107 protein-coding genes and 3 tRNA genes (2 of these 110 cut by a window edge) are annotated in these 111,519 nt (G+C 67.8%); 51 read left to right on the forward strand and 59 right to left on the reverse strand.

From position 1 onward, the window contains the following. The 4 genes in view from IB242_RS04320 to IB242_RS04335 are tightly spaced (at most 8 nt apart) and all read right to left on the reverse strand, a layout consistent with a single transcriptional unit that may run on beyond the window. Positions 1-613 carry the beginning of a DUF711 family protein gene (locus IB242_RS04320; protein ID WP_192276184.1) on the reverse strand. 647 nt of this gene lie to the left of the window's left edge, so the window shows 613 of its 1,260 coding nt (coding positions 1-613); it begins with the start codon at positions 611-613; its stop codon lies beyond the left edge, outside the window. Next, complete coding sequence (locus tag IB242_RS04325; RefSeq protein WP_192276185.1) at positions 610-1,281, reverse strand: NTP transferase domain-containing protein; 672 nt, start codon at positions 1,279-1,281, stop codon at positions 610-612. Before IB242_RS04325 ends, IB242_RS04320 begins: the two co-directional genes overlap by 4 nt. Next, positions 1,278-1,679 (reverse strand): hypothetical protein, encoded by a 402-nt coding sequence (locus IB242_RS04330; protein ID WP_192276186.1) that lies wholly within the window; start codon positions 1,677-1,679, stop codon positions 1,278-1,280. Before IB242_RS04330 ends, IB242_RS04325 begins: the two co-directional genes overlap by 4 nt. A gap of 8 nt (positions 1,680-1,687) precedes the next feature. Next, positions 1,688-2,539, reverse strand: a complete 852-nt coding sequence (locus IB242_RS04335) for an NTP transferase domain-containing protein (protein ID WP_192276187.1) — start codon at positions 2,537-2,539, stop codon at positions 1,688-1,690. A 248-nt stretch (positions 2,540-2,787) separates the two neighbouring features. Here IB242_RS04335 and tgt point away from each other — a divergent pair, with 248 nt between their 5' ends. The 4 genes from tgt (at position 2,788) to secF (ending at position 7,397) form a co-directional block, all read left to right on the forward strand. After that, the gene (gene tgt / locus IB242_RS04340; RefSeq protein WP_192276189.1) at positions 2,788-3,918 is read left to right on the forward strand and encodes a tRNA guanosine(34) transglycosylase Tgt; all 1,131 of its coding nucleotides are present in this window, start codon (positions 2,788-2,790) and stop codon (positions 3,916-3,918) included. Between the two features lie 241 nt (positions 3,919-4,159). Beyond that, positions 4,160-4,495, forward strand: a complete 336-nt coding sequence (gene yajC, locus IB242_RS04345) for a preprotein translocase subunit YajC (protein ID WP_192276190.1) — start codon at positions 4,160-4,162, stop codon at positions 4,493-4,495. Positions 4,496-4,553: 58 nt separating this feature from the next. Beyond that, positions 4,554-6,398, forward strand: a complete 1,845-nt coding sequence (secD, locus tag IB242_RS04350) for a protein translocase subunit SecD (protein WP_192276191.1) — start codon at positions 4,554-4,556, stop codon at positions 6,396-6,398. Between the two features lie 15 nt (positions 6,399-6,413). Then, positions 6,414-7,397, forward strand: coding sequence for a protein translocase subunit SecF (gene secF, locus IB242_RS04355; RefSeq protein WP_192276192.1), 984 nt, complete (start codon positions 6,414-6,416; stop codon positions 7,395-7,397). Between the two features lie 727 nt (positions 7,398-8,124). Here the strand turns inward: secF and IB242_RS04360 are convergent. Further along, a complete protein-coding gene (locus tag IB242_RS04360) occupies positions 8,125-8,949 on the reverse strand; it encodes an inositol monophosphatase family protein (RefSeq protein WP_192276193.1) in 825 nt (274 codons plus the stop codon). A gap of 90 nt (positions 8,950-9,039) precedes the next feature. Between IB242_RS04360 and IB242_RS04365 the strand changes: the two genes are divergently transcribed. The 3 genes from IB242_RS04365 to IB242_RS04375 all read left to right on the forward strand — a co-directional run bounded on the left by IB242_RS04365 (position 9,040) and on the right by IB242_RS04375 (position 12,945). Next, complete coding sequence (locus IB242_RS04365; RefSeq protein ID WP_192276194.1) at positions 9,040-9,846, forward strand: RNA methyltransferase; 807 nt, start codon at positions 9,040-9,042, stop codon at positions 9,844-9,846. Between the two features lie 94 nt (positions 9,847-9,940). Next, entirely contained in the window at positions 9,941-10,816 is an 876-nt protein-coding gene (locus IB242_RS04370) for a phosphate/phosphite/phosphonate ABC transporter substrate-binding protein (RefSeq protein ID WP_192276195.1), read from the forward strand. Next, positions 10,813-12,945 (forward strand): GGDEF domain-containing phosphodiesterase, encoded by a 2,133-nt coding sequence (locus IB242_RS04375; protein ID WP_192276197.1) that lies wholly within the window; start codon positions 10,813-10,815, stop codon positions 12,943-12,945. Before IB242_RS04370 ends, IB242_RS04375 begins: the two co-directional genes overlap by 4 nt. Before the next feature lie 263 nt (positions 12,946-13,208). Here the strand turns inward: IB242_RS04375 and IB242_RS04380 are convergent, their stop codons facing one another. Together IB242_RS04380 and IB242_RS04385 are read right to left on the reverse strand one after the other, a co-directional pair. After that, entirely contained in the window at positions 13,209-13,859 is a 651-nt protein-coding gene (locus IB242_RS04380; RefSeq protein WP_192276199.1) for an exopolysaccharide biosynthesis protein, read from the reverse strand. Further along, a complete protein-coding gene (locus IB242_RS04385; RefSeq protein ID WP_192276201.1) occupies positions 13,843-15,159 on the reverse strand; it encodes a hemolysin family protein in 1,317 nt (438 codons plus the stop codon). The genes IB242_RS04380 and IB242_RS04385 overlap by 17 nt, the downstream gene beginning before the upstream one ends. A gap of 319 nt (positions 15,160-15,478) precedes the next feature. On the opposite strand from IB242_RS04385, the gene IB242_RS04390 reads away from it, so the two are divergent. Together IB242_RS04390 and IB242_RS04395 are read left to right on the forward strand one after the other, a co-directional pair. Further along, a complete protein-coding gene (locus tag IB242_RS04390) occupies positions 15,479-16,105 on the forward strand; it encodes a DUF47 family protein (protein WP_192276203.1) in 627 nt (208 codons plus the stop codon). A gap of 12 nt (positions 16,106-16,117) precedes the next feature. Beyond that, entirely contained in the window at positions 16,118-17,239 is a 1,122-nt protein-coding gene (locus IB242_RS04395) for an inorganic phosphate transporter (protein ID WP_192276205.1), read from the forward strand. Between the two features lie 338 nt (positions 17,240-17,577). Here IB242_RS04395 and IB242_RS04400 read toward each other — a convergent pair whose 3' ends face one another. After that, the gene (locus tag IB242_RS04400) at positions 17,578-17,988 is read right to left on the reverse strand and encodes a hypothetical protein (protein WP_192276207.1); all 411 of its coding nucleotides are present in this window, start codon (positions 17,986-17,988) and stop codon (positions 17,578-17,580) included. 91 nt (positions 17,989-18,079) lie between these two features. On the opposite strand from IB242_RS04400, the gene IB242_RS04405 reads away from it, so the two are divergent. Together IB242_RS04405 and IB242_RS04410 are read left to right on the forward strand one after the other, a co-directional pair. Further along, on the forward strand, positions 18,080-18,424 hold the full coding sequence (locus tag IB242_RS04405; RefSeq protein WP_225540018.1) for an MGMT family protein: 345 nt from the start codon (positions 18,080-18,082) through the stop codon (positions 18,422-18,424). Between the two features lie 235 nt (positions 18,425-18,659). Further along, entirely contained in the window at positions 18,660-19,364 is a 705-nt protein-coding gene (locus tag IB242_RS04410) for a rhomboid family intramembrane serine protease (protein WP_192276211.1), read from the forward strand. A 176-nt stretch (positions 19,365-19,540) separates the two neighbouring features. Here IB242_RS04410 and eda read toward each other — a convergent pair whose 3' ends face one another. From eda to zwf, 5 genes are all read right to left on the reverse strand, one after another. Further along, a complete protein-coding gene (gene eda / locus IB242_RS04415) occupies positions 19,541-20,200 on the reverse strand; it encodes a bifunctional 4-hydroxy-2-oxoglutarate aldolase/2-dehydro-3-deoxy-phosphogluconate aldolase (protein ID WP_192276213.1) in 660 nt (219 codons plus the stop codon). A gap of 200 nt (positions 20,201-20,400) precedes the next feature. After that, positions 20,401-22,314, reverse strand: coding sequence for a phosphogluconate dehydratase (gene edd, locus IB242_RS04420; protein WP_192276214.1), 1,914 nt, complete (start codon positions 22,312-22,314; stop codon positions 20,401-20,403). A 109-nt stretch (positions 22,315-22,423) separates the two neighbouring features. Then, complete coding sequence (gene pgl / locus IB242_RS04425; protein ID WP_192276215.1) at positions 22,424-23,131, reverse strand: 6-phosphogluconolactonase; 708 nt, start codon at positions 23,129-23,131, stop codon at positions 22,424-22,426. Between the two features lie 2 nt (positions 23,132-23,133). After that, positions 23,134-24,126: a glucokinase gene (gene glk, locus IB242_RS04430; protein WP_192277723.1), complete on the reverse strand. Its 993-nt coding sequence runs from the start codon at positions 24,124-24,126 to the stop codon at positions 23,134-23,136. 2 nt (positions 24,127-24,128) lie between these two features. Next, the gene (gene zwf, locus IB242_RS04435) at positions 24,129-25,574 is read right to left on the reverse strand and encodes a glucose-6-phosphate dehydrogenase (RefSeq protein WP_192276216.1); all 1,446 of its coding nucleotides are present in this window, start codon (positions 25,572-25,574) and stop codon (positions 24,129-24,131) included. 381 nt (positions 25,575-25,955) lie between these two features. On the opposite strand from zwf, the gene ugpC reads away from it, so the two are divergent. After that, positions 25,956-27,041, forward strand: a complete 1,086-nt coding sequence (gene ugpC, locus IB242_RS04440; RefSeq protein WP_192276217.1) for a sn-glycerol-3-phosphate ABC transporter ATP-binding protein UgpC — start codon at positions 25,956-25,958, stop codon at positions 27,039-27,041. Positions 27,042-27,172: 131 nt separating this feature from the next. Here ugpC and IB242_RS04445 read toward each other — a convergent pair whose 3' ends face one another. Then, positions 27,173-28,027, reverse strand: coding sequence for a folate-binding protein (locus IB242_RS04445; protein ID WP_343237100.1), 855 nt, complete (start codon positions 28,025-28,027; stop codon positions 27,173-27,175). 137 nt (positions 28,028-28,164) lie between these two features. On the opposite strand from IB242_RS04445, the gene IB242_RS20625 reads away from it, so the two are divergent. The 5 genes from IB242_RS20625 (at position 28,165) to IB242_RS04470 (ending at position 31,786) form a co-directional block, all read left to right on the forward strand. Continuing rightward, positions 28,165-28,251, forward strand: coding sequence for a DUF1674 domain-containing protein (locus IB242_RS20625; RefSeq protein WP_255523452.1), 87 nt, complete (start codon positions 28,165-28,167; stop codon positions 28,249-28,251). A gap of 60 nt (positions 28,252-28,311) precedes the next feature. Beyond that, the gene (sdhC, locus tag IB242_RS04455; protein WP_192276219.1) at positions 28,312-28,704 is read left to right on the forward strand and encodes a succinate dehydrogenase, cytochrome b556 subunit; all 393 of its coding nucleotides are present in this window, start codon (positions 28,312-28,314) and stop codon (positions 28,702-28,704) included. After that, entirely contained in the window at positions 28,701-29,087 is a 387-nt protein-coding gene (gene sdhD / locus IB242_RS04460; RefSeq protein WP_192276221.1) for a succinate dehydrogenase, hydrophobic membrane anchor protein, read from the forward strand. Before sdhC ends, sdhD begins: the two co-directional genes overlap by 4 nt. A 32-nt stretch (positions 29,088-29,119) precedes the next feature. Then, the gene (gene sdhA / locus IB242_RS04465) at positions 29,120-30,910 is read left to right on the forward strand and encodes a succinate dehydrogenase flavoprotein subunit (protein WP_192276223.1); all 1,791 of its coding nucleotides are present in this window, start codon (positions 29,120-29,122) and stop codon (positions 30,908-30,910) included. 93 nt (positions 30,911-31,003) lie between these two features. After that, the gene (locus tag IB242_RS04470) at positions 31,004-31,786 is read left to right on the forward strand and encodes a succinate dehydrogenase iron-sulfur subunit (protein ID WP_192276225.1); all 783 of its coding nucleotides are present in this window, start codon (positions 31,004-31,006) and stop codon (positions 31,784-31,786) included. A gap of 688 nt (positions 31,787-32,474) precedes the next feature. Here the strand turns inward: IB242_RS04470 and IB242_RS04475 are convergent. From IB242_RS04475 to cyoA, 7 genes are all read right to left on the reverse strand, one after another. Then, positions 32,475-33,032, reverse strand: coding sequence for a response regulator transcription factor (locus tag IB242_RS04475; protein ID WP_192276227.1), 558 nt, complete (start codon positions 33,030-33,032; stop codon positions 32,475-32,477). Next, positions 33,013-34,368: an ATP-binding protein gene (locus IB242_RS04480; protein WP_192276229.1), complete on the reverse strand. Its 1,356-nt coding sequence runs from the start codon at positions 34,366-34,368 to the stop codon at positions 33,013-33,015. Before IB242_RS04480 ends, IB242_RS04475 begins: the two co-directional genes overlap by 20 nt. 9 nt (positions 34,369-34,377) lie before the next feature. Then, complete coding sequence (locus IB242_RS04485; RefSeq protein ID WP_192276231.1) at positions 34,378-35,184, reverse strand: SURF1 family protein; 807 nt, start codon at positions 35,182-35,184, stop codon at positions 34,378-34,380. Next, on the reverse strand, positions 35,181-35,588 hold the full coding sequence (cyoD, locus tag IB242_RS04490; RefSeq protein WP_192276234.1) for a cytochrome o ubiquinol oxidase subunit IV: 408 nt from the start codon (positions 35,586-35,588) through the stop codon (positions 35,181-35,183). Before cyoD ends, IB242_RS04485 begins: the two co-directional genes overlap by 4 nt. After that, positions 35,585-36,223, reverse strand: coding sequence for a cytochrome o ubiquinol oxidase subunit III (cyoC, locus tag IB242_RS04495; RefSeq protein ID WP_192276236.1), 639 nt, complete (start codon positions 36,221-36,223; stop codon positions 35,585-35,587). Before cyoC ends, cyoD begins: the two co-directional genes overlap by 4 nt. Next, positions 36,216-38,228 carry a cytochrome o ubiquinol oxidase subunit I gene (gene cyoB / locus IB242_RS04500; RefSeq protein WP_192276238.1) on the reverse strand — a complete coding sequence of 671 codons (2,013 nt, stop codon included), beginning with the start codon at positions 38,226-38,228 and terminating at the stop codon, positions 36,216-36,218. Before cyoB ends, cyoC begins: the two co-directional genes overlap by 8 nt. A 69-nt stretch (positions 38,229-38,297) precedes the next feature. Then, the gene (cyoA, locus tag IB242_RS04505) at positions 38,298-39,338 is read right to left on the reverse strand and encodes a ubiquinol oxidase subunit II (protein WP_225540020.1); all 1,041 of its coding nucleotides are present in this window, start codon (positions 39,336-39,338) and stop codon (positions 38,298-38,300) included. Positions 39,339-39,608: 270 nt separating this feature from the next. Between cyoA and IB242_RS04510 the strand changes: the two genes are divergently transcribed. The 5 genes from IB242_RS04510 (at position 39,609) to lolD (ending at position 43,790) form a co-directional block, all read left to right on the forward strand. Then, positions 39,609-40,940, forward strand: a complete 1,332-nt coding sequence (locus IB242_RS04510) for an MFS transporter (RefSeq protein ID WP_192276242.1) — start codon at positions 39,609-39,611, stop codon at positions 40,938-40,940. Positions 40,941-41,108: 168 nt separating this feature from the next. After that, on the forward strand, positions 41,109-41,387 hold the full coding sequence (locus IB242_RS04515) for a succinate dehydrogenase assembly factor 2 (protein ID WP_192276244.1): 279 nt from the start codon (positions 41,109-41,111) through the stop codon (positions 41,385-41,387). Positions 41,388-41,433: 46 nt separating this feature from the next. Beyond that, positions 41,434-41,790, forward strand: coding sequence for a hypothetical protein (locus IB242_RS04520; RefSeq protein WP_343237101.1), 357 nt, complete (start codon positions 41,434-41,436; stop codon positions 41,788-41,790). Positions 41,791-41,848: 58 nt separating this feature from the next. Next, complete coding sequence (locus tag IB242_RS04525) at positions 41,849-43,090, forward strand: lipoprotein-releasing ABC transporter permease subunit (protein WP_192276249.1); 1,242 nt, start codon at positions 41,849-41,851, stop codon at positions 43,088-43,090. Further along, on the forward strand, positions 43,083-43,790 hold the full coding sequence (lolD, locus tag IB242_RS04530) for a lipoprotein-releasing ABC transporter ATP-binding protein LolD (RefSeq protein ID WP_192276251.1): 708 nt from the start codon (positions 43,083-43,085) through the stop codon (positions 43,788-43,790). The genes IB242_RS04525 and lolD overlap by 8 nt, the downstream gene beginning before the upstream one ends. Before the next feature lie 459 nt (positions 43,791-44,249). Here the strand turns inward: lolD and IB242_RS04535 are convergent, their stop codons facing one another. Next, complete coding sequence (locus tag IB242_RS04535) at positions 44,250-44,444, reverse strand: hypothetical protein (protein ID WP_192276253.1); 195 nt, start codon at positions 44,442-44,444, stop codon at positions 44,250-44,252. A gap of 533 nt (positions 44,445-44,977) precedes the next feature. On the opposite strand from IB242_RS04535, the gene IB242_RS04540 reads away from it, so the two are divergent. The 14 genes from IB242_RS04540 (at position 44,978) to IB242_RS04605 (ending at position 59,244) form a co-directional block, all read left to right on the forward strand. Beyond that, the gene (locus IB242_RS04540) at positions 44,978-47,272 is read left to right on the forward strand and encodes a DNA internalization-related competence protein ComEC/Rec2 (protein ID WP_192277726.1); all 2,295 of its coding nucleotides are present in this window, start codon (positions 44,978-44,980) and stop codon (positions 47,270-47,272) included. 119 nt (positions 47,273-47,391) lie between these two features. Next, positions 47,392-48,069, forward strand: a complete 678-nt coding sequence (locus tag IB242_RS04545) for a MotA/TolQ/ExbB proton channel family protein (protein WP_192276255.1) — start codon at positions 47,392-47,394, stop codon at positions 48,067-48,069. An 8-nt stretch (positions 48,070-48,077) separates the two neighbouring features. Then, complete coding sequence (locus IB242_RS04550) at positions 48,078-48,497, forward strand: biopolymer transporter ExbD (RefSeq protein WP_192276257.1); 420 nt, start codon at positions 48,078-48,080, stop codon at positions 48,495-48,497. Further along, positions 48,494-50,242 (forward strand): lipid A export permease/ATP-binding protein MsbA, encoded by a 1,749-nt coding sequence (gene msbA, locus IB242_RS04555; protein ID WP_192276259.1) that lies wholly within the window; start codon positions 48,494-48,496, stop codon positions 50,240-50,242. Before IB242_RS04550 ends, msbA begins: the two co-directional genes overlap by 4 nt. Next, positions 50,239-51,246 (forward strand): tetraacyldisaccharide 4'-kinase, encoded by a 1,008-nt coding sequence (gene lpxK / locus IB242_RS04560; RefSeq protein WP_192276261.1) that lies wholly within the window; start codon positions 50,239-50,241, stop codon positions 51,244-51,246. The genes msbA and lpxK overlap by 4 nt, the downstream gene beginning before the upstream one ends. 212 nt (positions 51,247-51,458) lie before the next feature. Continuing rightward, a complete protein-coding gene (kdsB, locus tag IB242_RS04565; RefSeq protein WP_225540024.1) occupies positions 51,459-52,244 on the forward strand; it encodes a 3-deoxy-manno-octulosonate cytidylyltransferase in 786 nt (261 codons plus the stop codon). Next, the gene (locus tag IB242_RS04570; RefSeq protein ID WP_192276263.1) at positions 52,244-52,732 is read left to right on the forward strand and encodes a low molecular weight protein-tyrosine-phosphatase; all 489 of its coding nucleotides are present in this window, start codon (positions 52,244-52,246) and stop codon (positions 52,730-52,732) included. Before kdsB ends, IB242_RS04570 begins: the two co-directional genes overlap by 1 nt. Further along, positions 52,729-54,138, forward strand: coding sequence for a redoxin domain-containing protein (locus IB242_RS04575; protein ID WP_192276265.1), 1,410 nt, complete (start codon positions 52,729-52,731; stop codon positions 54,136-54,138). The genes IB242_RS04570 and IB242_RS04575 overlap by 4 nt, the downstream gene beginning before the upstream one ends. After that, on the forward strand, positions 54,135-56,015 hold the full coding sequence (gene uvrC, locus IB242_RS04580) for an excinuclease ABC subunit UvrC (RefSeq protein ID WP_192276267.1): 1,881 nt from the start codon (positions 54,135-54,137) through the stop codon (positions 56,013-56,015). The genes IB242_RS04575 and uvrC overlap by 4 nt, the downstream gene beginning before the upstream one ends. A 9-nt stretch (positions 56,016-56,024) precedes the next feature. After that, on the forward strand, positions 56,025-56,654 hold the full coding sequence (gene pgsA, locus IB242_RS04585) for a CDP-diacylglycerol--glycerol-3-phosphate 3-phosphatidyltransferase (protein WP_192276269.1): 630 nt from the start codon (positions 56,025-56,027) through the stop codon (positions 56,652-56,654). Between the two features lie 37 nt (positions 56,655-56,691). Continuing rightward, positions 56,692-56,767 (forward strand) — tRNA-Gly (locus IB242_RS04590). A gap of 133 nt (positions 56,768-56,900) precedes the next feature. After that, positions 56,901-56,974: transfer RNA gene (locus tag IB242_RS04595), tRNA-Cys, on the forward strand. Between the two features lie 24 nt (positions 56,975-56,998). Continuing rightward, positions 56,999-57,074: transfer RNA gene (locus tag IB242_RS04600), tRNA-Gly, on the forward strand. A 226-nt stretch (positions 57,075-57,300) separates the two neighbouring features. Further along, positions 57,301-59,244, forward strand: a complete 1,944-nt coding sequence (locus IB242_RS04605) for an integrase arm-type DNA-binding domain-containing protein (RefSeq protein WP_192276271.1) — start codon at positions 57,301-57,303, stop codon at positions 59,242-59,244. A 48-nt stretch (positions 59,245-59,292) separates the two neighbouring features. On the opposite strand, the gene IB242_RS04610 is transcribed toward IB242_RS04605, so the two are convergent. Continuing rightward, complete coding sequence (locus tag IB242_RS04610; protein ID WP_192276273.1) at positions 59,293-59,934, reverse strand: substrate-binding domain-containing protein; 642 nt, start codon at positions 59,932-59,934, stop codon at positions 59,293-59,295. A gap of 104 nt (positions 59,935-60,038) precedes the next feature. Here IB242_RS04610 and IB242_RS04615 point away from each other — a divergent pair, with 104 nt between their 5' ends. After that, positions 60,039-60,335, forward strand: coding sequence for a helix-turn-helix transcriptional regulator (locus IB242_RS04615; RefSeq protein ID WP_192276275.1), 297 nt, complete (start codon positions 60,039-60,041; stop codon positions 60,333-60,335). Positions 60,336-60,356: 21 nt separating this feature from the next. On the opposite strand, the gene IB242_RS04620 is transcribed toward IB242_RS04615, so the two are convergent. Further along, positions 60,357-61,247, reverse strand: a complete 891-nt coding sequence (locus IB242_RS04620) for a LysR family transcriptional regulator (RefSeq protein ID WP_192276277.1) — start codon at positions 61,245-61,247, stop codon at positions 60,357-60,359. Positions 61,248-61,601: 354 nt separating this feature from the next. Here IB242_RS04620 and IB242_RS04625 point away from each other — a divergent pair, with 354 nt between their 5' ends. Both IB242_RS04625 and IB242_RS04630 read left to right on the forward strand, forming a co-directional pair. Further along, complete coding sequence (locus tag IB242_RS04625; RefSeq protein ID WP_343237085.1) at positions 61,602-62,153, forward strand: NTP transferase domain-containing protein; 552 nt, start codon at positions 61,602-61,604, stop codon at positions 62,151-62,153. An 11-nt stretch (positions 62,154-62,164) separates the two neighbouring features. After that, positions 62,165-63,178, forward strand: coding sequence for an XdhC family protein (locus tag IB242_RS04630; RefSeq protein ID WP_192276281.1), 1,014 nt, complete (start codon positions 62,165-62,167; stop codon positions 63,176-63,178). 3 nt (positions 63,179-63,181) lie between these two features. Here the strand turns inward: IB242_RS04630 and IB242_RS04635 are convergent, their stop codons facing one another. The 22 genes from IB242_RS04635 to IB242_RS04740 all read right to left on the reverse strand — a co-directional run bounded on the left by IB242_RS04635 (position 63,182) and on the right by IB242_RS04740 (position 87,309). Continuing rightward, positions 63,182-64,057 carry an aldo/keto reductase gene (locus tag IB242_RS04635; protein ID WP_192276283.1) on the reverse strand — a complete coding sequence of 292 codons (876 nt, stop codon included), beginning with the start codon at positions 64,055-64,057 and terminating at the stop codon, positions 63,182-63,184. A gap of 54 nt (positions 64,058-64,111) precedes the next feature. Continuing rightward, on the reverse strand, positions 64,112-66,559 hold the full coding sequence (locus IB242_RS04640) for a membrane-bound PQQ-dependent dehydrogenase, glucose/quinate/shikimate family (protein ID WP_192276285.1): 2,448 nt from the start codon (positions 66,557-66,559) through the stop codon (positions 64,112-64,114). Further along, complete coding sequence (locus IB242_RS04645; RefSeq protein ID WP_192276287.1) at positions 66,556-68,742, reverse strand: xanthine dehydrogenase family protein molybdopterin-binding subunit; 2,187 nt, start codon at positions 68,740-68,742, stop codon at positions 66,556-66,558. Before IB242_RS04645 ends, IB242_RS04640 begins: the two co-directional genes overlap by 4 nt. Before the next feature lie 17 nt (positions 68,743-68,759). Further along, on the reverse strand, positions 68,760-69,755 hold the full coding sequence (locus IB242_RS04650) for a xanthine dehydrogenase family protein subunit M (protein ID WP_192276289.1): 996 nt from the start codon (positions 69,753-69,755) through the stop codon (positions 68,760-68,762). Beyond that, a complete protein-coding gene (locus tag IB242_RS04655; RefSeq protein ID WP_197844144.1) occupies positions 69,742-70,452 on the reverse strand; it encodes a 2Fe-2S iron-sulfur cluster-binding protein in 711 nt (236 codons plus the stop codon). The genes IB242_RS04650 and IB242_RS04655 overlap by 14 nt, the downstream gene beginning before the upstream one ends. Positions 70,453-70,743: 291 nt before the next feature. Beyond that, entirely contained in the window at positions 70,744-71,880 is a 1,137-nt protein-coding gene (locus tag IB242_RS04660) for a metallophosphoesterase (protein ID WP_343237102.1), read from the reverse strand. A gap of 68 nt (positions 71,881-71,948) precedes the next feature. Beyond that, positions 71,949-73,085, reverse strand: a complete 1,137-nt coding sequence (locus IB242_RS04665) for a PQQ-dependent sugar dehydrogenase (protein ID WP_192276295.1) — start codon at positions 73,083-73,085, stop codon at positions 71,949-71,951. Between the two features lie 87 nt (positions 73,086-73,172). Next, on the reverse strand, positions 73,173-73,901 hold the full coding sequence (locus tag IB242_RS04670; protein ID WP_192276297.1) for an NADPH-dependent F420 reductase: 729 nt from the start codon (positions 73,899-73,901) through the stop codon (positions 73,173-73,175). 10 nt (positions 73,902-73,911) lie between these two features. Then, positions 73,912-75,222: an MFS transporter gene (locus IB242_RS04675; RefSeq protein WP_192276299.1), complete on the reverse strand. Its 1,311-nt coding sequence runs from the start codon at positions 75,220-75,222 to the stop codon at positions 73,912-73,914. Between the two features lie 3 nt (positions 75,223-75,225). Further along, positions 75,226-76,389, reverse strand: coding sequence for an MBL fold metallo-hydrolase (locus tag IB242_RS04680; RefSeq protein ID WP_192276301.1), 1,164 nt, complete (start codon positions 76,387-76,389; stop codon positions 75,226-75,228). A 25-nt stretch (positions 76,390-76,414) separates the two neighbouring features. Beyond that, positions 76,415-77,182 (reverse strand): SDR family NAD(P)-dependent oxidoreductase, encoded by a 768-nt coding sequence (locus IB242_RS04685; protein ID WP_225540027.1) that lies wholly within the window; start codon positions 77,180-77,182, stop codon positions 76,415-76,417. Between the two features lie 178 nt (positions 77,183-77,360). Beyond that, on the reverse strand, positions 77,361-78,371 hold the full coding sequence (locus tag IB242_RS04690) for an SMP-30/gluconolactonase/LRE family protein (protein WP_343237086.1): 1,011 nt from the start codon (positions 78,369-78,371) through the stop codon (positions 77,361-77,363). Positions 78,372-78,465: 94 nt separating this feature from the next. Beyond that, a complete protein-coding gene (locus IB242_RS04695; RefSeq protein WP_192276305.1) occupies positions 78,466-79,209 on the reverse strand; it encodes an SDR family oxidoreductase in 744 nt (247 codons plus the stop codon). Between the two features lie 67 nt (positions 79,210-79,276). Beyond that, on the reverse strand, positions 79,277-80,044 hold the full coding sequence (locus IB242_RS04700; RefSeq protein WP_088512803.1) for a glucose 1-dehydrogenase: 768 nt from the start codon (positions 80,042-80,044) through the stop codon (positions 79,277-79,279). Between the two features lie 27 nt (positions 80,045-80,071). Next, positions 80,072-81,070 (reverse strand): NAD(P)-dependent alcohol dehydrogenase, encoded by a 999-nt coding sequence (locus IB242_RS04705; RefSeq protein WP_343237103.1) that lies wholly within the window; start codon positions 81,068-81,070, stop codon positions 80,072-80,074. Positions 81,071-81,169: 99 nt separating this feature from the next. Beyond that, positions 81,170-81,661: a DUF6644 family protein gene (locus IB242_RS04710; RefSeq protein WP_192276309.1), complete on the reverse strand. Its 492-nt coding sequence runs from the start codon at positions 81,659-81,661 to the stop codon at positions 81,170-81,172. A 10-nt stretch (positions 81,662-81,671) separates the two neighbouring features. Next, a complete protein-coding gene (locus IB242_RS04715; protein ID WP_192276311.1) occupies positions 81,672-82,208 on the reverse strand; it encodes a DUF6152 family protein in 537 nt (178 codons plus the stop codon). 20 nt (positions 82,209-82,228) lie between these two features. Further along, entirely contained in the window at positions 82,229-83,359 is a 1,131-nt protein-coding gene (locus IB242_RS04720) for an alpha/beta hydrolase (protein ID WP_192276313.1), read from the reverse strand. A gap of 309 nt (positions 83,360-83,668) precedes the next feature. Next, entirely contained in the window at positions 83,669-84,865 is a 1,197-nt protein-coding gene (locus IB242_RS04725; RefSeq protein ID WP_192277732.1) for an MFS transporter, read from the reverse strand. Between the two features lie 109 nt (positions 84,866-84,974). Beyond that, the gene (locus IB242_RS04730) at positions 84,975-85,496 is read right to left on the reverse strand and encodes a cyclophilin-like fold protein (RefSeq protein WP_332108485.1); all 522 of its coding nucleotides are present in this window, start codon (positions 85,494-85,496) and stop codon (positions 84,975-84,977) included. A gap of 54 nt (positions 85,497-85,550) precedes the next feature. Continuing rightward, entirely contained in the window at positions 85,551-86,735 is a 1,185-nt protein-coding gene (locus IB242_RS04735; RefSeq protein WP_192276315.1) for an aldo/keto reductase, read from the reverse strand. Positions 86,736-86,793: 58 nt separating this feature from the next. Further along, positions 86,794-87,309, reverse strand: coding sequence for a cyclophilin-like fold protein (locus tag IB242_RS04740; RefSeq protein WP_225540029.1), 516 nt, complete (start codon positions 87,307-87,309; stop codon positions 86,794-86,796). 100 nt (positions 87,310-87,409) lie between these two features. Here IB242_RS04740 and IB242_RS04745 point away from each other — a divergent pair, with 100 nt between their 5' ends. The 3 genes from IB242_RS04745 (at position 87,410) to IB242_RS04755 (ending at position 90,829) form a co-directional block, all read left to right on the forward strand. Next, positions 87,410-88,324, forward strand: coding sequence for a LysR family transcriptional regulator (locus IB242_RS04745; RefSeq protein ID WP_192276317.1), 915 nt, complete (start codon positions 87,410-87,412; stop codon positions 88,322-88,324). A 108-nt stretch (positions 88,325-88,432) separates the two neighbouring features. After that, positions 88,433-89,494: an alkene reductase gene (locus IB242_RS04750; RefSeq protein WP_192276319.1), complete on the forward strand. Its 1,062-nt coding sequence runs from the start codon at positions 88,433-88,435 to the stop codon at positions 89,492-89,494. 45 nt (positions 89,495-89,539) lie between these two features. Next, positions 89,540-90,829 (forward strand): arabinose transporter, encoded by a 1,290-nt coding sequence (locus tag IB242_RS04755; RefSeq protein WP_197844124.1) that lies wholly within the window; start codon positions 89,540-89,542, stop codon positions 90,827-90,829. 30 nt (positions 90,830-90,859) lie between these two features. Here IB242_RS04755 and IB242_RS04760 read toward each other — a convergent pair whose 3' ends face one another. Then, on the reverse strand, positions 90,860-91,816 hold the full coding sequence (locus IB242_RS04760; RefSeq protein WP_192276321.1) for a LysR family transcriptional regulator: 957 nt from the start codon (positions 91,814-91,816) through the stop codon (positions 90,860-90,862). 146 nt (positions 91,817-91,962) lie between these two features. On the opposite strand from IB242_RS04760, the gene IB242_RS04765 reads away from it, so the two are divergent. The 3 genes from IB242_RS04765 (at position 91,963) to IB242_RS04775 (ending at position 94,387) form a co-directional block, all read left to right on the forward strand. Continuing rightward, a complete protein-coding gene (locus tag IB242_RS04765; RefSeq protein ID WP_192276323.1) occupies positions 91,963-92,520 on the forward strand; it encodes a flavodoxin family protein in 558 nt (185 codons plus the stop codon). 19 nt (positions 92,521-92,539) lie between these two features. After that, positions 92,540-93,583, forward strand: a complete 1,044-nt coding sequence (locus IB242_RS04770) for an NAD(P)-dependent alcohol dehydrogenase (RefSeq protein WP_192276325.1) — start codon at positions 92,540-92,542, stop codon at positions 93,581-93,583. Between the two features lie 75 nt (positions 93,584-93,658). Next, complete coding sequence (locus tag IB242_RS04775; RefSeq protein ID WP_192276327.1) at positions 93,659-94,387, forward strand: carboxymuconolactone decarboxylase family protein; 729 nt, start codon at positions 93,659-93,661, stop codon at positions 94,385-94,387. Between the two features lie 6 nt (positions 94,388-94,393). Here IB242_RS04775 and mobH read toward each other — a convergent pair whose 3' ends face one another. Next, complete coding sequence (gene mobH, locus IB242_RS04780) at positions 94,394-96,259, reverse strand: MobH family relaxase (RefSeq protein WP_192276330.1); 1,866 nt, start codon at positions 96,257-96,259, stop codon at positions 94,394-94,396. A 315-nt stretch (positions 96,260-96,574) separates the two neighbouring features. On the opposite strand from mobH, the gene IB242_RS04785 reads away from it, so the two are divergent. From IB242_RS04785 to IB242_RS04795, 3 genes are all read left to right on the forward strand, one after another. Further along, the gene (locus tag IB242_RS04785; protein WP_192276332.1) at positions 96,575-97,201 is read left to right on the forward strand and encodes an integrase; all 627 of its coding nucleotides are present in this window, start codon (positions 96,575-96,577) and stop codon (positions 97,199-97,201) included. A 12-nt stretch (positions 97,202-97,213) separates the two neighbouring features. After that, positions 97,214-97,846 carry an RES family NAD+ phosphorylase gene (locus tag IB242_RS04790; protein ID WP_192276334.1) on the forward strand — a complete coding sequence of 211 codons (633 nt, stop codon included), beginning with the start codon at positions 97,214-97,216 and terminating at the stop codon, positions 97,844-97,846. Between the two features lie 84 nt (positions 97,847-97,930). Next, positions 97,931-98,296 (forward strand): DUF3742 family protein, encoded by a 366-nt coding sequence (locus IB242_RS04795; RefSeq protein ID WP_192276336.1) that lies wholly within the window; start codon positions 97,931-97,933, stop codon positions 98,294-98,296. 11 nt (positions 98,297-98,307) lie between these two features. On the opposite strand, the gene IB242_RS04800 is transcribed toward IB242_RS04795, so the two are convergent. The 7 genes from IB242_RS04800 to IB242_RS04830 all read right to left on the reverse strand — a co-directional run bounded on the left by IB242_RS04800 (position 98,308) and on the right by IB242_RS04830 (position 104,734). Further along, positions 98,308-99,828: a conjugal transfer protein TraG N-terminal domain-containing protein gene (locus tag IB242_RS04800; RefSeq protein ID WP_192277740.1), complete on the reverse strand. Its 1,521-nt coding sequence runs from the start codon at positions 99,826-99,828 to the stop codon at positions 98,308-98,310. A 14-nt stretch (positions 99,829-99,842) separates the two neighbouring features. Beyond that, on the reverse strand, positions 99,843-100,214 hold the full coding sequence (locus tag IB242_RS04805) for a hypothetical protein (protein WP_192276338.1): 372 nt from the start codon (positions 100,212-100,214) through the stop codon (positions 99,843-99,845). Beyond that, positions 100,211-101,608 carry an integrating conjugative element protein gene (locus tag IB242_RS04810; protein ID WP_192276340.1) on the reverse strand — a complete coding sequence of 466 codons (1,398 nt, stop codon included), beginning with the start codon at positions 101,606-101,608 and terminating at the stop codon, positions 100,211-100,213. The genes IB242_RS04805 and IB242_RS04810 overlap by 4 nt, the downstream gene beginning before the upstream one ends. Positions 101,609-101,617: 9 nt before the next feature. Beyond that, complete coding sequence (locus IB242_RS04815) at positions 101,618-102,565, reverse strand: TIGR03756 family integrating conjugative element protein (RefSeq protein WP_192276342.1); 948 nt, start codon at positions 102,563-102,565, stop codon at positions 101,618-101,620. Then, positions 102,562-102,993 (reverse strand): TIGR03757 family integrating conjugative element protein, encoded by a 432-nt coding sequence (locus IB242_RS04820; protein ID WP_192276344.1) that lies wholly within the window; start codon positions 102,991-102,993, stop codon positions 102,562-102,564. Before IB242_RS04820 ends, IB242_RS04815 begins: the two co-directional genes overlap by 4 nt. Positions 102,994-103,192: 199 nt before the next feature. Then, on the reverse strand, positions 103,193-104,368 hold the full coding sequence (locus IB242_RS04825; RefSeq protein ID WP_192276346.1) for an acyl-CoA dehydrogenase: 1,176 nt from the start codon (positions 104,366-104,368) through the stop codon (positions 103,193-103,195). Between the two features lie 69 nt (positions 104,369-104,437). Then, positions 104,438-104,734 carry an Ldh family oxidoreductase gene (locus IB242_RS04830; protein WP_192276348.1) on the reverse strand — a complete coding sequence of 99 codons (297 nt, stop codon included), beginning with the start codon at positions 104,732-104,734 and terminating at the stop codon, positions 104,438-104,440. Between the two features lie 29 nt (positions 104,735-104,763). On the opposite strand from IB242_RS04830, the gene IB242_RS04835 reads away from it, so the two are divergent. Genes IB242_RS04835 through IB242_RS04845 form a run of 3 tightly spaced genes read left to right on the forward strand, consistent with a single transcriptional unit; the run spans position 104,764 to position 107,162 of the window. Next, positions 104,764-105,552, forward strand: a complete 789-nt coding sequence (locus IB242_RS04835; RefSeq protein WP_192277742.1) for a 3-keto-5-aminohexanoate cleavage protein — start codon at positions 104,764-104,766, stop codon at positions 105,550-105,552. Between the two features lie 3 nt (positions 105,553-105,555). Next, a complete protein-coding gene (locus IB242_RS04840) occupies positions 105,556-106,137 on the forward strand; it encodes a carboxymuconolactone decarboxylase family protein (RefSeq protein ID WP_192276350.1) in 582 nt (193 codons plus the stop codon). Continuing rightward, positions 106,134-107,162 (forward strand): amidohydrolase family protein, encoded by a 1,029-nt coding sequence (locus tag IB242_RS04845; RefSeq protein ID WP_192276353.1) that lies wholly within the window; start codon positions 106,134-106,136, stop codon positions 107,160-107,162. Before IB242_RS04840 ends, IB242_RS04845 begins: the two co-directional genes overlap by 4 nt. Positions 107,163-107,189: 27 nt before the next feature. Here IB242_RS04845 and IB242_RS04850 read toward each other — a convergent pair whose 3' ends face one another. The 4 genes in view from IB242_RS04850 to IB242_RS04865 are tightly spaced (at most 13 nt apart) and all read right to left on the reverse strand, a layout consistent with a single transcriptional unit that may run on beyond the window. Further along, complete coding sequence (locus IB242_RS04850) at positions 107,190-107,951, reverse strand: DsbA family protein (RefSeq protein WP_192276355.1); 762 nt, start codon at positions 107,949-107,951, stop codon at positions 107,190-107,192. Between the two features lie 13 nt (positions 107,952-107,964). After that, positions 107,965-110,853: a conjugative transfer ATPase gene (locus IB242_RS04855; protein ID WP_192276357.1), complete on the reverse strand. Its 2,889-nt coding sequence runs from the start codon at positions 110,851-110,853 to the stop codon at positions 107,965-107,967. Further along, a complete protein-coding gene (locus tag IB242_RS04860; protein ID WP_192276359.1) occupies positions 110,853-111,293 on the reverse strand; it encodes a TIGR03751 family conjugal transfer lipoprotein in 441 nt (146 codons plus the stop codon). The genes IB242_RS04855 and IB242_RS04860 overlap by 1 nt, the downstream gene beginning before the upstream one ends. Then, positions 111,274-111,519, reverse strand: the 3' end of a protein-coding gene (locus IB242_RS04865; protein WP_192276361.1) for a TIGR03752 family integrating conjugative element protein. The gene runs 1,173 nt beyond the window's last position; 246 of the gene's 1,419 nt are visible here — the last part of the coding sequence; its start codon lies beyond the right edge, outside the window; its stop codon occupies positions 111,274-111,276. The genes IB242_RS04860 and IB242_RS04865 overlap by 20 nt, the downstream gene beginning before the upstream one ends.

The following is a 111,519-nucleotide window of genomic DNA, read 5'->3' on the forward strand; positions in this document are numbered from 1 at the left end:
CATCCTGGAACACGCTCATCGGCCAGTGGTGCTGCCTGGCCTCGCGGGCCAGCGCCAGCGCGGTCGCCGTGGTCTCCATCGCGATGCTGAAGGCCAGGTCCTGGCCCTCATGCCGCGAGAACGGGAAGAACGGGGTGCCGGGCGGGCAGGCGGCGGAGATGCCGACGCGGAAGTTGTCGATGCCGTTGTTGCTGCGACGTGACAGCCTGAGCACGAAGCGGCTGGCTTCTTCGGCCGCCTGCATCGCGATGGTGTCCGCATCGGCCACGATCAGGTTCAGGAACAGTCGGGCGTCGCGCAGGATCAGCGCCTGCGCTTCTTCCAGCAGCGCGCCGCGGCCACGCTCGGCGAACAGGTCCAGCGGCAGGCAGTACCAGCGCGCGCCGGCGGCATCGGCGAGCCCGCGCACGCTGTCGATCATCGAGCGCAGCGCGCCCGGCGCGGCCTCGGCATCGAATGCCGGCGGCGGCAGGGTCAGGCGCCGGGTCCGCGGGGTCAGTCCGGCCTCGCTGCAGCGCGTATCGGAGATTTCGCGGAACCGTTCCAGCGCGGCGGACAGTTCGCTGGTGGCGCGGCTGTAGACCGGAACACCGATGGTGAACGAGCGGATCATGGCGCGCGGCTGGCCTGCAGCAGTTCCAGGTAGTCGACCGGGGTATTGATCTCGAAGAAGAGCTCGCCGCCCAGCATCTCGACCGCCACCGGCGCCTGGTCGCACGGCAGCAACTGGCCGGCGAACAGGTTCGAATGTTCGATGCAGCGTCGCTGCCATGTGCGCAGCAGCCCGGCATCGCTGACCTTGAAGATCCCGACCGATTCGGGGTGGGACATGCTGCGCACCGGGCCCTGGTAGGTCTCGACCACCTGCCGGCGCTCGTCCACCACGCAGTGGATGGCCGACAGCGCGCGCTTCTCCCGGTCCGAGACCAGCACCAGGTCCGGTGCGGCGTGATCCAGGCGCTGGACCAGCTCGGGACCGATGAAGATGTCGCCGGACACCACGTAGGCCGGGCGGCTGTCCAGCGCCAGGCCCAGGCTCATCGCGTTGTTGGTCAGGGCCCAGTCCGGGTTGTGCACGTAGTCCAGCTGCGGGTAGGCCTGCATGATCTGGATCGCCCGGAAGCCCACGACCACGGTGATGTGCTTGCGGGCGAAGGCCTCGATCGCATGCTCGAGGATCGTCCGGCCGGTTCGCGGGTGGCGGATCATCGCCTTGCTGATGCCGTCAAGCTGCAGGCTGCGTCCGGCCGCCAGGATGATGACGTGGTCGACAGCGCTCATCGCAGCGACTCCAGCGCGATCGCGCAGGCGGGCAGGCCGCCGTCGGGGAAGGCGTGCTTGACCGTCTTGTACGGATACGGCTGCCCGGCCAGTGCGCGTTCGGTGACCTGCTGCCAGTCGAAGGCATGGTTCGGGCGCAGGCTCCATACCTCCACATCCGAGTACGCATAGCGCACCGCCGGGATCCGGCGCAGCCCGAGCGTACGGGCGGCCTCCATCCGGTGCTGGCCGTCGAGGACCAGGTCGTGGTCGGCATCCAGCGCCACCGGCTTGGTCCACAGGCCCTCGTCCACGATCTTGCGGGTCAGCCACTCCACCCGTCGTTTGCTGAAGCCTTCGATGTGGCGCAGCCGTTCGACCGGCACGAACTCGATGACGAGGGACGAGGTTGCGGACATGGCGTGGCTCAGGCGTGCACGGAGGAGGGGCGGTGGCCGGCCAGGGCGGTGTACTGCCTGGCGATCCGCTCGTAGTCGGCGACGGTGTTGAACGAATGGGCGAAACAGTCGTCGATCTGCAGGACGCGGCAAGGCAGTTGCGGCAGATGGTCGCGCCACGGCACGAGGTAGTACTGGGCGATGCTGACCGCCATTGCCTGCCGCCTGGTTTCGCGGTCGGCGGCGACCTGGCCGGGACCGACGCCCAGGATGCCGACCATCTTCGGCCAGCCGGCGTAGGCGGCGTCGTACGCCGGACGGTACTCGACCGCATCGATCCAGCCATCGGTGCCGGCATGGACGATTCCGCCGGTCAGGTTCTCGGCGTAACGGCCCCTGCAGAGCCAGAACGCGTCCGGCCCTGCCGCCTGCGCGAAGACCCGGTCCCAGGCGGACGCATCCAGGAGCAGGTCGGTCTCGACGACGATGTAGCCGCGCTCCGGGTGGCGCAAGGCAGCGACGCCGGTCTCGACCGACAGAATGTTGACGTCCTCTTCGTAGCGCAGGTTGTGGGCGGTGCCGACCCGGTCGCCGTATCGCGAGGCCAGGTGGTCGCGGACCGCGTCGGCGCCGAACCCGGTGACCGCCACGATCTCGCCGTCGCTGCGCGCGAGGATGGCGTCCAGCAGATGATCGATCACCTTGCGGTCGCCGACCTCGAGCATGCATTTCGGGGCATCGAGGGTCAGCGGATGCATCCGGGTGCCGCGTCCCGCACACAACAGCACGACCGCCCGCGGCCTGTCCGCGGCCACCGTGCCACGCGCGTCCGCCGCCTGGCCGGAGGGCGCCGGGATGTCGGCCGGAATCGCTGTGGTCATGCGGTAAGTCCTTGGCGGTCCTGGGGTACGGGACGGTCGGGAAGGGCGGGGCCGCCTTATTGTTGGCGAACCTGCTCCGTCCGGGTGGGTTTCTGAATGCTTTCTCTTCGATGGCATCCACCGGTTCCCCGTCGCGATGCAGGAATCATGCCGTGGCGATGGCGGATTGTTGACGGGCGCGCCGCCGCGCTGGGCACGACCGGGGTGGATCCGGGACAATGGCGGTCATCCATCCGTTTCCGCTCCCCATGTCCAGGCTGTCCTTCGCTCTCCAGACCACCGACGGCCGCGCCCGCCGCGGCCGGCTCACCTTTCCCCGTGGCACGGTGGAGACCCCGGCGTTCATGCCGGTCGGCACCTATGGCTCGGTCAAGGGCGTGCTGCCCGAGCAGATCCGCGAGCTGGGCGCCGAGATCATTCTCGGCAACACCTTCCATCTGTATCTGCGGCCCGGCCTGGACGTGATCGGCGACCACGGCGGCCTGCACGGCTTCTGCAAGTGGAACGGGCCGATCCTGACCGACTCCGGCGGCTTCCAGGTGTTCTCGCTGGCGCACCGGCGCAAGATCACCGAGCAGGGCGTGACCTTCGCCGCGCCGACCGACGGCTCCAAGGTGTTCCTCGGCCCGGAGGAGAGCATGAACATCCAGCGCGTGCTCGATTCGGACATCGTGATGATCTTCGACGAGTGCACCCCGTACCCCGCCACGGAGGACGTGGCCCGGCGCTCGATGGAGCTGAGCCTGCGCTGGGCCCAGCGCTCGCGCAACGCGCATGACGCGCTGGGCAACGACGCGGCGCTGTTCGGCATCGTCCAGGGCGGCGTCCACCACGACCTGCGCACCCGCTCGGCCGAGGGCCTGCAGGGCATCGGTTTCGATGGCTACGCGATCGGCGGCCTGGCGGTGGGCGAGCCCGAGCACGAGCGCAACGCGATGCTCGAGCACCTGCACCCGCTGCTGCCGGCCGACCGGCCGCGCTACCTGATGGGCGTCGGCCGCCCGGAAGACTTGGTCGAGGGCGTGGCCCGCGGCGTGGACATGTTCGACTGCGTGATGCCGACCCGCAACGCGCGCAACGGCCATTACTTCACCTCGACCGGCACGATCCGCATCCGCAACGCGAAGTACGAGCGCGACATGGACCCGATCGAGCCGGGCTGCGGCTGCTACAGCTGCCGGACCGGCTACAGCCGGTCCTACCTGCGCCACCTGGACCGCTGCAACGAGATGCTGGCGCCGATGCTCGGCACCCTGCACAACCTCTGGTACTACCAGAAGCTGATGGCCGACATGCGCGCGGCCATCGCCGAGGGCCGGTTCCAGGCCTTCCGGCGCGACTTCTACGCCGCCCGCGGCGCTCCCGTTCCGGCGCAGTGACCTGCGCCGGCCGCTCTGGCGGAAGGTGCCGGAGCGGTCGGATTCCACCCGATCCGGGCAGGCCGGCGCATGGCGCGACCACCGTTCCGGAACCGGCCGTGGTCCCTGCGGTCCAAGCACGGGCAGGGGAGGCGGGCGATGCCGGCCACAGCCGCCGGCGCAGGGGCCAGACCCTTGTGCCCGGGGGGCTCAGCCCCTATGGCATAATCCCCGGCTATTTTCCGCAGACTTGGACGACCCGATGAGCTTCCTCGCCTTCCTGACCCCGACCGCCGTTGTCGCCGCCGCCCCGGCGCCGCAGGGCGGCTTCGGCATGCTGCTGTTCCCGATCATCCTGATCGCGGTCATGTATTTCCTGATGATCCGCCCGCAGATGAAGCGCCAGAAGGAGCACAAGTCGATGCTGGACAAGCTGTCCCGCGGCGACGAAGTGCTGACCTCCGGCGGCGTGGCCGGCGTGGTCACCGACATCGGCGACAACTTCGTGACCATCGAAGTGGCCGACAACGTGCGCATCCGCGTGCAGAAGGGCGCCGTCGGCAACGTGCTGCCCAAGGGCTCGCTGAAGTCTTCCTGATCCTTCCGTTCCACTGCTGAGCGTGGTCCCGCGCGGCGGGGCCGCGCGGGGTTCCGCAATGCTTGAATTTCCCCGCTGGAAATACCTCGTCATCCTGCTCGTGCTGGCGGTCAGCGTGCTGTACGCGCTGCCCAACATCTACCAGAACGACTACGCGGTGCAGATCACCGCCAACCGTGGTGGCACGCTGGATGAGGCATTGCGCAGCCGCGTCGACGCCGACCTGCGTGCGGCCGGCGTGACGCCGAAGTCGGTCGCCATCGAGGGCGACAGCCTGATGGTGCGCCTGTCCGATCCGGATGCGCAGACCCGCGCCTCGGACGAGCTGCGCAACGACATCGGTGAGGACTACACGGTCGCGCTGAACCTGGCCTCCAACGTCCCCGACTGGCTCGAGAAGCTCGGCGGCAGCCCGATGGTGCTGGGCCTGGACCTGCAGGGCGGCGTGCACTTCGTGCTCCAGGTCGACCAGCAGGCCGCGCTTGAGAAGCGCGTGGACGCCTACGTCGAGGACGTGCGCGTGACCCTGCGCGACAACCGCATCCGCTACGTGTCGGTGGACCGCCGTCCCGACCACAGCGTCGCGGTGACCCTGGCCTCCGATGCCGATCCGGCGCGTGCGCGCCAGCTGCTGGCGACCGCGATGCCGACCCTGACCATCGACGGGCAGGGCAACCGCCTGAGCGTGCGGATCCCGGACACCGAGCTGACCCAGATCGCCGGTTCGGCGATCGAGCAGAACATCACCACGCTGCGCAACCGCGTCAACGAACTCGGCGTGGCCGAGCCGATCATCCAGCGCCAGGGCAGCGACCGCATCGTGGTCCAGCTGCCGGGCGTGCAGGACACCGCCGCCGCCAAGCGCATGATCGGCGCCACCGCCACGCTGGAGTACCGCGCGGTCGTGGACGGCAACGCGCGCGACGCCGTGGCGTCCGGCCGCGTGCCGCCCGAGGCCAAGGTCTATTACCGCCGCGACTCGAACGAGCCGGTGCTGCTGAACAAGCGGGTGATCGTCACCGGCGACCAGATGGTCGCGGCGACCACCAGCATCGACCAGAACGGCCAGCCGGCGGTCAGCGTGACGCTGAACAACGTCGGCGGCGACCGCATGTTCGAGTTCACCAGCATGAACGTGAACAAGCCGATGGCCGTGGTCTACACCGAGCGCATCCCGCAGGTGACCGAGGTCAACGGCGAGGAAGTGCGCAGCTTCCGGGTCAAGGAAGAGGTGATCTCGGTCGCCAACATCAATGGCGTGTTCGGCAAGCAGTTCCAGACCACCGGCCTGGAAAAGGGAGAGGCCGACAGCCTGGCCCGCCTGCTGCGCGCCGGCTCGCTGGCCGCACCGATGGACTTCGTCGAAGAGCGCATCGTCGGCCCCAGCCTTGGCGCCGAGAACGTCGAGCGCGGCGTCACCGCGGTGCTGTACGCGTTCCTGTTCACCCTGCTGTTCTTCGGCGTCTACTACCGCATGTTCGGCGTGATCACCGGCCTGGCGCTGCTGTTCAACCTGCTGATCGTGGTGGCCGTGATGTCGCTGTTCGGCGCGACGATGACCCTGCCGGGCTTCGCCGGCCTGGCGCTGTCGATCGGCCTGTCGGTCGACGCCAACGTGCTGATCAACGAGCGCATCCGCGAGGAGCTGCGCCTGGGCGTGCCACCCAAGGCGGCCATCGCCGGCGGTTACGAGAAAGCATCGGGCACCATCCTGGACGCCAACCTGACCGGCATCCTGGCCGGCCTGGCGCTGTATGCGTTCGGTACCGGTCCGCTGAAGGGCTTCGCGATGACGATGATCATCGGCATCGTGGCCTCGATGTTCACCGCGATCACCGTGTCGCGCGCGCTGGCGGTGCTGCTGTACGCGCGCCGCAAGAAGCTCAAGTCCCTGGCCATCTGACGGGAGAACCTGCACATGAAGATTTTCCCGTTGACCCTGATCCCCAACGACACCCGCATCGACTTCATGCGGATCCGCTGGCCGGCCATCATTGTTGCAGCGTTGCTGTTTCTCGCCTCGATCGGCGGCATGGTCTTCAACTCCATGACCAAGGGCAGTGCGTTCAACTACGCGCTGGACTTCACCGGCGGCACCGTGGTCGAGGTGCGTTTCGACCGCAATGTCGATGTCGAGCGGGTCCGTGAGCAGCTCGGCCAGGCCGGCTACGACGGCGCCCAGGTGCAGAGCTTCGGCAGCGGCAGCGACGTGCTGGTGCGCCTGCAGCCGCGCGACGGCCAGACCAGCACCGACGCCAACAACCGCACCGCCCAGGACGTGCTGGCGGCGGTGAGCTCGCCGGACAACAGGGCCACGCTGATGCGGACCGAGTTCGTCGGTCCGCAGGTCGGCAAGGAGCTGGCGATGAACGGCCTGTACGCGGCGATCTTCGTCCTGGTCGGCTTCCTGATCTACATCGGCTTCCGCTTCGAGCTGAAGTTCGCGATCGTGGCCAGCATCACGACCCTGTTCGACGTGCTGGTCGTGGCCGGCTACTTCGCCTGGAGCGGCCGCGAGTTCGATCTGACCGTGCTGGCCGGCCTGCTGGCGGTGATGGGCTTCTCGATCAACGACACCATCGTGGTGTTCGACCGCGTCCGCGAGAACTTCCGCAGCCTGCGGGTGGAGCCGAACGAGGTGTTCAACCGCTCGATCAACCAGACCCTGTCGCGCACGATCATCACTTCGGTCGTGTTCTTCCTGTCGGTGCTCGCCCTGTACCTGTACGGCGGCGGCTCGCTGGAAGGCCTGGCCCTGAGCCAGATGATCGGTGCGGTGATCGGTACGCTGTCCTCGATCTTCATCGCGTGCCCGCTGTTGACCATCGGCTTCCTGAAGGTCACCAAGCAGGACCTGCTGCCGAAGGCCAAGGACGAGGCGGAGCTGGCGCGTCGCCCCTGATCGGCAACGCGTTCACCCCGTCATGGACGGCCGCCTTCGGGCGGCCGTTCTGTTTTCCGGCGTCGTTGATGCCAGGCAGATGCCTATCGGTCCGCGATCGCTGCGCTGCCAGGCATGCCAAGGTAAAGAGCGGAGACACTGCGGCGCTCCCGGCTGGCGCTGCCGGATCTGCTCGGCTGTCGTGCCGAGCGGCATTGGGTGTGCCTCCGTTGCGCGCCAACAGGCGATACCTGCCGTCCTCGCAGGGCCGTGCGTAACGATTCGGGCCTGCGAAAAGAGCGCGGGCGAGGCGGATCGGCGGCGCACTTCGCCGTGATCGCGATGGCGGGGCTGATCGACGGCGCAGCTCAAACCCCGGAAGAGGTGTCGCGCCTGGTGCGGCAACACGGACATTTGTCGTCGCTCGCCCGGCCTGCGTCGCGCGCGAACAATGCGCATCCGGCATGTGGCACGCGCCCTGGTCGAACCACGCGCCACTGTCTGGCACATCCGGCCGGCAGTGCGGGTGAGAGTGGCGCGTTGCCGGTTGGTCGCTACGCCCACCGCGGGAGTGCCCGGCGGCGGCGCGTTGCCGATGCGAAGGCGTCATGCTGGAAGCGGCCGCGTCGCGCGGTCGACATCGCTGGCCAGCGTCGGCACCGGCAATGCGCTGCACGCTCCGCAAGGCGCCTGGCCTGCCGGCTCGGCGCGCTGCGACGTGGCGGCCGGGCAGAGGCCCGGCGGGAACTCAGGCGAACGCGGCGGCGTAGCCGGTATTGACGATCAACTGCTGCAGCTCGCCGGCGACCTTGATGTTGCCGGCGATCATCTGCAGGGTCTCCGGGCCGCGCTCGTCCATGCGCGGCGGGGTGGCGCCGCGGAAATCGCAGACGCGGCCACCGGCCTCGCGCACCAGCAGTACACCGGCCGCCACGTCCCAGGCCTTCACGCCGGCCTCGAAGTAGGCATCCAGACGGCCGCAGGCCACGTAGGCCAGGTCCAGCGCGGCCGAGCCGGTACGACGCACGTCTTCGGCATGGGCGAGCAGGGCGTCGACGGTCTTGAGCTGGGCACTGGCGCGGGCGCGCTCGCGCGGGGGGAAGCCGGTGCCGATCACCGTGCCACCCAGGTCCTTGCGGTCGGCCACGCGGATCTTCTTGTCGTTGAGCACGGCGCCCGAGCCGCGGCTGGCGGTGAACAGCTCGTTGCGCAGCGGGTCGAAGATCACCGCGTCGGTCGGCTCGCCGTTCTCGACCAGGGCGATCGACACGCAGTAGTGCGGAAAGCCGCGCAGGTAGTTGCTGGTGCCGTCGAGCGGGTCGATCACCCACTGGAAGCGGCTCTGCCTGCCCGGCAGGTGGCCGCTTTCCTCGCCGAGCACGCCGTAGTCGGGATAGGCCCGGCGCAGCTCCTTGACGATCACCTTCTCGGCGTCCGCGTCCACCTCGCTGGCATAGTCCATGCGCTGTTTCTGGACGACGTTCAGCGCATCCAGGCGGTTGATGTTGCGCAACAGGACGTTGCCGCCGAGACGGGCGGCCTTGACCATGACGGTGACGGCGGGTTTCTGCATGGCGAAGGCTCCCGGAAGGGCGAGGGTGGGTGGGCGAAGGAAAAGAGCGGTCCGGCGCATTGGCCGGTCGGGCAGTTTACCATCTGCGCCATGTCCGAATCCGCATCTTCCGTCATCCCCGTCCTGTCCGATCGCATCCGCATCGTCCTGGTCGGGACCCAGCACCCCGGCAACATCGGCGCCGCCGCGCGTGCGATGAAGACCATGGGCCTGTCGCGCCTGGTCCTGGTCGCCCCCGAAACGCCGCTCAACGACGAGGCCTATCGTCGCGCCGCCGGGGCCGAAGACCTGCTCGAGGCCGCCCCGGTCCATCCCACCCTGGCCGAGGCCGTGGCCGACTGCAGGATGGTGCTGGGCTGCACCGCCCGCAGCCGCCGGGTCCAGCTCGAGCAGCTCGATCCCGATGCCGGCGCGGCCCGGCTGCTGCAGTTCGCGCCGGGTGGTCCGGTGGCGCTGGTCTTCGGCCGCGAGCGGACCGGGCTGACCAACGACGAGCTGCAGTTGTGCCACGCGTCCGTGCACATCCCGTCCGACCCGGCATTCAGTTCGTTGAACCTGGCGGCCGCGGTGCAGGTGCTGGCCTATGAGGTCCGCTGCGCCTTGCTGGAGGCCGAGCCGGCACCGGCCGCGACACCGGCGCGCGACGACGAGGCGCCGGCCACGCACGACCAGGTGGAGGGGTTTTTCGCCCAGCTTGGCGACACCCTCGATGCGATCGACTTCCATAAGGGCCGCACCCCGGATTCGGCGATGCGCAAGCTGCGCCGGCTGTTCCTGCGCTGCGACCTGAGCGTCCACGAGGTCCGTCTGCTCCGCGGCGTGCTGGCCGATGCGCAGCGCATGGCGCGCATCGCGGGTGGGGCGTCCGGAAAAGATGAACCCCCGCTGTCGCAGTGACCTGAACTCGGCTAGGCTTGCCTCAGTCGCGAGGGGGGCTGTCGTGGTATCCAGTATCCGGGGATGGATCCAGGCCTGCACCTGGCTTCTGCTGATGGCCTTGGCACCCGCCCTGCGTGCGGCGGAAGACGGGCATGTCCTCGTGCTCGGACGCATCAGCGACGACCCGCGCGGGCATTACGACCAGCTCAAGGCGATGCTGGACTACGTGGTCCCGCGGATGGCCGATGTGGGCATCACCGAGGGACGGGTGCTGATGGCGCCCGATCCCCAGCAGATGGCCAACTACCTGCGCCGCGGCAAGGTCGACTGGGTCACCGAGACCGCCAGTACCGCGGTGCAGCTGCAGCAGCGCGCCGACGCGCACGTGCTGCTGCTGACCGAGCGGGGCGGAGTCAGCTGGTACCACACGGTGTTCTTCGTCCGCAGCGACAGCGGCATCACGTCGCTGGACGGACTGCGCGGGCATTCGCTGGCGCTGCAGCGGATCCTGTCCACCAGTGCCTACATGGTGCCGATGACCACCCTGCTGGACGCCGGGATCATGCCGGAGATGCTGCCACGGCCCGGCGACGCGCCGGCTCCCGATGGCGTCGGCTACCTGTTCGCCCGCTCCGAATCCAACGTGGCCTCGTGGGTGCACAAGCGGGTCGTCGATGCCGGCGCGCTCAGCAGCCTGGACTGGGCCGATCCGCGCCGCGTGCCGGCTGCGTTCCTTCCCGACCTGCGCATCATCCACGAGACCGAGCCGTTCCCGCGGGCGCTGGAGCTGGTGCGTTCGGACATGGATCCGAAGGTGCGCGAGCGGCTGCGCCAGATCCTGCTGCAGGCCGCGGACGATCCCCAGGCCGCACCGGCCCTGAAGAATTTCTTCAGCAGCTCGCGTTTCCTGCCGGTCGACGCGCGGGTCGAGCGCTCGCTCGAGCGGCTCCGGCGCGGTGCGCAGCGCGTGCGCGCGGAGGTTGAATGAAGCTGCATTTCGGCCTGCAGGCGCGCGTGCTCGCCGCGATCGCGTTGATGCTGGCGGTGGTGCTGGCCCTGCTGCTGATCCTGCTGCAGCGCCAGCGCTCCCTGCAGGACGAGTCGCAGGCGCTCAGCCGCGACGCGATCCATGGCATGGTCGAGAGCTATCTGCGCGGACATGGCGAGTCGATGGCGCGGCATCTGGCCGAGTCGCTGGCCAACCCGTTGTACTACTCGGATCTGGACGCGATCGGCCAGATCGTACGCGATGCCGCACGCGACGACCTGGTCGGCTACGTGCTCGTGTACGGGCTGGACGGGCGCATCGTCCATGACGGCAGTGCCGAGATCGCGCGTTACGGGCAGGAGATGGGCGATCCGCTCGCCGCACGCGTGGTCGCCTCCACCGGCAGCCTCACCCAGTGGACCGAGCGGACCCTGGACGTGTCCGCCCCGATCACGGTGGGCAGCGAACGCATCGGCGGCGTGCGGGTCGGGCTGTCGCTGGAGGTGGCGGCGCGCTACGAAGAGCACAACCTGGCGCAGCTGCGCGCGCGGATGGACGAGGTGGCGCAGCGGCACTTCGGCTGGCTGCTGGCGTTGCTGGCGTTGCTGGCGCTGGCTGCGGTGCTGGCCGCCTGGTACGTGCAGCGCACCCTGGTGCGGCCGATCCGCGGACTGGCCGCCGCCGCCGGCCGGATCGAGGCGGGCGACTATGCGCACGAGCGGCTGGACAGCCGGCGCGGCGACGAACTCGGCGAGCTGGAGCGCACGTTCGACCGCATGCGCGAGAGCGTGGCCCGGCACGACCGCGAGGTCCGGCGCATGGCCTACACCGACGCGCTGACCGGCCTCACCAACCGGCTGGCATTCCGCGAGAGCCTGGACCAGCGGCTGATGCAGGTGCGCGGCGAGGGCGGGCAGCTCGCCCTGCTGTTCGCGGACATCGACGACTTCAAGCGGGTCAACGACACCCTGGGCCACGAGGCCGGTGACGAGGCGCTGCTGCAGTTCGCCAACCGGATCGATGCGGCCGTGCAGAAGTACGGCGGCCACGACGCGCTGCTGTCGCGCTTCGGCGGCGACGAGTTCGTGATCCTGATCCAGATGGAGGACGCGCGCGCCGCCGCGACCCGGCTGGCCGAGGTGCTGGTGTCCGAGCTGCGCCGGCCGATCGACATCGAGGGGCGTCAGGTGTTCCTGGGGACCTCGATCGGCATCACCCTGTTCCCCGAGGACGCCTCCAGCGCCAGCGCGCTGATGAAGAACGGCGACATCGCGATGTACCAGGCCAAGGTCGCCGGCAAGAACGGCTTCCGCTTCTACAGCCGCGCGATGGACCATGCGGTCGAGCGCCGCGTGCACATGGAACAGGAGCTGCGCGGTGCCTGGGAGCGCGGTGAGCTGAGCGTGGTCTACCAGCCGGTCTGCCGCACCAGCGACGGGCGCGTGGTCGGCGCCGAGGCGCTGCTGCGCTGGCAGCATCCGATGCTGGGAATGATCGCGCCGTCGGTGTTCATCGACGTGGCCGAGCAGAGCGGGCTGATCGAGGAGATCGGCCCGCGCGTGCTGCAGGCCGCCTGCGCCGAGGCGGTGCGCTGGACCCGGATGAGCAACGGCGAGCGCGTGTTCGTCTCGGTCAACGTCTCGCCGCGCCAGCTCAAGAGCAGCAGCTTCCCCGAACTGGTCGCCGAGTGCCTGTACGACACCGGACTGCCGGCGTCGTCGCTGCACCTGGAGCTGACCGAGACCGCGGTGATCAGCGATGAACTCCAGGCCTCGGCGCTGCTCGCGCGCCTGCACAGCACGGGGGTCAAGGTCTGGCTGGACGACTTCGGCACCGGTTTCTCCGGCCTGAGCCATCTGCGCCGGGTGCCGGTGGACGGGGTCAAGATCGACCGCAGCTTCATCGCCGACCTGCAGCGCGACCCGGACGATCTCGCCCTGACCACCGCCATCATCGCGATGGCCCATTCGCTGGGCATCACGGTGGTGGCCGAGGGCGTGGAGAAGGAGGCCCAGTACAACCTGCTGGCCGCCCGCGGTTGCGACCTGGTGCAGGGGTACTGGCTCAGCCATCCGATCAGCGCGGCCGAGTTCGCCCACCTGCTGGCCCGGCGCAGCGCGCCGCACTGATCCGGCGGCGCGCTGCCGGCCGCACCTGTCGTTGGGCATCATGGTGCCGGCCTCGGGAATGGAAACCGGGTCGCGGGCCTGCCACGGTCGTGGATCGGCAGGTCGACAGTGCCGGTGTTGCGGCGCATGCGTCGGCCGTGAGGGAATGACCGGGACGTCCGGCCATAGCCGGTAGCGCCCGGGGCGTGACGCCGGAGTGCCGGCACTCCGCGTGCCGGACGATGGCCGATCCGTCGCCGCGTGGCCGGTGTGTCAGCGCGGACTCACGCCTGGCGCAGCCGCTGCAGCCACTCGGCGACCAGGTCGGCCAGCTGCTCGGACAGCAGTCCCATGCCGATGATGGTCGCGGCCGACACCAGCCACAGCACCAGCAGCAGTGCGCCGTCGCGTTCCAGCAGCGCCAGCGCGAACAGCAGCAGCAGGCCGGCGAACAGGTAGTTGGTGAAGGGAATCGGCAGCGCCAACAGCACGCCGAGCAGCACCAGCAGCAGACCGGTGAACATGCTGGCCAGGCGGTGCCCGGTCAGCTCCTGCAGGCGCGGGCGCACGATGTGCTCGAGCCGGGACAGCCAGGGCGTGATCCGGTCGCAGAAGCGGATCATCGTCGCCCGGCGCGGGCCGCGCCGTCCGATGAAACGCGGCAGCCACGGCTGGGCCAGGCCGACCAGCAGCTGCAGGCCGATCAGGATCACCAGCGGGCCGGACACCGCGCCGCCGAAGCCGGGAATCGGGATGAAGCCGGGCAGGATGGACACGAACAGGAACATGCCGAAGGCGCTGCGGCCGAGGCCGGCCAGCAGCCCGTCCAGGGTCAGGACCTGGTCCGGGTCGCCATGGGCGAAGGCGCGCAGCAGCCGGGCGATGCCATTGCCGGCGGCGCCGTTCCCGTCCGGCGCGTCAGACGGCGAGTGCATCGTCTCCGCCGATCGGCAGCCGGCTCATCAGCAGCTTGTCGATGCGCGCACCGTCCAGGTCGACCACCTCGATCCGCCAGCCCGCCCAGTCGAAATGCTCGCCCACGTGCGGGATGCGGCCGAAGTGCGCGATGCACATGCCGGCCAGCGTGTGGTAGTCGCCGTCCTCGGCGTCGGGCAGGGTGGCGCCGTCCATCAGTTCGCGCAGGTCCTCGGTGGGCAGGGTGCCGTTGACCAGCAGCGAGCCATCGTCGCGGGTGACCACCAGCGCATCCTCGTCGGTGTTCTCCACCGCCTGCAGACGGCCGACGATGGCGCCCATCAGGTCGCTGATCGTGACCAGGCCCTGGATGTCGCCGTACTCGTCCACCACCAGCGCCAGCGACTGCTGCTCTTCGCGGAAGATCTCCAGCAGCTTCATCGCATGGGTCGATTCGGACACGAACAGGGTGTCGCGCAGCTCGCGGAACAGGGTGCCGTCCGAGGCGCGGCCCAGGTCGCGCAGCAGCGACTTGACCTCGAGCACGCCGACGATGTCCTGGTCGCTGCCGCGGTAGACCGGGTAGCGCGAGAACTGCCACTCGCGCATGGTGTCCAGGTTCTCGTCCTGCGGCGCGGCCGCATCCAGCCAGGCGATCCGGTTGCGCGGCGTCATCAGGCTGGCCGCGGTACGGTCGCCCAGGCGCATGACCCGGTTCATCATGTCGCGCTCGTGGCTGTCGATCAGGCCCTGCTCGTGGCTTTCGGCCACCAGCATGCGGATCTCCTCCTCGGTGATCGAACTGGCTTCGTCCTTGCCCAGTCCCAGCAGGCGCAGCACCAGCCGGGTGCTGTGCGAGAGCAGCCAGACGAACGGGAAGGCGATCCGCGCCAGCCAGCCCATCGGCAGCGCCACGATGCCGGCGATACGCTCCGGCGCGGTGATCGCGACGCGCTTGGGCACCAGTTCGCCGAAGATCAGCGTCAGGAAGGTGATCAGGCCGACCGCCAGGAACTTGCCGATCGTCTCGGCATACGGATCCAGGGTCGGAATCGCCTGCTGGATCCAGGCGCCGATCGCCAGGCCGATGGCCTCGCCGCCGAACAGGCCGGTCAGGATGCCGATCAGGGTGATGCCGATCTGCACCGTGGACAGGAAGCTCTCCGGCTTCTCCGACAGCGCCAGCGCCTTGGCGGCGCGTTTGCTCGCCTGGGCCAGCTGCTTGAGCCGGCTCTTGCGCGAGGTCATGACCGACATCTCCGACATGGCGAAGAAGCCGTTCAACAGGATCAGGGCGAGCACGATCAGCAGTTCGGCCACGGCGGGCACCTCCGCGGCGGAAAGCGGTTATCGGGAAGGCCGGCGCAGGCGTGCGGGCGGCAGGGGAGAGGCGCGGGGTCGTCGTCCATAGGGTGCGCCGGCTGAGGGCGCGGCGGCATCTTAGCAAAGCCCCGCGTGAGGGCGGAGCCACGAAGGCCGGCCCGATCGGCAGGAACACCGGGGGGGCGCAACGGCCGGGCCGGATGGCGGGCTGGCCGCCTGCAGCGGCCCGGACAACCCGGCAGTACCCGGCCGGGTCATCGAACTGTCATAATCCGCGCCGCGACTGCCCATCCCGCGGCGGCGGACACACGCTTACATGTTCTCATTGCAGACGATTTTCGGTTCCGGCAAGCAGTTCTTCGTCCTCCTGGACGAGGCCGCCGAGGCCGCCCACGACAGTACCCGGGCCCTGTACGAGATGATGAAGGCCTCCGACCGCCAACCGGCGCTGGACGGCTTCAAGCTGGCCCGCCAACGCGAGCGCACCGCCTCGGAGAAGATCGGCCAGGCGCTGATCGACAGCTTCATCACCCCGCTGGAGCGCGAGGACATCGAGTCGCTGGGTTCGGCGCTGTACAAGATTCCCAAGCAGGTCGAGAAGTTCGCCGACCGCTACTCGCTGGCGACCCAGCACCTGGCCCACATCGATTTCGCGCCGCGCGCGGCGATGCTGGAGCAGGCCGCCTCGGTGGTCGTGGAGATGGTGCGCGAGCTGCGCCACATGAACCTGGACCGGATGACCGCGCTCAACGAGAAGCTGCGGGCGCTGGAGAACGAGGCCGACCGGCTGATGCTGGAGCTGTACCGCGACATCTATTCCGGCCGTCTGGACCACCTGCAGATGTTCCTGCTCAAGGAGTTCTTCGAGATCCTGGAAAAGGCGATCGACCGTTGCCGCGAGGCCGGCGTGGTCGCGTACCAGATCGTGCTGAAGAATTCCTGACGGGCCCGACCGATGCTGACGCTCGTCCTGGTCGTGATCCTGACCGCACTCGTCTTCGAGTTCATCAACGGATTCCACGACACCGCCAACTCGATCGCCACCGTGGTCGCGACCAAGGTGCTGTCGCCCGGTGCGGCGGTCTCGCTGGCTGCGGTGATGAACCTGATCGGCGCGCTCACCGGCACCGCCGTGGCCGCGACCATCGCCACCGGCATCGTCAACACCGACGTGGTCGAGGCGTCGTCGCAGGTGATCCTGTGCGCGCTGCTCGGCGGTATCGTGTGGAACCTGATCACCTGGTGGTTCGGCCTGCCGTCCTCGTCCTCGCATGCCTTGATCGGCGGCCTGTGCGGCGCGGCGCTGGCGGCGGCCAGCAACGACTGGAACGCGCTGGTGTGGTCCGAGTCGGTCGGCAACTGGGCCCAGAACAAGGGCCTGCTGTGGAAGGTGTTCCTGCCGATGATCACCTCGCCACTGGCCGGCTTCCTGCTCGGCGTGGTGATGATGCTGCTGCTGTGGGCGCTGATCGCCGGCATGGTCCGCGTCGGCGGCGTGCTGGGGCGGCTGGCGCGCCCGCGCTGGGTCAACGCGTTCTTCGGCAAGGCCCAGATCCTGTCGGCCGCGTACATGGGCTTCGCCCACGGCCACAACGACGCGCAGAAGACCATGGGCATCATCGCGCTGACCCTGATCGGCGCCGAGGCGGCGGGCACGCTGGACAATCTGCCGAACTGGCTGGCCTTCCTGCATCCGGACGGCGCCGGCGCCAGTGGGATCGCGACCTGGATCGTCATCACCTGTGCCCTGGTGATGGCCGCCGGCACCGCTTCCGGTGGCTGGCGCATCATCAAGACGCTGGGCCACAAGATGGTCAAGCTGCACCCGATCCACGGCTTTGCCGCCGAGACCAGCTCGGCCACCGTGCTGACCCTGGCCGCGCACTTCGGCATGCCGGTGTCGACCACGCACAGCATCTCGACCGCGATCATGGGCGTGGGTTTTGCCAAGAACCCGCGCGCGCTGAAGATCGGCGTGATCGAGCGGATCATCTGGGCCTGGATCCTGACCATTCCGGCGGCAGGTGGCCTGGCCTACCTGATCCTGCGCGGCATGCGGGCGGTGGGCTGGGCCTGACCACCCGCCACTGTCCACCTTGCCATCGCGAAGGCCGCCTCCGGGCGGCCTTCCGCGTTTTGCGCTGTGTCGCCCCGAGGGCTGCGTCGCATGCCGCATCGGGCATGGATGCGTTGCGACCGATGCATGGAAAACACGACAGCGTCTGTGCGCACGATTGGTGACGGATCACGGATCACGGTCCGACTGCTGATGAGGGGACGCCACCGAACCGCGCCGCGTGTGGTCGCGGTACGGGGGCGGGTCGTGTGAGGGAATGCGAGCGCGTGGGTGGGGCACCCCGCGGCGTCACGCACCTTCCATCGCATTCAGGCACCCGAAGGGCCGGATGCGGGCCGCTAGAGCAGGTCGCCCTCGGCCGACAGCGCGCGTTCCATGCTGTCGCCGACGCCGCCGATCTCCAGCACCAGCCGCTCGACCTCGGCCTCGTCCAGGCCCGCGTACGGCCGGTTTTCGCACAGCTGCAGGTAGGGCACGCCGTCCAGCTCGCCGATCGCGAGGTAGCCGACGCTGCTGTGCCAGTTGAACGCGAGCGCGCGGCGCGCATCGACGCCGGTGATCGGTGCGATCACGGTGCTGACCCGCAGCAGCCGGCGGCCATCGTCGGCATCCAGTTCGGACAGGAAGATCGACTGGTGGCGGTTGCCGCCATCCAGCGACAGCTCCACGCAGGCGACATACGGATCCTGCGTGGTCAGCCGGAAGCCGGCGTTGAGCAGGTGTCCGCGGATCTGTTCGAAGTTGCGCATTGCATCGGTCCATGGCGCTGTCCGGGTTCCAGCCTACCCGATGCCGGCCGGCGTGACCCGCGCGAGGGCGGCGATCCGGTACGCTGCGCACATGTCCACGTCCGCCAGCCAAGACGCCGCCACCCGGATCCTCGCGGCGGTACGGGCGATTCCGGCCGGGCAGGTGGCCGGTTATGGCGAGGTCGCGCGTCGTGCGGGCCTGCCTGGACGTGCACGGCTGGCTGCCCGCGTGCTGGGCCAGAACGAGGATCCGGCCTTGCCCTGGCATCGTGTGCTGCGTTCCGACGGACGCATCGCCTTCCCCGAAGGCTCGCAGGCCTGGCGCGAGCAGGCCAGGCGCCTGCGCGCCGAGGGCGTGCGCGTGGAGAAGGGGAAGGTGGTGGGGGTGAAGCCCGCGCGCGATCTGGACAGCCTGCTGTGGGGTCCGGACGCCTGAGGCATCCGGATGTCGACGGCGCGCCCCGGAGCGCGGTCATCCCGGTATCGAGGTGTGGTCCACCGATCTTGCGGCGGTACCGCGTCGCGGGTTCCGCGCGGTGCCGGGACGCGTCTTCGACGGGCTGTCTGCCGCTGGGGAGCGCTGCGGCGCCGTGGCCGGGATCCACGCGGCGTCGACCGTGCACGCGACGGGCAGCGGCTATTATGGGCGCCCCACATCCATGGACCACCGGATGCTTTCCCGACTGCCTCCCGTCACCCAGGCGCTGCTGATCGCCAACGTCGCGCTGTTCCTGCTGCAGCTGATGCTGGGCGACGCGACCTTCGCGCCCTTCATGCTGTGGCCACCCAGCGCGCTGGGCTTCGACCCGTTCTCGCCCGGGCAGAACTTCCAGGTCTGGCAGCTGCTGACCTACGGCTTCCTGCACGGCGGGTTTGCCCACCTGTTGTTCAACATGCTGGCGCTGTACATGTTCGGCGCTCCGCTGGAGCTGACCTGGGGGCCGCGGCGTTTCCTCGCCTTCTACCTGATCAGCGTGGCAGGCGCCGGCCTGTGCCAGCTGCTGGTCGGCTGGTGGACGGTGTCCTCGGGCGGCATCGCCTATCCGACGGTGGGTGCGTCCGGTGGCGTGTTCGGCCTGCTGATGGCCTTCGGCCTGCTGTTCCCGAACCAGCGGGTGATGCTGCTGTTTCCGCCGATCCCGATGAAGGCGCGCACCTTCGTCATCGTGATCGGCGCGATCTCGCTGCTGATGGGACTTACGGGTGGCTGGGGTCTGCGCCCCGGCGAGCCGGGCATCGCGCATTTCGCCCATCTGGGCGGCATGCTGTTCGGCTGGCTGGTGATCCGCTACTGGCGCGGGCAGCCGCCGTTCGGGGGCGGTGGCCGGCGTCCGCCGCCACGTGGCGGTGGTTCGCACCTGCGGCGGGTGAAGTAAACCGTCGACGACCGGCGGCACGTGCACGTGCCGCCGGTTGCCGGGTCACGTCCGCGTCGACGCGTGTCGCGCGCAATCGCCAGCCACGCGGCGGGCGACGCAGAGACCGCTGCTGATGGCCGGGGGCGCGTCGTGCGTCCACGCACGCCTGGCGCGCGTGGACGTCGGCGCCCGCATTACTTCGCGCGCGCTGCCGCGACGATCGCCGCCGCGCCGGTGGCGCTGGCCTCGACCTTGTCCCACTCGCCATTGGCCAGCCACTGCTGCGGGACCATCCAGGAACCGCCGACGCACAGCACGTTCGGCTGGGCCAGGAACTCCGGCGCGCTGGCCTCGGTGATGCCGCCGGTCGGACAGATCTTCAGCTCGGCCATCGGACCGGCCAGACCCTTGAGCATCGTCAGCCCGCCGACCGCAGTGGCCGGGAACAGCTTGCAGACGCGGAAGCCGCGCGCCATCAGCGACAGGAACTCGGTCGGCGTGGCGCCGCCCGGCACCACCGGGATCGGCGCCTGCGCCAGCGCATCGGCCAGCTCCGGCGGGGTGCCCGGGGTGACCAGGAAATCGGCGCCCAGTTCGATGCAGCGCTGCATCTGCTCGACGGTCAGCACCGTGCCCATGCCGACGGCGATGTCGGGCAGTTCCTTCTTCAGTGCGACCAGCGCGTCGAGCGCGGCCGGCGTACGCAGGGTCAGCTCGATCGCGGTCAGGCCGCCCTTGAGCAGCGCGGCCGACAGCCTGCGTGCCTCGTCGACGCTGTTGGCGGTGACGACCGGCAGGATGCCGGCGGCGCGGAGCAGGGTTTCGGCCTTGGCCTGGTGGACGGCGATGCTCATGGATCTGCGACTCCTCGGGTGGAACCGGCCGCGTCGGGCCGGTGAAGCGGTGTCAATGCGGCCGTGCGGCATGGCCGCGAACGCTCCGGTGGGCCGGCCATTCTATCGGCGACGGCACCGCCGGGAGCGGTCGATGCTGGCTGTGGCAGTTGTCCCGATGGACAGGCACGGACGCGCCAGGAACGCATCCGTGCGTGGGTTCAGGCGTCCTTGGAATCGTGCGGCGCCAACGCGGCCGATGGCGTCTGGCCGAGCTCGTACTCGGCGTCGTAATCCCAGGCATTGCCATCGTGGGCCGGCGGACCGCAGGAAATGGACAGTGCGCCCTGGTCGGCCGGGCCGACCATCGCGCGGCTGAAGGCGAACAGGTTGCGACCCAGGTCGTGCGCCGGGCGGGTGGTGTTGCCGGCGCAGTCACGCGCGTTCCACTCGGCCTCGTCGACCAGGACCTGCAACACGCCCGTCTCGCTGTCCAGGCGGACCATGTCGCCATCGCGGACCTTGCCGATCGGGCCGCCGCGTGCGGCTTCCGGGGTCACGTGGATCGCCGCCGGGATCTTGCCCGAGGCACCGGAGAGGCGGCCGTCGGTGACCAGCGCGACCTTGCGGCCCTGATTCTGCAGCATGCCCAGCAGCGGCGCCAGCGAGTGCAGTTCCGGCATGCCGTTGGCGCGCGGCCCCTGCCAGGTGACCACGGCGACGAAATCGCGCGGCAGCACGCCGGCGGCATGCAGCTTGTTGAGTTTCTGCGGCGCATCGACGACCACCGCCTGCGCTTCGACGTAGCGATGCTCCGGCTTGACCGCCGACAGCTTGATCAGGCCGCGGCCGATGTTGCCGCGGAGCAGGCGCAGGCCGCCCTGCGCCTCGAACGGTTCGGCCACGGTGCGTACCACCGACAGGTCGCCGCTGACCGTGGGGGCGGGTTCGGACCCCAGTGTCCCGTCGACGATGCGCGGCTCGCGGGTGAAGGCGCGCATGCCGTCGCCGACCACGGTCGGCAGGTCGTGCATCAGGCCGGCATCGAGCAGTTCGCGGAACACGAACGGCACGCCACCGGAGGCCTGGAAGCGGTTCACGTCGGCCTCGCCGTTCGGGTAGACGCGCGCCAGCAGCGGCACCACCTGCGAGATCTGGTCCATGTCGTCCCAGGTCAGGACCACGCCGGCCGCGCGTGCCACCGCGATCCAGTGGATGGTGTGGTTGGTCGAGCCGCCGGTGGCCATCAGCGCGACCACCGCGTTGACGATCGCGCGCTCGTCGATCAGGCGGCCCAGCGGACGGTAATCGTTGCCGAGCGCGGTCATGTCCAGCACGCGGCGCACGGCCTCGTCGTCCAGCGCCGCGCGCAGCGGCGTGCCCGGATTGATGAAGGAGCTGCCCGGCAGCTGCACGCCCATCGCTTCCAGCAGGACCTGGTTGGAATTGGCGGTGCCGTAGAAGGTGCAGGTGCCGGCCGCGTGGTAGGACTGCGCCTCGACCTCGAGCAGTTCCTCGCGGGTGGCTTCGCCGGCGGCGTAGCGCTCGCGGACCTCGGCCTTCTTCTTGTTCGGGATGCCGGCCGGCATCGGGCCGGCCGGCACGAACAGCGCCGGCAGGTGGCCGAACGCCAGCGCGCCGATCAGCAGGCCGGGCACGATCTTGTCGCAGATGCCCAGGTACAGCGCCGCGTCGAACGCATCGTGGCTGAGGCCGACCGCGGCCGCCTGCGCGATCACGTCGCGCGAGAACAGCGACAGCTCCATGCCGCCGCGACCCTGGGTGACGCCGTCGCACATCGCCGGCACGCCGCCGGCGACCTGCGCGGTCGCGCCGAGCTGGCGGGCGAGGGCACGGATGCGTTCGGGATACAGCTCGTACGGCTGGTGCGCCGAGAGCATGTCGTTGTAGGCGGTGATGATGCCCAAGTTCGGTGTCGCTTCGGCACGCAGCCGCGACTTGTCGGTGTCGCCGCAGGCGGCGAACACGTGGGCCAGGTTGGCGCAGCTCAGCGGGCTGCGGTTTGGGCCGTTGCGCACGGCCTCGTCGATCCCGGCCAGGTAGGCGGCGCGCGAGGCGGCACTGCGCTGGCGGATGCGTTCGGTGACGGCTTCGATCTTCGGATGCAGGCTCATTGGCAGTCGGCTATGAGGGGCGGAAACGAGGCCGCGCGATGGCTGGCAGCGCGGCGCCTTTCATTGGGCACCGGCACGTGGAGGTGCCGGCGCTTGCGAGGATTCGCACTTACGGGCACCAGTGCACGCACAGCGGCTCGCCCGGCAGCTGCAGGACGCTGCGGATCGGCAGCTCGCGCACGTCGTCGCCGGCCAAGGCGCGCTCGAAGATCTCGCGCTTGGCGTCGCCGCGCAGCAGCAGCAGGCGACGGCGGGTGCGGGCCAGGCCGGCGGGGGTCAGGGTGATGCGCAGCGCCCAGTCGCCGGCGACCGGGCAGCCGGTGGCGTCCAGTGCGGCGTAGGGCTGCGGATTGGCCAGCGCGCGGTCCAGGTCGATCGAGCCGGGGAACAGCGAGGCGGTGTGGCCATCGTTGCCCATGCCCAGCACCGCCAGGCAGGCATCCTGGGCATGGCCGGCCTCGAGATTGGCGGCATGCACGGCCTCGGCCACGCTCAGGCCCGGGCGCACCAGCGGTTCGAAGTGGCCGATGTCGGCGTGCTCGAGCAGGCTTTCGCGGACCAGGCGCGCGTTGCTGGCCGAATCGTCGGGCGAGAGCCAGCGCTCGTCGACCAGGCCCACGGTGACCTGGTGCCAGTCCAGCGGCGCGATCGCCAGCTGGGTGTAGATCGGCGCCGGCGTGGTGCCGCCCGACAGCAGCATGCGCGCCTTGCCGGCCGCGGCCAGTTCTGCCTCCAGCGTCCGCGCCATGTCGTCGGCGACGGCATGGATCCAGCTTTCCTGATCGGCATGCGCGCGCCAGTCGATGCGTGCATTCATGTTCAACGGACCTCCCTGTGCAACAGATCGACCGCGCAGGCGGCGGCGCCGAGCAGGCCGGCGCGCGGGTGCATGACGGCCAGCGACGGCACCCGCGCCATCGTCGGCGAGAACCGGCCCTTGGCCTCGAAGCGCTGGCGGAAGCCGGAGTGGCGCAGCGACTCCAGCATCCGTGGCACCAGGCCGCCGGTGAGGAACACGCCGTCCCAGGCGCCGAGCGTGAGCACCAGGTCGCCGGCGATGGCGCCGAACACCGCGCAGAACACGTCGACCGCGCGCATGCACAGCGCATCGCCCTCGGCGGCGCGTGCGGTGATGTCCTTGGGCTGCAGCAGGCCGGGGTCGATGCCGGCGATCTCGCACAGCGCGCGGTGGATGTTGACCAGGCCGGGGCCGCAGATCAGGCGCTCGTTGGAGACCCGGCCGAACTGCGCCGACAGGATCTCCAGGATGCGTGCCTCCTCGGGCGTGCCCGGCGGGAAACTGACATGGCCGCCCTCGGTTTCCAGCGGATAGCAGCGGCCGTCGCGGACGATCAGGCCGCCGACGCCCAGGCCGGTGCCCGGCCCGATCACCGCGTAGGTGCGCGGCTGGTCCAGCGGTGCCGGCTGCCAGGACACGCCGCCGATCGCGACCACGTCCTCGGGCCGGTACAGGCTCACCGCCATGCCCTGGGCCGCGAAATCGTTGATCAGGTGCACGCTGTCGAAGCCGAGCAGGTCGCGGGTGCGGCTGCGCGAGATCACCCACGGGTGGTTGGTGATGCGGGCCTCGTCGCCGTCGACCTTGCCGGCCACCGCGAACACGCCGGCGCGCGCGCTGGCGCCGACCTGGTCCAGGTAGTGGCGCGCGGCATCGGCCAGCGACGGGAAGTCGGCCACCGCGAACTCGCGCACGCTGTCGTCGAGCAGCGGCGCCGGTGCGTGCGGGTCGGCGAGGGCGAAGCGGGCATTGGTGCCGCCGATGTCGGCGATCAGGCGCAGGTCTTCCGCCATGCTCATGCCTCGTCGCGGCTGGGGCGCGCGACGGCGTCGAACTCGGCGGGCAGGAAGCAGGCGGCCGCCTCCGGGCCCCAGCTGCCGGCCGGGTAGTCCTGCAGCGGCGCGGCGCCACTGCGCCAGGCATCGGTGACGCTGTCGGTCCAGGCCCACGCGGCCTCGACCTCGTCGTTGCGCACGAACAGCGCGTGATTGCCGTTCAACGCATCCAGGAACAGGCGCTCGTAGGCGATGCGGCGGTTCTTGCCGGTCTGCGAGGACAGCTCCAGCTCCAGCGGATGCAGTTCCAGCGTGCCCCATTCCGGACCGGCCAGGCTGCTCATCAGGCCCAGCTCGATGTCTTCCTGCGGCTGCAGGCGGAAGGTCAGCCGGTTCGGCGCGGCGTTGGCGCCGTCCGGGCGCTCGAACAGCCAGTGGCTGACCGGCTTCAGGGTGACCGTGACCACGGTAGACCGCTCGGCCAGGCGCTTGCCGGTGACCATGTGGAACGGAACGCCCGCCCAGCGCCAGTTGTCGATGTGCGCGGTGACCCCGACGAAGGTTTCGACATCGCTGTCATCCGGCGGCGCGTACGCCTGCACCGGTGCGCCATCGATCGTCCCCGCGGTGTAGCGGCCGCGCACGCTGTGGCGGGCCGCCTCGGTCGCGCTGAACGGGCGCAGGGCGCGCAGCACCTTGACCTTCTCGTCGCGGATCCGGTCGGCTTCCAGCGAGGCCGGCGGCTCCATCGCCACCAGGCACAGCAGCTGCAGGATGTGGCTCTGGACCATGTCGCGCAGCGCGCCGGAGCGGGCGTAGTAGGCGTTGCGCCCGTCCACGCCTTCGCTCTCGGAGACCAGGATGTTGACCGAGTCGATGTAGGTGCGGTTCCAGACCGCTTCCAGCAGCGTGTTGCCGAAGCGCAGCGCCAGCAGGTTCTGCACCGCCGCCTTGCCCAGGTAATGGTCGATGCGGAAGATCCTGTCCTCGTCGGCCAGCTGGCCGAGGGTGGCGTTGATCTCGCGTGCCGAGGCCAGGTCGTGGCCGATCGGCTTCTCCAGCATCAGCCGGTGCGGCGCCTTCAGCGCGCCGCCCAGGGCCAGGCCCTCGCAGGTGCTGATGTACAGGCCCGGCGGGATCGACAGGTAGCTGACGCAGCGGCGATCGACCAGGTCGCGCACCGCATCGGCGACCGATGCGGGCGTGCGCATGTCCACCGCGCGGTAGTCCACCCGCGCCAGGAATTCATCGACCTGGCCGGGTGCCGGGGTGTAGTGACCGAGCTGGGCGAAACGCTCGCGCAGGATCTGGTGGAACTTGTCGGTGTCGTGCGGCGACAGCGCCAGCGCGCGGATCCGGAAGTCGTCGGGGAGCAGACCATCGCCCTGCAGCCGCAGCAGCGACGGGAGCAGGTAGCGCTGGGCGAGGTCGCCGGTGGCGCCGAACAGCAGCAGGGTGTCGTGCATCCGGTGGGCATCCATGGACTGTGACATCGTGGTCCGAATCTTCTCTAGGTTGGCGTCCTGGTGCCAGGCGCGGTGGGGGCGGCCCGGGCATCGGGATGGAGGTGGGAACGCGGTGTGCGGCGGGTCTGTGCCGAACACCCGAATATGGCGGGCCAGTGCGACTTTTGTCCAGTGGTCATCGCGTCCGGCGCGCGCGTTTCACGCCGTGCTGCCGCGCTTGGTGATGATCTCCCCGGAAACTGTCCCGGTGATGACGGGCGCGGCCCGGTTCGGTTTCCAGCGTTCTGGAACCGGCTTCGGCGACCTGCGATCATCGGGATCCTGTCGCTCTTCCCGCGCCGATGGTCCGGAGCGGTCGCGACGTCGGTGGTCGGAGGCAGCATGGCGGGACTGAAGCTGGACAACCTGCGCAAGGTGTATCCGAACGGGCAGGTGGCCGTGCACGGCGCCTCGTTCGAGGTGAGCGATGGCGAACTGCTGGTGCTGGTCGGGCCGTCGGGCTGCGGCAAATCGACCCTGCTGCGGATGATCGCGGGGCTGGAGGAGATCAGCGGCGGCGAACTGCGCATCGGCGACCGGGTCGTCAACGACGTGGCGCCGAAGGACCGCGACATCGCGATGGTCTTCCAGAACTACGCGCTGTATCCGCACATGACCGTGGCCGAGAACCTGGCCTTCGGCCTGAAGCTGCGCGGGCAGCCGCGCGAGCGGATCGACCAGCGGGTGAGCGAGGCGGCGGCGATGCTCGGGCTGGAAGGCATGCTCGGCAAGCGGCCGCGCGAGATGTCCGGCGGCCAGCGCCAGCGCGTCGCACTGGGGCGCGCCCTGGTGCGCGAGCCGGCGGTGTTCCTGCTCGACGAGCCCTTGTCCAACCTGGACGCCAAGCTGCGCCATTCGACCCGGACCGAGATCGCGCGCCTGCACCAGCGGCTGGGCGCGACGATGATCTACGTGACCCACGACCAGGTCGAGGCGATGACCCTGGGGCAGCGCATCGTGGTGCTCGATGGCGGCCGGATCCAGCAGATCGACACGCCGATGGCCCTGTACGAGCGGCCGGCCAACCTGTTCGTGGCCGGTTTCCTCGGCAGCCCGGCGATGAACACGCTGGAAGGGCGGCTGCGGCTGGAGGGCGCGCCGGCCCTGCTGCTGGATGATGGACAGCAGCTGCCGCTGACGGGCGCGCGCCTGCCGGCTGCCTGGGAGCAGCGCCGGATCACGCTGGGCGTTCGTCCGGAGCATCTGCTGCCGACCGGCGAAGGCGATCCCGGTCTGGACGCGCGCGTGGACGTGGTGGAGGCGGTGGGCAGCGAAGCCTTCCTGCATCTGGATGCGGCCGGCCGCGCGCTGGTGTCGCGGCTGCCGCCGCAGGCGTTGCCGGCGGCCGGCGAGCGGGTGCGGCTGCGGGTCGACCCCGCGCACCTGCATGTGTTCGATCCGCAGAACGGCGAGCGCCTGGCCGCCTGACGCACGTGCGGTGGAGGTGCCGGGGCGCTGCCGCGGCATCCGCATGCATTCCCTGCGCCGGTGCCCGGGGCCGCAGACGGCGCGCCCCCTGCAACGGCGCGCTTCTGGTCGCAGGCTTGTCGGCCTTGCGATCAGCGGCCCAGACCGTCGCGGATGGGCGCCGGAACGGCTTCCCGGGCATCGACCAGCAGCGGTCCGTCGCCGCGTTCCAGCGGCAGCACGGCCAGCGCATGGCGGGGCGCGCGACCGGCCACACTGACGACGCTGCCGATCGCGCGGCCGTCCTGCTGCACCTCGGCGCCGGCCTCGACCGAGTCGGCCACCTGCAGGCGCAGCAGTTCGCGTTTGGCCTTGCCGAGGAAATGGGTGCGGGCGACGATTTCCTGGCCGGGATAGCAGCCCTTCTTCACGCTGAACGCATGCAGCCGGTCCAGTGCGATCTGCTGCGGCGTCCACTGCTCGCGCTGTGCTTCGACCAGGCGCGGCAGGCCGCACGCCAGATCGGCCTGCGCCCAGCGTTCCAGCGCGTCGGCCGACGCTTCGGCGTGCAACGCCTCGCGTTCGCAAATGAGAACCGTGCGCGAAAGGGACTCTGCGCCATAATCCAGTTCCCACGACGCGCCGTCATGAGCGATCGACGCCCCCGAGGCGGTCGCAGGCGGCGCGAACCGGCCCAGGACGGCCAGATCGGGCCGGGCACGCAGCACCGCCTTGCGCCGGAACACGAAGCGACGCAACTGGTCGCCCAGTGCGTCGGCGTCGCCATCGGGCAGCAGCAGGAGCAGGGCATCGTCCGCCAGCCGCAACAGCGCGAACACCGCGATGGTGCGTCCCTTGGGCGTCAGCCAGGCGCTCCACTGCCAGTGGCCGGTCGCCAGCGCGACGACGTCGTTTGCGAATTGCGCCTGCGCGAAGGCGATCGCATCGGGACCTTCCAGCGCCAGCAGGGCGTGGTCGGTCAGCGCGAAGGCCGTCTGTGCGGCGATGGTCGAAGATGCGGGCAGGTTGTCAGGCACGTTAACGGGGGCTTAAAATTTTGTGCGGTGCAAGGAATCCCATGATAGGCCAAACACCTCCAGACCCAGAGTCCGCTCCCGGGACACAGCCGCCCAGGGATGAGCCGATGCCGAAGGAAATCGGCGGCCGCGACGGCCCGGAACCGACCCGCTACGGGGACTGGGAAAAGAACGGGCGCTGCGTCGATTTCTGACGCCGCATCCTTCAGCCACGCGGCCGCCGGTCGCACAGCCGAGACAACGAGTCCAGCGCAATGAGCAGCGAACGTCCCCTGTCACCCCATCTGCAGGTCTACCGCTGGCAGATCCAGATGGTCACCTCGATTCTGCACCGCGCCACCGGCGTCGTCCTCGCTGTCGGAGCGCTGCTGATCGCCGCCGCGCTGCTGGCGCTGATGCTCGGCGAAGAGCACTGGACCTGCGTCACCGGTCTCGCCGGCAGCCTGCCGGGCAAGCTGTTCCTGTTCGGCTGGAGCTGGGCCGGCGCCTACCACCTGTGCAATGGCATCCGCCACATCGTGCAGGACTTCGCGGTCGGTTACCGCATCTCCACCTTCATCCGCAGCAGCTGGGCGTCGGTGATCGGCAGCCTGGTCATCACCGCGCTGATCTGGGTCTACGTGGCCACCGCCGGAGGCGCCGCATGAGCAAGTTCCGCACCCCGCTGAAGAACGTGCGCGGCCTCGGCGCGGCCCGGACCGGCACCGAGCACTTCGTCCAGCAGCGCCTGACCGGCACCGCGCTGGCCTTCCTGACCGTCTGGTTCCTGGCGTTCGTGCTGAGCCTGGTCGGCTCCGGCTACCAGGAGGCCGTGGCGGCCGTCTCGCGTCCCTGGAACGCGGTGCCGCTGGTGGGCTTCCTGGTGGCGATGTTCTGGCATGCCCAGCTCGGCCTGCAGGTCATCCTCGAGGACTACATCCACGAGTCCGTGCTCGCTCTGGCCCTGCAGGTCACGGTGAAGTTCATCGCCGTGCTCGGCGCCATCGTCAGCGTCTTCGCCGTCGCCCGCATCGCGCTGGGCAGCGCCTGATCCACAGGGCGCAGCCCAAAGGAACCATCGAGATGTCCGCTTACAAGATCACCGAACACAAGTACGACATGGTCGTGGTGGGCGCCGGCGGCGCCGGCCTGCGCGCCACGTTCGGCCTGGCCCAGAAGGGCCTGCAGACGGTCTGCCTGACCAAGGTCTTCCCGACCCGCTCGCACACCGTCGCCGCCCAGGGCGGCATTTCCGCCGCGCTCGGCAACATGGGCGAGGATGACTGGCGCTACCACTTCTTCGACACCATCAAGGGCTCGGACTGGCTGGGCGACCAGGACGCGATCGAGTACATGTGCCGCGAGGCGATCCCGGCGATCATCGAGCTCGAGCACTACGGCGTGCCGTTCTCGCGCACCGAGGAAGGCAAGATCTACCAGCGTCCGTTCGGTGGCATGACCACCAGATTCGGCGAAGGCCCGCCGGCGCAGCGCACCTGCGCCGCGGCCGACCGCACCGGCCATGCGATGCTGCACACGCTGTACCAGCAGTCGCTGGCGCACAACGCGCGCTTCATGATCGAGTACTTCGCGCTCGACCTCATCTTCGACGAAGAGGGCGCCTGCCGCGGCGTGCTCGCGCTGGACATGGCTGAAGGCTCGCTGCACCTGTTCCGCGCCCAGGGCGTGGTGCTGGCCACCGGCGGCTATGGCCGCGCCTACTTCAGCGCCACCTCCGCCCACACCTGCACCGGCGACGGTGGCGGTCTGGTGATGCGCGCCGGCCTGCCGATGCAGGACATGGAGTTCGTGCAGTTCCACCCGACCGGCATCTATGGTGCCGGCTGCCTGATCACCGAAGGCGTGCGCGGCGAAGGCGGCATCCTGCGCAACAGCAATGGCGAGCGCTTCATGGAGCGCTATGCGCCGCACTACAAGGACCTGGCCTCGCGCGACGTGGTCAGCCGTTCGATGACCATCGAGATCCGCGAAGGCCGCGGCGTCGGCGAGCACAAGGACCACATCCTGCTCGACCTGACCCACCTGGGCCCGGAAGTGATCAACGAGAAGCTGCCGGGCATCGCCGAGAGCGCCCACATCTTCGCCGGCGTCGACGTGGCCAAGCAGCCGATCCCGGTGATCCCGACCGTGCACTACAACATGGGCGGCATCCCGACCAACTATCACGGCGAAGTCGTGCGCAAGGTCGGCGACAACAACGATGCCGTGGTGCCGGGCCTGTACGCGATCGGCGAGGCCGCCTGCGTGTCGGTGCATGGCGCCAACCGCCTTGGCTCGAACTCGCTGCTCGACCTGGTCGTGTTCGGCCGCGCGGTGGCCAACCGCTGCGCCGAGACGATCAAGAAGGGCGCACCGCACAAGACGCTGCCGTCGGACGCCTGCGACAAGGCGCTGTCGCACCTGGACAGGCTGCGCAACGCCAACGGCGACACGCCGACCGCGGTGATCCGCGACAACATGCAGCGCACGATGCAGTCCGATGCGGCGGTGTTCCGCACCAGCAAGACCCTGCAGGAAGGCTGTGAGAAGATGAAGGACATCTTCAACAGCTTCGAGGACGTCAAGGTCTCCGACCGTTCGCTGGTCTGGAACTCGGACCTGATCGAGACCTACGAACTGCACAACCTGCTGCTGAATGCGGTGGCCACGATCAACTCGGCCGAGCAGCGCAAGGAAAGCCGCGGTGCGCACGCGCACGAGGACTTCCCGGACCGCGACGACGTCAACTGGCACAAGCACACGCTGGTCACGGTGGACGAGAAGGGCGGCTGCAGCTTCGACTACCGTCCGGTGCACATGTACACGCTCAGCGACGACGTGGCCGTGGTGCCGCCGAAGCCGCGCGTCTACTGACCGGACGCCGTACGTCGATGCAGACCACGCTCGCCACCCAACACGCCGGCCGCGCACATGCGCGGCTGGCCGCCTGAGCCAACGAGAGCAGCCATGGCAGAGTTCACCCTCCCCAAGAATTCCAAGATCGGCAAGGGCAAGCATTTCCCGGCCAAGGGCGCGACCAACGTGCGCACCTTCAAGGTGTACCGCTGGAGTCCGGACGACGGCGCCAACCCGCGCACAGACACCTACGAGGTCGACCTCGACAAGTGCGGCCCGATGGTCCTGGACGCGCTGATCAAGATCAAGAACGAGATCGACCCGACGCTGACGTTCCGCCGCTCCTGCCGCGAGGGCATCTGCGGCTCGTGCGCGATGAACATCGACGGCACCAACACGCTGGCCTGCACCAAGGCGATCGATGCCTGCGGCAAGGCCGAGGTGCCGATCTACCCGCTGCCGCACATGAGCGTGGTCAAGGACCTGGTGCCGGACCTGACCCACTTCTACGCGCAGTACGCGTCGATCAAGCCGTGGATCCGTACCCAGACCCCGGCGCCGCCGGACCGCGAGCGGCTGCAGTCGCCGGAAGACCGCAAGAAGCTCGATGGCCTGTACGAGTGCATCCTGTGCGCCTGCTGCTCGACCAGCTGCCCGAGCTACTGGTGGAACGGCGAGCGTTACCTGGGCCCGGCGATCCTGCTGCAGGCCTACCGCTGGATCATCGACTCGCGCGACGAGGACACCGGTGCGCGCCTGGACGACCTGGAAGATCCGTTCCGGCTGTACCGCTGCCACACCATCATGAACTGCGCCCGGACCTGCCCGAAGGGGCTGAATCCGGCGCTGGCGATCGCCGAGATCAAGAAGCTGATGATGGCGCGCCGCGCCTGAGTCCGGGCGTCGCGCAGTCAGGAAAGAGCCCGGCCATCGCCGGGCTTTTTTCTGCACGCTGCAGGCGCCGGGTTTTCCGGCGCCTTACGCGCCCGTTGCGGATATCCGCCAGCAGTGAGCGTTCGTTTCGGGTGCGTGTTCCGGAACGGAATGAACGTCCGCGCTTTCATGCCGGCCGCGGCCACGCTGGAAGCGGCGGGGGTGTGGCCTCTGCGCGCGATGCAAGGTGAGGCGTCGGCCACGCGTGGCGCCGGAGGACATGAGCGGGCGGAGGCCACCGGCCCGTCGCTCGAGCCGTTCTGATCGACCCACCCCTGACGCATCGGTCAGCCAGCGCGGTCGGTCGTGGGGCCGCATTGGGCTTGCTGCCCGCTCCAGCGCTCGTGGGTGCACGTGTCGGGGCTCTGCGCGCACCACGCGGAACAGCAGGAGCACCGCTGTTTTCCGGACAGCCGCTACCACGTCAAAGCGGAGAACATTGGCGTCCGAGCTTGCCGACGCCGCCTGAATCCCACGACCCTCGACATGGGACATCGACGACCCGACGCGCCCCGCGGCCTCCTGGCGGCACGTCAGGCAGGAGGCGTCAGCGACGCTGGAAGACGGGAGCGGCAGGAGGCTTCTTCTTCGCCCCTGCCATCCGGATCACCTCGTTCCGACGCCTCGCTCAGTCTCGGCGCAGAGAAAACTACTTGACCTGCTGCTTGCCCAGCTTGCGGGCCAGCGTGCGGCGGTGCATGCCCAGCCGGCGCGCGGTCTCGGAGACGTTGAAGCCGGTCTCGGCCAGCACCTCGTGGATCCGCTCCCATTCCAGGGTCTTGATCGAGGTCGGGCGCTGGGTGAGGTCGACGTCGGTCTTGCCCTCGGCACGACTGAACGCGGCTTCGATGTCGTCGGTGTTGGACGGCTTGGCCAGATAGTGGCAGGCCCCGAGCTTGATCGCCTCGACCGCGGTGGCGATGCTGGCGTAGCCGGTCAGCACCACGATCAGCATGTCCGGGTCGTGCGCATGCAGCGCCTGCACGCAGGCCAGGCCGGAACTGCCGCTGGCCAGTTTCAGGTCGACCACGGCGTAGCCGGGCGAGTAGTCGGCCAGGACTGCCGGCAGCTCGGACACGCTGGTGGCATGGCGCACTTCGTAACCGCGGCGTTCGAACGAGCGACCCAGGGTCCGGGCGAAGGCGGCGTCGTCCTCGACGACCAGCAGCTGCCGGGTAGGAGCGGTTTCAGGGGTGGGCTCGGTCATCGTCGGGTTCTTCCAGTGTCAGCGACGCCAGGGGCAGGTCCAGTGTCACCTCGGCGCCATGGGGGTCGCGGTTGGCGGCACGCAGGGTGCCACCGAGACTGCGGGCGACGTTCAGCGACAGGAACAGGCCGAGGCCGCCGCCGGGTCGCCCCTTGCTGGAATTGTAAGGCTTGCCGAACGCCGCCAGCTGCGCGGTGGCGAAGCCGGGACCGCGGTCGGTGACGCGCAGGCGCAGCCGCTCGCCCTGTTCGCCCTCGCGGACGACCTCCAGGCCGACCCAGTCGGGCGAGGCTTCCAGCGCGTTGTCCAGGACGTTGCAGATCATCTGCTTGAGTCCGGAGTCGGACACGATCGGCAGGTCGTCGGCTAGCGCGCGCCGATAGTCGAGATCGCGCACCGGCCGGGTCGCGCACCATTCGCTGACCAGGTCGTCCAGGAACACGGCCAGCGTGGTCTGCACCGGCGCTTCGCCGCGGGCCTCGCCGGCCGACAGCAGGATGCCGGTGACGATCGACTTGCAGCGGGTCAGCTGGGTCTGCATCTCGTCCAGGTCCTGCTGCAGCTCCGGATGGTCGTAGAACGGCGCCATCCGCCGCCAGTCGCCGAGCAGCACAGACAGCGTTGCCAGCGGCGTGCCCAGTTCGTGCGCGGCACCGGAGGCGAGCAGGCCCATCCGCACGATGTGTTCCTCTTCGGCGGCCTGCTGGCGCAGGTCGGCCAGGCGCGCGTCGCGGTCGCGCACGATCCGCGCGATGCGGGTGATGAACAGGCCGGTCAGCACGATGGTCAGCAGGAAGCAGGCGAGCAGGCCCTGGATGTAGGGATCGGCCACGCCCAGCGCCGGGTCGGCCGCGATCCGCACCGGGCCGGGCACGATGGTGAGGCCGAGCACGCAGACCAGGCTGGCCAGGACCACCGTCCAGCTCGCCCAGGGTTTGAGCAGGACCGCTCCGAGTGCGACCTGCAGCAGGTACAGGAACACGAACGGATTGGTGATGCCGCCACTGAGATGCAGCTGCGCGGTCAGGCTGGCGACATCGACCAGCAGCGCGACCAGCAGCGCCGGGTTGCTGACATCGAGCCGGTTGCGCCAGTACAGCAGGCTGGCGAAATTGAACACGGCCAGAAACGCGGCCACGCCGAGCATCGCCGCCAACGGCAGCGCGATGCCCAGCACGAAATGCACGAACAGGATCGTGCCCAGCTGGCCGACGATGGCCAGCCAGCGCAGCTGCACCAGCTGGTGCATGTTGCGCACGCCGGCACCGAGCAGGGTGTGCGTGCGCGCGTGTGCCAGCGGACTGCCGCCGCGGTCGGGACGAAGGCTGAAAGGCATCTGCGAAGTCTATGCCGGTTCGCCGGAGTGCGCGTCCTTCCAGCGTCGCCGGATCCGCCGTTCCTCGACCGCGAAGCGCCAGCCGCCGCCAAGCACCAGCAGCGCCAGTGCGAACCAGGTCAGCGCATAGCCGAGGTGGTTGTTGCGGAAGCTGACCACGGTGAGGCCGCCGCGCGGCCATTCCGGCGTTTCGGCGCCGCCACGTTCTGCGTCCACGAAGTAGGGGGCGACGCGCTCCAGCTCACGGGCATGGGCGATGGCGGCGACATCGCGCGAGAACCAGCGGTCCGCGGCCGGGGCGTTGTCGCGCAGGAAGCCACCGCCGGGCTCGCTCAGCCGCAGCAGGCCGGTGACGGTGACCGGCGCATCGCCCGCCGGCTCCTGCGCGGGCGCCTGCCAGCCCGTGGGGACCAGGCCGCGGTTGACCAGCACGATGCTGCCGTCATCGAGCTGCAACGGCGTCAGCAGCCAGTGGCCGGAGCCGGCTTCGGTGACGGCGAGCACCCGGGTGTCGTGTCCGGCCATCCAGTGGCCATGCATCTGGACGCGCCGGTACTCGTGATCGGACGCGGTGACCGCATCCCACTCCGAGGGGGGAGGCGGGGCGACCGGTGCGGCATGGATCCGTCCCTCGACCCGCTCGATCAACTCCAGCTTCCAGCCCAGCCGCATGACCTGCCAGGCGCCGAGAGCGGCGAACAGGGCGGCGCCGAGACCGAAGGACAGGGCCAGCACGGCCAGCACGAGCCGGCCGCGTGGCGGGCGCAGGCCGTCGACGCGGGAAGGCCCGTCGCCGCGGCCTGCGGTATCGCTCATGGCTGCACGCGCGCTTCGTGCGGCGACATCGGCATCATGTTGGTGTTGAGGTGGTACATCACCCACAACGAACCGGCCATGACGATGACCACCAGCACCAGGGTGAAGATCAGGGCCAGCATGTTCCAGCCGCCTTCGGACCTGGCGTTCATGTGCAGGAAGTAGACCATCTGCACCACGATCTGGACCACCGCGAAGCCGAGGATGACCAGCGCGGTGGTGCCCGAATCGGCGAACACGTTGCCCATCACCAGCCAGAACGGGATCGCGGTCAGGATCACCGACAGCACGAAGCCGATGACGTAGTCGCGCATGCTGCCATGCGGCGCGCCGTCGTCGTGGTGGTCGTCGTGACCGTGATGGTCGTGGCCGTGGGCGGCGTGCGGGTCGGCAGGCAGGCTCATGGCAGCACTCCCATCAGGTAGACGTAGGTGAAGACGCCGATCCAGACGACGTCGAGGAAGTGCCAGAACAGCGACAGGCACATCAGGCGGCGACGGTTCTCCGGGCCCAGGCCGTACTTGTTGACCTGGACCATCAGCACCACCAGCCAGATGATGCCGAAGGCCACGTGCAGGCCGTGGGTGCCGACCAGGGCGAAGAACGACGACAGGAACGCGCTGCGCTGCGGGGTGGCGCCCTGATGGATCAGGTGCGCGAACTCGTACAGCTCCAGGCCGAGGAACGCCAGGCCGAACACGCCGGTCACTGCCAGCCAGCCGATCACGCCGGCGGTGCTGCGCTGCTGCATCTTCAGCATCGCGAACCCGTAGGTGATCGACGAGAACAGCAGCATCGCGGTGTTGATCGCCACCAGCTGCAGGTCGAACAGATCGGCGCCGGTCGGGCCGGCGGCGTAGCTGCGTCCGAGGACGCCGTACACCGCGAACAGGCAGGCGAAGATCAGGCAGTCGCTCATCAGGTACAGCCAGAACCCGAGCAGGGTGCCCTGCTGCGGATGGTGCTTGCCTGCGAGGTCGTAGAACACCGGCGGAGTGCCCGGTGCCGCGGAAGCGGGGAGGGTATTGGCGTCAGACATGGGCGTTCAGCGTCCGGGTACGTTCGTCCTCGGTCCGGGCAACCTGCTCGGCCGGGATGTGGAAGTCACGCTTGTAGTTGAAGGTGTGCACGATCGAGGCGATCACCGTGGCGGCGAACGAAGCCGCCACCAGCCACCAGATGTGCCAGACCAGGGCGAAGGCGCAGACCGTGCTCAGGCCGGCGATCACCACGCCCGCGGCGGTGTTCTTCGGCATGTGGATCGGCAGGAAGCCCGAGACCGGACGCTGGAAGCCACGCTTCTTCATGTCCCACCACGCATCGTTGTCGTGCACGACCGGGGTGAAGGCGAAGTTGTAGTCCGGCGGCGGCGAGGAGGTCGACCATTCCAGGCTGCGCGCATCCCACGGATCGCCGGTGTGGTCACGCAGCGCCTCGCGGTTGCGGAAGCTGACGTAGATGCAGATCAGGAAGCAGGCGATGCCGATGGCGACCAGGACCGCACCGAAGGCGGCGATCTGGAACCAGATCTGCAGCGACGGGTCGTCGAAGTGGCTCATGCGGCGGGTCACGCCCATCAGGCCCAGCACGTACAGCGGGGTGAAGGCGAACCAGTAGCCGGCCAGCCAGAACCAGAAGGACATCTTTCCCCAGAAGTCGTTGAGCTTGAAGCCGAACGCCTTCGGGAACCAGAAGGTCATGCCGGCGAACAGGCCGAACACGACGCCGCCGATGATCACGTTGTGGAAGTGCGCGATCAGGAACAGGCTGTTGTGCAGCACGAAGTCGGCCGGGGGAACGGCCAGCAGCACGCCGGTCATGCCGCCCACGACGAAGGTCACCATGAAGCCCACGGTCCACAGCATCGGCACTTCGAAGCGGATGCGGCCGCGGTACATCGTGAACAGCCAGTTGAAGATCTTCGCGCCCGTCGGGATCGAGATGATCATCGTGGTAATGCCGAAGAACGAGTTGACGCTGGCACCCGAGCCCATCGTGAAGAAGTGGTGCAGCCACACCAGGTACGACAGGATCGTGATCACCACGGTCGCGTAGACCATCGAGGTGTAGCCGAACAGGCGCTTGCCCGAGTAGGTCGAGACGATCTCGGAGAAGATGCCGAAGCACGGCAGGATCAGGATGTAGACCTCCGGGTGGCCCCAGATCCAGATCAGGTTCACGTACATCATCGGGTTGCCGCCGAGATCGTTCGTGAAGAAGTTGGTGCCCACGTAACGGTCAAGGGCCAGCAGTGCCAGCACGGCGGTCAGCACCGGGAACGACACGACGATCAGCACGTTGGTGCACAGCGCGGTCCAGGTGAACACCGGCATCTTCATCAGTGTCATGCCCGGGGCACGCATCTTGATGATGGTCACCATCAGGTTGACACCTGACAGCAATGTGCCGACGCCCGCGATCTGCAGTGCCCATATGTAGTAGTCGACGCCCACGTCCGGGCTGTAGTCGATGCCCGACAGCGGCGGGTAGGCCAGCCAGCCGGTCTTCGCGAACTCGCCCACGAACAGCGACACCATGACCAGCACGGCGCCGGCCGTGGCCATCCAGAAGCTGAAGTTGTTGAGGAACGGGAAGGCGACGTCGCGGGTGCCGATCTGCAGCGGGACCAGATAGTTCATCAGGCCCGTGACCAGCGGCATGGCCACGAAGAAAATCATGATCACGCCGTGGGCGGTGAACACCTGGTCGTAGTGGTGCGGCGGCAGGTAGCCCATGTTGTCGCCGAAGGCCATCGCCTGCTGCATGCGCATCATCAGCGCATCGGCGAAGCCGCGCAGCAGCATCACCAGGCCCAGCACCATGTACATGATGCCGATCTTCTTGTGGTCGATGCTGGTGAACCAGTCACGCCACAGGGTGCCCCACAGCTTGTAGCGGGTGATCAGGGCGAGGATCGCGATGCCGCCGAGCATCGTGCCGACGAAGGCCGACAGGATCACGGGGTCGTGCAGCGGGAACGACTCCCAGCCCAGATGGCCGGTGAGCGGGTTGTACGGGGCGGAGGTGGAGTGCGGGGAGGACATGATTCGGGGCTTCCGTCATCGAACCGCCGCCCGCCCGCGGATGCGCGGGGTGGGCGGCGGCGTGCGCGCTCAGGGGGCGGAGCGGGAGAGAGTGGTGGCCAGGCCGGGCGCAGGCGCGTCGTCGACGGCGCACATCGCGGACTGCACGTACATGCGGCCACGCAGGTCGCCGGTGCGGCGCGCTTCGAGTCCTTCCACGCCGGTGCGGCCCGAGCCGTTGCCGGCGTCGATGGCCATCATCTCGTGCATGCACATGCGGCGCGGATCGACGCAGCGGTTGAGGATCGCGTCGTACAGGCCGTTGCCGACGCTGGCGTAGTAGCGCACCGGCTCGGCTTCGCTGGGCTTCTCCAGCTGCTGGTAGCCCTCGCGCTCCAGCGCGCCACCCTCGGCGCGGACCTTCTCCACCCAGGCGTCGAAGCCGGCCTGGTCCAGGCCGTGGAAGGCGAAGCGCATCTTGGAGAAGCCGGCGCCGCTGTAGTTGGCCGAGAAGCCTTCCCACTCGCCCGGCGAGTTGATCACCGCGTTGAGCTGGGTCTCCATGCCCGGCATCGCGTAGATCATGCCGGCCAGGGCGGGCACGTAGAACGCATTCATCACGGTGGAAGCGGTGATCTTGAAGCGGATCGGGCGGTCCACCGGCGCGGCCAGTTCGTTGACCGTGGCGATGCCCTGTTCCGGGTACAGGAACAGCCACTTCCAGTCCAGTGCCACGACCTCGACCACCAGCGGCTCCACGCCCTCGGGGATCTCGCGGGCGGCGTCGATCCGGTCGAGCGGACGGTAGGGGTCCAGCTTGTGGGTGCTCACCCAGGTGATCGCGCCCAGGGCGAGGATGATCGCCAGCGGGGCGGCCCAGATCACCAGCTCCAGCTGGGTCGAGTGGTCCCAGTCCGGCTTGTAGGTGGCCTTGGTGTTCGATGCCCGGTAGCGCCAGGCGAAGAACAGGGTCAGGAAGATCACCGGGACGATGATCAGCAGCATCAGGATCGTCGAGATGATGATCAGATCGCCCTGCTGCCTGGCGATGTCGCCGGGCGCGTTCAGCAGGATCGTGTTGCAGCCGGCCAATGGAATCGCCAATGCGGCGGCCATGAGCAGGCGGCTCAAGTGCTTGAGAGTAGACATCGGGGCTGGGGGCTTTGGAGGGGCTGCCGCGTCGCCGCGGCAATGCGGAATTTTACGGGACGCGGCCCGGGGGAGGGAGTGGACGATTTGTCCTATGGTGTTTCGGGTGGATCTGTCCTATGGCATTTCCGTGCGACTGGTGGGATGCTGCGATCGCAGTCCGCAGTCCTTCGCGTGGCGCTCTCCACCCGCGCTTCGCGGTGACTTCGGCATCCTGCCCCCATCCACGCAGCCTGTCCAGCAAGGATGTCAATGAGCGCAACAGCTTCAGCAACGAACCACACCGTCTCCGTTCACGGTGAGAATTCCAGCACCCACCACGAGGTGGCGCCCGGCGAGATCGCGGTCGGCGTCGTGATCGGGCGCGCCTCCGAGTACTTCGACTTCTTCGTCTACGGCATCGCCTCGGCGGTGGTGTTCCCGACGGTGTTCTTCCCGTTCGCCGATCGCCTGCAGGGCACCCTGATGGCGTTCGCGGTCTTCGCGCTCGCCTTCATCTCGCGCCCGCTGGGCACCATCCTGTTCATGTGGATCCAGGACCGCTGGGGCCGCGGGGTCAAGCTGACCGCCGCGCTGTTCCTGCTGGGCACCTCGACCGCCGGCATCGCCTTCCTGCCCGGCTACGCGGCGCTGGGCACCGCGGCGATCGTGCTGCTGGCCCTGTTCCGCCTGTCGCAGGGCGTGGCCCTGGGCGGTTCCTGGGACGGCCTGCCGTCCCTGCTGGCGCTGAATGCGCCCAAGCACAAGCGCGGCTGGTACGCGATGCTCGGCCAGCTCGGCGCCCCGGTCGGTTTCATCGTGGCCGGCGCGCTGTTCGCCTTCCTCCTGTCCAACCTGTCCAGCGACGACTTCTATGCCTGGGGCTGGCGCTATCCGTTCTTCGCGGCGTTCGCGCTGAACGTGGTCGCGCTGTTCGCGCGCCTGCGTCTGGTCGTGACCCACGAGTACGAGGCCCAGATGGGCGAGCGCGAACTGGCGCCGACGCCGGTCGGCGAGCTCTTCTCGGAAAAGGGCCGGCACGTGGTCATCGGTGCGTTCGCGGCCCTGGCCAGCTACGCGCTGTTCCACATCGTCACCATCTTCCCGCTGTCCTGGATCCTGCTGTATTCCGAGCAGCCGCTGGATGGATTCCTGTGGGTGCAGGTACTCGGCGCCTTCCTGGCGGTTGGTGGCGTGATTGCCTCCGGCCTGCTGGCCGACCGGTTCGGCCGGGTGCGCACGCTGGGGGCGTTCGCGGTGCTGATCGCACTGTTCAGCTTCGTCGCCCCTTTCCTGATGGATGGCGGCAATGCCGGGCAGGACGCATTCATCCTGATCGGCTTCGTCCTGCTCGGCCTGTCGTACGGCCAGGCCTCGGGCGCGCTGACCCGCAACTTCGGCTCGCGCTACCGTTACACCGGCGCTGCGCTGACCTCCGACCTGGCCTGGCTGATCGGCGCGGCCTTCGCCCCGCTGGTGGCGCTGTGGCTGAGTGCCCATTTCGGGCTGGTGTACGTGGGCGCCTACCTGCTGTCGGGCGCGGTCTGCACGCTGCTGGCACTGGGCACCAACCGCTGGCTGACCCAGCGCACCGCCCAGGTCTGATCCGGGCGGATGCTGCAATCGTCATGCGCCCGCCGGTGAGGGGGGGCATCTTCCGGAACGGGCGGCCGATGGCCGCCCGTTCCGCGTTGTGGGGTGGCCGGCCGGCGCCTTGTTGCCCCGGCAGGGCGCGGTCAGAATGGCCGGTTTCCACCGTTGCGTCAGGCTGTCATGCAGGACCCGATCTCCCAGGCCGTCGATCTCGCCGAGCCGGCCGAACTCAAGCGCATCCGCTGGCGCTGCCGGCGCGGCATGCGCGAGCTCGACCAGCTGTTCGAGCGCTATCTGGCGCGACTGTATCCGCAGGCCTCCGAGGCGCAGCGGGTGGTTTTCCTACGGTTGCTGGAATGCGAGGACGATAAGTTGTGGCGCTGGTTCATGGGCTACGAGGCCTGTCCCGATGCCGAACTCGCCGCCCTCATCGCCGATATCCGCGCCCTGCCGGCTTGAGTGGCGTCCGTCGCGCTGGCTGGGCGCGATCCTCCTGTCGTTGAGCGTGCTGGCTCCGCTGTCGGTGCTGGCTTCCGGGCTGCCGCGCGCAGCCGCGTGGCCACTGGCAGCGGCGGTGGGCGTGGGTGGCCTGTACCGCTGGCGGGTCGAGCGCGCACGTCCACCGGCGGTGCTGGTGCTGCCGCCCGGCGCACAGCCGGCTACCTTTGATGGGATCGAACTGCGCGATGTCGCGCTGGCCTGGCGCGGACGTCTGGCCTTTGTCGTGATGCGGACGCGGGAGGGGCGGCGCACCCGTCGCGTATGGTGGCCGGACACGCTGCCGGCCGCGTCGAGGCGTGAACTGCGGCTGGCCGTGCGGGCCCGGCAGGCTTCGCGGCCGCCGCCGCCGGTGGCACCATAGGCGACCGTTCCAAGGCCCCCTCCGGCGCCTGGCGCAGCGAGGATCCGCAAAGGACCGCATGTTCAGACCCGTCCCCGTGGCCATCGGCCTGCGTTACCTGCGCGCGAAGCGGCGCAACGGCTTCATCTCCTTCATTTCGCTGGCCTCGATCCTGGGCATCGCCCTGGGTGTGACCGTGCTGATCACCACCCTGGCGGTGATGAGCGGGTTCCAGAAGGAGATCCGCGACCGCCTGCTGCAGATGACCGCGCACGCCACCGTGGTGGCCGATGGCGAGCCGATGAAGGAATGGCCGCAGGCGCTGGAGATCGCCAAGCGCGACCCGCGCGTTGCCGGCGCCGCGCCCTACGTCGAGACCGAGGCGCTGATCTCCGGCCCACGCCGGCAGCCGGGCATGGTCCGTGGCGTCGATCCGGCGCTGGAGGACGAGGTGTCGGTGCTGTCGCAGAAGATGAAGCGCGGCAGCGCCGATTCGCTGACCGAAGGCTCGTTCAACATCCTGCTCGGCCAGGAACTGGCGCTGTGGCTGGGCGTGGACGAGGGCGACACCGTGCTGGTGATGCTGCCCGAGTTCCAGGGCACCCCGATCGGCGGCGTGCCGAGGACCAAGCGCTTCACCGTCAGCGGGACCTTCGAGGCCGGCTACAACGAGATCGACCGCGGCCTGGCGGTGGTCAACATGGCCGACATGCAGCGCGTGCTGCGCATGGACGGCGCCACCGGCGTGCGCCTGAAGCTGCACGACATGGACCAGGCGGCAACCGTGGCGCGCGACCTGGCGCTGCAGCTGCCGGGTTTCTACCGGGTCAGCGACTGGACCCGCGAGAACGCCAACCTCTACCACTCGCTGAAGATGGAGAAGACGGTGATGGGCATCCTGCTGTCGCTGATCATCGCGATGGGCGCGTTCAACCTGGTGTCCTCGCAGGTGATGCTGGTCACCGACAAGCAGGCCGACATCGCGATCCTGCGCACGCTGGGCCTGACGCCGGGCGGAGTGATGCAGGTGTTCATGGTCCAGGGCAGCCTGATCGGCCTGATGGGCACGGTGTTCGGCGTGATCGGCGGCATCACCCTGACCCTGAACCTGGAGCGGATCCTGGACGGCATCGAATCGCTGTTCAACGTGACCCTGCTGCCGGAGGACGTCTACTACATCACCGGCCTGCCGACCGACATGCAGACCGGCGACGTGGTCGTGATCACCGTGATCGCGCTGGTCATGAGTTTCCTCGCCACGCTGTACCCGGCCTGGCGTGCGGCACGGACCCAGCCCGCGGAGGCGCTGCGCTATGAATGAGAACATCGAAGCGCTGCGTGCCGAGGCGCTGGGCAAGACCTACGCCGAGGGCAGCCTGAAAACCCACGTGTTTTCCGGGCTGGACCTGCGGGTGCAGGCCGGCGAGACCGTGGCCATCGTCGGCGCGTCCGGCGCCGGCAAGAGCACGCTGCTGCATCTGCTGGGCGGGCTGGATACGCCCAGCTCGGGCGAGGTCTACGTGGCCGGGCAGCAGATGTCGACCCTGTCCGACGGCGAGCGCGGCCGGCTGCGCAACCGGGCGCTGGGCTTCGTCTACCAGTTCCATCACCTGCTGCCGGAGTTCACCGCGCTCGAGAACGTGATGATGCCGGTGCTGCTGGGCGGCAACGCCGTCGCCGATGCGGCCGGTCGTGCGCGCAGCCTGCTGGAGGCGGTCGGCCTGGGCCATCGGCTGGAGCACAAGCCCGGTGAGCTGTCCGGCGGTGAGCGCCAGCGTGCCGCGGTGGCGCGCGCGCTGGTCAACCAGCCGGCCTGCGTCCTCGGCGACGAGCCGACCGGCAACCTGGACGAGAAGACCGCCGCGACCGTGTTCGGCCTGATGCTGGAGCTCAACCGGGCCCAGCGCACCAGCCTGGTGATGGTCACCCACGACCGCCGTCTGGCGCGGCGCCTGGACCGGGTGCTGGAGCTGCACGAAGGCAGGCTGCGCGAGGTCGCGCCGCAGGATCTCGCCAGCTGATCCAGGCCGATCCGCCTGGATGCGTCCTGCGGATTTCACCTGGATGGCCGCGATTGCGGCGTGCAGGCCGATGCCTGGTCGATGCCATCGTGGCGACGCGTGCGACGCGAGCGTTGCCGACGCCGGCCGTCGGGTGAAGCCAGGCAGGCCATCCGAAGCCGGGCCGGCAGCACCTGCCGCTGCCGACGATGGTGATGGCAGGTGTCGCCAGTAGACGTTCCCGTTGCCCCGCGGCTGCATGCTGCCTATCCCTGATGCGTGCGCTCCAGGGGTGGCCGCGTGCGTGTCCGTCGAGCCCGCGTGCTTCGGCGAGCCTTCCGGTTCGATCGGCCGGCAGCAGACTAAGTGCCAGCGCCGGTTCCGCGCGCCTGGCCTGCATGTCCATCAACGCGATTGCGTCAGGCTGTCCGAACGCACAGAGCACTAACGTCGTGGTTGTCGCCCGCAGCGTCGGGAATGTCAGTGCATCCGGTGGGTGGAGGTATCGGCCGGCGCCCTCGCGACCGGCTGCTGCGGCAGCTCGGGCGGCACCGGTGGCATGCGCTGCGCGGGCGGGCGGTTGGCACGGATGCCGACGACCACGAGTACCACGGCGAGCGCCGGCACCAGCAGCAGGCCAAGCATGATGATCCAGTGCCAGATGCTGAAACCCATCGCTCACCTCGTTTCTTCCGGAAAGGGGACGCCGCCGGCTTCGCGGCGCGCGTGGCCGGATGCTAGCGCCTCGGCATGTAAGAACATGTCGGTGGGTGACCTCCCGGGTATCGCATGGTCCTGGCCGGCGCGACCGCCGGGAGTGCGATGGCGGCGACACGGCGTGCATCGGGTGCGATTGCAGGGGAGTGCGACAGCGGGCAGTCCTCCGGTCAGGTCAGACCCCCGGGTGGTGCGGTACGGGTCGGCGACGCGTACCGCGGAGTTCTCTGACCCCTCGGCGCTGTCTTGCGTGATGCCGGGGCCGGATGGCGGCATGGATGCTGGATGCCTGTTTCCTGCTGGCCTGTCGCCATGTGCTGCGCCGTATCGATCATGCCCACCGGCCTTCTGTCGCAGCCGCGATGGCGGCGGGTTCGCCTGCCGCTCCGGGGCCGGGTGCTGGCCTGATGGGATGGCCCTCGTCGATCGGTCTGGCTGCGTGGCGCCGCCGATGGCAGTGGATCGGCGACCGTGGCGGCACTGCGGCCGGGATGCCGGGCCTCGGGATCGCCTGTGCCGGCTTGGCGCTCGCCGGGGTCGTGGCCTGCCTGTTCCTGCCTGTGCTGCCATGGGCGCCATGGCGCTGGCTGGCGGTGGGTGTGGGCGCGCTCACGTGGTGGCGCGGTGGCAGGTTCCGGCCCGCCGGTGCGCTGCTGGCCGGCTTCGGCTGGGCGGCGCTCGCGGCAGGTGCCGCGCTGCAGGACTGGCTGCCGCCTGCCTGGGAAGGGCGCGACGTTGCTCTGGCAGGGCAGGTGGTCGGGCTGCCCGAGCACGAGGCGCGACGGACGCGGTTCCGGCTGCGGGTCGACGCGGACGGGCCGATGCCGTTGCGTGGGCGCGTGGTGCAGCTGTCCTGGTACGACGACCATGACGCCGAAGCGCCGGGCGAACGCATGGCGCTGCAGCCGGGGGCGCACTGGGAGCTGCAGGCGCGGCTGCGGGCGCCACGCGGGCTGGTGAACCCGGGGGGCTTCGACGCGGGGCGGCACGCGCTGGCGCGGAGGATCTCGGCGACCGGCTACGTGCGCGACGCGACGGCCGCGACCGAGCGCGCGCCCGGTGCCGGCATCGACGCCTGGCGCGATGCGGTGTCCACGCGCATCGAGCGCCAGGTGCCGTCGCCTTCGTCGCGCTTCGTGCAGGCGCTCGCGCTGGGCGACACGCGCGGACTCGACGACCGCGACTGGGAGACCCTGCGCGCGGTCGGCCTGACCCACCTGATCGCCATTTCCGGTTTCCATGTCGGCCTGGTCGCCGGCTTCGTGGCCTGGCTGGCGGTCCTGCTGTGGTGGCTGCTGCCCGGGCTGGGACGCCGGCTGCCGCGTCCACAGGCAGCGGCGATCGCCGCGGTTGTCGGCGCGGTCGGCTACGCGGCCGTGGCCGGGTTCGAGCTGCCCACCGTGCGCACGGCGCTGATGGTCGCGGCGGTGGCGGCGGCGCGGCTGACCCGGCGGCCGGTGTCGCTGTGGCAGTCGCTGGCGCTGGCGCTGCTGGCGATCCTGCTGTTCGACCCGCTGGCGGTGCTGCAGGCCGGTTTCTGGCTGAGCTTCGCGGGCGTGGCCTGGCTGGTCTGGTGCCTGCCGTCGCAGGGACCACGCCGGCTGCTGCGCGACTTCCTCTCCGCCCAGGGCGTGGCCACCCTCGGCCTGCTGCCGCTGACGGCGGTGCTGTTCCACCAGGCGTCGATCGCCGGGCCGCTGGCCAACCTGCTGGCCATCCCGTGGTGGAGTCTGGTGGTGGTGCCGCTGTGCCTGATCGGCACCGGGCTGGAGGCGCTGCATGCCGGTCTGGGCGCCTGGGCCTGGCGGGCGGCGACGGCCTGCTTCGACCCGAGCTGGCGCCTGTTCGAATGGATGGCCGGCAGCCGGTTTGCGCTGTGGTGGCTGCCGGAGGCGCGCACCTATGCGTTGCCGCTGGCGATGGCCGCCGCGTTCTGGCTGCTGCTGCCGCGTGGCCTGCCGGGGCGCTGGCTCGCCGCCCTGCTGTGGTTGCCGCTGCTGTGGCCGGCGCGCGAACTGCCTGGGCCGGGCGGCGTGGAATTGCAGGTGTTCGATGTCGGACAGGGCCTGTCGGTGCTCGTGCGCACGCAGCGCCACGCGCTGTTGTACGACGCCGGTCCGGCGGTCCGCGACGGCTGGGATGCCGGCGAGCGCGCGGTGATGCCGGCCCTGCGGGCACTGGGCGTGCAGCGCCTGGACCGGATCGTGGTCAGCCACGCGGACATGGACCATGCCGGCGGCCTGCCGGCGGTGCGCGCCGCGAGCGCGGCCGGCGCGGTGCTGGCCCCGCCCGGTGCCGGCCTGGAGATCGACCGGGCCTGCCGGGCGGGCGAACACTGGCAGTGGGATGGCGTCGTGTTCCGGTTCCTGCATCCGCCGGAGCACTTCCCCTATCTGCGCAACGAATCCAGCTGCGTGCTGCGGATCGAGACCGCGCATGGCGCGGCGTTGCTGCCCGGCGACATCGGCGAGGTGATCGAGCAGCGGCTGCTGCGCGCGCCCGAGCTGCTGCGCGCCGACGTCGTGCTGGCGCCGCACCACGGCAGCCGCGGCTCGTCCACGCCCGGCTTCGTCACCGCCACCGGCGCGCGCCTGGTGCTGGTCGCGGCCGGCCACGACAACCGGTTCGGCCATCCCCGGCCGGAGGTGGTGCAGCGCTGGGAGCGCGCCGGTGCCGAGGTGCTGCGCACGCCGCAGTCCGGCGCGATCCGGGTCTGGCTCGACGACGGGGAACTGGCGGTGCGGGAACGTCGCGCATGGCGCGGCAGGCTCTGGGACCGACCATGACGCTCGATCGCGCCGCGCGGTCCCTCATGCCGTCGTCACGGCGTCGGGCTGGCGCCCGGACGGGCTTGCCTTCATCCTAGTGGGTCTGTGGAAACGGCCCGGTGCCGAGGGTAGGACACGTGTGGGAACTGGTGAAGGCCGGTGGATGGCCGATGCTGCCGCTGGTGCTGCTCGGCGTGGCGGCGCTTGCGATCGTGCTGGAACGCCTGTGGACCCTGCGCCGCGCCGAGGTGATGCCGGCCCGGCTGGGCGAGGAAGTCCGGAACTGGGCCGCCCGCGGCCAGCTCGACCCGGCCCACATCGAATCCCTGCGCCGCAATTCCCCGCTGGGAGCGCTGCTGGCCGCGGCGCTGGACGTGCGCAACCGTCCGCGCGACATCATGCGTGAGCGCCTGGAGGACACCGGCCGCCATCTGGTGTTCCGGATGGAGCGCTTCCTCAGCGCGCTGGGCACCATCGCCTCGGCGGGCCCGCTGCTGGGCCTGCTCGGCACCGTCGTCGGCATGATCCAGATGTTCCTCGGCGTGCTCGACCATGGCCTGGGCGATGTCAACCAGCTGGCCGGCGGCATCGGCAAGGCCCTGGTCTGCACCGCCGCGGGCATGATCGTCGCGGTGCCGGCGCTGATCTTCCATCGCTTCTTCCGCAGCCGCATCGCCGGCTACGTGATCGAGATGGAGCAGCAGGCCACCGCGCTGCTGGATGCGCTGGATGCGGCACGTGGCAGCGCACCCGCCGCGACGCCGGTACCCGCGCGCGTCGCCGCGGCCACGCAGCCGGCGCCGGCACGGGGCTGAGGCACAGCATGCGCATCCGCGACCAGCGCGCCTACGACGAACCGGGCATCGACCTGGTGCCCCTGATCGACGTGGTCCTGGTGCTGATCATCTTCTTCGTGATCACCACCACCTTCGACGTGCGCTCGACCCTGCAGCTGCAGCTGCCGACCGCCAGCGAACAGGCGCCGCCGCCGACGAACACGCTCAACGTGCTGGTCAACGCGGACGGCCGCTATTTCATCGGCGATCGCGAGGTGCTGCGCACCGACATCGAGGCGGTCAAGCAGGCCATCGCCGATGCCGCCGGCGACGACCGCGACCAGCCGGTGATGCTGCGCGCCGATGCGCGCACCCCGTACCAGGCGGTGGTCACCGCGCAGGACGCGCTGGCCCAGCTGGGCTTCCGCCGCATCGCGATCGCCACCGCGCCGGAGCCGCAGTCGTGAGCGCGCAGACTCCGGTCTGGCCGATCTACCGGCGGCTGCTGGGCTATACCGTGCGTTACCGGCTGTTCCTGGCGGCGGCGCTGGTCGGCATGCTGGTCGAGGCGACTGCCGGCGCGGCGTTCATCTGGCTGATGGAACCGCTGACCAACCGCGGTTTCGTCAATCCCGAGCCGCAGATGACGGTGCTGCTGCCGCTGGCGATCGTCGGCCTGTTCGTGCTGCGCAGCCTGGCCACCTTCATCACCGACTACGGGATGGCCCGCACCGGCCGCAGCGTGGTCCGCGACCTGCGCGAGCAGGTGCTGTCCAAGTATTTGACCCTGCCGTCGACCCATTTCGACGCCGAGTCGACGCCGGTGATGGTCAGCCGCCTCAACTTCGACACCGAGCAGGTCACCCAGGCCAGTTCGGATGCGCTCAAGGCGCTGGTCACCGACGGGCTCACGATCATCTGGCTGCTGGGCGGCATGCTCTACATGAGCGTGAAGGTCACCCTGGCGATGCTGCTGATCACGCCATTGATCGGCGTGATCGTGTGGTACGTGGGCAAGCGCTACCGCCGGATCAGCGGCGGCATCCAGGACGGCATGGGGCGCATGGCCGCCAGCGCCGAGCAGTCGCTGGCCGCGCAGCAGGACGTGAAGATCCATGGCGCCCAGGACCTGGAGGTCGGGCGCTACGCGGGGCTGGCCAACCGCATCCTCGGCCTGAACATGAAGGTCGAGACCACCCGCGCCTCGGCCTCGGCCCTGGTCCAGCTGCTCGCGGCCATCGCGCTCGCGGTGATCGTCGCGGTGGCCACCCGCGAAGCGCTGGCCGGCCGCCTCAACGCCGGCCAGTTCGTCAGCCTGATGACCGCGATGATGGGCATCATCCCGTCGCTGCGCCGCGTCACCAGCGTGCAGACCGCGATCTCGCGCGGCGTCGCCGCCGCCGAGCGCCTGTTCGCGATCCTGGACACCGAAGAGGAGCAGGACCGCGGTTCGGTCCCGGTCACCCGCGCGCGGGGCGATCTGGTGTTCGACAAGGTCTGCCTGCGCTACCGGGACCAGCCGGGCCTGGCGCTGGACGACATCAGCTTCAGTGCGCGGCCCGGCACGGTCACCGCGATCGTCGGCCGATCCGGCAGCGGCAAGACCAGCCTGGTGCGGCTGGTGCCCCGCTTCTACGAGCCCAACGGGGGCCGCATCACCCTGGACGGCACCGACCTGCACGACTACCGCCTGGCCGACCTGCGCCGGCAGATCGCGCTGGTCGGGCAGAAGGTGATGCTGTTCGACGACACCGTCGCGGCCAACATCGCCTATGGCGCGCCGGCCGACCCGGCGGCGATCCGCGCCGCGGCCGAGGCGGCCAACGCCTGGGAGTTCATCGAACGCCTGCCGCAGGGGCTCGACACGCATATCGGCGAGAACGGCGCGCTGCTCTCCGGCGGCCAGCGCCAGCGTCTGGCGATCGCCCGCGCAATCCTGCGCGATGCGCCGATCCTGATCCTGGACGAGGCCACCGCCGCGCTGGACAACGAATCCGAGCGGCTGGTGCAGGACGCCCTGCAGCGGCTGATGCCCGAGCGCACCACGCTGGTGATCGCCCACCGCCTGTCCACCATCGAGCATGCCGACCAGGTGCTGGTGCTCGACCATGGGCGGCTGGTCGAGCAGGGCACCCATGCCGCGCTGCTCGCCGCCGGCGGCCTGTACGCGCACCTGCACGGCGCCCAGTTCCGCGAGCCCCGCCACGCATGAGCCGCTCGTCTCCCAAGGCGCCGGCCTGGTGGTACGGCGACCACGTCGTGCCGTTGCCGATGCGTCTGCTGTCGGTGCTGTATGCGGCGGTGGTCGGGCTGCGTCGCAGCCTGTACCGGCGCGGCTGGCTGCGCACGCGGCAAGCGGGCGTGCCGGTGGTGGTGATCGGCAACCTCGCCGCTGGCGGCGCCGGCAAGACGCCGCTGACCCTGGCCGTGGTCGAGCGCCTGCGCCAGGCCGGCTGGCGGCCGGGCGTGGCCAGCCGCGGCTACGGCCGCGACGACGCCGGCACGGCACGCTGGGTGCAGCCCGACACCCGCCCCGAGGAAGGTGGCGACGAGCCGGTGCTGATCGCGCGGCGCCTGTCGGTGCCGGTGCGGGTGGATCGCGACCGGGCCGCCGCCGCGCGCGCGCTGGTCGCGTCGGGCTGCGACATCGTGGTCTGCGACGACGGCCTGCAGCATTACCGCCTGGGCCGCGACGTGGAGATCGAGGTGATCGACGGCAGCCGGCGCTACGGCAACGGCCGCATGATCCCGGCCGGCCCGCTGCGCGAGCCGGTGGAGCGCGCCCGGCTGTGCGACTTCCGCGTGGTCAACCTAGGCCAGGCGCAGGGGCGCGACGAAACCGGATTCGGCGAGTGGCCGATGCGGCTGCGGACCGGGTCGGCCGTGCCGCTCGGTGGGGGCCGGCCGTTGCCGCTGTCCGCCTTCGCCGGGCGCCGTGTGCATGCGGTCGCCGGCATCGGCCACCCGCAGCGCTTCTTCGAGATGCTGCGCGGGCTGGACATCGGTGTGGTCCCGCACGCCTTCGGCGACCACCATGCCTTCACCGCGGACGACCTCCAGTTCGGCAACGACCTGCCGGTGCTGATGACCGAGAAGGACGCGGTCAAATGCGCGCCGTTCGCCGACGCGCGCTGCTATGCGGTCCCGGTGGATGCGGAGTTGCCGGCCGCATTCTGGATCGCGCTGCTGGAGCGGTTGGGTCGGCCTGACGCCTGAGTCGGCGTCGGCGTCGGGCAACGCCGGCCGGGCGCGGGATCGATGCCCGGCCGGACGAGTGCGGCCGGGCGGCTGACCTTCGGCGGACGCAGGCCCGCCTGCAGCGCCGGCTGATCGCGCTTGATCGCCGCGCCGCGCCGCATCGCGGCCAGGCATGACGACCTCACGCCGTCGGGTGTTCTTCCTACAATGGCGGCCGGACTTCGGGAGTGATGATGGAGCGCAACGGGCAACTGGATTTCGTGGTGGCAGTGCCGGCGCGCTATGCCGCCAGCCGGCTGCCGGGCAAGCCGCTGCGGCTGCTCGGCGGCGAGCCGCTGGTGCTGCACGTGGCCAGGCGGGCGCTGGCCGCCGGCGCGCGCGAGGTATGGCTGGCGACCGACGACACGCGTGTGGCGCAGGCGCTCGAGGGCGTGGCCGGCGTGCGCGTGGCCATGACCTCGCCCGATCACGCCTCGGGCACCGATCGGCTGGCCGAGTGCGCCGACATCGCCGGCTGGGACGACGCCACCCTGGTGGTCAATCTGCAGGGCGACGAGCCGTTCGCGCCGGCCGCCGGCATCCGCGCGGTGGCCATGCTGCTGGCCGGCAGCGGCGCGCAGATGGCGACCCTGGCCGAGCGCGTGGCCGATGTGCAGACGCTGTTCGACCCGAACACGGTGAAGCTGGTCCAGGCCGCATCCGGCGATGCGCTGTACTTCAGCCGCGCGCCGCTGCCGTGGCCGCGCGACGCCTTCGCCCATGACCGGTCGACGTTGCCCGACGGCGGCCACTGGCTGCGTCATATCGGCATCTACGCGTATACGGCCGGCTTCCTGCGCAGGTTCGCGGCCATGCCGCCGGGCCGGCTGGAGCGGATCGAATCGCTGGAGCAGCTGCGCGTGCTGGAGGCCGGGTACCGGATCGCGGTGGCGCTCGCGCCCGCACCGTTCCCGCCGGGCGTGGACACGCCCGAGGATCTGGAACGCGCGCAGGCGCACCTGGCCGGAGCCGCCTGATGCGGGTGCTGGTGTTCTGCCTGGGCAACATCTGCCGGTCGCCGCTGGCCGAAGGCGCGCTGCGCACCCGGATCGCCGCGTCGCCGCTGGCTGGCCTGGTCGAGGTCGACTCGGCCGGCACCGGCGGCTGGCACGCCGGCGATCCGCCCGACCGGCGCGCGATCGCCTGTGCGCGCCGGCATGGCGTGGACATCGGGGCGCAGCGTGCGCGCCAGCTGCGTGCGGCCGACTTCGACGACTACGACCTGCTGCTGTGCGCCGACGCCGCCAACCTGCGCGATGCGCGGCAGCTGGTGCGGCCGGAGCAGGCCGGCAAGCTGGCCCTGCTGCTGGAATGGGCCGGGCTGGGGCAGGGGCGCGAGATCCCCGACCCCTACCATGGCGGGGAGGACCACTTCGAGGAGGTCTGGCGACTGGTCGATGCGGCCGCACAGGCGGTCGTCGCGCGTCTGGTACGCGAGCGGACATCCGGCATAATCGGTCGATGAGCGCCGTGTCCCTGCAGGAACTGCCCGAACTGGCCTGGCTCAACGCCCCGGCGACCACGCTGCACGACCTGCGCGGACGCCCGGTGGTACTGGCCTTCGTCAACGCCGCCTCGACCTGGTGCGCGCAGCGGCTGACCGAACTGTCGCAGTGGCAGGCGCGCAATCCGGGCCGGGTGCAGGTGCTGGCCGTCCAGGTGCCGCGTTTCGACAGCGAGCGCGTCCCGCAGCGGGCGCTGAAGCTGCTGCGCCGCTCGGGCGTGCGGTTCCCGGTGCTGCTCGATGCCGACTGGGCCGCGTGGCAGCGCTACGGCATCGACGCCTGGCCGACCGTGCTGCTGATCGACGCGCAGGGCCGCGAGCAGGCGCGCATCGTCGGTCTGGGCAACGATCTGGAGCGACAGCTGATCGCGTTGTGCGAGGGCCTGCCGCGTCCGCTGGACGAGGACCTGAGCAGCGCCGAGACCCACGCCGAACCCCGGTTGCCGCTGCTGTTTCCCGGCGGCATCGCCGCCAGCGGCGACCGCCTGTACGTGGCCGACAGCGGCCACCACCGGGTCCTGGAATGCAACCATCATGGCCGCGTCCTGCGCCAGTTCGGCATGGGCACCGCGGACTTCATCGACGGCCCCGGCGACCATGCCGCGTTCAACCGGCCGCTGGGCCTGGCGCTGGAACGCGAGGCGCTGTACGTGGCCGACGCCGGCAACCATGCGCTGCGCCGGATCAACCTGGGTACCGGCCAGGTCGACACGCTGTGCGGCAACGGACGCGCCGGCGATCCGGTCGAAGGCGCAGTGGCTGCTGACGCCCGTGGCCCGCTGAGCCATCCGCTGGCGCTGGCGGTGGCCAGCAACCACGTCTACATCGCGATGGCCGGCGACAACCGGATCTGGAGCTACGACCTGGGCCGCAACGAGCTGGTCCTGCGCGCCGGCACCGGCCAGCTCGACCTGCGCGACGGCAATGCGCGCATGGCCGCGTTCGCGCAGCCGGTCGGCGTGGCCGCGGTGCAGCAGGTGCTCTACGTCTGCGACGCGCTCGGCTCGGCGGTACGCTCGCTGCAACTGCGTACCGACCTGGTGCAGACCCTGGTCGGGCAGGGCTTCTGGGATTTCGGCGACGAGGACGGCCCGCGCTCGGTCGCGCGGCTGCAGCACCCGCAGGCGATCGCGCTCAGCGCCGACGCACCGCTGCTGTGGATCGCCGACAGCGGCAACGGCGGCCTGCGCACGCTGCGCCTGGGCGGCGGCGAGCTGGGCACGGTCGCGCTTCCGCGGCGCCTGCACGGCCCGTCGGCGCTGGCGATCGCGGCAGGCTCGGTCTGGATCGCCGAGACCGATGCGCACGGCATCCTGCGGTACGACATCGCCAGCGGCAGTCTGGAAGACGTGTCCATCGGCGAATGAGCAGTCCGGCTTCAGCAGCATTCGACGGCAAGGCGTTCGCCGCCCAGCTCAATACCGCACCCGGGGTCTACCGCATGTTCGGCGCGGACGACAGCCTGCTGTACGTCGGCAAGGCGCGCGCGCTGCGCAACCGCGTCGGCAGCTATTTCAACAACACGCCCAAGTCGCCGCGCATCCAGGCGATGATCGCGCAGATCGCGCGGATGGACGTCACCGTCACCCGCACCGAGGCCGAAGCGCTGCTGCTGGAAAACCAGCTGATCAAGTCGCTGGCGCCGCGCTACAACGTCTCGCTGCGCGACGACAAGAGCTATCCCTACGTGCTGCTCACCCAGGAGCAGTGGCCGCGGCTGACCTTCCACCGCGGCGCGCGCGCGGTGCCGGGGCGCTACTTCGGGCCGTATCCCAGCGCTGGCGCGATCCGCAACACGCTGGACCTGATGCACAAGCTGTTCCGGCTGCGCAGCTGCGAGGACAGCGTGTTCCGCAACCGCAGCCGCCCCTGCCTGCAGTATCAGATCGGCCGCTGCAGCGCGCCCTGCGTGGACCTGGTCGGCGCGCAGGAGTACGCCGAGTCGGTGCGCCGCGCGGTGCTGTTCCTGGATGGACGCAGCGACGAGCTGAGCACCGAGCTGGCCGCGGCTATGGAGGCCGCCAGCGCGCAGCTGGAGTTCGAGCAGGCTGCCCGCCTGCGCGACCTGATCGCCACGCTGCGCCGGCTGCAGGCACGGCAGTACGTCGATGGCCACGCCGCCAACCTGGACGTGCTGGCCTGCGCGATGCAGGGCAGTTCGGCCTGCGTGCTGCTGCTGGCCTTCCGCGATGGCCGCAACCTGGGCACCCGCGCGTTCTTCCCGCGGACCAATGGCGAGGACAGCGCCGAGGAAGTGCTGGCCGCGTTCGTGTCGCAGTACTACGCCGAGCAGCCGGCGCCGGGGGAGATCGTGCTCGACCGTGCGATCCCCGATGCCGAACTGCTGGAACTGGCGCTGGCCGAGACCGCCGGCCGCAAGGTCGTGATCAAGCACAGCGTGCGCGGCGAGCGTGCCGGCTATCTGGACCTGGCCCGGCGCAATGCGCAGATCGCGCTGGTCACCGAGATGAGCAGCCGCAACGCGCAGCAGGCCCGCAGCGAAGCGCTGCGCGACCTGCTCGGACTGGCGGACGTGCCGGCGCGGGTCGAGTGTTTCGACATCAGCCACACGATGGGCGAGGCCACGGTGGCCTCGTGCGTGGTGTTCGATCCGGCCGGGCCGGTGCGCAACCAGTACCGGCGCTACAACATCACCGGAATCGAGCCGGGCGACGACTACGCGGCGATGCGCCAGGCGATCGAGCGCCGGTTCCGGCGCGCGCTGGAGGCCGAGGCCGGCGACGACCCGCTGCGCGCGGCCAATGCGGTACTGCCGGACGTGCTGCTGATCGACGGTGGCGCCGGCCAGCTGTCCCAGGCCAAGGCCGCGCTGGCCGACCTGGGCGTGGACGGCGTGCTGCTGGTCGGCGTGGCCAAAGGCGAGGAGCGCCGGGCAGGGCACGAGGCGCTGGTGATGCCCGACGGCCGCGAACTGCGCCCGGGTGCGGCCTCGCCGGCACTGCAGTTCATCCAGCAGGTGCGCGACGAGGCGCACCGCTTCGCGATCACCGGCCATCGCGGCAAGCGCCAGAAGGCGCGCACCACCAGCCGGCTCGAGGACATCGCCGGCATCGGCCCGCGCCGGCGCGCGGCCCTGCTGCGCCATTTCGGCGGCCTGGCCGGGCTGAAGGCCGCCGGCGCCGAGGAAATCGCCCGTGTCGAGGGCATCAACGCCGCGCTCGCCGAGCGCATCTACGCTAACCTGCACGGGCTGGCACCCCCACCAGCGCAAGACAACAGCTGACGGCTCGCAATGAAGTTGACCATTCCCACCTGGCTCACGCTGCTGCGGATCCTGATGATCCCGGTGCTGGTGCTGGTGTTCTATCTGCCCTACACGTGGACCAATTTCGCCTCGGCCGGCGTGTTCATCCTGGCCGCGCTGACCGACTGGCTGGATGGCTGGTGGGCACGCCGCTACCAGCAGCACTCCGCGTTCGGCGCCTTCCTCGATCCGGTCGCCGACAAGCTGATGGTGGCGGTGGCGCTGTTCCTGATCGTGCAGGGGCATCCGACCCCATGGATGGCGTTCTGGGCGGCGGTGATCGTCGGCCGCGAGATCGCGGTGTCGGCGCTGCGCGAGTGGATGGCCGAGCTGGGCCAGCGCGCGACGGTGAAGGTGGCGCTGATCGGCAAGGTCAAGACCACCGCACAGATGGTGGCCGTGTCCTGCCTGCTGTATTCGGTGAGCCCCAACCAGGCGCCCGAGTCGATCTGGATGGGCGCGCCGGTCTTCCACCTCGGCGACTGGCTGCTGGCGATCGCCGCGCTGCTGACGCTGTGGTCGGGGTTCCAGTACCTGCATGCGGCCTGGCCGGCGCTGCGGGCGGACGAGCGGGCGGCCGCACAGCGCAATGTGAAGAAAAGCGCGAAATCCAGTTGACAGTTTCACGCGGATCCCTAGAATACGCGTCTCCCAAGCGGGAATAGCTCAGTTGGTAGAGCGCAACCTTGCCAAGGTTGAGGTCGCGAGTTCGAGTCTCGTTTCCCGCTCCAAGGACAGGCGTCATCCCACGCGCAGCCGGTCGCCAGACCGGTTCGAACGGGAAAGAAACCAGGCCCCGGCAACGGGGTCTTCGTTTCGGAGGAGTCGACGCGGTGGCGACATCGCAAGACGAGCCGGAGCATTGGCCTGGTGGCAGATTGGTTATGCACCGGACTGCAAATCCGTTTAGATGGGTTCGATTCCCGTCCAGGCCTCCACAATCAGGATCGTGCGGTACCCAAGCGGGAATAGCTCAGTTGGTAGAGCGCAACCTTGCCAAGGTTGAGGTCGCGAGTTCGAGTCTCGTTTCCCGCTCCAAGTTATGATCTACAGACTTCTACTGACGTCTGTAAGTCGTTGAAAAGAGGGGCTTCGGCCCCTTTTTTCATTCCAGCGAGTGCCACGGAAATCCACCCACAGCTACCGTTTTTGAGTGACCAATTGAGGCACAAGAATACGGGTGGGACGGCTACCGGATAGTTGCTGGGGCAGAGCGGGAACCATGACGAGCATAGGGCCTAAGTCATCACTTAGGAGCCTCGAAATGGCACTCTCTGATCTGACCGTCCGGCAGGCAAGGACCACCGGCAAGCGCTACACCCTCTCCGACAACGACTGCCTGGGCCTGATGGTCTCTGCCGCAGGCGGCAAGTCGTGGATCTTCCGCTACTACTGGCTGGGCAAGCAGAAGCGCTTGTCCCTCGGCGGCTATCCCGCCCTCAGCCTGCGCGAGGCCCGCACCGAGCGGGACAAGGCCCAGGCCCTGCTCGCCAGGGGGATCGATCCCCAAATCGAGCGCGACCAGCGTCGGCACGCAGCCAAGCTGGCGGGCGAATACACCTTCAAGAATGTCTTCGATGCCTGGGTCGAGCATCGCCGCAAGGAACTCAAGGAAGGCCGCCAGAGCACGCTGTCGCAGATCCTGCGCATCTTCAACAAAGACGTGCTGCCCACCCTAGGGAAGATGTCGATCTACGACATTCGCCGGCCCCAGCTCGTGGGCGTCGTGGCGGCGATCGAGAAGCGCAAGGCGTTCACCACCGCCGAGAAGGTGCGAACCTGGTTCAACCAGATGTTTCGCTATGCCCTGGTCATTGCAGAGGGACTGGAAGTCAACCCGGCTGCGGACCTGGACGTGGTAGCTGAACCCAAGCCTCCGGTGGCGCACAACCCCTACCTGCACCTGCCTGAGCTGCCCGAGTTCCTTCAGAAGCTCCGGCTCTACAACCCCCGTGGCTGGCAGACCCAGCTTGGTGTCCGTCTGCTGTTCCTGACGGGGGTGCGCACGGGCGAGTTGCGGCTGGCCGAACCTGAGCAATTCGACCTCGACCGCGGCTTGTGGATCATCCCGCCGCAGGTCGTCAAGCAGCTCCAGGACGAAATGCGCAAGGCCGGCAAGCGGCCGCAGGACGTGCCGCCCTACATCGTGCCCCTGTCCCTGCAGGCCATCGAGATCGTGCGCTATCTCCTGGGCGTGATGCGTCCAGCGCAGAAGTACCTGCTGTCGCATCGCAGCGAACTCAAGAAGCGTATCAGCGAGAACACCCTCAACAAGGCCGTGCAGCTCATGGGGTATGAGGGACGCCTGACCGGCCACGGCATCCGCGGCACTATCTCGACCGCGCTCAACGAGATTGGATACCCGAAGATTTGGGTGGACGCGCAGCTTTCGCACTCCGATCCGAACAAGGTCAGCTCGGCCTACAACCACGCCAAGTATGTGGAGCCTCGGCGCCGCATGATGCAGGACTGGGCCGACCGTCTCGATCTGCTCGAACAGGGCGAAGTCGAAGCCGCGAGCGCGCACCTGACTATCCGCATCGACGGTGTGCCGGCGATGGCGGAAGTCGAGGAAGTGGCGGGCGCGGTCTCCACGACGGCCGAGCCTGCTGTCCCCGGCGTGCCGCCCGTGGTGGCCACGCCCATCGTCGTGACCCCCAACAGCGGCGGAATCACGTTCCAGCGGCTGTCGCAGGTGCCGCCGCCGCCGGTGCATGCCCCGGAGCCGGAAGTCTCCGCGATCCAGCGCGAGCGCGAGGAAATGCTGGCCATCTACGAGTCGCCGAACAATCTGCCGGTTCCTCTGTTCGGCAAGCTGGCCGGTAAGTCCAAGGACCAGATCAACCGCGAGCTGAAGGCGGGCAAGCTGCTGTCGATCAGCCTGGGCAACCGGGGTCAGCGGGTTCCCGACTGGCAACTGGTGCCGCTCAAGCACAAGCTGGCCCAAGTACTCATGAGCCAGTGCCCGCACGCGGATTCGTGGGACCTGTACCGCATGCTGACCCAGCCTCACCCCGACCTGGGTGATCGCGCGGCTATCGATGCGGTCACGCCGACCAATGTGCCCGCGATCATCCGGGTCATCATGGGCGACTATCAACGCCATGAGGATGCGCCCGAGGCCGTTGCCTTGCGGCCCATCCCCGAGGATGTGCGGCTGAGCGTCCGTCGGTTGGTGGATAGCGCCGCGGTACTTGAGGGGGCTTAACCCCCGTCAAACTACGGCCGGGGCATAGCTCCGGCCGTAGGGGTGTTACTACGCGGCGTCGGCCCCGGTGACTTGCATCGCTCTGTGCTCGAACCGCTCAGAAACGGAGTCGGCTTGCGCGTGGGGTCGCTGCAGGTAGGTCACGATTTCATAGGGGCCGTCGGCGAGTGGTCGCATGGTGATTCCCCAGCCGTGGGCACGCTCGATGCGCGATTGCGCAGATACCCCGATGCCATAGCCGGCCGCAACCCAAAGCGCCATCATCTCGAAAGAGGCCACCTGCTGGACGTTCTCCTGGTCCACCGGCATGAGGGAGGCCAGCCTCTCATCAAGCAGCGGGCAAGCCTCTGCCTGCCAGCGATAGATGGGATAGTCCTGGAGATCGGCGATGGTCAGTTTCGCTTGGTCAGATAGGCGGAACCGTGGCGGCATGGCGATGGCCATGTTCTCGGTCCACAAGGGCTGCGTTTTGAGAGCCGGGTCGCTCTGCCCCTGAAGCGACATTCCTGCGTCGTAGCGACCTTTACGAAGGCCCTCAACCAGAGCGTCGTCCGCAACCTCAAAAAACGTGAGGGTGACGCTTGGCTCTTCAGCGCGTTGCCGCGCGAGAAGCGCCGAAAGTTGTGATGACGGTACGCCCGGTGCTACCGCAAGCCTAAGACGGGGGTGCGGGCTGGTGGCATCGTGCATAAGAGCCCCCAAGAAGAGAATTGATCAAGAAACCAATCCGACATGATACGCATGAGTTAAATTTAACGTGGTTAAATTCTAGTGACTGCTCGACGCTTCTGCTAATGCAGAAGCGTACTGTTCAACGCGGCCGTCCCCCCGGCACAACCCGATATGAAGCCGAGCCAGCGCTGGCTTTTGGCAAGGCTGTGCGCGCGTTTCGTATGGATCAGGGTGTTGCTCAGGAGGAACTGGCTGCGCTGGCCGGAATCGAGCGTTCGCACATGGGCAAGATCGAGCGAGGGGAGCACTTGCCCTCGCTGGCCGTGATCCTGAAAGTTGCCGCAGCGCTCAGAATGAGCGGCACCGAGCTGATGGCTGCAACCGAACGCAATCTTCATGCCGATGCCGATGCAGGCTGATGCCGCACCAGAAATAGACCTTTATCCGTCCTTCTGCGAACGCAAGCGAATTATGAAACGCTCCAATGCAGGGCATAAAGTGTCACTGCGAGGTCGAAGCAGGTAGGTGGTTATCACGGCCGAATCCACGGCCAATGGGCGGGCAATCACGTCCGCACGTTGGCTGAGCGCGAGCCTTGCGGCCGTTGTGAAGCCCAGGCCGTATCCAGCCCCGACCAAGGTCAGCATCATGTCCAACGAGGATGCGTGCTCGACGACATTGGGCTCTCGCTCCAGCGGCCGCAGAAGCCGTGTCAATTCGCGGCAGTAGCCCTCGCAAACTTGCGGGTCACACAGCACGAGCGGATACGAGACAAGTTCTGGAAGTGGCACTTCCTTGTGAGCAAGCAGTGGATGCCGAGCGGGCACTGCCAAGATCAGCGGGTCATGCCATATCGGCTCCGTGATGATTTCCTCGCCGACTTCTGCGGTGTGGGCGAACCCGATTGTGAAGTCGCCCGATCGCAGTCCACGCAATTGCTCGGACAGAGGAACTTCGGCCAGTCGAATTTCAATCTCAGGTTCTTCTTCGCGGCAGTGCGCGAGGAAGGCGGACAGGCGCTGGTCAACGGTGCCATCGGATATAGCGATGCGCAGGCTGCCTTGCAAACCTGCCGCGATGGCCTTGACGTTCTCCCGGCCTTGCTCCAAAGCCGCGAACACTCTGCGCACGTCCTGCAAGAAGGCCGCTCCGGCTGGGGTCAGACGGGTCCCTCTCCGGTCCCGGTCAAACAGCGTTGCGCCCAGTTCGTCCTCAAGCTCTTTGATGGCCCGGGAGAGCGGTGGCTGCTCGATGTGCAGGCGTTCGGCCGCCCTCGTGAAATGCAACTCCTCAGCTAAGACGACGAAGCAGCGAAGATGTCGCAATTCCATGAGCCATGCTCCTAGTGAACTCTGAAAGCACACCTTGCATGGCGTCGTGGCGACAAACTTTGGGCGGGCAATGCTCAGTGCAGTGAGTTGATCGACGTGACTTGCTGGCCAACACTGCGGACCCGCTAGGTGTCGCCCTCGGCCATTCGAGGCGGTTGCTGGGCTATCGCCCTACTGCAAATGCATGCGGCAATACGGCTTATCTATTGAGTTTTGCAAAAATCGACGCGGCTGACTACCTGATGAATACTTAAAGCGCCTATTAGATGGGCTAATTAGATGACAGAGCATTTTTCTCGGAGAATTCTTGGATTTACAGCGTAGGCCAACATGCGGGAACATCACTCGCCTACCGTGATCGTCCTGGCTGCGGGGCGCGGTGAGCGTTTCACCCGCTCGGGCGGTGCGACCCACAAGCTCGATGCACTGCTGGGCGGTGTGCCCGTGTTGGAGCGCCTGCTGAGCAGAGTGGCTGCGTCGGGCCTGCCGTGGCACGTCGTGCGGCCCAGGGATGACCAATTGGCCGCGGTGGACGGCATGGGCGACTCCATCGCGCGCGGCGTGGCCGCCACGCTGGGAGCGTCTGGCTGGCTGATCCTGCCGGGTGACCTGCCGCTGGTCGAGCCGCAAAGCCTGCTACAGGTGGCGCAAGGGCTGGCCGCGCAGCCTGTGGTCGTGCCGTTCTGGCAGGGCCGCCAAGGCCATCCGGTCGGCTTCGCACGGGAATGCTGCACGGCGTTGATGGCGCTGCATGGCGATGTAGGCGCCGCTGCCATCGTGCGTGCGCATCATCAGGCTGCGGCGGTACTGGAACTGCATCTGGACGATCCGGGGATCGTGACGGACATCGACACGCGGGAAGACCTGGCACGGGCCGAAGCCCTACTGGCCGATCCCGATGTGTAGGGAGCGAAGCAATGGAGAGCGTTGATGTGCGCGTGTTGCGCGCCGCGCGCGACTGGCATGCGGCCGGGCACCGGCTGATGCTGGTCACGGTGGTCAAGACTTGGGGTTCGTCGCCGCGGCCGGTCGGCTCGATGATGGCGCTGCGCGATGACGGGCGCTGCATCGGCTCGGTTTCGGGCGGCTGCATCGAGGACGACCTGGTGCATCGCTATACCAGCGCCTATGCCGAGGGGAGCATGCCGCGCTCGGCACCTACGCTGGTGCGCTACGGTGTCACGGCGGACGAGGCGCACCGCTTCGGCCTGCCTTGCGGCGGCACCCTGGAACTGCTGCTCGAATTTCAGCCCGGTTTTGCGGCGCTCGATGAACTGGTGCGGCGGCTCGAATCGGGCCAGCTCGTGCATCGCACGGTGGACTGCACGACGGGAGCGGTAGCGTTGGCGACCCCATCCGCTCCCGAGGAACTGCATTTCGACGGCAACACGCTTTCCAGCACACTCGGGCCGCAGTACCGGATGCTGCTCATCGGTGCCGGCGCGCTGGCCGAGTACGTGGCGACGATGGCACTGTTCAACGACTTCGCGGTGACGGTCTGCGACCCGCGCGTCGAGCACCGGGACACATGGTCGGTGCCAGGCGTGGAGATCACCACGGAGATGCCGGATGATGCAGTGAGCGCCCTCAAGCCCGATGCGCGGACCTGCATCGTGGCCTTGAGCCACGACCCCAAGCTCGATGACCTGGCGCTGCTGGAGGCACTGCACAGCCCTGCGTTCTACGTGGGCGCCATTGGCTCGCGCCGCAATGCGAGCAGCCGCCGTCAGCGCTTCATCGAACATTTCGACGAGACGGAAGAATCCCTGCTGCGCCTGCACTCGCCGGTAGGCCTGTACATCGGCAGCAAGACGCCCGCCGAGATCGCGGTGAGCGTCATGGCCGAGATCCTAGCCGTCAAGAACGGCGCGGTGCCGCCACGCCGGCTGCGGGCCGAGTCTCCCGAGGCAACTCGCTGTGCTGATGCGTGACGTTCAATCGCGCGGAGCGGCAGCGTCGAGTCCAGCGAATTCCTCGTCGCTGAGCGCGATCGCCGCAGCTGCCACGTTTTCCTCCAGATGCGCTACCTTGCTGGTGCCTGGAATGGGCAGGATCACGGGGCTGCGCTTTAACAGCCAGGCCAGTGCGATCTGGCCGGACGTTGCGCCCCTCGCCTTGGCGAGCGCGTCCACCGCGCCGCCCGGCTTGGCGAGATCGCCCGCCGCCAGCGGGAACCAGGGGATGAATCCGATCCCGTTTGCCTCGCAGTAGTCGAGCACGTCCTCATCCGCCCGGTCGGCCAGGTTGTAGCGGTTCTGCACCGTCGCTACCGGGAAGACCTTGCGCGCCTCTTCGATGATCTCGACCGACACCTGGCTCAGGCCTGCGTGCCGGATCAGACCCTCATCGATGAATTCGCGGATGGCATCGAACTGCTCCGCGCGCGGCACCCTCGGGTCGATGCGGTGAAGCTGCCAGAGATCGATCTGTTCCAACTTCAAGCGTCGCAGGCTCAGGTAAACGCATTGACGGAGATAGGCCGGATCGCCGATCACCGGCCAGGAAGGGTTGGTGGAATTGCCGGGGTAGCGCACAAGGCTGCCCTTGGTCGCGATCTTGATCCCGCCGTAAGGGTGCAGCGCCTCGGCGATGAGCTGTTCGCTGACGAACGGCCCGTAGCTGTCGGCCGTGTCGATCAGATCGACACCGATCTCCGGCAAGCGCTTCAGAACGCGGATCGCCTCGTCGCGATCTTCCGGTTCGCCCCACACATCGGGGCCGGTGATGCGCATCGCGCCGAAACCCAGGCGGTTGACCGCCAGGTCGCCGCCGATGGCGAACTGGCCGGAAAGGCTGGCATCAACTTTCATCTTCTGACTCCTGTAGGTCGTTCCCTGCGCAGAGGAAGGGGTAGCTCGAAGCATTCATTTCGGGGCCGCTGGCAGTGCGAAGGCCACCAGTTTTGTGCCCGGCTTGGTGCCGTAGGCGGGCCTGCCGCCCTCAGCCACCACCACGAACTGCCGCCCGCTGACTGGGCTGCGGTAGGTCATCGGCGTCGCGTTGGCGCTGGTGGCGAGACGGCTGCTCCACAGCTCCTTGCCGGTGGCGGCATCCAGCGCCCGGAAGGTGTGCTCGGCCGCACCGCCGACGAACACCAGGCCGCCGCGTGTAGTCACCGCGCCGCCCGCGGTCGGCGTTCCGATGGTGATGGGGAGCATCGTCTTGATACCCAGCTTCAGCGGTCCGATGTCGCGCCCGGTGCCGAACGGCTTGGACCAGAGCAGCTTGCCGTTCACCAGATCGACGCCAGCGATCAGGCCCCATGGCGGCGCCGTGCAAGGCGAGCCCAGCGGCGAGAGAAACGGCGTGCGGTAGGCGCCATAGGGCGTGTTCAGCATCGGCTGGTCGGTCTGGCCACCCGCATCCAGGCCCGGCGCGATCTGGAAGTTGCGGCGCGTGGACTCCTCCCGCGTGATCAGTTCGAGCCGGTCCGGCACCTGGGTCCAGTTGACGATCATGATGCCGCGGTCGGCGTCGAGGGAGATGCCGTTCCAGTTGACGCCGCCCATGGAGCCGGGCGCGATCACGATGGTCTTGTTGAGCGTCACGGGAGTGAACATGCCCTCGTAGCGCGAGCGCTTGAACTCGATGCGGCAGTAGAGTTGGTCGAGCGGCGTCATGCCCCACATGTCCTTCTCGCGCAGCTCGGGTTCGCGGAAGGCCGGCAGGTCGCTGGATTCAGGCTGCGTCGGGGACAGGCGCTCGCCCTCGGCGATGCCGCCCTGTGGCACGGGCAACTCGCGCACCGTCTTGATCGGCTCGCCGGTCTCGCGGTCGAGCACGAAGATTTCGCCGCGCTTGGTTGGCTGGATCAACGCTGGTCGCACGCCCTGCGGCGTGGGCAGGTTGGCCAAGGTCGGCTGCGAGGCGACGTCGTAGTCCCAGATGTCGTGGTGGGTGGTCTGGAAGCGCCAGCGCATCCGGCCGGTCTCGGCATCGAGCGCGACGACAGCGCTGCCGATGTCGTCGTCAAACGGGCGGCGCTGGCCGCCGTAGGCATCGGGCGTGGCGCCACCCATCGGCATATAGACCAAGCCGAGCTTCTCGTCGGCGCTGATCGGTGCCCAACTGTTCGGCAGGGAGGGCGTATAGACCTCGCCCTCCGGCGGTGCGCCGATGCGATCCGGCACGCCGGCGTCGAAGGCCCAGGCAAGTTCGCCGGTCACAGCGTCGAAGGCCCGCATGACACCGGAGGGACCGCCCCAGTACTGGCCGTCCGGGATGCCGCCGCCGACCACCACCTTGCCGCGGATTACCTGCGGCGCCGAGCTGACGTAGAACAGGCCATGCGGATAGGTGCCGATCCCCTGTTGCAGATCGACCAGGCCTTTGTTGCCGAAGCCAGGGCAGAGTTCGCCCGTGCGTGCGTCGATGGCGGCCAGGGTCGGGTTGTGGCTGGGGGCGAAAATGCGCTCCGCGCACATGCTGCCTTGCGGGGCGTCCGGCACCTTGTAGTAGGCCACGCCGCGGCAGGGCTTGCCGGACGGCTCCTGGCCGTTGGAGACGTTGCGCCGCCAGCGAACCTCCCCGGTCTCGGCGTCGAACGCATGCACGCCGTTGTTCCCATCGCAGGCGTACAGCGTGCCGCCAACCATGATGGGCGTGACCTGCAGCGCGTTCATCTCGCCGGGCACCGTCGCCACCATCTCGGCCTCCCAGACCTTGGTCAGGCCGGTGACGTTGGTGGTATTGATCTGATCGAGCAGGCTGAAACGTGTGCCGCCCTGGTCGTTGCCGTAGGCCTGCCAGTCGTCGCGGTCGATCGTCGCCAGCGGCTGAGGCAGTGCGCCCGGCGCCTGCGCCTGGACACCGCGTCGCAGGGAGGGCACTTCGGTGTCCTCGCCCAGGCTATGGGCAATGCCGCCCACGACCACCGCTGCGACCAGAGCGCCAGCAAAGGTGGCTCGACCAGGAAGCTGCCACGGCGACGGTAGCCGCCTGATCGATGGCAGCAACAACAACGCCGCGAGGACGAAGGGCGCAATCAGCCGGGGTGCGAGTTGCCAGCCGGAGAAGCCGACTTCCCAAAGGCTCCACGCCACGGTCCAGACCAGCATCGCGCCATAGACCCAAGCCCCTCGTGCATCGCCGCGCCAGATCAGCACGCTGCTCAGCACATAGGCCAAGCCGGTGACCAGGTAGTAGACCGAGCCGCCGTTGGCGACCAGGATCACACCACCCACCGCAAGCGCCAAGCCGAATACAAGCAGGATCAGCGCGGCGATGCGCCGGGGCCACGAATGAGACGACTGGGCGGTGAAGTCTTGAGGACTCTTCGCCTTGGAGTGCGTTGCGGGGGTGGGTGAAGTCACAGGAGTTTCTCCGGGGTGATCGGCAGGTCGCGGATGCGCTTGCCGGTTGCGTGGTACACAGCGTTGGCAATGGCCGCCGGAATGCCGACCATGCCCAGCTCGCCCATGCCCTTGACCCCCAGCGGGTTGACGATCGTGTCGTCCTCCTCGACGAAGATGGTCTCGATGGCGTGGATGTCGGCATTCACCGGCACGTGGTAGTGCTGCAGGTTGGCTGTCATGAAGCGGCCTGTTCGATGATCGACTTCGGTGGCCTCCTCCAGCGCCATGCCGATGCCCCAGACCACGCCGCCGATCTCCTGGCTGTGCGAGGCCAGCGGGTTGAGGATCTTTCCGCAGGCGGTGATCTCGATCACCCGGGTCACCCGGATCGTGCCCAGGTCGGGATCGACCTTGACCTCGACGAACTGGGCGCCGTGGGCGAGCGAGGCGTACTTGTCGCGCTCGGGCGATGGCGTGGAGTCGTAGGTCTCGGTGATCTCCTGGGTGTTGGTTCTGCGCATGACCTCTGCGATATCGACGGCGCGCGACGGGTCGCTCTTCATGCGCAGGCGGCCGTCGAGCATCTCGACGTTTTCCGCGGCGACGCCGCTCAGCGGCGAGGCGGTGTCACGGTTCGCCAGCTCCAGCAGCTTCGCAGTGATCGTCAGCGCCGCGCCGCGCACGGCAGAACCCACGCTGGAAGTCGTCCACGATCCGCCCTGGGCCGGCGCCTGGGGCTGGCGCGTGTCGCCCAGCTCGAACTTCACCTGGTCCAGCCGAAGCCCCAGGAATTCGGCGGCGATCATGGTCATGACCGTGTACGTGCCCGGGCCGATGTCGCTGGTGGCGCTGGCGACGCTGGCGGTGCCGTCAGCGCGGAACGTGATGCGGGCACTCGCGGGCATCTGCATCGCGCCCCAGACGCTCGACGCCATGCCCCAGCCGACCAGCAGCTTGCCGTCGCGCATCGAGCGCGGCTCGGGGTTGCGGTTCTTCCAGCCGAACTTCTCTGCGCCCAGCCGGTAGCACTCGCGCAGGGCCTTGCTGGAGAACGGCTTGCCGCTGACCGGATCGACCTCGGCGTAGTTGATCAGGCGCAGTTGCAGGGGATCGATCTTCAGCGCATAGGCCAGCTCGTCCATCGCGCTCTCCAGCGCGAACATGCCGCTGACCGCCCCTGGCGCGCGCATCCAGGTCGGGGTGGACAGATCGGTGGCCGCCACCTTCAGCGGCATGTCCAGGTTTGGACAGGCGTACACCTGCTTGAGAAAGCCGGTGGTGTTGTCCGAGAACGGCTCGAACGAAGAGGTGTTGTGGAACGCCTCCTGCACGATGGCCTGCAGCTTGCCGCTGCGGTCCGCCCCCAGCGCGACCTTCTGGATGGTCTGCGGCCGGTAGCCATGGCCGGTGAACATCTGCGTGCGGGTGAAGACCACCTTGACCGGCCGCTTGAGTTCACGCGCGGCCATGGCGGTCAGCGAGGGGTAGTAGTTGGGCTTGAGCGAGGAGCCGAAGGCGCCACCGACGAAGGGCGACACCACACGGATGTTCTCGGCCGGCACGCCCAGGCCTTCGGCCAGGTGCTTCTGGACGCCATAGACGTTCTGGGTCTTGTCGAAGATCGTGAGTTGATCGCCTTCCCAGAAGGCGATCGCCGCATGCGGCTCGATCGGGTTGTGGTGGTTGATCGGGATGTGGTATTCGGTCTGGACCTTGACCTCGGCACCCTGCAACGCTCGGGCGGGATTGCCCCGCGGCGGCGTGTTCTGCGGTGCCGGCTCGGCGCGTCCCAGCACCGTCTCAAGCTCGGTGACGTGCGGCTCGGTCTGGTAGGTGGCCTTGACCAGCCGCGCGGCATGGCGCGCCTGCTCGTAGGTCTCGGCGACCACCAGGGCGATCGGCTGGGCATTGAAGAACACTCGGTCCGATTGCAGCGGCCAGGCCCATTGCGGCGGCGCATCGGCGGCCGGCGGCTTGCCCAGGCGCCCCGCATTGAGATGGGTGAAGACGCGCACGACGCCCGCGGCCCGCTCGGCTTCACGGGTGTCGATGGCGGTGATCCGCCCCTTGGCCACCGTGCTCAGCACGATGAAACCGTAGGCGGCGTGCGGAACCTGGAACTCGGCCGTGTACTTGGCCTTGCCGGTGACCTTGGCGATCCCGTCCACACGGGTCGTCTCTTTTCCGAGATAGCGTGCCATGATGATTCTCCTTGCGCTCAAGCCAGCTTGGCGGCGCGCATCAGCGCACGCACGACGGATCGTTGACCCAGCTCCACCTTGTAGGCGTTGTGGGCCAGCGGACGGGCTTCGCGCAGCGCGGCCTGGGCCGCTTGGCGGAAGGTGTCCTCGTTGGCGCGGCCGCCGATCAGCGCGGCCTCGGCCTCGGCGCTGCGCCAGGGTTTGTGGGCCACGCTGCCCAGCACCACCCGCGCCTGCCGGATCGTGCCGCCGCCGTCGAGCTGCAGGGCAGCGGCGACCGCGACCATGGCGAAGGCGTAGGAGCTTCGATCACGCACCTTGAGGTAGTGCGAGTTGCGCGCGAACTCGGCCGCCGAGACCGGCAGCTCGATGGCGAGGATCAGCTCCCCGTGTTCGAGGTTGTTGTCTCTTTGCGGGGTGTCGCCTGGCAGGCGATGGAAGTCGGCGATCGGGATCAGCCGCTCGCGTCCGTCCGTCGCACGCACGCGCACGTTGGCGTCCAGGGCAACCAGCGCGTTGGCCATGTCGCCCGGGTAGGTCGCCACACAGGCTTCGCTCCAGCCGAGCACGGCGTGGATCTTGTTCAACCCCTCGCGCGCACCGCAGCCCGAGCCGGGCTCGCGCTTGTTGCACGGCGTGGCGATGTCGTAGAAGTAGTTGCAGCGCGTGCGCTGCATCAGGTTGCCCCCGTTGGTCGCCATGTTGCGCAACTGCCCCGACGCGCCCGCGACGATGGCCTGGGTCAGGAGCGGGTAGTTCTCGCGGATCAGCGGATGGTTGGCGGTCTCGGTGTTGGTCGCCAGCGCGCCCAGGGACAGTCCGGCGCGGGTGCGCTGGATCTGGCGCAACGGCAACTGGCGGATGTCCACCAGGCGAGGGGGCCGCTCGATGTCTTCCTTCATCAGATCGACCAGGTTGGACCCGCCCGCGAGGAACTTCGCGCCAGGCACGCTCGCCACGGCGGCGGCGCCCGATGCGGCATCGGCCGCCCGCACATATTCAAACGGTCTCATGGCCATCCTCCTTGCGCACCGACGCCAGTTGCGTCTCGGTGGCGAATTGCCAGGTCTGGGCCGTCTGGCGGCCGGAATGCGCCTCCTGCACCGCGGCGACGATGCCCGGGTAGGCACCGCAGCGGCAGATGTTGCCGCTCATGCGTTCCTTGATTTCTTCATCGGTCAGGCGCGTGGTGGTCTTGCGCACGTCGGCGGTGACATGGCTGACGTCGCCACGGCGTGCTTCGCCCAGCAGGCCCACCGCCGAGCAAATTTGTCCCGGCGTACAGTAGCCGCACTGAAAGCCGTCGTGCTTGATGAAAGCAGCCTGCACCGGGTGCAGTTGATCGCCCTGGGCCAGCCCCTCGATCGTGGTGACTTCGCCACCTTCGAGCGTCGCGGTCAGCGTGAGGCAGGACAGGACGCGCTGACCGTTCACCAACACCGTGCAGGCGCCGCACTGGCCCTGGTCGCAGCCCTTCTTCGATCCGGTCAGCGCCAGGTGTTCACGCAGGGCGTCGAGCAGCACCACACGCGAATCGAGTTCCAGCGTCTGCTGCACACCATTGACCTGGAAGGCCACCTTGACGACGTTCTGCGCCTTGATCGGCGCCACGGCCGCGCCCTCGGCGAGAGGCATCTGCGCCAATGCCGCCTCCTGGGCCAGCAGGTTCGCCGCGAACAGACCGATCCCGCCCGCGGCGGAATTGATCATGAAGGTGCGCCGCGACTGGCCGACACCATCCAACTCGGGCATCTCGCTCAGGAGCGCCGCTTCGTCGGCGCTCAGTTCGACCGGAGCTTCGGTCTCGATGGGGTATTTCATCGTGGGGTCCTTTCTTTAACGCTCAAGGCGTAGGCGGTTTGGCATGGCCTGGGGTGGCCGCGTCCGATGCGGTATCAGCTACTTCCGCGTCTTGTGGGTGCTCGGAATCAAATGCGGTTGGATGAGGTCCTCCTGGTGAGTGGGTTCAAGGCCCTGCTGTCGTCTGTGTGATCAACTGCTTCAGCCGCGCCGGAGCGTGACGATCGAGATCTCGCGCGGCACGCCGATGCGCAATGGGAGCCAGTGCCCCAGTCCCGAGTTCACGTCGAGATAGGCGTTCCCTTCCTGGTAGATGCCGTGCATGTAGTCGTAGGCGACGATCACCGGCCGCCCGAACAGGCGCACCTGGCCCCCGTGCGTGTGGCTGGACAGCGTGAGCATGGCCCCGCGCGCCGTGGCAATGGGAAAGAACTCGGGATGGTGCGAGAGCACGACCAGCGGCTCGCCGGGTGTGGCTTGCGCAAACGCGAGGTCGGCGAACCGAAGCATCGCGGCATCCTGCTCGTCGCGCGGCAGCATGTGGCGCCCGTCCGCGGCCAGCGGGTAGTCCACGCCGGCCACGCGCAGCGCAACGCCGCGCGGGTGTACCTGGATGCTGCTGTTGATCAACACCTCGATGCGCGGATTGCGGCGCTTGAGGGCGGCGACCACGGCGGCCTCGTTGGGGTACTTGTCGTGGTTGCCGAGGATCGAGAGCACGGGCAGCGCCTCGCTGCGCTCCAGGGCGTCCAGGGTCGGTTCGAGCTGGTCCAGGTCGTCGATCAGGTCGCCGGTGATCGCCAGCAGGTCCACCTTGCGATCGTTGACGAGATCCACCGCGGCGGCGAGGTCGGCGGGCTTGATGAAGGGGCCGACATGGACATCGCCGATGTTGGCGATGCGCAGGCCGTCCAGGCCCTCGGGCAGGCCGCGCACCTGGATCACTTCCTCGCGCACAACGGGTCCGCCGATGGTGCCGAAGCTCACGGCGATGCCGACGGCCAGCGACAGGCCGACGTACACGATCTGCACCCGTGGGCCGTGCGCCTGCGCCCCTGCAGGCGAGCGTCGCCGGAGCGCCCAGCGCACGGCCAGGAACAGCGCGAAGGGCACGATCAGGAGCACCGCCGTCACCAGTGCGCCGACCCAGGCGCTGACCAGCCAACGCCCCCCCTGGCTCCACACGCCTTCCAGGTCGGGCAGGAACCACCAGACCAGATGCACGAGCGCGGCGGTCGTCCAGAAGGCTGCCTGCACCCTCGGCCTGCGAGCGGCTCTGCCGCTCGCCAGCAGGAACAGGCCGACCACCAAGGTCAGCACCACGGAACGGAAGAACACGAAGGTCAAGCTCATGGGCAGGGACTCTTTCTCAGGTCATGTCTGTGCGCTACGTCGGGCCCTCTGTGCTAACCCTTCGGCGTCAGCATCAGCATCCGGCCGCTCGTGCCGTCCTCCAGCAGCCATAGCGCGCCATCCGGCCCGGTGCGCACGGCGCGGATGCGTTCGCCCATGTCCCAATGGTCTGCCTGGGTCGCGTTCTCACCGTCGAGGGCAATGCGATCCAGCGACCGGCCTGAGAGGCCGGTGATGAAGAGGGAATTCCTCCACTGCGGGAACAGCTCCGCGTCGTAGTAAGCGAGGCCGCCCGGGGAGATGGCCGGGTTCCAGAACACCTTCGGCGCCTCGAAGCCATCACCAGGCGCATGGTCGGGGATGTCCCGGCCGTCATAGTGGTCGCCGTTCGATGCCCTGGGCCAGCCGTAGTTGAGGGCGGGCTTGATCAGGTTGATCTCGTCGCCATGGCGTGGACCCATCTCCATCTCCCACAGGCGCCCCTCCTTGTCGAAGGTGACGCCCAGCAGATTGCGGTGGCCGTAGGACCAGACGGCGGCGTGGAAGCCCTTGGCCGCGAGCGGATTGCCGGCGGCCGGTGTGCCGTCGAGGTTGAGGCGCAGCACCTTGCCGAGCGTTGATCGGGGGTCCTGCGCCGGATCGAGCAGTTGACGGTCGCCACTGGTGAAGAAGAGATATTTGCCATCGGGCGAGAAGGCAATGCGGCCCGAATAATGCCCGCCGGTGGAGGCCTCCTGGGCGCGGAAGATGACCTTCGTCTCCTTGAGCGCACCGCCTGCCTGATCCAGTGTCGCGGTGGCGAGCGCGACCCGGCTGCCGGCACCGGAACCCGGCTCGGAGTAGCTGAAATAGACCCGCTTGCTGGCCGAGAAATCGGGAGCGGGAACGATGTCCATCAGCGCGCCCTGACCTCTGCTGCTGACGGCGGGTGTGCCGGACAGCGTTCGCTTGGCACCTGTTCTGGGGTCGAACAGGATCATCGCGCCCTGCTTTTGCGTCACCAGCATGTTGCCGTCGGGCAGGAAGGCCATGGCCCAGGGGCTCTCGAATGTGCCGACGGCCTTGACCTGGAAAGGCAGGCCACCGGGCGCGGGCGCGGTGGCCTGCGCGTTGGCGGGCGTCGGGGTGGTGGCGCCAACGTACAGGGTGAGCGAGAGCGTGGCAGCAAAGCCGAGCATGCGCAGATTCATGATGTCAGGCCTCCATTCGCGGGTTGGACGGTGGATAGTCGGGCGTGGCGTCGGGTTCGCCGAATTCGTTCGATGTCCATATCGGGCTCAGCTACTGGATGGCAGGCCGAGGCGCTGGCGCAATGCCGGCGCTGTCAGGTGGGCGCGAAAACCTGGACCGCCCGGCTGGAAGGAAGCGGACGCCGCCAAATTGCCGACGATGACCGGATCGCACCCGGCATCGCGCACCAGGCCGGCGGCGACCCGCATGGCTTCGGCGTCGTCGCTGGCGATGGGCATCCCGATGCGCCCGCCGGTCCGTGAGGCCGACGTTTCGACCACGGTGGCATCTACAGCGCTGAACGCGCGCACCAGACGCGCGCCCGACATGTACTTGACGACGGTTTGAGCAACGCCCAGTTCGCGCGCCTCGCGGTACACGTCAGCGTTGTTCGCCCCCCAGGGATTGGTGGAGTCCAGCACGATCTTGCCGCGGTAGGCGCTGCGCAGATCGCGCCCGACCTGGGGCAGTGCCTCGAAGGGAACGGCCAGCAACAGTACGGTGCCGAACTCTGCCGCCGCCAGCGGCTGGCCGACCGAGGCACGCGGCCCCAGCTCGCGTGCCATGGCCTCCAGCTTGTCGGGGTTGCGCGAGGAAAACATCACCTCGTGCCCGGCCTTGACCCACAGGCGTCCCACGGTGCCGCCCAGCCAGCCCGCGCCGATCACGCCGATGCGCATCGGCGGGGCCGCGAACGCGCGGGTCGCCGGGATGAGCCACGGCATCGCGGCCAGCAGGCCCATGGATTTCAGAACGGAGCGGCGGGAAGGCTTCATGGTCGTGTCCTCAGTGGATGGATGGCACGGCGGCGGCGTCCTGCCGCTCCTGCGCCTGGTGGGTGCGCCCCAGCCAGACGCTCAGGCCCAGCCAGACGGCCGACAGCGGCACCGCGATCATGGGAATCTGCGCGAGGGTCAGGCCCAAGCCCATCAGGCCCGCATACCCCCAACTGGCGAGCTGGTCGCCACCCCGGTAAACCACGGTGTCGATGAAGTTCTTGGCCTTGTAGCGGTCCTCGCGGGCGCTGGAGGTGAACAGGATTTCGCGGGCGGGACGGGCCAGCGCGAAGTTCGCCACGCGGCGGCCCACCTGCGCGGCCACGATGACGGCGACGCTGGGGCTGGCGGCCAGGACCGCGAAGCCCAGCAGGCTCACCAGGGGCAACACGCACAGCGTCACCACGACGCCCAGGGTGGCCAGCATCCGGCCCGTGACGAAGAGCTGGAACGCCAGCGTGATTGCATTGACGATCAGGTCGATGTTGGCGAAGAACGCCGTGCGGGCCGCCCGGTCGGGAAACGATGCTTGGGCAATGCTGGCCTGCTGAAAGTACAGGAAGGTCGAGGTGACCGAGTACAGCAGGATGAACAGCGCCAATCCGCCCAGATAGGGCGAACGCAGGGTGTGGACCATGCCCGCGAAGATGCCGCCACCCAGCGGCTGATCCGGGTTGTTGTCGCGGCGCGCGGCGTGCTGGAATGCCGGCGCGATGCGCGACAGCCGGCGCGAGGCGAGCACCGCCAATTCCAGGAACACGATGGCGATCGCCATCAGCCAGGAGCGGTCCAGGTGCGCGATCAGGCTGGACGTGATAGCCGAACCCAGCAGACCGCCCAGCGTGGCGCCGGCCGCGAACAGCCCGAAGAGCCGCTTGCCCTGCTCGCTGTCGAAGAGATCCACCATGAAGGACCAGAACACCGAGACGACGAACAGATTGAAGACCGAGACCCAGATGAAAAAGGCGCGTCCGATCCACACCTGCGCATCGGCTTCGGCGAAATGCAGCAGCAGTGCGAACAGCACCAGGTTTGCCGCGAAGAAGCGATAGGCCAAGGCGATGAACTGCCGGCGCGGAAGATTGCGCACTGCCAGCGCGAACAAGGGGCTGGCCACCAGCATGGCCAACAGCGTGCCGGTGAACAGCCACGGGAGGTTTTGCACGCCACCGGCCACGCCCAGCTCGTCGCGGATCGGGCGCAGCACGTAGTACGCCAGGAACAGCGCGATGACGTACAGCATCGACCACAGCACGGCGGGGGCTTCTTCCGGGCGCACGCCAGTCAGGCGCTGCCACCGGGGCGAGATGGCGGAATGCACTCTCTATTTCTCCTTGGCGCCAGCCGCGAGCTGGGGCTGTGTGTTCCCTGCGGCGTTCCCCCACCAGGCCGTGAACGACTGCGCACGGCCGTCCAGGTACACGGCCTGTCCGATCTCCGGTGTCCAAAGCGCGTAGCCATGGCCTTGGCTGGCGGCGACCATGCGCTTGAAGGGGTCGTCCCAGTCATGGGGGGCGATGGAAAAACGGCCCACGTGCGCCTGCATCAGCACCCGCGCGTGCAGGTCCTCGGCCGCCTGCACGGCCTGCTCGGGGGTCATGTGGACGTTCGCCCAGCGCGGGTCGTACTGGCCGGCGTCGAGCGCCACCCAGTCGAACGGGCCGAGTCGCTGGCCGATCTCGGCGAAGTGCGGGCCATAGCCCGAGTCGCCGCTGACGAAGAGGCGACGCTCGGGCGACACCAGTGCGAAGCCGACCCACAGCGACTGGTCGCGGGTGAAGGTTCGCCCGGAGTAGTGCCGGGCTGGCGTGACGTGGACCTGTACCTGCGGCGACAGGGCGACGACCTCGTTCCAATCGGCCTCGCGCACGGTGCGCATGTCGTAGCCCCAGCGCTCGAAATGTGCTCCCACGCCCAGGCCCACGATCACCTGCTTCACCTTGGGTTTGAGGGCCAGGATGGAGGGATAGTCCAGGTGGTCGTAGTGGTCGTGGCTGATCAGCAGCGCATCGACCTCGGGCATGTCGTCGGCCGTGTAGATGCTGCTGCCCTCGAAGGCCTTGTTCGCTGCCGGTATGGGTGCGGCGTTGGTGCTGAAGACCGGATCGATCAGGATGCGCTTGCCGTCCAGTTGGATGAAGTAGGCGGAATGGCCGAGCCAGACCACCAGGTCCTGCGCGGGGTCGAGCGCCTTGAGATCGGTCTTGATCGCGGGAATGGCGCCAGGCGGACGGGGCTGGCCCTTCTCCCCAAAGAGGGTCTCCATCCACATCGACAGCTCGGACTGGTCTGTCGTCTTCATGGGCGTGTCGATCTGGTTGCGGAACACGCCATCGGCATGGTTGGGCGAGTGTTCGATGCGCGTCAACCGTTCGCCGCTGGGAAGCTCCCCGAACACGGGTTGCTGCAAGTAGGCGAACACACCGACGACGCCGAGGATGGCGATACCGACAAGGGCCATGAGAAGTCGAGTCCAGAATCTTTTCATGCAGGGGATACCGTGGTGGGGGCCATCACGACAGCTTCGTGCCGGTGGCGCGGGCGAGTTCGGTCAGCAGCAGATCCTGGAACCGGGTGTCGTTGACGGCGGCATGCGGCTGCTCGCGCCGCTGGTGGTGCCAGTAGCCGCCGCTGGTCAGTGCTTCGGGATCGCCGCTGGTGGCGAGCCATTCCTGGGTCAGGTGGCCCAGTCTCAGGTCGTCGGGCGCGCTCGGGCCGCCCATCCTGGTCGGCACCCAGCCCGGATCGACGGCGTTGCTGTACACCTCGGGCCACAGCCGTGCGACGGCCGCTGCCAGCGTGGTCACGAACAGCTTGCTGTCCGAGTAGCTCCCGGTGGACGTGCGGCCGGTCCAGTCCATGCCGGCCAGGCTGGCGCGTCCGCCCCGGTGCATGCTGCTGCTCAGGTAGATCAGGCGCTTGGGGCGCTGGATCAGCGACGTGAGCAGGTACGGCGCGACGACGTTGACGACCAGCAGTTGCGCGCCGTTGAGGACGCCGGCGTTGTGGACGATGGCATCCATTGCGCCGATCGCATTGACCTGGCGGGCGAGATCGCGAATCTGCGCAAGGTCGGACAGGTCGCCGACCGTGGCGACGGCGCCCTGGTCCACGAGTTCCTTCACGGCCGACATGCGGGCCTGCGAACGCACATGCACGACGACTTCGTGGCCCTGAGCCAGCAAGGTCTTGGCCGTGGCGTGGCCCAGTCCATCGGCCGAGCCGGTAACGAAAACGCGCGCCTTGCCGCCCGCTTTGCTGCCTCGTTGTGCGTTGGGCATGGAAGCCTCCTTTCGGGAATCCGCCGGTGTCTGCGCCCTGGATGTCGCTGCGCCCAGGAGTGAGCCGGCCATCAACGCCGAACCCAGTCCGGCGCCTGCGGTGAGAAATGTTCGACGGTCCATGGGCATGTCCTCCAATCAGGCCGCCAGGGGCTGGATGGCCCGCGGCGGCATACCGTTATCGAGATGAAGCAGGCGGCAGCCCCTTGCTGAACGCCTTGGCATGGAACACCGCCGCCCCTTGCCCCTTGTCCATGTCGCTGGTGACGACGTAGAGGTCGTTCCTGCCCGGGTGGATGGCCAGGCTGGTGGAGGCCAGGTTGTGGCCGCCATCGCGTCCGGGCAGCAGCACCTGGCCGATGGGAATGCCGTTGAGGTTGAAGGCCAGCACGCGGCCTTGCCCGTAGATCGCCACGTACACGTTGCCATCGGCGTCTGCACGCATCGAGTCCGGGGCCGGGCCGACGAAGTGGTAGGCAATGGCCGAGCCGATCGGCGCGATGGTGGTGGCATCCGCCAGTTCGATTCGGTGCAGCAGGTTGCGGCCGAACTCCGTTGCCCACAGCGACTTGCCATCGGGACTGAGCGCAAGGCCGTTCGCCATCGCAAGGTTGGGCAGGACGGGCTTGATGGTCAGGTCCGGCGAGGCGTAGTACACGCCGCCCTTGGGCTCGGTCGCATTCCCCTTGAAATCGGTGAAGTAGAAGCCGCCGCGCGCATCGAATACCAGGTCGTTGGGCATGTACCCGGCCACGGGCGGCACGATCGGCTGCAGGCCCGAGCCGTCCGGGTTCACCGCGTAGATCGCGCCCCGGTTCTTCGGGATGTCCAGTGCCGCGATGAAGAGGCGCCCGTCAGGATGCAAGGCCAACCCGCCCGGATGAAGGGCATCGAGGGTGACCACGGTGGACAACTGCTTGTCCGGCGTCAGGCGCAGCACGCGGCGACCGCTCACGTCGCAGAAAAGCAGGTTGCCGCTACCGTCGAAGATCGCACCTTCGAGGATCAGGCCCTCGTGGGAGACCTTGAACCAGGGTTCGGCCACGACCGTCTGCAAGGCGCGTTCCGAGGGTGGAATCGGCACGGCACCCTGCGTCTGCGCGTCGTAGGCCAATCCTGCAGCAGCGCCTTGCTGCGCCGAGACGGCCGACGTGAAGCCTATCCCGGCGACCAGGCAGGCGACCACCACCGCTGCGCTTGCTCTTGATTTCATCTTGGCGCCGGGCCTGCGCACATCTGCGCAGGCCGGTTTGCAAATGGACGTCCGAATCATGGCGCCGCCCTTACCAAGGCTGGTTCGCGGGGCCGACCGTGAACTCGTTGACCGTCGTGTCCTCGGGCAGATCGATGGCGAAGGCGACGACATCGGCGATCCGCTCCGGCGAAATGCCGTACTTGTCGTAGATGCCCTTCATCTGGTCCAGCGATTCCTTGTCGCTGAACGTCGTCAGCAGCTCGGTGTTGATGGCGGCGGGGTACAGCGTCGCGGTGCGGATGTTGGTGCCTTCCATGGCCGACTCCATGCGCAGGACTTCCATGAAGTCGCGCACGAACCACTTGGTGCCGCCGTACACGGCGCCGCCCGGGTAGGCCTTGAGCCCGGCGACCGAAGACACGGCGATCACGTGGCCGGACTTCTGCGCCACGAACGACGGCAGCACTGCAGCGACGCCGTTGAGCACGCCCTTGATGTTGACATCGACCATCTGGTGCCACTCAGCGGTTTTCAGGGCCGACAGCGGCGCGTTCGGCATGAGGCCGGCATTCAGGAAAATCACGTCCACGCGGCCGAACGTGTCCTTGGCGAGCTTGACGATCGCGTCGTTGTCTTCCTGCTTGGTGACGTCCAGGACCTGGTAGATCGCCTGGCCACCGCTTTGCTGGATCTCGTCCGCGATGCGCTTGAGGTTGTCTTCGCGGCGCGCACCGAGCACGACCTTGGCACCCTTGCTCGCGAGCAGCTTGGCGGTTGCCTCGCCGATGCCTGCGGATGCGCCGGTGATGATGACGACTTTGTCTTTGATCATGATGTTTCTCTGCCTCTGTTAGGTGCGCCCGCAAGGCCTGCCGGCGCGAAAAAACCGTTGTTTCGCCTCAGTACACAGTGAAGCCACCATCCACGACGAGGGCCTGGCCGGTCACGAAGCTCGAACCGGAACTGCACAGCCAAAGCACCGCGCCGGCGATCTCGTCGCCCGTGCCCAGCCGCTTCATCGGCAGGTCGCGCAGCAGGTCGTCCATCGCCAGCATTCCGCTGTCGAGCATCTTGGTGACCATCGGTGTGCTGATCGTGCCGGGGCACACGGCATTGACGCGCACGCCGCGGGTGGCGTATTCGAGGGCCGCGCTCTTGGTCAGTCCGATCACCCCGTGCTTGGTGCCGTGGTAGGCGGCCATCATGGCCCGGCCCGTGATGCCGCCGATGGACGAGCAGTTGACGATCGCGCCGCTGCCTTGCTTGCGCATCTGCTTGAGTTCGTGCTTCATGCAGGCCCACACGCCGCGCTGATTGATGGCGCTGATGAGGTCGTAGTCCTGCGCCGACTGGTCGGCGATTTCCGAAGCAGGCACCTGGATGCCTGCGTTGTTGTAGGCGGCATCCAGGCGGCCGAAGGTGGCGACGGTACGCTCGACCATCGCCGCCACCTGGTCTTCATCGGCGACGTCGCAGACCACGGCGATGGCCTTGCCGCCAGCGGCGGTGATCTCTTCCACAGCCTTCAGCAGCGGGGCCTCCTCGCGGCCCGCCAGGGTGACAGCGGCGCCCGCCTTTGCGAACGCGCGCGCCGTATCCAGCCCCATGCCAGAGCCAGCGCCGGTAACCAGGGCGACCTGCCCGGTGAAGTCGTAAGTGACGCTCATGGAAATCTCCTTGTCAGGTCAAAAAAATCATGCCGCCAGCGATGCGTTGTCGATCACGAAGCGGTACTTCACGTCGCCCTTGAGCATGCGTTCATAGGCGTCGTTGATCTGGTCGGCGCGGATCATTTCGATGTCCGCGACGATCCCGTGCTCGGCGCAGAAGTCCAGCATTTCCTGCGTCTCGGGAATCCCGCCGATCGCCGAGCCAGCCAGGCTGCGGCGCTTCAGGATCAGGTTGAACACCTCGGGCGACGGGTGCGGCGAAGCCGGCGCGCCGACCAGCGTCATCGTGCCGTCGCGCTTGAGCAGCACGAAGAACGCATCGAGGTCATGAGGGACGGCCACGGTGTTGAGGATGAAGTCGAAGCTGTTGGCGTGCGCCGCCATCTCTGCGGGGTTGCGCGAAACCACCACCTCGTCGGCGCCCAGCGCCTTGGCCGCCTCGCGCTTGGATTCCGAGGTGGTGAACGCCACCACGTGCGCGCCCATGGCATGCGCTAGCTTGATGCCCATGTGGCCCAGGCCGCCGATGCCGACCACGCCCACCTTGTGGCCCGGTCCCACCTTCCAGTGGCGCAGCGGCGAGTACGTGGTGATGCCTGCGCACAGCAGCGGCGCCACGGCGGCGAGCTGGGCTTCGGGGTGGCGGATGCGCAGCACATAGCGCTCATGCACCACGACCTGCTGCGAGTAACCGCCCAGCGTGTGGCCCGGCGCGTCGGACGTGGGGCCGTTGTACGTGCCGACCATGTGGTCGCAGTAGTTCTCCAGGCCTTCATCGCAGTCGGCGCAGTGCTTGCAGCTATCGACGATGCAGCCGACGCCCACCAGATCGCCGGGCTTGAAGCCCGACACGTGTGCGCCCACCGCCGCAACGCGGCCGACGATCTCGTGACCCGGCACGCAGGGATAGAGCGTCCCCGCCCACTCGGCACGTACCTGGTGGATGTCGGAGTGGCACACGCCGCAGTAGGCGATGTCGATCTGTACGTCGTGCGCACCCGGCGCGCGACGGGTGATGTCCATCGATTCGAGTGGCTGGTCGCCGGCGTGGGCGCCGTAGGCTTTGACTGTCATGTGTGATTCCTTGGATTGAGTGGGCTGGCCTCGCAGTGCTGGCCAGAATCAGTACGCCAGAAAGCGGCCCGCGACGATGACCCCCGTCCATACAAAAGCCGACACCAATGCGGAGACCTTCGCCGACAGCGGAGGAAGGGCATGCACATCCCAATCGGCCACCGTCCGGTAGATGCCCTTGTGGAACACCAGCACATTGATGCCTGCGACAGCGATGAGTCCGAATTTCCACGGCGCAGCCCCGGCAGCGGCCACGACGGTCGCCTGCGCACTGAGCAGTGCGACGCCCGTGATCGCGACGATGGCCAGACCGATGTGGGAGACGGGCAGCAGACAGCGCGCGGCCGTGGTCACGGGCACGATGCGGTGCCCGGTTCCCAACAGTCGAAGGTCGAAAGTGAAAGCTGGGCCGACAAGGAGCGCGATCCCGAGGATGTGAACGGACTCCAGCACGGGATAGAGGTACTGGGCATTGCGTACCGTCTCGCCGAGTGCAGAGTCCTGCAGCACCATCAGCCACGCGCTGAGAAATTCAGGCATACGCAGTCGCTCAGTTCCGACCAGCGTTCGGCAGCGGTGCGCGCACCGGGAGCGTGTTGCCGAGCACCTGGTTCACCGGCACGGCGTCATCCCCGTACCAGAACACGACCGGGCGAAACATGCCCGCATCCGTCCGATTGATGTAGCCGACCGCCTGGAACCGCTCCCCGACGTTCAGCGCACGCCCCAAGCCCCATCTGCCCGACCAGGCCGGCGGCGCAATGATGACCTCCAGCTTCTGGCGGTTGCCCTTGTAGGAGGGCGCGGCGTTGACCCGCACGCTGTCCTCGGGGTCCTGCAACTGCTCGGGAATCGCCAGCTTGGGCGTCTGGGCAGGCAGGTCGCGATCCAGGGTCACATCGAAAAGGGAGTGCGGGTTGCCCCAGACCCCTTTCGATGAGACCGTCCCGGAAATATAGACGAGCCGATCGGTGTCGAAGGCGGCCCAACCATGGTGCGCGAACGCCGGCGTTGTCGGCAGCAAGGCCAGGAAGAACGACGCGATCATCGCAAGCCTGGCGAGGCTGGGTAGGCGGTGAGTGTTCATGGTCTCTGCACTCCTGGCGTTCACTTGGCTGCGACCTGCTTCAGGTGTTCGCCGAAGAAGGCCGTCATCTTGTCGAAGGGAATCTTGTCCACGCGGTCGTACAGATCGATGTGGCTCGCTCCCGGGACGATCACCAGTTCCTTGGGCTCGGCAGCGGCCGCATAGGCGGTCTGGGCGAAGTACAGCGAATGGGCCTTCTCGCCATGCACGAACAGGATCGGACGCGGCGAAATCTCCTTGATGTAGGTCAGGATAGGCATGTTCATGAACGACAGCGGCGTGGTGATGGTCCAGGCATTGCCGGAGTTGACCGCGCGCGGGTGGTAGCCGCGCGGCGTCATGTAGTACTCGTGGTAATCGACCATGAACTGCGCGTCGCCGGCCTTCACGTCCTTGTTGTAAGGCGGCTGGTAGGCGGGCTTGCCATTCGCGGCGTCCTCCCAGCGCTGCCGGCTCAGTTGCTCCAGCGTCTGCGTGCGCTGCTCCGGGGTCACGACGTCGTTGTAGCCCTTGGACATGACGCGGGTCATGTCGTACATGGTGCTGGCGACAACCGCCTTGACGCGCTTGTCGGCGGCCACCGCGTTCAATGCGAAGCCGCCCCAGCCGCAGACGCCGATGACGCCGATGCGCTCGCGATCGACGTAGGGCTGCAGGCCGATGAAATCGACCGCCGCCATGAAATCCTCGGTGTTGACGTCCGGCGAGGCGACGTTGCGCGGCTCGCCGCCGCTCTCCCCGGTGAAGGAGCCGTCGAAGGCCAGCGTCACGAAGCCGCGCTCGGCCATGATCTGCGCATACAGGCCCGAGGACTGTTCCTTGACCGCGCCGAACGGACCGCCGATGACGATCGCCGCCAGCCGCTGGTTCGCCCGGTTCTTGGGCAGGTACAGGTCGGCCGCGAGGGTGATGCCGTAGCGGTTCTTGAAGGTGACCTTCTGGTGATCGACCTTATCGCTCTTGGGAAACACCTTGTCCCACGCCTGCGTCAGCCGCAGGCCGCCCGATACGATCGTGGGCGAGGCCGTTTGTGCCAGCACCGTGTGCCCGCCGAGGGCCATGGCCACGCCAGCAATGATCGAGCCTTGGACGAAGCCCTTGAGGGCCGTCCGCCGTTTGATGTTCGTTATGCTCAGGGGAGCTTTGCTCATGGCTTTCTCTCTATGTGGATGGTGAAAATAGGCTGGCAGGTCAGTCCTGTTCGCTGTCGCATCGGGCGGTCATTCACATGCGAGATTCCCCCGGTAGGGCAGTGGCCGCGGCAGCGGCAGTGGGCGTGCCCGATGCCCCGGGCTGGGCGGCGTCGCATCCGGCCAGCACGAACAGGCCGCACAGAAGCCCCAGGGTGCGCATGGCCTGCATGCCACGCCCAGGCCGGCGGCCGTTGGCCGTCCGGTTGCGGACTCTGCAGGGGACTTCGAGGTTCATGGTCATGTGGTCTCCTGGTTGGACGCGGTAATTCAGGCCGCTTGCCGGGTTTGCGCGCGCGAGGTCGTGAATGCCAGGAAGGCCGCGAGCAGCAGCACGGCCGCACTCGCCACGAAGGTGCTGCGATAGCCGGTGGCGTCGAACAGCAGGCCGCCCACGGTGGAGCCCAGGGCGATGGACAACTGGATCACGGCCACCATGAGGCCGCCGCCCGCCTCGGCGTTGTGCGGCATGGCCTCGGCGATCCAGCTCCACCAGCCCACCGGGGCCGACGTCGCCATCAGGCCCCACAGGCCCAGCAGCACGAACACCGCGGCAACCCAGGCGCCGAAGGGAATCAACGCCAAGGCGATCACCGCCATCAGGACGGGGATGACGATCAGCGTCCCATACAGGCTGCGCTTGAGCACGGAGCCGATCAGCGCCGTACCGATGAAGCCGGCCACGCCGATCACCAGCAGGATCAGCGACAGCGTGGACACCCCGACGTGCGTCACCGTCTCCAGGAAGGGGCGGACATAGGTGAACAGCGCGAACTGCCCCATGAAGAAGGCGCCGCAGGCGGCCATGCCGAAGGCGACCGGGCGGCTGCGCAGCACCGTGAAGACATTGCCCGAACCCTGCGAACCGCCCTGGTTCTTCATGGAAGGCAGGCTGATCCACTGCCAGGCCAGCGCAATGGCCGCCACCGGGACCAGGCAGAAGAACGCGCCGCGCCAGCCCATGACCGAACCGAGGTAGCTGCCCAATGGCGCGGCGATCACGGTCGCCAGCGCGTTGCCGCCGTTGAAGATCGCCAGTGCGCGCGGCACCTGGCTGGATGGCACAAGCCGCATGGCGGTGGCCGCCGACATGGACCAGAAACCGCCGATCACCACGCCGATGAGGGCGCGGCCGACCATGTAGGTCAGGTAATTGGATGCCAGCGCGACCACGGCGCCGGAGACCGCCATCAGTGCCGTCAGCGCCAGCAGCAGCGTCTTGCGGTTCATGCCGCCGGCCAGCCATGAAATCGACAGGCTGGTCAGTACGGCGAATGCGCCCGAGATGGCGATGCCTTGTCCGGCCATGCCCTCGGTGACATGCAGATCCGCCGCGATCGGCGTCAGCAGGCTCACGGGCATGAATTCGGAGGCGATCAGCGCGAACACGCACAGCGACATGGCAAACACTCCGCCCCAATAGGCGGGTTGCGCGCTGGTCTCTTGCTGGGAAGGAACGGCCTCCATGGCGGCCGTGCCGATCTGGTCTGTCATGAACTTCTTCTTATTCCTGAATGCTTGGGTAAATGCCGGGCCTGGTGTGCGACGGGCATGGCGCGGAAAAGCTGGGTTGCCACTACTTCACCGCTTCGATGCGGACGCTGAATTCGCCATCCACTTTGGACAACTGCTCAATGCCCGAGGTGAAGCGGCCGAGATGAACCAGATCGTTCGAGTGCCGATAGCCGCGGTAATAGGCCACCAGGTTTCCCCACGGCGCGTACAAGGCGAAGTCGCCTACCGAGGGCGTCAAGCCGAAGGGCGCGTTCGCCGTCGAGAGCTTGCGCGGTGGATAGGCGACTTTCTCCACGTTGTTGTAGTCGCTGAACTTCAGCGTCAGCGGCAGCATGGAGACCAGATCGCGGCTGGCGGGGTTGTCGTTGAGTTCCACGACCGCTTCGCCGCCATCGAAGCTCAGCCTGATCCGGGTGACTTCGGTTGATCTGCTCGACATGGCTGTTCTCCCTTGATCTGGCGTCGCCTGGGCGGCGGTGCCGTTGGGTTGACGCTCCTGGGCTGCCACGCTCTGGCTCATGAGAGGGAGCGCGGCAGCCAGTACGACCGCCAGCGCGGCAGATCGACAAATCTTCGTGTTCACGATGGAAGCTCCTGTGTCTGGAAGGTCATGGCGATTTCCCGCGCGGGCGGATGTTCAGTCCTTGCCGATCTGGTCCATCTGCTTGGCGTCCATGCGGCCGCCGTGGACGGTGATCTTGGCCATGCCCGCTTCGATCTCGCGCAGGTCTTCCGGCGTGAGGTTGACGTTGATCGAGCTGAGGTTCTCGCGCGAGTGGTCCAGGTTGGTCGTACCCGGGATGGAGACGATCCAGGGCTTTTGCGCCGCCAGCCAGGCCAGGGCGATCTGCGCGCGCGTGGCACCCTTCTTCTCGCCGAAGGCCTTCAGGAAGTCGAGGATCGGCTGGTTCGCCTTCATGACCTCGGTGCTGAATCGGGGGAAGGTCTTGCGCAGGTCGGTCTTCGCGTCGAACTTGGCCTGCGCGTCCAGCGGCAGCTTGCCGGCAAGGAAGCCCTGACCCAGCGGCCCCCACGGCACGAAGCCGATGCCCAGTTCCTCGCAGGCCTGCAGCACGCCGTTGCGCTCCACGCTGCGCTCCATGATCGAGTACTCGGTCTGGATGGCGGTCACCGGCTGCACGGCATGGGCGCGGCGGATGGTGCGTGCGCTGGGCTCGGACAGGCCGAAGTGCAGCACCTTGCCCTGCTGGATCAGGTCCTTGATGGTGCCGGCCACGTCCTCGATCGGCACGGTCAGATCGACGCGGTGCTGGTAGTACAGGTCGATGCGATCGGTCTTCAGGCGCTTGAGCGATTCTTCGACCACGCGGCGGATGCGTTCGGGGCGACTGTCCAGGCCGTTCGTGCCGTCGATCTTGAAGCCGAACTTGGTGGCGATGGCGATGTGGTTGCGCACCGGGCCCAAGGCTTCGGCGACGAGTTCCTCGTTCACATAGGGGCCATAGACCTCGGCGGTGTCGAAGAAGGTGATGCCGCGCTCGTAGGCGTCGCGGATCACGCGGATGCTGGTCGCGCGGTCCACGCCGGGGCCGTAGTGGCCGGGGCTGTTGCTCATGCAGCCGAAGCCCAGCTCCGAGACGTCCAGGTTGCCCAGCTTGCGCCTGCCGATGGTGTACGTCTGGCCGCTGTTGCCGCTGCGTTGCGCGGTTTGGGCCATGGCGGGAGTCGCCAGCGATGCAGCGCCGATCGGCAGCGCCGCGCCGGCCGCCGCGATGCCCGCCGCCTTGAGGAAGCCGCGGCGATCGGCAGCTACGCCGGACTCTTGTGTGGCTTCACGATCGTTGGTGTTCTGCGTGCTCATGGTGGATACCTTTCAAGTTGAAGTGGATGCGGGAAGTGGCTTGCCGCCGTGCAGGCGTTCAGTCAGGCGCGCGTTCGATCCTGACGTGCAGCGGGCCGGAGCGCTGCAAGGCGGGCAGTCCCGTCTCCACTGCACCGAGGCGCATCAAGTCACCCGTGTAGTTGCCAGTACCGTCTTCGACAAAGATCGCCAGGTTGCCCCAGGGGGCGTAGTAGGCGAGATCGCCTTGCTTCACCGGAACCGTGCTTTCGGCCGCCCCCAGGGTCAGCCTCTGCGGAAGATCGGCGATGCGCTCGATGCGTGCGTAGTCGGTCAGCGTCAACGTCAGCGGCAGCAGCGCCGCGAAATCCCGCGCGGGCGCGTTGTCGTAGAGCGTGGCAGTCGCGATCTGTCCATCGACATCCAATCGAATCTTCATGGGGAACTCCTGCGAGGGCACCGACGAGTCGCCATCCGACGCATTGGCGTGGGAGGAGCCGCCACCGCATGCCGCCAGCCCCAAGGTGGAGCCGACGAGCACGGCCAGCGCCAGGCGCCGCAACCATCGCGTGCAAATCGGTATTGACTTTTTCATGCCCTGAATGTTGGCGCAGCAAAGTCAAATTGACTAGCTAATGAATACTTAAAAGGGCTATAAGATGCACTAATTAGTAATCCGTGGGAGACTTTCCGCCATGGTCAGACGTAACCTCAACGATCTCCTGTACTTCGTGACGGTGGCGCGCGAAGGCAGCTTCACGCGCGCAGCCTCGCTGCTGGGCGTCACGCAGTCGGCGCTCAGCCAGGCCATCAGCGGCCTGGAGACGCGGCTGGATATCCGGCTGCTCACGCGCACCACGCGCAGCGTGTCGCCCACCGCCGCCGGCGAGCGATTGCTCAATGCCATCGGTCACCGATTCGATGAGATCGACGCCGAACTGGACGAACTGACGGATATGCGGGACAAGCCGGCCGGCACGGTTCGGATCACCTGCGGAGAGCATGTCCTTCGGACCACGCTGCTTCCCAAGCTGAACCCTCTGCTGCTTGAGTTCCCTGAGATCAAGGTCGAGTTCGACATCAACTACGGCTTCAGGGACATCGTGGCGGATCGCTTCGATGCCGGCGTGCGGCTGGGCGACACCATCGACAAGGACATGATCGCGGTGCCGATCGGCCCGCAGTTGCGCATGGCCGCCGCGGCGTCGCCGGCGTATTTCGCGAAGTGTCCCAAGCCCAAGAGCCCTCGCGACCTGATGAAGCACAACTGCATCAACATGCGCATGCAGACGGCGGGAGGTATCTACGTTTGGGACTTCGAGCGCCGCAGCCAGAAGTTGAATGTGAGAGTGGATGGGCAACTCATCTTCAATACCTCGCCCAGCATGGTGGACGCGGCAGTCGCCGGCCTGGGCATCGCGTTCTTGCCCGAAGAAGAGTTTGCGCCGCACCTTGAGGAAGGTCGGCTGATCCGAGTGCTGGAGGACTGGTGTGCCCCGTTCCCCGGGTACTACCTGTACTACCCGAGTCGCAAGCAGCCCTCGCATGCGTTCTCGCTGGTTCTTGACGCGCTGCGGTGGACCGCGCCGTCAAGCACGAAGAAGCGATAGCCCGATTCCGTCCGAGACAGGTAGCGCTGTCCGGCCCAAGGACTATGGGGCTTGGGGCGCCCCGAGCGGCGCCGCGCCTGAGACAAATCCAAAAATCGAAGGAAACCGATGTACGAACTACTCACCCCCGTGAAGATTGGGCGACATACCTTGTCCAACCGATTCGTCATGGCGCCGATGACGCGCTCGCGTGCGCAGTACGACGGCACCCCTGGCGAACTGGCCGCCACCTACTACGGGCAACGATCCAGCGTTGGTCTGATCGTGACCGAGGGCACGCAGCCCTCCGACGACGGCCAGGGGTATCTCTCCACGCCCGGCATCTACACCGATGCGCATGTCGCGGGTTGGAAGCGGGTCACGGACGCGGTACATGACGGTGGCGCCCGCATCTTCATTCAGCTCATGCACGCCGGGCGCATGTCCCACCCTGACAACACGCCGCACCATCGCCAAGGTGTGGCGCCTTCGGCCATCGCGCCGGGAGCGCAGATGTTCACGCCCGGCGGGATGCAAGACATCCCGGTGCCGCGGGCCTTGACCACGCAGGAGGTGCCGCAGACCGTGCAGGAGTTTCGTCATGCGGCCCGGTGTGCCATCGAGGCCGGCGCAGATGGTGTCGAGATCCACGGTGCGAACGCCTACCTGATCCATCAGTTCCTTGCGCCCAGCGCGAACGCGCGCAGCGACGAGTACGGAGGCAACATTGCGAACCGCGCTCGCTTCGCTGTCGAGGTCGCCAGGGAGGTCGCCCAGGAGATCGGCGCGGATCGCACGGGCATCCGCCTCTCGCCGGGTTCGACGCTGTGGGGCATCGACGAAGGCGCGGAAGGCCCCGACCTGTACCGCCACTTGGTTGCCGAACTCGACGCCTTGGGCCTCGCCTATTTGCACGTGATGCACCAGGGCAATGAAGACCTGTTGGCTGATCTGCGCAGGCTTTGGCGCGGTCCCTTGATCTTGAACCGGCCGGGCCGCCCACGCGACCAGATCGGCAAGGACGTGGCTTCGGGTCTCGCCGATCTGGAAGCCTATGGGCAGATGGTGCTGGCGAATCCAGACTTCGTGGAGCGCATCAAGGCCAATGCGTCCCTGAACGAAGCCAACAGCGAGGGATTCTTCGGCGGGACGGAACGGTTCTACACCGACTATCCGGTCTTGGGCCGATAGCCGTTTTGCTGACAGCGCAACGCAGAGCAGGCATCCAGACCCGGCATGTGGGAACGCCCCGGCCGGATCGCACCAGGCCATCCCGTGATGCGGCTGGATTCGCCTGATCGAAACGCCATGCCGAAAACCATGCACCAGGCCCCGGATTCGCCGATCCATCGCACGCTGCCGCCTTTGATGGGCTGTGTGTTCGCCGTGTTTCTCGTCACGGGCGCGGCACTGCCAGCGCTGCCGCTGCACATCCATGGCGACCTGGGCTTCAGCACATTCGCTGTCGGCCTTGTCGCGGGCGCGCAGTTCGCTGCGGCGCTGCTTTGCCGGCTCTGGTCCGGGACGGTATCGGATCGGCAGGGGTCCAAGTTCGCCGTGATGGCGGGGGCCGTGATGGCGGCGCTCGCTGGCTTGCTCTACCTCGCATCGACGATGGCTACTGGCGATCGCATGTGGTCGATCGCGATCCTGCTGGCGGGCCGTGTGCTCCTGGGGGGCGCCGAGAGCTTCATCATGATCGGTGCGCAGAGCTGGTGCCTCGCGCTCGCGGGTCCGGGTCAGGTCGGCAAGATGATCGCGTGGATCGGCACAGCGATGTTCGTCGCTTTGGCCCTGGGGGCGCCACTGGGGAGCTTTCTGTATGCGAGGCTTGGTTTTGCCTCTATCGGCTGGGCAACACTTCTTGGTGCCGTGACGACCTGGCTGCTGGTCGTCTTCGTTCCGGCGACCCGGCCTGTCACACAAAGCCGCGGGGCTGCCAGGCAGGTAATCAAGGCGGTTTGGATACCTGGCCTGGCAATGGCGTTCTCCAGTGTGGGCTACGGCATCACGACGGCATTCGCGGTGCTGCTGTTCGTCCAGAAGGATTGGCAGCCGGCTTGGCTGTCATTCACCGCATTCGCCATCGCCCTGATGGTGGCGCGTGTCTTCTTCGGTCCATTGCCTGATCGCCTCGGCGGCGCGCGCACCGCGATGATCTTCATCGTGATCCACAGCGCGGGGTTGGCGCTTATCTGGCTTGCCCCCTATGCGTGGCTTGCTTTTGCCGGGTCCGCCATGGCGGGCTTCGGTTACGCGCTGGTGTATCCCGGCCTTGGTATGGAGGCCGTCTCCCGTGCGCCAGCCGAGGCGCGAGGCCTCGCCATGGGTGTCTATACGGCCTTCATCGACTTGGCGCTTGGCTTGTTCGCGCCTCTTCTGGGACTTCTGGCCAATGTGGTCGGACTGGCGCAGATTTTTCTCATCGCCGCGCTGCTCGCGCTTTGCGCCGTGCCGATCGCTGCGTGGCTGGGTGCCCATCCGGCCCGTAGGGGCGCTGCTGCCCGCCTGACCAGCAAAGAATGAGTTGGTGCGCATGCGCGCGAGGAATTTGCATCAACCGGCATGTTCGGCGAGCGCGTCCAGCGGAACATGCAATGCGCCGTTCGCGGCAAACGCTTCGAGCAGGTAGTCCACCACCACCCGGACACGCGGGGCGATCAATGCGCGGTGCGGATACTGGATCACCATCTCATAGCTGCCCGGATGGTGTTCGCGGTGCAGGACGACCTTCAACCTGCCGGCCACCAGGTGCTCCCAGGCGAGGTGAACGGCGACCTGGGCCACGCCGATGCCGTCGCATGCCGCTTCGACCAGGGTTTCCGGTGCGGAGAGCGTCAAGACCGCTGAATCAGTCGGATCAAGCGTGGTGATGCTGCCGTCGGCGGCCCGGAAGCTCCAGGCGTCCACCGTACCGCTCAGGAAGCGCCGTGCGACCAGGCGGTGGTGCCGCAGGTCCTCGACGGCGCGCGGCACCCCTTGGCGAGCGAGATACCCGACAGAGGCGACCAGCACCGTGTTGAGGTGGCAGACCGGACGCGATACCAGTGCGGAGTCCGGGATGTGGCCACCACGCAGGCCCAGGTCGTAACCATCCCGCACGAGATCGACCACGCGGTCGTCGAAATCTACCGCGATCGACAACCCCGGGTAGCGCGCCAGCAGGCCGGGCAGGATGGGCATCAACTGCTCCCGCCCGAAGGCGGCGCTGGTGGAGATGCGCACGCGCCCGTTGGGTTCGGCGCGTTGCGCAGCCACCGCATCGACAGCGGCATCGAGGGCTTCCAGGGCGACCCGTGCCTGGCGAAGAAATACGGTGCCCTCATCCGTGAGGCTGAGGGTTCGCGTCGTGCGGTTCAGCAGACGCACTCCCAGGGCGGCCTCCAGACTGGCGACGTTCTTGCTGACTGCGGCGGACGACACGCCCAGCACGCGCGCAGCGGCCGCAAAGCTGCCGGCGTCCACGGCCTGGACGAAGGAAAGGATGGCCCTTACCCGATGCGACGAATCCATGAAATCTCCCTTGCTGAGGCCGTCCCCACCCGACGCGGCCACACTACTATCAACCCAAGGTTAATAGTAAAACAACCAACTCCCCACTTCTGGTTGATTGTTAAGGCCGGCACCATGCACACAACATCTGCAAAAGGAGAATTCCGATGTCTGTTTGCATCATCTACGACAGTGGCACCGGCCACACCAAGAAACAGGCCGAGGCCATCGCCGAAGGCGTCCGCAGCGTTCCCGGCGCTGAAGCCCAATTGATCGCCGTGGCTGACGGCCCGATCGACTGGGAAGCGCTGGCGGCCAGCGACGCCATCATCTTCGGCTCGCCCACCTACAACGGCACGATCAGCGCCCGGTTCAAGAAGTTCATGGAGGACTCGACCCGGACTGCGTGGGTGCCGCAGACCTGGCGCAACAAGATTGCCGCCGGCTTCACCAATTCCGGTTCCATGCACGGCGACAAGCTCAATTCGCTGATCGCTCTCGCGCTCTTCGCGGCGCAGCACGGCATGGTCTGGGTCGGCCTGGACCTGTTCCCGGGCAAGAGCAACGACGAACTTAACCGCGTGGGCGGATGGCTGGGCGCGATGGCGTTCTCCAAGGACGAATCGCCCGAACTGTCCCCCATCAAGAGCGACCTGGACACGGCCCAGCACCTGGGCAAGCGTGTGGCCGAACTGGCCCAGCAATTCAATGCCGGACGCGGCTGATACCTAAGAGGACCTCATCATGAAGACCTTGAGCTATGCAGCTCCATCCGCGACGGATGCCTTGGCTCCGTTCCAGTTCGAGCGGCGCGCACCGCGGCCCGATGACGTCGTGCTGGATGTCCTCTACTGCGGCGTCTGCCACACCGACCTGCACATCGCGCGCAACCATGGCGGATACACCCGCTATCCGGTCGTGCCCGGCCACGAGATCATCGGCCGCGTGACCCAGGTCGGCAGCGGCGTCAGCCGCTTCAAGGTCGGCGACACCATCGGCGTCGGCTGCATGGTCGATTCCTGCCAGCACTGCAATCCGTGCCAGCAGGGCTTTGAGCAGCACTGCGTGGAAGGTGCCACCTTCACCTACAACGGCACCGATCGACACGACCACCAGCCGACCTACGGTGGCTACTCGAAGCAGATGGTCGTGTCCGAGAAGTTCGTCCTTCGCATCCCCGATGGGCTCGACCTGGCCGGCGCTGCGCCGCTGCTGTGCGCCGGCATCACCACCTGGGAGCCGCTGCACCAGTGGGGCGCGGGTCCCGGCAAGAAGGTCGCCGTCGTCGGTCTGGGCGGGCTGGGCCACATGGCGCTGAAGCTGGCCAAGGCGCTTGGCGCCGAGGTCACCCTGTTCACCCGTTCGCCCCGCAAGGAAGAGGATGCCCGCCGCCTGGGGGCCGATCACGTCGTGCTGTCGAACGATGCACAGCAAATGGCGGCCGTGGCCGGCCAGTTCGACCTCATCGTGGATACCGTGCCCTACGAGCACGACGTCAACCCCTACCTGCCGACGCTGACCTTCAACGGCACGCTGGTACTGGTCGGCTACATGGGGCCGCTGAATGAACCCGTCGCGGCGGGAGCGCTGGTGTTCGGCCGCAAGGCCATTGCCGGTTCCTTCATCGGCGGCGTCGCGGCAACGCAGGAGATGCTGGATTTCTGCGGCAAGCACGGTGTTGTGTCGGACGTCGAGGTGATCCCGATGCAGCAGATCAACGAGGCCTACGAGCGCATGCTCAAGAGCGACGTGAAGTACCGCTTCGTGATCGACATGTCGTCGCTGTAGGCCCACAGCGCATGAGTCCAGCCGGGGCGGGCGAAGCTCGCTTGCCCGCCTCTCGAAGATAGGAAGTACACGCAAATGAGCCAACCCGAAGTCCAAGAAACCGACCCGCTGTTCCAGACCATTGGCGCCGTCGCGCCGGTCCTCGTGCCCTATACCAAAGGCCGGATCGTGGATGAACTCTGGAGCAGACCGGGCCTTGCAGCACGGGAGCGCGCCATCGTCTCGGTCGCGATCCTGGTGTCGCGCAACGCCAGCGGCGCCTATGCCCACTATCTGAACAAGGCGCTGGACAGCGGCCTGCAGCCGGCTGAACTGTCCGAGCTTCTTGCACACCTGGCGTTCTACACCGGCTTTGGCTACGCCTTCGGCGCGGTCGGTGTGCTCAAGGGCATCTTCGATGAACGCGGTATCGGTGTCGATCAGTTGCCCGGGACTACCCCTGTGCTGCTGCCAAGCGCGGAAGTCCTGCCTGACGCGGCAAAGCGCGCGGCATTTCTGGAGGCCAACGTCGCGCCGGCCTCCGAGGCATTGCGCCACTTCACCGAAGACCTGCTGCACGGGGAAGTCTGGCGGCGTCCTGGACTGGCGGCACGCGACCGCGTACTGGCAACGCTTGCATCGCTTGCGGCCCAGGGACTGTCGTCCTCGTTGCCGACCTATCTGGACCAGGCGCTGGCCCTCGGGGTTACGGAGCAGGAGATCGGCGAGTCGCTGGCTCACGTCGCCTTCTATAGCGGCTGGGGCAATGCGATCCACGCAGCAGAGGTCGTGACGCGCTTTTACGAAAAGCGACGATCTGCCTAAACTCGGTTAGCTGGAAGTGCTTCCCCCTTCCGTGACCAACGAGAGATAGGGATTGTTGGGGGGCGTCTCGCCAAACAGCGCGGCTGGATCTGCCAGCAGGTAGCCGTGCAGCCGGCGAGACTTCCTGGGGCCAGTGACCTCGCAGGTCCAGATGTTCAGGCCGTTGGGATGCTTGCGGTGGTATTGCAGCCGCTCGAAGCGCTTTTGCACCCACTGCCAATCCTGCTGGCTTTCCTGCTTCGCCAGCGTGCCCACTTGCGGGTGCTCCTGCGCATATCGCTGGAAGACGCCGGGGCTGACGAGGTAGGCGGTGTCGCCCACGGTATGTACGAGCGCCTTGGCGTCGTTGATGATGAGCCGCCGCGAAGCGACACCTTGTTGCAGCCATGCCATGAAGTGCTCACCGGATGGCTGCGTGGACGTGGGCGCTGGTGACGGAGGCAGAGGCTTCGCCAGGGGCGGTGCAGGCGTTTCGTGGGCTGCGGCAGGCGCTTCGACCGAGACGGCTTCTGCATCCTGCCGGGCGGCGGGCAAATCACCCATTCCCACCATCGCCAGCATGTCTTCCATGACGTCGGGCACGGCTTGGGCGGCAGGCGGATGAGCCACGGCAGCGGCGCCGCTGGCTTCCTCCCAGGGAGCGAGCTGCTGATCTTCGGCGGACGGCACCGCCGCAATCGCTGGTGCTGGCACTGAAGCATCGGCATCTTTGTCTGCTGGTGTCGCGTCGATCGCCACCGTCCCGGTGAACGGCGCCGGCCGCTCGCCAGGCTCCCAGATCAGCGCAGGTGCCAGCCGCAACAGGGTGAACGAGTGGGACCAGCCGGTCGAACTGGTCACGGTCGCGCGCCAGATCGCCTTGCCATCGGACCTCGGCTGCAACATGCCGTGGTCCTGGAGCACGTTGAACACCGCGGTGTTGTTCGCGGGGATGCCATCGACCCCCTGGGACAGCAGGTGCGCGCGCAGCTTGTCCGATACCGTCTTGCTCACCAGCCACAGCGCGTCCTCGGTGAGCCAGCCATCGGAGGCTTCGGGCTGGTTCAGTTTCAACTCTCCCTTGAGCAGGTAGCGCAGCCCGTTGATCAGCTTGCGTTGGAGCGAGTGCTTGGGCGCGGCCATGGCGCGCGCGGGATCGCCGCCCAGCTCCTGGGCGACGGAGGCGCGGTCGGCCTGCACGACCAGCTCGCCCAGCACCCCGGCGTGCTCATACTGCCCGGCCAGGACGTAGAGCAGCGGCGCCCACAGGGACGGATAGCCGCTGAGCCAGTCCAGCAGATCGCGATCGAGCAGTTGCCGGTAGAGCAAGCCTGTCGCGGCGCTGTGGAGCCGGTACTCGCGGTCGTCGCGGTAGCGGAAGCGGTACGGTTGGCGCAGCGGGCCGTGCCATGGGTGCCAGGTGCTGCCATCGGCCAGTTCGACGTGCAGATCGACGGCCACCTTGCCGATGTCGTGGAGCAGTGCGGCATAGGCGACGGCCGCAGTCCAGGCTTCGGCTTGCGCCGCTTGGTCTTCGGGGCTGGCGCCGATGGGCAGCAGATGGGACTGCCGCAGTTTCAGGCTGTAGGCGACGATTTCGAGGCCATGGTCGAGCATGCCGCCCGGGTAGGCGTGGTGGTGCGCTTCGGAGGCCGGGAAAGCCTGGACCAGCTCGGCGTAGCGCTCCAGTGGCGCGCGGTAAAGGGTGGCGAACTGCCTGCGCGAGAGCGAGGTGCGCTGCCAGATGTGTTCCAGCAGCTTCTGCCGGCGTGGGGTGGCCAGCAGCGATGCGGCCGACTCCGGCCGCATCAACCCTTTCGGGAGGTCGGTGGCGGGTGCTGGCGACGGTGCGGTAACGACCGGGGGCCGTTTTCGCTGGAACAGGGAGAGCATGTCGGTGTCCTGATGGCGAGCCGGGCGGGAGGCCTTTTGGCCTTTTCGAGGTAGGGCCTTTCCCCTTGCACCCCATTCCCTTGCCGTTTCGACCCTTTGGCCTTTAACCGTTTCGGTATAGCGGGGCCTGGGCTGCGGCTCCAGCGTCAATGGGGAACCCGCATTAATGGATTGGACGGCGACCCGGCGCTGGCCCCGGCCTATGCTCCCAAGCCGCTACCCCGCCACGTAGGCTTTCACCTAGGCGACAAAGTTGACAAGAGCGACAAAGGCGACTAGAGTGAATCCTGTCTCAAACCTACCTGGGAGATGACCATGCCCACTGCCATCGAATTCATTGCCGATCGTCTGCCGCGCGTCACGGTGGAGGATGTGCGCCGATTCGCGGATACCGTCGAAATTCGGGATGCCCCGGCGTTCGCGGCCGAGTTGCAGGCGTTCATCCACGAGCGCGTGGAGGCGGTGAAGCTGCCCGCCAGCCTGGAAGGTGAAACGGTGGCGCAGGCCTTGGAGCGCAAGGCGGCCGCGTTGCGCGCCGGCACGCGCTGGGCACCGGCTGAAACCGACGTCCAGCGAGGCCGCGCCGTGCTGCTGGAAGCCTTCAACCAGCCGGACAACCTGCCGCCTGCCGAGTTCGCTAAGCTGGCGGACAAGTCGCGCCAGCAAGTCTACAAGGACATCCTCGCCCGTCGTCTGCTGGCGCTGAACGTGGGGCCGCGCGGCCAGAAGCTGCCCGACTGGCAGCTCGACCCGGTGAAGCAGCAGTTGACCCAAGCCGTGCTTCAGGAGGTCGAGGGCATCGACCACTGGACGATCTACCGCGCGCTGTCCGAACCACTCGAAGGCTTGGGCGGTCGCTCGCCGGTGGATGCGGTGACGCATGGCACGATCGATGACGTGGCCGAGGCCGTGTTCAACGTGCTGGGCGTCCAGGTGCATTGAAGCGAGATCGCCATGAGCCACGAGCTGCCTTCGCTCCTGATCGATGCCGGTGAACTGCTCCAGCATGTGAGCCGCGTCGTCTATCGGGGCAGTCCGCTGTACTTTGGCCGCAGCAGCACGAATCGCTACGATGACCCGGCGGGGGCCTATGGCGTGCTCTACCTGGGGCGCGACCTGCCCACGGCGCTGATGGAGTCGGTGTTTCACAAGCACCAGTGGCTTGAAGACACGAAGCGCTCCATCGCCCTGAAGGAGGTCCACGCTCGGATGGTCCGCGCAGTCGGTGTGCTGGACGACGTGCTACTGGCCGACCTCACGGCACCGGGCGTCATGGCGGGCTACTTCGGCCTGAATCTGGAGCAGTTGGCCAGCCGCGCCTACACGCACACGCAGCAGGTGTCCGCCCAGGTGCATGCGATGCCTGGAGACGACGGCCAGCCCCTGTTCGACGGGGTGCTCTACCCGTCGCGCAACAACTATCCCGCCAAGAGCATCGCCTTGTTCGAGCGTGCGGGAGCCAAGGTCAGCGTTGTCGAGGACATCGACCTGGTTGACCATGTGGACTGGCCGCAGTTCGTTGCCACCTACCGCATCGGCGTGGAACCCGATCCCGGCCCGGTGGAGCCGGAGGACGAAGCGTCCTGAAGCAGCAAGAAAGCGCATTGAAGCCTCAAACCGAATGAATTGGAGCAAACTGGAATAGGCATTCCTCAACAGCAGGAGACGACCATGAACACGACGACCCGCACCAGCACCGCAGAACGCCTCGGCCGCGCCTTTGGCCGTGGATGGCGTGCCTATGCGCGCGGCGAACGGCGGGCGTCGAACTGGTTTGTGTCCAAGGGCATGCCGCGAGCTGGTGCTTCCGCGCTCGTGTGGGTAGCCAAGCTGGCTGTACTGGGAGTGCTGCTCTACGTTGCGTTTTGGTTCGCACTCCTGCTGCTGGGCGTTGCGGCGGCGGGATGGGCTGCTGCTGCCAATACCTCGGATGAAGACGAGTGGCCTTTCACCGACCTCACCGAGCTGCGCAAGACGCCGGGCTACGATCCCAACCTGTACAACGACACGTCGCACGAGTTGTACACCGACGACTGACCGGCCTCGCGCTATTTCAGCTTTCCTCCGGTGAGCGCCCCGGCACCCTTGCCGCCAGCTTGGCCGGCGCTCTTGCTGCCATCGGAGAGCCCTTGGATGACGTGCCCGGCCCGAATCCCAACCCAGGTAAGGCTCGCCAGCCAGAATCCCGGCAGAACCAGGAACATCGTGCCCATGACGAACATCAGGAGCATGTCGCCGAAGGCGTTGTTCAGCCCCACCAGCGGGTCGAAGTTGGTGTGCGGCCGGTTCCAGCCGAAGCCCCAGCCATAAAGCGCGTCCAGAATCGTCGAATCGATCCAGCGTGCGAGCTGGAACCAGAAGTCCGTGAAGAACAGCGCGAACTGCACCACGCTGACGGTGACGACCGTCTTCAGGTCATAGGTGCCCACGACCAGCACGAGCGGGATGCAGATGACCAGCGCCATCTTCAGCAAGGCGAGCACCATGGGCAGGGATTGGCGCACGACGTCCATGGCGGGAAATGCGGCAATCGCGCCGACTGCCATCCCGACGTCGCCCGTGGCGCGCGTCACGATGTTCGGCAGGGTCTTGTCGATCTGGCCGCCATAGTCCGTATAGACGCTGCCCTGGTTCAGTTTCTGCTGCCGGGGTGACGCGATGGCGCGGATCACCGAATCGTCCACCTCGGCCCGGCTGAGGAACCCGGCCCAGCCCGCCAGGCGATTCAGCAGGCTCGGGTCCACCTGACCCAGCAGCCGTGCCCGCAGGCCGTTGCTGCCACCGGCCCACCACTCCCTGCAGGTCGGGTAACCGCCGCCATTGGCAACGTGCGCGAGGCCAGCATCGCGGGTGTCGTCGTAGGGCCAGGCCTCGCGCGCCGTGCTGGAGCGATAGCTGTCGTAGTAGCCACCCGTGTCCGTGAAAAAGCGCGAGCCGATCCAGGTCACGTCGTGCATCTGCTGCTCATCGAGATCCGGGCGCTGCATGAACAATTTGGCCCGCGCAGGCCCATAGCAATCCCGCGAGAAGTCCGCGACCTCCTGAGCCAGTACCGGGTCGTCAATGCGCGTCGCATCGATCTCCATCCTCATCTGCCGCAAGTCCGTACCGCACGGGATCGCCGCTACCGAGGCGCTCGTGACGGCGCGCGAGAGCGCGTGCATGAAGGCCCACCAGACCGGCACCTTCGCCGACTGGTTGTTGATGGTGCTGAAGGATTGCGACCAGCCGGTTTCCGTGGGCTGTGGCACGCTGACCTGGCACTGCGCCGAGCGCGAGCTGTCGTACTGGATGGTGCTGAGGTCCACGTCGATGAACGGAATGCCCGCGAACATCACCACCACGATCGCAACGAAGACCCGGTTCTCGATGCGCGCGGCAGAGAGCACACCCTTGTTGCCCTCGTCAGCGCCTTCCGCACGGGCCTTCAGCCACTCCTGCACAACGATGGCGACGAAAGGCAGCGCGAACACCCCGCTCGACACCAGCACGGCCCAGATACCGTTGTTGACGATCCAGGACACGAGGGTGAGGTAGTACTCCAGGTAGTCCGTCGTAAAAAGCGTCATGGCCTCGATCTCCCTCAAGCGGCCTGCATCAACAGGCTGGCTTCCAGCGCGACGATGGCCACGACGCCGGCGACCTCGGTGCGGATCAGCCGGCGCCGCGCCTGGCCATCCGTCCCGCTTTGGTCTTCGCGGGCCAGCACCCGGCGGCGCATCCAGAACCATCCATAGGCCGTTGCCGCGTACACGCACAGCCGCCAGATGAAGAAATACCCTGCGGAGGCCGCCAGCCACCGTTCCCAGCCTGCAACGCTGCCAACCAGGTAGATGCCCGCGACGTTGGCCCCGACGGCAGCGGCAACGATCAGCACCAGCCACAGCAACGTCTTCGCCGCGCGCCGGCTGAACAACCAGTGCAGCGGCCGCCAGGCCATGCGCGCCGGGCTCATGGCCGACTCCCCGGATTGCCCTTCTGGAGCTGGTCGAGACGATCCGGCACAGGATCGCCCTCGTAGATGCCGCGCGAGCCGGCCGCGCGCGTGCCGTGGCGCTGGATGATCGCCATGGGCGAGTTGTTCGCCAGTTCGCGCCGCAGTTCCAGTTCGGTCTTGAGGTTGCGAATCTCGCGGTCGAGCGTGTCGCTCTCGTGGTTCACGGCCTCCACGGCAAGCTCGTTCGCCGCCACGTTGGGCTCCTTCTTCCCCGTGAGCAGCGTGCGCTGCAGCAGCAGCGCCTTCTCCAGCACGGACGCAAGCGCGACCTCGGACGCCAGGCGCTGCGACAGCAGGTGCTGGTCGGGCTCGTCGCGCAGCGCCTCGATCACGCCGCGCGTAATCGGCAGCGACGCGCTGCCGGCTTCGCGCAGGTTCTCGGGCGTCGTGTTCTTCGCCTTGGAGACGAGATCCTGGAGCGCCTGCAGCTTGGTGTCGTATTCCTCCTGGATCAGCGGCGTGAGCCCGACGCCGGGCGTCGTCTCGGTCTTGGTGCAGGCATCGCACGTGCGCTGCTCCTTCTCGCCGAGCACGCGCGTGGCCCACTCGACGGCGGCCTGCGGCGAGGTCCAGGTCTGGCATGAGAGGCTGCTGCAACTGGACGGCGCGACGGACGACGTGTCGGTCACGCCGCGACCGTTGACCAGGTTGTAGCCGGCGCGGGTGACATCGCCGACGACCTTGATCGCGGGCTGGCCGGAGCCGCCCGCGTTGCTGCCCCCGACCCACGGCACGCCGTCATTGCCGCGGCGCGTCTCGGCCTGCTCGATGGCCGAGACCGCATCCGTGCTCGACACGGCATCGCGCAGCGCCAGGCCTTCGGCCATCTGACTCCAGCCGAGCTGGCCGCCCGCCGTTTCGGCCATCTTCTCTGCCATGGCGCGACACGTCAGCTTGCTGCGGTCGAAATCGAGTCGCGCCTGCAGCACGCCATTGGTGAGCAGGTTGTACAGACCGGGATCGGCCCGCTGGATGATCAGCGCGGGCAACGATGCCACCGCACTGGTGGCACTCTGGATCACCGACGACATGATTTGCTGGAAGCCGTTGGTGATGCCGTTGAGTTGATTCCTCAAGGTGGTCTGGATGCTCATGTCACCGCAGATCAAGTTGCTGTTCCAGCCCACGCCGACACCGAGAGAGCGCATGCCGGCCGCACGTCCCATCGACACGGCGTTGCCGCCACCGATCGAGTACATGACGTCATCGCCGATGACGCTGCCGCTGGTCTGGTATCCCAGTTGACCCCTGGCCACGCCGCTGCCCAGCGCGAGCGCGCCGGCCAGCGCCAGGACGATCTCCGTGCGACGTGACCGGCGGGAGAACGGATTGAATGCAGGACGGAAATTCATGGCACCACCTCAGAGGAAATCGACGCTGCCCAGGAACACTTGGCCCCGGCGCTCGCAGCAGGCATACGGCCGCCACAGCGCCCATGCGTAGTCGCCTTGCTGCGCCTGGGTAAGGGAGCCGCTGCGCGGGAAGACCGTGCAGGACGAGGACAGGACGGGTGTGAGTTCCTGCCACTTGCCGGTGGAGGCATCGCCCTCCATCAGCGCGCCGGCGGGCCAGTAGCCATCGCGGGAATTGGCGAGCAGCGGCTGATAGACGTGGATCTGCCCGCGGCGCGTGACGACATCGCCCGCACGCTGGGCCACCACTGCGCCGGCCTTGAAGTCGTCGGTCTGGTGCAGGAAGCCGCCGCGGGGATACACGTTGCCCCACAGGTTCATCGTGGTGCGTGCGCCGACCTCGCGCCGGCCCGGAATCAGCGCTTCCGGGTAGGCCATCTCGGGCACGTTGTAGCGCCAGGCCAGCGTATCCAGGGTGCTGAGCAAGTACGGCATGAACGCCGTGCCCGCGCCCTCGCAGAAGTAGCCCGAGGACGAGACGAACTGGTTGAACACCTCGGCGCCAGGGTGGCCGATCACGTCGGCGTTCTTGAATTTGGCGAGGTTGTTTTCGTGGTCCTCGTTCGTCGTCCCGTCGCCGCCCGCTTGGGCGGACGGGTTGGGCGTGCTCATCGCCCGGACTTCGGTCCAGGGGTTCTCGCCGGTGTTGCTGTAGCTGGAGACGACTGCATCGGGAACGTAGTGGCGAACCTTGGTGGACGTGCGCACCGTGCAGCCCGTCCAGGTGCAGTAAAGCCAGTAGCAGATGCCGACGACGCGGTATTCAAGGCAGTCGGGCGACGCCACCGAGCCGACGATGGTGGCGGTGTTGAGGGCGTAGCTGCCGGTGGCACTGAGCAGCAGCACGGACGCCACGCCAGCGCGCAGGCGGCGCATCAGGTCGAATGGGCGGGTCACGGCTGGGTCCTCCGGTGCTGCTCGATGCGCGCGATGGCGCGAGCCACGTCCGGCTCGCCATAGACCACGTAGCGCTGGTCCACCACGACGGCCGGGAGGCTGGTGATGCCCAGGCTCCATGCGTCGGTGACGCCTTGGTATGCGGAGGCAATGCGGCGTTGGAGGTTGGCACCGCCCTGGCTCAGGCGATCCCGAGCGATGCGTTCTGCGCGCGACGGGTCGGCTGGCAGGTCGGATGCCAGTTCGGCTTCGATGCGGGAGGGCGCATCCAGAAGGATCAGCCGATCCGCCTTGCCCGAGACTGGATGTGTCTGGTCGGTGACGACCCAGGTTTCAGCGTGAAGCGCGCTGGTCGCAAGGAGCGCCGCCAGGCCCGTGGCTGTCAGCCATGGCCGCCTGGCGGAAATGATCGAAGGAAAGCGGCGCATGGCGTGGCACCCCGGAGTTCACGATTCCGGTAGTGCAGCGCAATGACGCCGTTGAGGCGACCCGAAATAGGAAACGGGTCCTACCCGGTTTTCTAAAGCCCCCTGGCAAGTGCTCTGTCACCAGGCAGGCGGACCGCGGGATCAGGTTCCGATGGCGGCACAGGCAGACATGCAAGCCGTGTCCGCGCTGGAAGTGCGTTTAGAACGCGGCGATGCCGGTGATGGCACGGCCGAGGATCAGCGCATGGATGTCGTGCGTGCCCTCGTAAGTGTTGACCACCTCCAGATTGACGAGGTGGCGGGCCACGCCGTACTCGTCGCTGATGCCGTTGCCTCCCATCATGTCGCGCGCCAAGCGGGCGATGTCCAATGCCTTGCCGCAATTGTTGCGCTTGAGGACGGAGGTCAGTTCCACCGGCGCTAGCCCTTCGTCCTTCATGCGCCCCAGCCGCAGGCAACCCTGCAGACCGAGGCAGATGTCGGTCAGCATGTCAGCCAGCTTCTTCTGGATGAGCTGGTTGGCCGCCAGGGGGCGGCCGAACTGCTGGCGGTCGAGCACATACTGGCGGGCACGGGCATAGCAGTCCTCGGCCGCGCCCAGCGCACCCCAAGCGATGCCATAGCGGGCGCTGTTGAGGCAGGTGAACGGGCCCTTCAGGCCGCGCACCTCGGGGAAGGCGTTCTCTTCGGGGCAGAACACCTCGTCCATCACCACCTCGCCGGTGATGCTGGCGCGCAGACCTACCTTGCCGTGAATGGCAGGCGCACTCAGACCCTTCCAGCCCTTCTCCAGCACGAAGCCACGGATGGCGCCCTCGTCGTCCTTGGCCCAGACGACGAAGACGTCGGCGATGGGACTGTTGCTGATCCACATCTTGCTGCAGGAGAGCAGGTAGCCGCCATCGACCTTGCGCGCGCGTGTCACCATGCTGCCCGGATCGGAGCCATGGTTCGGCTCGGTGAGTCCAAAGCAGCCAATGGCCTTGCCGCTTGCAAGCCGGGGCAGGTATTTCTGCCGCGAGGCCTCGGTGCCGAATTCCTGGATCGGAACCATGACCAGAGAGGATTGAACGCTCATCATGGAGCGGTAGCCGGAATCGACGCGCTCGACCTCCCGGGCGATCAAGCCGTAGCTGACGTAGTTCAGGCCGGCGCCACCGTAGCGCTCGTCGATGGTGGGACCCAGCAGCCCAAGTTCACCCATCTCTCGGAAGATCGCCGGGTCGGTTTCTTCGTGGCGAAAGGCCTGCTGCGCGCGCGGAAGCAATTTGTCTTGGCAGTAGGCGTGGGCAGCATCCTGTACAGCGCGCTCATCGTCGGTCAGTTGCGCGCGCAGGCCAAAGGGGTCTTGCCAATCGAAAGTTATTTTGGGCATTGCGGTATGTGAAGGGAGTAGTTGACGGTTGAAACTGGTTCCAATCGCAGGGATGCTCCTGCGTTTGATCTAGCCCATCCGATGCTTGGTGATCGCCTGATAGATGGACTCATCGACCTCGATCCAGCCGCGCTCGCGGCCCTCGCGCACTCGGTTGGCGGCAGCGCTGCCCGGTGTCCTTACAGGGCCGCCTCCGGGCATGGGCCGGGAGTCAGCTATCTGCTCTTGAAGGTTGCTGATCTTGGTCTTGAACTCGTGCAGAGGCATCAGGAGTTCTGGGTCAATGGCCATGAAGAAGTAGCCCCACCTTCCATCGCCATCGCGAATGACGGAATCGCTGCCTCCCAGGATGCCCAGTGCTTGCACGATGACGGAAAGCGCCGACCCCCGCGCAGATTGCGAATGAAGCCCTTGCCGCCCGCGCCGCCGGGGCGGCCATCATCCACATCCATGTGCGTGACCCTGACACGGGAAAGCCCAGCCGTGACCTGCGGCTATACCGCGAGGTCGTCGATCGGATTCGTGACGCCGGCAGCGATGTCCTGATCAACCTGACCACCGGCGCCGGCGGCCGGTATGTGCCTGACGAGGCCGACCCCAACAGGAACGCGATTGCCGGCATGGCAACGCCCGAGGAGCGCATGGACCATGTGCTCGAACTGCGGCCAGACATCTGCAGCCTGGATATCGGGACGATGAATTTCGGTGCCCACGCATTTCTCAACCTGCCAGCGGGCGTGGAGAAGATGGCCGCAGCCATCCGGGCAGCAGGCGTCAAGCCTGAACTCGAAATCTTCGACCTCGGGCATGCGGCGTATGCACGGCATCTGTACGACCGCCAACTGCTGGACGGCCCGCTTTGGTTTCAATTCTGCCTGGGCGTGCCGTGGGGGGCTCCTGCCTCTGCCGAGTCCTTGATGGCGATGCGGCAGTTGCTTCCACCAGGCGCTCGCTGGAGCGCATTCGGCATTTCGCGGCACCAGTTCCCGATGGTGGCGCAGGCCGTGCTGTTGGGCGGCCATGTGCGCGTCGGCCTGGAGGACAACCTGTACCTGACCCGCGGACAACTGGCACCCGGCAATGCCTCGCTGGTGGAGCGTGCGGCGCGCATCGTCGGAGAGCTGGACGCGGAGGTCGCGACTCCCGCCCAGGCACGCGAACTCCTGGGCCTGCCGAGGAAATAGAACATGCCACGACTGAAGCCAATACCCGATGCGGACCTGAGCCCGGAGCAGGCCCTGGTGTGCGCGGAAGCGCGCTCCGGACCACGGGGCAAGATTCCCGCGCCGATGATTGCCTGGCTCCGCAATCCCGAGCTGGCGCGACGCGGGCAGAAGCTTGGCGAACTTCTGCGTTTCGAGACCTCGCTGGAGCCGCGGCTTACCGAACTCGCGATTCTGGTGTGCGGGCGCCACTGGACGTCCCACCACGAATGGACGGCGCACAAGGCCCTGGCCTTGAAAGCTGGACTGGAGGCCGGCGTGATCGCCGATATCGCCGCCCGTCGCTCACCAAATCTCCAGTGCGACCGGCAACGCGCCGTGTACGAAGTCTCCTCGGCCTTGCTGGCAAACGGCAGGATTGGTGAGGACCTCTACGAGAGTGGAACTGCGCAGTTGGGGGAAAAGGGCATGGTCGAACTCGTGAGCGTGCTCGGCTACTACTGCCTTGTCGCCTTGACGCTCAATGCGTTCGAGCTGGGCATTCCCGAGAACGTCGCTCCTGAACTTCAGGACCCACAATTCCCGGGAAGTCCACAGGCCGCATGACGCAGCCGGCAGAGCGCACCGCGTGCAAGGAGGTGGTGCTGGAACCCAACCAGCCCATCGTCGATGCGCACCACCATCTCTATGACCGGCCCGGACTGAGGTATCTGCTCGACGACCTGTTGGCCGATGTGGGGTCGGGTCATGACGTGCGGGCGACGGTCTATGTTCAGGCGCGCGCCATGCTGCGCCAGGACGGAGACGAGCGGTTCAAACCCGTGGGCGAAACCGAGTTCGCCAACGGTGTGGCAGCGATGTGCGCCAGCGGGACCTACGGGTCGATCCGCGCGTGTGCTGCGATTGTCGGCGCTGCGGACCTGCGCCTTGGGCGCGATGTTCGGGCCGTGCTGGAAGCCCATATCGCTGCGGCGGGAGGGCCAGTCGATAGCGGCGGGCGCTTCAGGGGGATTCGGCACGTTGCGGCGTGGGACCCCGAACCTGTGTTTCTCAACCCGGCCTATCCGACGAGTGAGGATCTGCTCGACCAGACCGAGTTTCGGGCTGGGTTCTCCCACCTGGCCCCGTTGGGACTGAGCTTCGATGCCTGGCTGTACTTCCATCAGATACCTCGCCTCACGGCGCTTGCGCGCGCGTTTCCTGACACCCCGATCGTTCTGAACCATTGCGGAGGCATCCTGGGAAGAGGACGCTACGAACGAAAGCGCGCCGAGGTATTCCGCCAGTGGAGCACCGCACTGCGCGAGCTTGCGTTGTGTCCTAACGTGATGGTCAAGCTCGGTGGTCTAGGAATGCCACAGACAGGCCTAGCCCCTGACAGACGCGATGGTGTGCCCCTGTCGGTTGATTTGGCGAGGGCTTGGCGTCCCTGGATGGAAGAGTGCATTGATGCCTTTGGGTCGTCGCGGTGCATGTTCGAGAGCAACTTCCCCGCCGACAGAACCGGCCATGCCTATGTCGAGGGCTGGAATGCGTTCAAACGGTTGGCGATGGGCGCAAGCCCGGCAGAAAAGGCGGACCTGTTTTGGCGCAGTGCATGCGCGCTCTATCGGTTGCCAGCCTTGGCGTAGCAGCACTCCTGCGTCAACGGTCGCAAGCTATTTCGGCATTTCATTGGCATCCGCAGGCGCCTCGGCCGCGCGCGCGGCTGCCGTGCCCTCGACCGCCAGCATGTCCATGGCCGAGAGCAAGGCGTCTCCCTCGATCGGCCCCTGCAGCAGGATGGCCTGGCCCGTCTGGCGATCGAGCAGCCGCAGCGACGGCGTGGCGGTCACGCCGCTCTTGGTGGCTTCCGCGGCCTGCGCGCGGATGAGCGCATCGACCCGCTCGCTCGCCAGGCATTGCTCGACGGCTGGCGTCGATTCGGGGTAGCGCAGGCCATCGGGCAGGCCTTGGCCGTCGCTGCGCGTCTGGGCATAGACCCACTCGACGGCTTGCCAGAATGCCGCATGTCCGCCGGCTTCGGCGGCGCACTCGGTCAGGCGCGCCTCGATCCACGCGGCGGGTTCATGCGCAGCCAGCGGCTGGTGGTGCCATTGCAGGGCCACGTCGGTGTTGTTGCCGACCCACCGCTTGAGCTGCGGGAAGTACTCCCGGCAGAACGGGCACTCCAGGTCGGCGTAGAGCGTCAGCCTGAAGCGGCCTTCCGGGTTGCCCATCAGCCAGGGTGGTCCGGCGACCTGCGCCGTGCTGACCGGCGTGGACGACTGCGGTGAGGGCTTGTCGGGCGACCGGGACAAGAGCCAGATCAGCAGCAGCGCGACCAGCGCAGCGGCCAAGGCCCATGGCCAGCGGGGCCGCCGAGTGCGACGGCGGAATGCCTGGACTTGCATCGGAATGGAAGGACGTTTCTGTTCCATGGCGTTCTCCGGCTTACGACAGTTCCAGGGCCGGCGACTGGATGCCGCGCGCCTGGTCGATCCTCTCGGCCACCTTGAAGGCCGCTTCCAGTTCGTTGCAGCCGTACTGCTGCATGAGCTGGTAGCGCTCGGCCTTCTCTTCGGGTTCGGTCTGCGCAAGCGCGAGGTACAGGCTCGGCGGCACGGCGCGGAACAGCACTTCCATGCTTTTGGAGAGGATGACGCCCTCGGTGAACTTGCCCGCCTCCTTGCGGGCCGACAGCATCAGCGCCTTCTGCGCGGGCGAGAGTTCGCGGAACCTGGCGATCTTCTCCACCTCATCGGGCGGCATCGACAGGCAGACCCACCACTCAATCATGTTGAGCATGGGCTCGGCGGCACGCGGCAGATCGTCGATATTTTGCGTAGCCAGCCAGTACCAGGCCCCTAGCTTGCGCCACATTTTTGTGATCTTGACCACGTAGGGTGCAAGCAATGGATTTTTGGTGATGATGTGTCCTTCGTCTGTGACGTTGACGATGGGACGACCCAGATACTGATCGCGCTCGGCGATGTTGTTCACCGTGCTGATCAGGCTGATGTAGGCGATGGAGAGCTGGGCGTTGTAGCCCTCGCGGGCGTAGGTCGCCAGATCGACCAGGGTGATGTCCGCCTCGGGCCACGGCGTGCCGTCGCGGTCGAACATCTCGCCGTCCGTGCCTTGGCAGAACATGTCCATCGCGTCCGCCATCTCCATCAGCCGAACGCGGCGCATCTCGGGCAGCGTCGGGTCCTGACCCCGGGCGCGCAGCGCGTTGCGCACGTCGCGCGTGAGCACCGTGCGCTTCTCGCTATCACCTCCACCGTGGCAGTGCTCGGCGGCGTCGAGGATGCACTGGCGGATCAGCGAGCGGTCGGCCCGCGTCATCCGGGCTTCTTCCTTGTCCTCGCCTCCGGTGATCATCAGCCGTGCCGTGATCTCCAGTTCGCCCAGCACGTCGCGCTGCTCGTCCGCCTCCATGGCCGAGGCGTCCGGTGGCAGGTCTTCGTCCAGCGCGTCGGCATCGAGGGTCTGCACGTCACTCGGCGTTTCGATCAGCCGGCGCGCATCGGCGAATGGCGCGAGGCTGATGCCCGAGCCAGGGGCCAGCTTGACCCGGTTCACCGTCAGCCCGAGCTTGCGTGCGAAGTCGCTGAACAGGCCGAAGCTGTTGCCGGCCTCCACGATGAACAGCCGCGGGCGGTATATCGCCGTAACTTGGTTCAAGAGGTTGTTGAGCGTCGCGGACTTCCCCGAGCCGGTAGGGCCGAACAGAAACAGGTGGGCATTCATCTGCCGATCCAACCTGTTCAAGGGGTCAAACGTAATCGGGCCGCCACCGCGATTGAACATCGTGATGCCGGGGTGCCCCGTGCCCTGGGCGCGGCCCCACACCGGCGACACGTTCGCGATGTGCTGCGCGAACATCAGTTGGGTGTACCACCTGCGCCGATCCTGGCCGGGGTTGTAGCAGCACGGCAGCCAGCGCAGGTAGCTGTTGAGCGGTGCCACCTCGTCGTCCTCGCGCACCGGCTGCAAGCCGGCGTTGAGCATCACGTTCGCCAGGTCCAGGCCGCGCCGGTCCAGTTCCGCTTCGTCGCGTCCGCGCAGGTAGAACGCCAGCGTCCCCCGGTAGAGCTTGTGCGCGCTGCCGATGAGGGAGCGGGCTTCCTGCACGTCCTTCAACGTCTGCTCCGACGCCAGCGTCTCGCCCACGGCCTTCTTCGCCAGGTGGTTGAGATCCGCTTCCAACACATCCTGCGGCGTGGCGACCATCGTGAGACACAGCAAGGTGTCTTCCGGCATCTGGTCGAACAGCGTGTTGATGGCATCCCCCTTGCGGGTCTCGCCGGTCAGGTGTCCGGTGCCGGGCGGCATGCGCAGCCGGTCGGTGATCAGCACGCGGTGCGGCATGCCGTCGAAGTACCAGGTGCCGTGCTCCACGTCGGAGCGTGGCTGGCCGAAGAACAACCGCTGGCTGAAATCCCGCCCGCTCGCCAGTTCGATCTCGCCAGCCTCGCTTTCTTCGGTGCTGTCGGGGTAGCGCGCCAGCGCGTAGAAGCGCTCCCGATCCTCGGCGCCAGGCCCGAGCATCGCGGGGCGCGGATTGAACCACCGCAGCAGCCAGTCGTGGACGTCGGCTGCGACCATGCGCCGTGCCTGGATGCCGGCGTTCGCCAAGCCGCCGCACAGGCGGTCGCAGACGATGTTCAGCATCTGCTCGGGCGTCTGGCCGCGGCGGCTTGCCTGCCCGGTGGCACGGCGATAGATCACCATGCGCACCCGCCGCGTCTGGCCGCGCCAGCGCAGCCGCGTGACCACCGTGTCCTCGAACAGGCCGCCCGGCTTGGCGACCGCGCGCAGGTGGTGGCTGAAGAAGCGAAGGTAGAACTCCGTGAAAGCGGTGCCGCGGGCGCGCGGCTGCACGTAGTCGCGCAGGTTCTCCATGTACTGGTCGAAGCTGGGTTCGTCCTGGGCGTAGAGCTGGAGCACCCAGGGGTTCTCGTCCAGTTCATCGAAACTGTCTTGCAGGGCGTTTTCGAGCGCGTCGCGGGCGTGCGCCAGCCATCCGGGTTCCCGGCCCTCGGTGCCCAGCGGCACCAGCTCGTAGAAGGCCGCCACCGACTGGCCATCCTCCAGCAGCATGGATTTCGACTGCGGCAGGAACTCCACCCATGGCAGCAGCTCCGCGAACGACGGCGCGACGTCGTACAGCGCCTGCTCGTCGGCCACGGTCGCCGGCCTGCGGCCCTGAACCGCTGCGCCGGGTTCGGGGACGCCGGCCTGGCGCAAGGCCTCGACGTGGCGCTGCCAGCCGTCCGGCTTCTCTTCGTCGCCGGTGCCGGATGCGGCCAGCTTCGGCCAGGGAAGTTTCCAGCGCATCAATAGTCCTCCAGCCGTTCACCGGGCATGGCGTACTGCACGCGCTGGTACAGCGGGAAGACCGTCGTGTAGCCCGGAACCGGCACGGGGTCCGTGCCTGCCAGGTGCGGGTACACGTACATGACGAGATCGGGGTTGGGCAGGCGCTGGAACTGGCGATGGACCTCGTTGCGCGCCGTGCGCGTGTAGCGCCTCTGCTCGGCGGGCGCGGCCTGCACGTCGGTATCGGTCAGCGGCCGGCGCAGGCTCTGGCGTGCGTCGAGCAACTGCCGGCGCGCGACTTGGCCGGTGCCACTGCCGCCGCCACCCGTTTCCTGCTGCCAGATGTCCATCATGGTGCGGTCGCTATGGGTCAGCAGCTCTTCCTTGCTGGTGGCGCAGCCGCCGAGCACGGCGACGGCGAGGGCCAGCGCCAGGCCCTTAATCGAGTTCGAGCGCATGGCTTTCTCCTGCACGGTGATCGACGCGCCTGCCTTCGGGGTCGTGATCGATGGCGAGCGGCTTTTCGAGGTGGACGGCGACCTTGGCGCCGGGCTGCACATAGACGGCGGCGAAGGCCTGGCCGTAGAGCTTGTTGACCCAGGCCGACATGTCCCGCACGCCGCCCGCGAGGATCTGGCCGACCGCTTCCTGGCCGCTGATCCCAACGGTGCCGATGGCGCCGTC

It is taken from the genome of Xanthomonas sp. XNM01 (genome assembly GCF_014851915.1).
In the GTDB taxonomy this organism is placed as follows: Bacteria; Pseudomonadota; Gammaproteobacteria; order Xanthomonadales; family Xanthomonadaceae; genus Pseudoxanthomonas.

Excerpts from the sequence above, each read along its gene's own strand:
- IB242_RS04325 (WP_192276185.1), bottom strand. The coding sequence starts at position 1,281 with ATGAGCGCTGTCGACCACGTCATCATCCTGGCGGCCGGACGCAGCCTG.
- IB242_RS04330 (WP_192276186.1), bottom strand. The coding sequence starts at position 1,679 with ATGTCCGCAACCTCGTCCCTCGTCATCGAGTTCGTGCCGGTCGAACGG.
- IB242_RS04335 (WP_192276187.1), bottom strand. The coding sequence starts at position 2,539 with ATGACCACAGCGATTCCGGCCGACATCCCGGCGCCCTCCGGCCAGGCG.
- tgt (WP_192276189.1), top strand. The coding sequence starts at position 2,788 with ATGTCCAGGCTGTCCTTCGCTCTCCAGACCACCGACGGCCGCGCCCGC.
- yajC (WP_192276190.1), top strand. The coding sequence starts at position 4,160 with ATGAGCTTCCTCGCCTTCCTGACCCCGACCGCCGTTGTCGCCGCCGCC.
- secD (WP_192276191.1), top strand. The coding sequence starts at position 4,554 with ATGCTTGAATTTCCCCGCTGGAAATACCTCGTCATCCTGCTCGTGCTG.
- secF (WP_192276192.1), top strand. The coding sequence starts at position 6,414 with ATGAAGATTTTCCCGTTGACCCTGATCCCCAACGACACCCGCATCGAC.
- IB242_RS04360 (WP_192276193.1), bottom strand. The coding sequence starts at position 8,949 with ATGCAGAAACCCGCCGTCACCGTCATGGTCAAGGCCGCCCGTCTCGGC.
- IB242_RS04365 (WP_192276194.1), top strand. The coding sequence starts at position 9,040 with ATGTCCGAATCCGCATCTTCCGTCATCCCCGTCCTGTCCGATCGCATC.
- IB242_RS04370 (WP_192276195.1), top strand. The coding sequence starts at position 9,941 with ATGGCCTTGGCACCCGCCCTGCGTGCGGCGGAAGACGGGCATGTCCTC.
- IB242_RS04375 (WP_192276197.1), top strand. The coding sequence starts at position 10,813 with ATGAAGCTGCATTTCGGCCTGCAGGCGCGCGTGCTCGCCGCGATCGCG.
- IB242_RS04380 (WP_192276199.1), bottom strand. The coding sequence starts at position 13,859 with ATGCACTCGCCGTCTGACGCGCCGGACGGGAACGGCGCCGCCGGCAAT.
- IB242_RS04390 (WP_192276203.1), top strand. The coding sequence starts at position 15,479 with ATGTTCTCATTGCAGACGATTTTCGGTTCCGGCAAGCAGTTCTTCGTC.
- IB242_RS04395 (WP_192276205.1), top strand. The coding sequence starts at position 16,118 with ATGCTGACGCTCGTCCTGGTCGTGATCCTGACCGCACTCGTCTTCGAG.
- IB242_RS04400 (WP_192276207.1), bottom strand. The coding sequence starts at position 17,988 with ATGCGCAACTTCGAACAGATCCGCGGACACCTGCTCAACGCCGGCTTC.
- IB242_RS04405 (WP_225540018.1), top strand. The coding sequence starts at position 18,080 with ATGTCCACGTCCGCCAGCCAAGACGCCGCCACCCGGATCCTCGCGGCG.
- IB242_RS04410 (WP_192276211.1), top strand. The coding sequence starts at position 18,660 with ATGCTTTCCCGACTGCCTCCCGTCACCCAGGCGCTGCTGATCGCCAAC.
- eda (WP_192276213.1), bottom strand. The coding sequence starts at position 20,200 with ATGAGCATCGCCGTCCACCAGGCCAAGGCCGAAACCCTGCTCCGCGCC.
- edd (WP_192276214.1), bottom strand. The coding sequence starts at position 22,314 with ATGAGCCTGCATCCGAAGATCGAAGCCGTCACCGAACGCATCCGCCAG.
- pgl (WP_192276215.1), bottom strand. The coding sequence starts at position 23,131 with ATGAATGCACGCATCGACTGGCGCGCGCATGCCGATCAGGAAAGCTGG.
- glk (WP_192277723.1), bottom strand. The coding sequence starts at position 24,126 with ATGGCGGAAGACCTGCGCCTGATCGCCGACATCGGCGGCACCAATGCC.
- zwf (WP_192276216.1), bottom strand. The coding sequence starts at position 25,574 with ATGCACGACACCCTGCTGCTGTTCGGCGCCACCGGCGACCTCGCCCAG.
- ugpC (WP_192276217.1), top strand. The coding sequence starts at position 25,956 with ATGGCGGGACTGAAGCTGGACAACCTGCGCAAGGTGTATCCGAACGGG.
- IB242_RS20625 (WP_255523452.1), top strand. The coding sequence starts at position 28,165 with ATGCCGAAGGAAATCGGCGGCCGCGACGGCCCGGAACCGACCCGCTAC.
- sdhC (WP_192276219.1), top strand. The coding sequence starts at position 28,312 with ATGAGCAGCGAACGTCCCCTGTCACCCCATCTGCAGGTCTACCGCTGG.
- sdhD (WP_192276221.1), top strand. The coding sequence starts at position 28,701 with ATGAGCAAGTTCCGCACCCCGCTGAAGAACGTGCGCGGCCTCGGCGCG.
- sdhA (WP_192276223.1), top strand. The coding sequence starts at position 29,120 with ATGTCCGCTTACAAGATCACCGAACACAAGTACGACATGGTCGTGGTG.
- IB242_RS04470 (WP_192276225.1), top strand. The coding sequence starts at position 31,004 with ATGGCAGAGTTCACCCTCCCCAAGAATTCCAAGATCGGCAAGGGCAAG.
- IB242_RS04475 (WP_192276227.1), bottom strand. The coding sequence starts at position 33,032 with ATGACCGAGCCCACCCCTGAAACCGCTCCTACCCGGCAGCTGCTGGTC.
- IB242_RS04480 (WP_192276229.1), bottom strand. The coding sequence starts at position 34,368 with ATGCCTTTCAGCCTTCGTCCCGACCGCGGCGGCAGTCCGCTGGCACAC.
- IB242_RS04485 (WP_192276231.1), bottom strand. The coding sequence starts at position 35,184 with ATGAGCGATACCGCAGGCCGCGGCGACGGGCCTTCCCGCGTCGACGGC.
- cyoD (WP_192276234.1), bottom strand. The coding sequence starts at position 35,588 with ATGAGCCTGCCTGCCGACCCGCACGCCGCCCACGGCCACGACCATCAC.
- cyoC (WP_192276236.1), bottom strand. The coding sequence starts at position 36,223 with ATGTCTGACGCCAATACCCTCCCCGCTTCCGCGGCACCGGGCACTCCG.
- cyoB (WP_192276238.1), bottom strand. The coding sequence starts at position 38,228 with ATGTCCTCCCCGCACTCCACCTCCGCCCCGTACAACCCGCTCACCGGC.
- IB242_RS04510 (WP_192276242.1), top strand. The coding sequence starts at position 39,609 with ATGAGCGCAACAGCTTCAGCAACGAACCACACCGTCTCCGTTCACGGT.
- IB242_RS04515 (WP_192276244.1), top strand. The coding sequence starts at position 41,109 with ATGCAGGACCCGATCTCCCAGGCCGTCGATCTCGCCGAGCCGGCCGAA.
- IB242_RS04525 (WP_192276249.1), top strand. The coding sequence starts at position 41,849 with ATGTTCAGACCCGTCCCCGTGGCCATCGGCCTGCGTTACCTGCGCGCG.
- lolD (WP_192276251.1), top strand. The coding sequence starts at position 43,083 with ATGAATGAGAACATCGAAGCGCTGCGTGCCGAGGCGCTGGGCAAGACC.
- IB242_RS04535 (WP_192276253.1), bottom strand. The coding sequence starts at position 44,444 with ATGGGTTTCAGCATCTGGCACTGGATCATCATGCTTGGCCTGCTGCTG.
- IB242_RS04540 (WP_192277726.1), top strand. The coding sequence starts at position 44,978 with ATGCCGGGCCTCGGGATCGCCTGTGCCGGCTTGGCGCTCGCCGGGGTC.
- IB242_RS04550 (WP_192276257.1), top strand. The coding sequence starts at position 48,078 with ATGCGCATCCGCGACCAGCGCGCCTACGACGAACCGGGCATCGACCTG.
- lpxK (WP_192276261.1), top strand. The coding sequence starts at position 50,239 with ATGAGCCGCTCGTCTCCCAAGGCGCCGGCCTGGTGGTACGGCGACCAC.
- kdsB (WP_225540024.1), top strand. The coding sequence starts at position 51,459 with ATGATGGAGCGCAACGGGCAACTGGATTTCGTGGTGGCAGTGCCGGCG.
- IB242_RS04570 (WP_192276263.1), top strand. The coding sequence starts at position 52,244 with ATGCGGGTGCTGGTGTTCTGCCTGGGCAACATCTGCCGGTCGCCGCTG.
- IB242_RS04575 (WP_192276265.1), top strand. The coding sequence starts at position 52,729 with ATGAGCGCCGTGTCCCTGCAGGAACTGCCCGAACTGGCCTGGCTCAAC.
- uvrC (WP_192276267.1), top strand. The coding sequence starts at position 54,135 with ATGAGCAGTCCGGCTTCAGCAGCATTCGACGGCAAGGCGTTCGCCGCC.
- pgsA (WP_192276269.1), top strand. The coding sequence starts at position 56,025 with ATGAAGTTGACCATTCCCACCTGGCTCACGCTGCTGCGGATCCTGATG.
- IB242_RS04605 (WP_192276271.1), top strand. The coding sequence starts at position 57,301 with ATGGCACTCTCTGATCTGACCGTCCGGCAGGCAAGGACCACCGGCAAG.
- IB242_RS04610 (WP_192276273.1), bottom strand. The coding sequence starts at position 59,934 with ATGCACGATGCCACCAGCCCGCACCCCCGTCTTAGGCTTGCGGTAGCA.
- IB242_RS04615 (WP_192276275.1), top strand. The coding sequence starts at position 60,039 with ATGCAGAAGCGTACTGTTCAACGCGGCCGTCCCCCCGGCACAACCCGA.
- IB242_RS04620 (WP_192276277.1), bottom strand. The coding sequence starts at position 61,247 with ATGGAATTGCGACATCTTCGCTGCTTCGTCGTCTTAGCTGAGGAGTTG.
- IB242_RS04630 (WP_192276281.1), top strand. The coding sequence starts at position 62,165 with ATGGAGAGCGTTGATGTGCGCGTGTTGCGCGCCGCGCGCGACTGGCAT.
- IB242_RS04635 (WP_192276283.1), bottom strand. The coding sequence starts at position 64,057 with ATGAAAGTTGATGCCAGCCTTTCCGGCCAGTTCGCCATCGGCGGCGAC.
- IB242_RS04645 (WP_192276287.1), bottom strand. The coding sequence starts at position 68,742 with ATGGCACGCTATCTCGGAAAAGAGACGACCCGTGTGGACGGGATCGCC.
- IB242_RS04650 (WP_192276289.1), bottom strand. The coding sequence starts at position 69,755 with ATGAGACCGTTTGAATATGTGCGGGCGGCCGATGCCGCATCGGGCGCC.
- IB242_RS04655 (WP_197844144.1), bottom strand. The coding sequence starts at position 70,452 with ATGATCAATTCCGCCGCGGGCGGGATCGGTCTGTTCGCGGCGAACCTG.
- IB242_RS04665 (WP_192276295.1), bottom strand. The coding sequence starts at position 73,085 with ATGAATCTGCGCATGCTCGGCTTTGCTGCCACGCTCTCGCTCACCCTG.
- IB242_RS04670 (WP_192276297.1), bottom strand. The coding sequence starts at position 73,901 with ATGAAGCCTTCCCGCCGCTCCGTTCTGAAATCCATGGGCCTGCTGGCC.
- IB242_RS04680 (WP_192276301.1), bottom strand. The coding sequence starts at position 76,389 with ATGAAAAGATTCTGGACTCGACTTCTCATGGCCCTTGTCGGTATCGCC.
- IB242_RS04685 (WP_225540027.1), bottom strand. The coding sequence starts at position 77,182 with ATGCCCAACGCACAACGAGGCAGCAAAGCGGGCGGCAAGGCGCGCGTT.
- IB242_RS04695 (WP_192276305.1), bottom strand. The coding sequence starts at position 79,209 with ATGATCAAAGACAAAGTCGTCATCATCACCGGCGCATCCGCAGGCATC.
- IB242_RS04700 (WP_088512803.1), bottom strand. The coding sequence starts at position 80,044 with ATGAGCGTCACTTACGACTTCACCGGGCAGGTCGCCCTGGTTACCGGC.
- IB242_RS04705 (WP_343237103.1), bottom strand. The coding sequence starts at position 81,070 with ATGGACATCACCCGTCGCGCGCCGGGTGCGCACGACGTACAGATCGAC.
- IB242_RS04710 (WP_192276309.1), bottom strand. The coding sequence starts at position 81,661 with ATGCCTGAATTTCTCAGCGCGTGGCTGATGGTGCTGCAGGACTCTGCA.
- IB242_RS04715 (WP_192276311.1), bottom strand. The coding sequence starts at position 82,208 with ATGAACACTCACCGCCTACCCAGCCTCGCCAGGCTTGCGATGATCGCG.
- IB242_RS04720 (WP_192276313.1), bottom strand. The coding sequence starts at position 83,359 with ATGAGCAAAGCTCCCCTGAGCATAACGAACATCAAACGGCGGACGGCC.
- IB242_RS04725 (WP_192277732.1), bottom strand. The coding sequence starts at position 84,865 with ATGGAGGCCGTTCCTTCCCAGCAAGAGACCAGCGCGCAACCCGCCTAT.
- IB242_RS04735 (WP_192276315.1), bottom strand. The coding sequence starts at position 86,735 with ATGAGCACGCAGAACACCAACGATCGTGAAGCCACACAAGAGTCCGGC.
- IB242_RS04740 (WP_225540029.1), bottom strand. The coding sequence starts at position 87,309 with ATGAAAAAGTCAATACCGATTTGCACGCGATGGTTGCGGCGCCTGGCG.
- IB242_RS04745 (WP_192276317.1), top strand. The coding sequence starts at position 87,410 with ATGGTCAGACGTAACCTCAACGATCTCCTGTACTTCGTGACGGTGGCG.
- IB242_RS04750 (WP_192276319.1), top strand. The coding sequence starts at position 88,433 with ATGTACGAACTACTCACCCCCGTGAAGATTGGGCGACATACCTTGTCC.
- IB242_RS04755 (WP_197844124.1), top strand. The coding sequence starts at position 89,540 with ATGTGGGAACGCCCCGGCCGGATCGCACCAGGCCATCCCGTGATGCGG.
- IB242_RS04760 (WP_192276321.1), bottom strand. The coding sequence starts at position 91,816 with ATGGATTCGTCGCATCGGGTAAGGGCCATCCTTTCCTTCGTCCAGGCC.
- IB242_RS04765 (WP_192276323.1), top strand. The coding sequence starts at position 91,963 with ATGTCTGTTTGCATCATCTACGACAGTGGCACCGGCCACACCAAGAAA.
- IB242_RS04770 (WP_192276325.1), top strand. The coding sequence starts at position 92,540 with ATGAAGACCTTGAGCTATGCAGCTCCATCCGCGACGGATGCCTTGGCT.
- IB242_RS04775 (WP_192276327.1), top strand. The coding sequence starts at position 93,659 with ATGAGCCAACCCGAAGTCCAAGAAACCGACCCGCTGTTCCAGACCATT.
- mobH (WP_192276330.1), bottom strand. The coding sequence starts at position 96,259 with ATGCTCTCCCTGTTCCAGCGAAAACGGCCCCCGGTCGTTACCGCACCG.
- IB242_RS04785 (WP_192276332.1), top strand. The coding sequence starts at position 96,575 with ATGCCCACTGCCATCGAATTCATTGCCGATCGTCTGCCGCGCGTCACG.
- IB242_RS04790 (WP_192276334.1), top strand. The coding sequence starts at position 97,214 with ATGAGCCACGAGCTGCCTTCGCTCCTGATCGATGCCGGTGAACTGCTC.
- IB242_RS04795 (WP_192276336.1), top strand. The coding sequence starts at position 97,931 with ATGAACACGACGACCCGCACCAGCACCGCAGAACGCCTCGGCCGCGCC.
- IB242_RS04800 (WP_192277740.1), bottom strand. The coding sequence starts at position 99,828 with ATGACGCTTTTTACGACGGACTACCTGGAGTACTACCTCACCCTCGTG.
- IB242_RS04805 (WP_192276338.1), bottom strand. The coding sequence starts at position 100,214 with ATGAGCCCGGCGCGCATGGCCTGGCGGCCGCTGCACTGGTTGTTCAGC.
- IB242_RS04810 (WP_192276340.1), bottom strand. The coding sequence starts at position 101,608 with ATGAATTTCCGTCCTGCATTCAATCCGTTCTCCCGCCGGTCACGTCGC.
- IB242_RS04820 (WP_192276344.1), bottom strand. The coding sequence starts at position 102,993 with ATGCGCCGCTTTCCTTCGATCATTTCCGCCAGGCGGCCATGGCTGACA.
- IB242_RS04825 (WP_192276346.1), bottom strand. The coding sequence starts at position 104,368 with ATGCCCAAAATAACTTTCGATTGGCAAGACCCCTTTGGCCTGCGCGCG.
- IB242_RS04840 (WP_192276350.1), top strand. The coding sequence starts at position 105,556 with ATGCCACGACTGAAGCCAATACCCGATGCGGACCTGAGCCCGGAGCAG.
- IB242_RS04845 (WP_192276353.1), top strand. The coding sequence starts at position 106,134 with ATGACGCAGCCGGCAGAGCGCACCGCGTGCAAGGAGGTGGTGCTGGAA.
- IB242_RS04850 (WP_192276355.1), bottom strand. The coding sequence starts at position 107,951 with ATGGAACAGAAACGTCCTTCCATTCCGATGCAAGTCCAGGCATTCCGC.
- IB242_RS04855 (WP_192276357.1), bottom strand. The coding sequence starts at position 110,853 with ATGCGCTGGAAACTTCCCTGGCCGAAGCTGGCCGCATCCGGCACCGGC.
- IB242_RS04860 (WP_192276359.1), bottom strand. The coding sequence starts at position 111,293 with ATGCGCTCGAACTCGATTAAGGGCCTGGCGCTGGCCCTCGCCGTCGCC.